Genomic DNA, 115,343 nt, shown 5'->3' on the forward strand with positions numbered 1-115,343 from the left:
CACGCAATCATGATGGTTTTATAAAAGGAAATAAAAAATGAATGATAAAAAAAGAAGGCAGTTTAACCGAACAGTTTTTAAAGCTTTTCCATGGGTCATGGGAGTTCTTTTGATTATTTTGGTGTTCCTTCAAATTAATAGTAATAGCAGTAAAGCCCAATCTAAGTCGGGCACTGATAGTAGTCAGCAGGCCACTGTCAGTTCAAGTTCTTCTGAAGTCACGAATAAACAGAAAAAAATCAAGGCCGAACTTGCGAGCTATTTAAAAACGGTGACCAAAGATGGGACAGTCAGTGTCAGTTTTTATAATTTAGGTGCGACACCAAAAAGTAAGGCAGCTGCTAGCACGGACGCAGCTGTTTATAAGCCGGGGAGTTTGGTAACTGAAGCCGATGCCCACACCGCGCAAACTGCGGCTAGCACTTATAAATTATTTATTGCAGCTTATCTGATGCACCAAAAGCAAAATGGTAAATTTAATTGGACGTCGAGTAATACAGAAGGATTTGATCAGATGATTGTGGATAGTGCCAATACCTTTGCTGATAGTGAGCTTAAAAGCTATGGGATGGCTGCTGTCAATAAATTTATCGGCAGTCAGGGCTGGTATACGCCGGTATTTCAACAAACGGTTATCGCCAAGACGACCAGTCACAGCCTGATGCTCTTGCTCGAACAGCTTGCGGCCGGAACCGGGCCATTTAAAAATGCCAGTGACCGAGAAAAAATTCTAAAATTAATGAGTGAACAGATTTATCGAACGGGAATTCCCGCTGGCGCAAGTGCTGCTAAAACGGGAACCAAAGTGGCTGATAAAGTTGGCTTTCTAAATGATACCAACAATGATGCTGGAATAGTGACCCTACCCAATGGTCAGAAATATATATTGGTTATTATGACCCATGGCCAAGGACAATCGGGCTTTAGCGGTTTTCCTAAAATGGCTGAAATCACCAAAAAGGTTCAAACGATCGTTTATGGGACAAATGCGGGAAAATAAAATTTGAATTTAAATAAGGATCAGGAATTTCTTAACCGAAATTTTTGATCCTTATTTTTGTTGGCGTGATTACTTGAAAAAAGTTTTTTTGAGGCAAACGGCAGCACCACACCTTTAAGCCAACTTAGTTAAAAAAATTCCCAAAAAAGTCATATACAAATATAGTTAAACGGTCTACTATATATAGTATGCACAGCAAATAAAAACACAACTGATTGTGTACTTTTGCTTACTAAAAGGAAATAATCGATTACATATAAAGCAGTAGGAGGTACAATATGATATCAACATTTCAGGACAAATTAGGACTATTACGAACATCACTTATTCAAAAAAGAGATGGTGAACAGACTAAATTTTACCCGTATAAGTTACTTTTTAGTCTTCGCCAGGTAGTGGCAGATAAAAAAATTCAGGATCAGATTTGTGAAGCATTGGTCAATCAATTTCATGATCAGGCAGTGATTAGCACCCAAGCAATTCATAATGCGGTGATTCAGCAATTAAAAAATTGTGGTTTAGAAGATTCAGCAACGGCTTATGCAGATTATTTTGATAAAGAGCAGCAGAATTTTTCTGATGCCACCAATGTGCAAAAACGGATCGAAAAAGTTTTCGAGCGGGATGCCGAAGTTGTTCATGAAAATGCCAATAAGGACAGCACTATTTTTAATACACAACGCGATTTGGAAGCCGGTGCGGCCAGTCGGGCGATGGGCTTGAAGATGTTACCAGAATTAGTTGCGAAGGGCCATTTACGGGGCGATATCCATTGGCATGATTTGGATTATTCACCAGTTACCCCGGAAACTAATTGTTGTTTGATTGATTTTGATGGGATGCTTAAAAACGGCTATAAAATTGGTAATGCCGAAGTCGATTCGCCGCGGTCCATTCAAACGGCGACGGCGCAAATGGCTCAGATCATCGCCAATGTGGCGTCACTTCAGTACGGCGGTTGCTCTGCTAATCGGGTAGATCAATTATTGGCACCATATGCCGAAATTAATTATCAAAAACACTTGGCTGACGCTAAAGATTGGGTTTCTCCAGATAAGCAAGAAGCCTATGCCAAAAGTAAAACTAAAAAAGATATTTATGATGCGATGCAGGCTTTGGAATACGAAATTAATACTTTGTATTCTTCCCAGGGGCAAACGCCTTTTACAACGGTGAATTTCGGGCTCGGAACCAGTTGGATTGAACGTGAAATTCAAAAATCCATTTTAAAAATTCGAATTAAAGGATTAGGTACCGAACACAGAACAGCAATTTTTCCGAAATTAATTTTTACACTTAAACGTGATTTGAATTTGCATCCAACCGATCCTAACTATGACATTAAACAATTAGCGATTGAATGTTCTACTAAACGCATGTACCCCGATTTATTAATGTATGACAAAATCAAAGAACTGACGGGTAGTTTTAAAACACCCATGGGCTGTCGTTCATTCTTACAAGGATGGCGTGACGAAAATGGTAAAGAAGTTAATTCAGGTCGGATGAATCTTGGCGTCGTGACCGTTAATTTGCCTAGATTAGCGTTGGCATCAAACGGTGATAAAAAATTATTCTGGGAAATTTTTGAAGAACGCATGACTCTATGTCATCAAGCGTTGGCTTATCGCGTGGAACGGACCAAAGAGGCAGAACCCAAAAATGCGCCATTACTCTATATGTACGGCGCTTTTGGTAAGCGCTTGCCAGCTGATGGCGATGTGGATGAACTTTTCAAAAATGAACGCGCAACAGTTTCGTTAGGCTACATCGGTTTATATGAAGTTTGTACCGTCTTTTATGGGCCAGACTGGGAGCATAATGCCGAAGCCCACGATTTTGCGGAACAGATTGTCAAAGCGATGTGGAAAAAATGTGCTGATTGGACAAAGGAAAGTGGCTATCATTACAGCCTGTACTCCACACCAGCAGAATCGTTGACCGATACTTTCTGTCGCGATGATATTGCCAAGTTTGGCAAAGTCGCCAATGTGACTGATAAAGAATATTACACGAATAGTTTTCATTATGATGTTCGCAAACATCCAACGCCTTTTGAAAAATTAACCTTTGAACAAGATTTTCCTAAGTATGCTTCCGGTGGCTTTATTCATTATTGTGAATATCCAAATCTAACCCAAAATCCCAAAGCCTTAGAAGCAGTCTGGGATTGGGCTTATGATCATGTCGGTTATTTGGGAACCAATACCTCAATTGATAAATGTTATAAATGTGGATTTAAGGGTGAATTTAAAGCAACGGCGCGGGGCTTCCAATGTCCGCAATGTGGTAATCATGATCCTCAGTTCTGTGATGTGGTTAAACGGACATGTGGGTATCTCGGCAATCCACAACAACGCCCGATGGTTCACGGGCGGCACGTGGAAATTGCTTCAAGACGGAAAAATTTAACAACGGAGATGATCCAAAATGCAGCGAAAAACGCACGGTCCAAACAATCCGATGCCGAAAGAGTGGTTGGCTAAAGATTTAAGTTTACAATATATTGCCGATTACAAGGCTTTTAACTTTGTCGATGGCGAAGGAGTTCGCTGTAGTTTATATGTGAGTGGTTGCCCATTTCATTGCCCAGGTTGTTACAATGTGGCGGCGCAAAACTTTCATTATGGCAAACCTTATACGCAAGAATTAGAAGATCAAATCATGGAAGATTTAAGCCAAGATTATGTCCAAGGATTAACGTTGCTGGGTGGCGAACCATTTTTAAACACACAAGTATGTATTCGAATTTGCAAACGGATTCGCCAAGAATTCGGCCATACCAAAGATATTTGGTCCTGGACTGGTTATAACTGGGATGAACTTTTGAAGGATTCTGATGACAAACTAGAAATGCTATCACTAATTGATATTTTGGTGGATGGTCGTTTCTTAGAAGAAAAGAAGGATTTAACGCTCCAATTTCGGGGAAGCTCTAACCAACGCATTATCGATGTCCCTAAATCTTTAGCAGCGGATAAAGTTATCATCTGGGACAAATTGGTGCGATAAAAAACTCGATGTGCATGAAGATTTGAAAAGTTGAATTTTCATGCATATTTTCTCACAACAAAAGAGGAAAAGTTTTGGAAAACAAAGCAAATTATGGATTGGGAAAACAAAATGTTAGAAATTCGAAAATTTGTCAAGGCTAAAAAATTTCATTTTTGGGATAGTTTAAATATTACACGTGCCGGGATTTTGGGTGCGAACGACGGGATTATTTCGGTTTCAGGAATTGTCCTTGGTGCCGCGGCAGCCAATCTTAGCAGTTATACCTTGTTCATTAGTGGCGTTTCAGGGATGCTAGCTGGCGCCTGTTCGATGGCTGGGGGAGAGTACATTTCAGTGAGTGCTCAAAAAGAAGTGCAACTGAAACGCCTAAACATTCAGGCTGCAGGCCAGCTGAGCACCAAAAATCTCTACCAAACCAAAATTAGCGAACTGGATGTGTTAAATCCGATTCATGCAGCAACGGCCTCTTTCCTCTCATTTTTATGTGGCGCCATTATTCCGTTGCTTGCAATCAGCCTGTCTAACAGTCGTTGGCGAGTAACCAATACCGCGTTAGCAATGATCATTGCACTTTCGATTAATGCAATTATTGGTTACAACAAAGCAGAAACACCAGTTTATAAAGCAGTTATTCGCAACGTTGCGGTGGGCGTTTTTACCACAGTGGCGACTTATTTAATTGGTAGTCTATTAGGGATGACGATTTCTGCGTAGGAGGATTCAAAATGGAAACACTTGAAATAAAAGATTTACATGTAGCGGTTAAAGATGACGACACACAGGTAGAAAAAGAGATTTTAACTGGGGTGAATTTAGTCATGCACACAGGCGAAGTTCATGCCATTATGGGCCCCAACGGAACCGGAAAATCGACCTTATCTGAAACCATTATGGGAAATCCCCATTATCACGTTACACAAGGCAATATTCTTTTGAATAATAAAAGTTTGTTGGCAGAACCTGTGGATGCGCGCGCCAGAGCCGGATTATTCTTAGCGATGCAATATCCAGCTGAAATTAAAGGTATCACCAATATGGAGTTTTTGCGGGCGGCAATTAACGCCCGGCGGCCAAGTGATCAACCCATTCCGATCAAGGCGTTTTTGGCTCAATTGGATGACGCGCTTAATATCTTGAACATGACAAGCGATATGGCGGAGCGCTATTTAAACGAGGGCTTTTCTGGTGGTGAACGGAAACGAAACGAAATTTTGCAATTACTAATGATTAAACCTACTTTTGCGATCCTGGATGAATTGGATTCAGGCCTAGATATTGATGCGCTTCATGTTGTCTCCAAGGGTGTTAACCACGTAATTGGACCGGATTTTGGAACGCTGATGATCACGCATTACAAGCGAATTTTGAAATATATCCAGCCTGATAAAGTACACGTCATGATGGGCGGTCGCATTGTTAAAACGGGGGATGCTAGTTTGGCGGATCGTTTGGAAGACGAAGGGTATTCTGGTTTGAGAGATGAGTTAGGAATTGACGTCGACTTGGTAGATTCGGAGGTTTAGGAATGATTGAAACAGACAGTAAGATAAATCTAACCTCATTTTTATTTCCAAATGAACCGACTTGGTTTACGAATCTGCGTAAAAAGGCCTTTGAAAAATTACAAACAACCAAGGATCCGCGTTTTGCTAAAGTCGACTATCGAGATTGGGGCTTGGGAGAAACCCCAGCTAATGCGGTGGCTACTGATGAAAATGTGAAGCTTGTTGATCAAAGTACACGTGAGTATATCTTGTGTCCCATCGCCCTGGCTCTGGTAAAGCATGAAAAGCTTTTTCAAACATATTATATGAAAAAAGCGTTAACTGAACCGGCCGATCGATTAACCAGCTTTAGTACGGCGTTTGTGAACGCAGGAAATTTTCTATACATTCCAAAGCATGCCCAAGTAATTGAGCCAATTATGCTGGATCAAATGGATCTTCCAGAAAATTCTGCAGAAATTAGTCACAATTTGCTTGTATTGGGTGAAGGCGCTAAGGCCACAATTTGTTTAAAGGGTGACGCAAAACAAACTGCTTCAAAAATACATCGCATTACCGAAATTGTTATGGAAGCAAACAGCCAATTAACACTGATAAACGTGGACAGTTTTTCTACTGAGCAAACGGTTTATGTTAATCGCCAAGCTTATGTGGGTGAAAATGCCAAACTGAATTGGACAATTGGGTCCTTTAGCGATGGAAAAGTGGTTGCCGAAATGAATGCAGAGCTGGTTGGTAGACGGGCAACAGCGACAATTAATAATGCGGCAATCACATCTGGAAATCAAATTCAAGGAATGAATACACGCTTGACCAATTTAGCACCTTATACAGTTGGCAAGATTCGCCAACGGGGCGTTATTTTAGATCAGTCGCGGCTAGTGTTTAACGGAATTGGCAAGATTGTGCATGGGGCTCACGGTACGATTGCGGAACAAGAAAATCGAATTTTGATGTTATCGGATCAGGCAAGTGGGGATGCTAACCCAATTTTGTTGATTGATGAAAATGATGTGGTGGCGGGTCATGCTGCCAGTGTCGGACGCTTAGATAAGAAGCAATTGTACTATTTAATGAGTCGTGGCTTACCTAAAGCCACCGCTAAACGGCTTGTCGTCCGCGGCTTTATTGGCAGTTTTGCGAAAGAAATCCAAAATCAACAGGCACGGGAAACCTTCCGGAAAGTGTTAGAAAGAAAGTTAACTAATGGATAAAAAATTTGAAGAGGCAGTTAAGGATTTTCCAATCCTAACGCGCAAAATTAATGATGAACCACTCCTATATCTGGATAATGCGGCGACTTCGCAAACGCCTAATCCCGTTTTAGACCAGATTGTAAGTTTTTACCAAAACACCAATGCTAACGTTCATCGCGGAGTTTATACATTGGCTAATGACGCCACGACGGCATATGAAAACGTCCGCGAACAAGTAGCGGCGTTCATTCATGCCGATGACGCTAAATCAATCGTGTACACGCGTTCAACAACTGACGGCCTTAATTTGGTGGCAAGCAGTTTTGGAGATCTGGTCGTTCACGAAGATGATGAGATTTTGATTACCATTATGGAACACCACAGCAACTTAATTCCGTGGCAACAGCTCGCACAAAGAAAACATGCGAAGTTGAAATATGTGGAGTTAGCCGCCGATCAAACGCTAGATATGGCGGATTTTAAACGCAAACTGACGGAGCGGACGAAAATTGTGGCAGTCACCCAAACAAGTAACGTTCTGGGAGTGACCAATCCGATTAAAGAAATTACCAAGTTGGCACATCAGCAGCAGGCTTATGTGGTTGTGGATGCTGCTCAATCTGCGGCTCATCAAACGATTGATGTGCAGGACTTAGATGCCGATTTCTTGGCTTTTTCCGGGCACAAGATGCTGGGACCCACGGGAATCGGGGTGCTGTATGGTAAATTAGATTTATTAAACGAAATGGCGCCCATTCAATTTGGTGGGGAAATGATTGAAACGGTGAGTCGTACACAAGCCAAGTGGCAAACGGCACCGTGGAAGTTTGAAGCGGGCACACCGAATATTGGGGGCGTGATCGGTTTGGGGGCAGCAATTACCTATCTTAACAAACTGGGGATGCCGTGGATTGAAGCCACTGAACATCGATTGGTCACTTATTTACTCCCTCAATTGGCCCAAATAACTGGACTGACAATGTATGGACCCAAAACAGTTGCCAAACACGAAAGCATCGTGGCATTTAATTTGCGAGATCTTCATCCACACGATGTGGCGACGGGTTTGGATATGTTGGGAGTTGAAGTTCGTGCCGGGCATCATTGTGCGCAACCGTTAATGACAACTCTGGGAGTGGAGTCGACCGTTCGCGCTAGCATGAGTTTTTATAATTCATTGGCCGATATGGATCGGTTTGTATATGATTTAAAAATGGTAAAGGAGTTCTTCAACCGTGAGTCTTAATAAGTTAAATCAACTTTATTTGGCAGTGGTGATGGACCATGCAGATCATCCGCATCATAAACATGAGTTGGGCGATGCGACTCAAAGTGTGGAACTACATAATGTTTCTTGTGGAGACGATATTCGAGTATTTATCAAAACTAAGGCGAACCGGGTTGCAAAAATTTCGTTTACTGGAAATGGCTGTACCATTTCACAAGCCTCGGCAAGCATGATGACCGATGCCCTGACTAATCTTGAAATTTCAGAGGCAATTAAAAGTTGTGACGCTTTTTTTCAGTTAGCCATGGGAAATTCAATCTCAAATGAAGCCAAGAAAGTTCTAGGAGATGCGGAAATTTTAGGGAGTTTAGCAGAGTTTCCGGCTCGGATTAAATGTGCAACTTTAGCGTGGCATGCAGCTAAAGAAGCGTTAAAAGGAGAGGCAAAATGAGTACGAGTACAGAAATGCCCGATGAATACGAATATGGGTTTCATGACGATGTGAAGCCAGTTTTTTCCACCGGTAAAGGTTTGAATGAACAAATCATTCGCCAAATTTCAGCCGAAAAACACGAGCCTAAGTGGATGCTGGACTATCGATTGGCAGCTTACAAAATTTATCAAAGCATGCCAATTCCTAAATTTGGCCCCAATTTAGATGATTTAGATTTAAAAAATATGTTGTACTATCAAAAGGCCACGGACAAAAAATATCGGAATTGGGATGATGTGCCGCCAACGATTAAAAAGACGTTTGATCGTTTGGGAGTTCCCAAAGCTGAAAGAGAATACTTAGCGGGCTCGTCTGCTCAGTATGAATCGGAAGCGGTCTATCACAATATGCGCGAATCGTTTGCCAAACAAGGAATTATTTTCACGGATACGGATACTGCGCTCCAAAAGTATCCCAAACTTTTTAAAAAGTGGTTTGGCAAGCTAATTCCACCGACAAACAATAAATTTGCGGCTTTGAATGCGGCAGTTTGGTCAGGTGGCACCTTTCTCTATGTTCCGAAAGGGGTACAAACACAAATCCCGGTGCAGGCCTACTTTAGGATTAACGCTGCTAATTCCGGTCAGTTTGAACGCACGTTGATTATTGTGGATGAAGGTGGCCGAATTGATTACGTGGAAGGGTGTACCGCTCCCAAATATGACACGGATAGTTTGCATGCGGCCGTGGTTGAAGTCAACGTTTTGAAGGATGCCTATTGTCGCTATACAACGATTCAAAATTGGTCAACCAACGTGTATAGTTTGGAGACCAAACGGGCACAGGCTCTGGAAAATGCCACGATGGAATGGGTTGATGGTAATCTTGGGTCTAAAACGACAATGAAGTATCCCTCCGTTTATTTGAATGGACGTGGGGCTCGAGGAACGATGCTTTCAATAGCAGTTGCCGGCCATAATGTGGATCAGGATACGGGAGCACAAATGATTCATAATGCACCTGATACATCTTCGTCGATTGTGTCGAAATCGATCGCCAAAGATGGGGGTATTGTGGATTATCGGGGAAATGTGAAGTTCGCCCGGAATTCTGCCGGGTCATTTGCCCATGTGGAGTGCGATACGATTATTATGGATGACCAGTCTTCCAGTGATACTATCCCGTACAACGAAATTTTAAATAGTAACGTTTCAATGGAGCATGAAGCGAAAGTTTCTAAAATTTCAGAAGAACAGCTGTACTATTTAATGAGTCGCGGAATTTCGGAACGTAAGGCAACTGAAATGATTGTGATGGGTTTTGTTGAGCCATTTACCAAGAAATTACCGATGGAATATGCGGTCGAATTAAATCGTCTGATTAGTTTTGAAATGGAAGGGGCAATTGGATGATGATAGCTGATGAAGATTTTGAAAAACAAGCTTATGAAGTGTTGAAAAGTGTGATTGATCCGGAAATTAGAGTTGATTTGGTGAGCTTAGGGCTAATTTATGGAGTTGCCTGTGATGAAACTGGTCTTTGCACAGTCACGATGACACTAACCATGATGGGCTGCCCGTTGACTGATGTCTTGAATCAATCAATAACTGATGCTTTGTTGACATTAGATCAGGTTAAAAAAGTGAAAATCAATTTAGTATGGGAACCAATTTGGACCATCGACAAAATGAGCCGTGAAGCCCGGGTAGAGTTGGGGATGTGGTAGAACATATAAATAGTCAGTCAAAAAGAACTTAACGACAAGTAAGTACTTTTTGACTGGCTATTTTGAGTTGTTCAAAAATTGCTTTAAATTATTATTTTACAAACTTTTTCTTGTTGCATAGGTTTGGAGATGAAAAACACACAGTATGGGCGTGTTTAAAGTAAAACATAGATTATAAGATTTTTTTGAATTTATGCGTAGGTAATCTTCAACTTTTTATCTAGCGGACTGGTCAGCTTAGATAAAGTTTCGATACTAGTATTTTCTCCCTTTTCGACCCGCATGATTGCCGATTGAAGTATTTTCCATAATTCACTTACTCTTTTAGGTTTCTAAAGGATTCCTAATTTGATTGAGGTTTGATATTTTTTTCAGAGGTTGTATAATGAAGTTGTAAATTAAAGCGCTTTCAAAAGAGCTGTGTAAAGGGAGGATGGATTATTATGATGCCAAAATTTAAATACAAATTGAGTTGTGTAATGTTGATAAATATTTTTGTGGAAGTTTTAGTTGTGCTATTCTTCGGTGGGGCTATGCAGCTGCAAATTCCGACTCTGATTAATTTTTGGGGCCGTCCTGTTTATGAGTATACAGTTGAGAGCGGCGATCAAATTAATTCATTACTTATTACGTTAATTGTATTTTTCCTAGCTGAAACCTTGATCGGACTGGTTAGCCTTCATCTAAATGATGGGTGCAGTGATAAATATGTTTTTAAATTACCTGCATTTTTAGAAATGTTAAATATTAAACTGTGGAAGTTTTCTTTGTTGGATGGATTAGTTATTTGGTTAATTGCGCAGTCTTGGGTCTTTATTTTAATTGGATTTGCACTTTTAACGGTGGCTTCTAGTTTAGCGATTATTTTCAATTTAGCATTTGTTTTGTTTATCGTGGGAACGGTGGTAGTAAATATTGGAATGGGTCAAAAACATAAGTTGATTTGAATAAGGAGAGCAGCCATGAAATTTGTATATTTCATGGCTGCTTTTTTGTTGAACATTTATTTAAAAAGTAAATCGTTTTATTTGCTTAAGCAAATAAAATAGTGCATGATACCTGTGGAATCAAAAATAATACGTTTGAAAGGGGACAAGCATGCCTAAAGCAGATGAAATAGATACGTATATTCGGACGATAAATACGGTGTCTCATAAACTGAAAAAATACGTAAATGCACAATTAAAAGATTTGGGATTAACTTCTAGCACTTATTTTTTCGTTTTAAAAGTGGGCGAGAGAGGTCAACTATCACAAGATGAATTGTTTAATTTAATTCATTTAAACCCAAGTAATATCACGCGCGGCGTCGATCGTTTGATTAAACTAGGGTATATGTCAAAAGAACAGTCTGCCACTGATGCGCGAATGAAGATGCTTAAATTAACAAAACTTGGAAAGCAAAAGTACCACCAGTTAGTTAATCGGTTACCAACTATTAACGGATTCCTTGTCGACTCGTTAACCGCAAACCAGGTGAACGATTTTAAACAAATTATGAAAAATATGGAAACAAATTTGGACAGTTTAATTAAATGAGATTAAAAAAAGGAGCGTGTCGCTCATGACTGAATATGTAAAAGTTTATGGTAAAACTAATCAAGATTTAGTGATGCCAGATGAATTTGGACTAGTTTCTTCAGATTTACGAAAACGGAATGGTGAACAAGTTCGGGTTGAACGTTACCAACACGGCAAAAACGTAGTGCCCAACAATGCCCATGTGACTTTAGTGTTTGGTGAAGATGAACGTCTAATTAGTTACAATAATTTTGTTGGCGATTTAAATGCACCATTGCCAGCTAAAGATGCTTTGGTTCAGCAAGCGATGGCTGTATGGCAAAATTTGGATGCCCAGTATGCTGCTGGATTAGACTTTATGAGAATCGATAATTTGAAACGTTTTTATTTTGATGAGCAAGGAAAACTAAACGAATTTGCAGTGCTTTGGGTCAAATTTGCCCATCGCAATGGTTCCTATAATTGGGTTACTTTTGGTCCCGGCGGTCAGATAATGGAAGTTGAACGTGAATCTCATTGGGATTATATGCGGTCCAGACGTGCCACTGAGGAATGGAATTATGATAACTGGGTTCTTGCAAGAGAAGGCAAAGGGCCACAGTTAGCAGCTCCGGAAGCATTGGCCTAGAAAAATGTGAGGTGTTAGATGAACGATGTTGAGTATGACCGAACTATTAAGAAACTAGGTAGTTTGCGAGAACGTTTGCGACGATTAGAGGAAGATGATTACGTGACGGCCTCGTACAAGGGGTATAGCTCTGACGGTTTAACTTTAAATGAGATTTTAGAAGCAATTCAATCTGTGAATAAATCAATTGAATTGGCGGAAAATAAATTGGCAGACGAGCCCAAACAGTATTGATAAAGTGCTAACTTGAAAATTTTGAATAACGAAGGGTGCAGGGTTTGTTCTGGCATCCTTTTTTTATTTTTTGAATAATTATTATTAAAAGATGCATATTTTGGGAATAATTAGTGCTAAAATAGGCAAGTATTTCTATTTTAGAGAGAAGGATTTGTTTTGGACGATTTGGAAAACACCAACCAGCATAAGATTGGTCTGGTTGGCCTAATTTTGATGGTGTTCACTTCCATTTATGGAATTTCAAATACTACGGTTGCCTATGATCAAATGGGTTACGGCGCGATTTTGTGGTATGTGTTGGGGGCAATTTTATTTTTCCTTCCCAGCGTTATGATGTTTGCCGAATATGGATCGAGTTTTAAAGAGGCTCACGGAGGAATCTATTCGTGGCTAGCCGGATCAATTGGCGAAAAACTAGCTTTTATTGGCACGTTCATCTGGTTATCTGGGTGGATTGTCTGGCTAGTGTCGGAAGCTTCGAAAATTTGGATTCCGTTTGCGACAATGTTTTCTGGACATGACACCACCCAATCGTGGCACTTTCTAGGATTGAACAGCATTCAAACGATTGGTCTGATTGCAATTGTATTCATGATTGCAGTGACATTTTTCTCCACACACGGGATTAATCAAATCGCGCGTTTTGCAGCGTTTGGAGGAATTATTACCCTGACCATCACGGCTCTATTTCTGTTGATTAGTTTAGTGTTATTAGCAGTTCACAGTGGTCATTTGGCCCAGCCGTTTACCGCACGCTCAATTATTCATTCGCCAAACGGGCAATTCGGATCACCAATTGCGATTATGTCGTTTATTGTGTACGCCATTTTTGCTTATGGTGGAATGGAAACGATGGGCGGGGTTGTCGATAATGTCAAAGATTCATCTAAGACATTTCCGCGGGCTATGATTATTTCCACCATCATTATGTTAGTGGCTTACTCACTTGGCATCTTTCTTTGGGGAGTGAGCGCGAACTGGCAGGCGGTGCTTGGCAATAAGACGAGTGATTTGGGCAACGTTTTGTACGTTTTAATGAATAATTTAGGGGTTTCCATTGGCAAAACTATGCACTTATCAGGAGCCGCCAGCATTACGATGGGTAACTGGTTTGCGCGGGTAATCGGAATTGAAGAATTTTTATCCGATATGGGTGCCTTTTTCGTGCTTGTTTATTCACCTTTAAAGTCATTTATCATGGGATCACCAGCCAAGTTCTGGCCGAAGAAAATGACGAAACTAAACAAATTTGGCGTACCCGCATTTTCGATGTGGATTCAAGCCATTATTGTGGTGGTCATCATATTTGCAGTTTCATTTGGTGGCAGTAATGCACAGTCGTTTTACACGGTTTTACAGGATATGGAAAATATTTCTTCAGCGGTTCCGTACTTATTCTTGGTTGGGGCATTTCCGTTCTTTAAAAAGCGGACTGACTTAGAGCGGCCGTTTGTTTTCTTTAAAAACAAGACCATGACCTGGTCAATTACCATCATCACTTGGTTTGTGATTTTAATTGGCATTATCTTCACCGTGGTTGAACCTCTTTCAATTCACGATTATTACACGGCGTTTTGGACAGTAATTGGACCGGTATTCTTTGCGCTAGTTGCTTGGATATTTTATGAAGTGTCGGTTAAAAAGAGGAAAATCGATGTGCCAGATATTGATGATATTGATTAGCCTAAGCTAACAAGAAAACTTAGGGTAAGTGGTCAATAATACTAAACGAAAATAGAGATCGAAAATTTTAATTGAAAAATTTTCAATCTCTATTTTTAATGTAATTATTTTAGATTAGTGTACAAATTTTAAACTTTACCGATAGATTGTCTTTGACCACAGCAGTCTGGACTTATTGGAAAGTAGTTCTTTTAAAAATTAAAAATATCCTTTACGGCTTCCAAAGTTAACCGAACGAGTTTTGAATTTGCCTGGCCTACAATTTCTCCGTGCCGACTTTGAAAATCAAATCCGTGTAACTGTTGAAAGAGTAACATGCCTTTGATGCCTAATCTTGGATCAACAATCTGTTGGCGAAAAGGATCATTTTCGCGAACTGTACTGGTAACAGGAATAACCTGTACTAGTGGCGTGGTTTCGTTATATTCGGTGGCACTAACCACTAAACATGGACGCCGGATGTTATTTTTATTAGGGTTGTGACCGCCTGTTTCGTGTCCAGAATGAGGCTCAAAATCTAACCAAATGATGTCGCCTTGTTGTGGTTTTTTCACCATGAGTCATTAATCCTTTCTGAACCAACTGGAGGTTGCGTGTTGGGATCATAACCTAAATCATCGATGTCTTGTTGATAGTTATAATTTTTAGCTGCCTGTGTTGCATAACGATTTGTTTTTTTAGTGGGCTTAATGGGTACATAAATAATTCCAGCACTGGTCTGTGTAACTGCCAGTTCTGTGCCAGCATTAATATTTGCTTCTTTTGGGATAGTTACGGTGACCGAATTTCCTTGACGTCTTGTTTTATAAATACCTAAATATTTTTCGGAATCCATCATACTCACACTCCTTTGTATCTATAGTTTATCATGTATCTATTGTAAATACCAAACTGGAGATTGCAGGATATATGTGGCTACTCGACGGAACTTAAAAAGTAGCCGGACGGAAATTTAATTGCACTACGCAACAAAACTTTGACCGTTTAATTTTAGCAGTGGACATTAAACGTGACGTGGACTATTTTTAAATTAGTTATTAAATAAAGATAGCAAGTCAGAGTTATGTAAAAACGTATTTTTGATTGTGGTGAGAAATGTCCTGATGAAAGCACACTTCAGATTATTTCTGGTAAATGGAAAAAACTACAAAATAATGAAAAAGCTAGATTTGTTTAGACGTTGATCAAAGCTTTACCGGAATGGAGACGATATACCATGAAGGCGAATTGATTAGCATAACAAAGGAGGAAAAATATGAATGAGCGAGTAACATTTGCTAAAAAAGTACTAGAGTTTAATAAAGAGTTATCACACATTTCTATAGACTTACCTGAGGGCTTTAGAATTGTGAATCCATACAATGGAGAGCAGAGAGAAGCTGTCCATCGTATAACTACTACGTTCTATCAGAAATATTTTAACGATACTTTGCCTCGTCGATTAATACTAGGGAGTTCTCCTGCACGGCGCGGGACTGCTAGAACAGGAATCCCCTTTGAGGATGCAGATCATCTTAAAAAAGAAACCGGGATTCTGATTGATAATTTTCACATCAACCAGTCTTCGTCGAATTTTTTATACGATGTCATAAGTAACTATGGTGGAAGCAAGAAATTTTATGCTAATTTTTATTTAAATTTTGTGTGTCCATTAGGTTTAACTAGAATAAACGCAAAAGGAAATGAAGTAAATTGTAATTATTATGAAAGCAAACAGGTGCAGAAGCTTTTACTACCTTTTATTGTACGCTCGATTCGTCGGCAAATTAACTTCGGAATAGATACATCTGTGTGCTACTGTATCGGGAGTGGGGAAAATTACAAAGTATTAACAAAAATCAATAATGACTATCATTTTTTTAAGACGATCATTCCGCTAGAGCATCCGCGTTTTATCATGCAATACAATTCCCAAAATAAAGATAAATATATGGAAAAATATATCACCGCCTTAAGGCGCGATTAATATAGATAATTTATTAGTGACCGCAGTTGCTGGAGAAAAAAGATTACATTTAGGAGATGAAATTGTTGCGATTGACGGGGATTCGATAACGGAATTGGCAGAAAAATATAAAGAGCAACTAGATCTAATTGGAGAGCGGTAACGCTGGGATTTATTGGGCGGCTGAAGAGATGACCATTAAAACTATTAATAAAGCTACAAAAAAATTAAGCTTAATTAATATTTACCTAATTATCAAACAGAGCAGTCGTTTAAAAAATATCGCAGACATTTGGTTACATGAAATTAACAGATTTTTTTGACCCTGATGATGTGAAAAAAATGATTAAGAATAATCAAATGCAACTATCTCCAATTTGATCATGAATGTGTAGCGGGAGTGTTGAAGATCAAGCTTTTGAAAAATATATTGACCAGACCTTAGAACAGTATTATCTAAAGAATGGGTTTATATAGGTTTAACTTTTCTATTTTGGTGTGTTGTATGAAACCAGCAGCTGTTTTATTGATCGAGATGACCTAATTGGTGGTAACGAATATTATCTTGAACAAATAAAATAATGTTGGAAAATTGTACTTGATTTAAAGAAACTGATAAATAAGTCCAAAAAAAACGTTGAGAATTTAAATTCTCAACGTTTTTGTAGACAGTATTATCTGTAAATAATTACAGGTTCCGTTGCCGAAGTATTATCCCAAACCAATTTCATTTTGCTTGGGGGATTATTCAAACAACCGTGTGAGTGATACGTATCACGGTAACTTGGATTTCCATAAACCTTGGCCGGTTGCCATGGGCTATCGTGCATTCCCACGCCATCTTCCGTTAATGGCTCCCAATAAGAAACTTTACTAGAATATTTTGAACCGTTATCGTTGTTCCCTGTCAAAGTTGAAGGGCTCTGTTTGTACAGAATGTGGAACAACCCAGTTGGAGTCTCATGATTTCCTGAAAGGGTCCCACTCATAACCGGAATATCGGCTTTTTGTTTGCCATCAACATAAATATATTCATGTAAGGTAGTCAAATTAATTTCAACCCGGGTTGATCCAATTGCAGTGGAACGATTGTAACTAATATTTTGGCCAGAATAATTTTTCATATCCACAGTCGCGTTTGTTTTAACAGAGGAATCAATAAACTTCTTAGCCAACATTGCGGCTTCTGCATTTACATTGAGTGACCAGCCATAATTTGAAGCTGTCGATGTATTGGTTGAAACTGTCTTGTTGCTGTTTAAAAGCTTTACACTAATGACTTTACCCTGAGTGCTGTCAGAATTATTAATAGTTGTTAACTCAGCCTTTAAAGCAGATAAATCAATCGATGGTGTGCTACCAGGAGTTGAATTGACCAAGTATTTAGAACCACTTAATTTGTAATCCTTGCCACCTACGTGATAAACCAAGGTTTTTGATAATCCTTGCTGCAAAGCTTGTTTTGATTTTTCTGCACTAGATGTTGCGGCCTTGGTAGCTTTCACATAGTTTGTGCTGATTTTAATATCTTGGAGTTTGTTAACTTGGGTCTTATATTTGGCGAGAACTTTCGCGGCATCCACTTGAGTACCAGTTTTGCTAGCTTGTTTTTTAATGGCGCCATTCTTTAAATAGTAAGACGTCGGTTGTGCAACAGTGGCACTTTTATTATAAGCAGCAACAGCCTTGGTAACTTGATCTTTCAATGAAGTGTTTCGATAAGTCAGAGTTGTTTTAGAATTGCTGACGTCAACGGCTGCTTTCGAAGTGAACAATCCGTGGTGTTTTGTTAATTCAGATTTTATCTGAGCTTTGGTTACTTTGTCCAATTGTTGATCTTGTCCATCAACTAGTAATTTATTGTTTAGATAAACGCGATTGCTCACGGTAGAAGAAGAGTTCGCAAGCTTCTTTTCAGCCTGATTCACCGTTAAACGGGAAACGGATTGTCCGTTAATAATAGTGCCTGGCGCAAAATGAGTTTGGCCATACTGCCAAGCAAACACGCCACCCCCGATAATTATGATAATCAACACTGAAACAGTCCATGCTAACCAATGATTTTTTTTGGTCACTTTAGTTCTCCCCAAAATTTTAAATTTCTGAAACGTCTTGAGTAATTATGAAGCGTGGTGTAAAGGAAGTCAATGCAAAAAGCTTACTTTAAGTAAACTTTGATAATTACTCGAAATTGGGACTTGATTTCTTATGGTACAATTATCATTGTGGCATTTTTTCGATTTACATAATTATAAAATAAACTTTTTAAGGTGGTTATTTAATGAATACTTTTGATAAACCTGATCAACCGGTCGACCAAAATGGCCGTCCATACAATCGCCTTGCATTAGTTTTTACGCTGTTAGTTGGGACATTTAGTACTTTTCTAACAACAACGATGCTCACGACTGCTTTTCCGACGTTAATGAAATCATTTAATATTTCAACAACGACTGTCCAGTGGCTAACGACTGGATTCATGCTAATGATGGGAATTGTTATTCCGATTACCGGCTTCTTTCTGCAACGATTTTTCCACCCTCAAAACGAGGGGCAGCAATGGGCACAGCTGGACTGGTTATTGGCTTAGCACCAGCGATTGGGCCAACATTTTCTGGGTGGGTCCTTATGAACTATTCCTGGAGAATGCTATTTCTCGCCATTATGCCTATTTCATTGCTAGTTTTAATCATGGGATTTTTCACTCTACGAAAAGTATTGCCTACCAAAAAGGCGCCCGTTGATTGGTCTTCCGTTGCACTTTCCATGGTTGGATTTGGGGCGATGCTATTCGGATTTTCATCAGTAGGAACTTATTCATGGACCAGCCCAGTGGTTTACGGAACTTTGATCCTCGGGGTTGTCGTAGTGGCAATTTTCATTATGAGATCTTTAAAGATCAAGAATCCGCTATTACAATTTAAAGTTTTTGAACATTCAGATTTTACTTTATCCGCAATTTTAGTATCTATTTCAAACATGTCCATGAACGGTTTTACCCTTGTTTTACCTTTGTATCTCCAAACAATCCGTGGGGAGTCGCCATTAGTTTCTGGACTGACTCTATTACCAGGTGCGATTACAATCGGGGTTATGAATCCAATTACAGGGCGGATTTTTGATCGTTTAGGAGCTAGAAATATGGCCATCGCTGGGATGTTTTTACTAACATTAACAACTGCGGCCTTTATTCCGATTACTGCTGAGACACCGGTTTTCTATCTGGTCTGCTTGTATGCAGTGCGGATGTTCGGAATTTCAATGGTCTTGATGCCGATTACGACAACCGGGATGAATGCATTGCCCCTTAATTTAATCGGGGATGGAACGGTGGTCAATAATACGGCGCGCCAGGTCTTTGCTTCAATGGGAACAGCCATCTTAGTTTCTGTGATGGCTAGTGTGACGCTAAATCATATGCCTTCTCACGCGATTGCGAAAGCTACTCCAATCTTGTTTCAAAAACTGTCATCAAATGCAAATGTCATTGGGTTTAGATATGCCTTTTTCATTGCAACTTGTTTTGCGTTAATTGGGTTGGCCTTAACCTTCTTCTTGAAAAAAGACACACGGGAGGCATATTAATATGATTGTTATTTTCTTAATTGCTGGTGCCTTAATTTTTGCGATCAGCATGATTTTTATCCATCCGGGTGTCAAAAAAATCATATGGGTGTCGATTGGATTGATTCTCAGTATCGGTGCCGTAGTGGTCATGACCCTAAATTACAATACTTTTTTGGGAATGAAAAAGGTTAGTCAAACGCAAACCTATCCGCTGACATCAAGCGTGAAAGGACAACATGCGCTTGCTTATCAACAGCTGGGGACCAAGAATGAACGTGTTTATTTTTATGCGACAAATCCAATGCAACAAAAGTTAGCCAAAACCAATCCAAGTACTGGAACTGCAAAAGTGACGCATAATTCTAAAATGAGCCAAGTTAAGATTACGCGCACTTATCGAGTCTATCGAAATGATGGGTTACGAATTTTATTTAGTAATGGGATTCCTAATCATCAGTTTGTCAGCCAAAATTATGAATTTAGATTAATGAGTGGTTGGAAACTGAAGAAAATTGCGGTACAAGATAAGAAAAGCTAGAAATTTTACTTAAAAGCAAACAAAAACGATGTGTAAGTGTAAACTCACGCATCGTTTTTAATTTAAATAAAAAATCTCTCCAGAATTCAGAGAGATCGAGTGCATTTATGATTTAACAGCAATATCACTAACTTTTGGCAATTGGGTGACAAATTTTTGATACGCGGATTCTTCATGAGTTTCTGTAATTGCAACGTTGTCTAAGTCTGCTGCATGTAAATCAGCTTCAGAAATCTCAATGTGATGCGTTACGGTAGCATTTCCAGTTAAATCGATCGTGTACGTATTGCCAATTTGATGAACAATCGTTTTGACCATGCCACCCGGATTATAAACGGTAATTTCTTGTTCAAAATGGCCTTGATCAGGGTGGGTGATTGCAAAGGCTAAACTAGTGGCCGACATGCCAGTTCCACAGGCATTTGTAAACCCAACACCGCGTTCATACGTGCGCACAAAAAGTTTATTGTCCTCAAGAATTTGAGCAAAGCTGACGTTTACACCATCTGGAAAATAGGGATTTTCCGCATTTAATCGTTTGCCTAAAATTCCTAAATCATCGGATGCTAATTCTTCGGCAGAAACGAAGCTGATTAGGTGGGGATTAGGAACCGCGATAGCTGTAAATTTAAGATTGGGAAGAAATTCGGGGACTGGTTGATCAATTAATTTCTCAGTATTTAAGTTTTTAAATGGTAATTTTTCGGCTGCAAACGAAACCGGCGAAATTTCAACGCTAAAGGCGGGCACACTGGTTGCAAAATTGCCGGATTTACTAACTTGTAGATCAGCGTTTAATGTTTGAACCTTAAATTGGTCTATATTGGATTCTTGAGCTAAATAGCGTGAAACGGTCCGTAAACCATTTCCACACATGGATGCTTCACTACCATCCGCATTGATGACACGCATTTGGGCTGCTACGCCTTCATGATTTGATTGATCAACTACCAAAACGCCGTCAGATCCATTCAAAATACCGGTTTGCGGATCGGCAATCTTTTTAGTGAATTTTATTAGTTCTTGATCGGAGAGCCGAGTTTTTAGTTTGGTTTGATCTAACAAGAAAAAGTGGTTTTCTGAGCCATGGACTTTATCAATTTGCATGGGTGTTGCTCCCTTCGTTACTTTTTAGCGTGAAAAATTGTTGATAAATTTGTTTAACAGCTTTTTTGGCGTCCGCCCGCTCTGTGCCTAACATGATGGAAATCCGAGAAGCACCTTGATTGATCATGTGGACGCCAATATTATTTTGAGCAAGAGGACGAATGATATTTTCAATTGTCCCAATTTTAGAACGCATGCCTTCACCAACGACCATAATAATGGCGTAGTCGTCAATCCAATCGAGTTGGTCGGGGTGCAGTGTATTTTTGATATCATAACACATTTCATGAATTGTGTGGTCATCTAGCTGTTGCTTATCAAAAATGATCGTTAAATCATCGATCCCAGAAGGCATGTGTTCATATGAAACATCATATTTGTACAAAATTTGAAGGAGTTTTAATGTAAATCCCACTTCTTTATTGAGCAAATAACGATGCAGATATAGGGCAGCAAAGCGATCAGAACTGGCAACTCCGGTAATCGTATGTTTTGGCTGGAAATTTTCTTCAGGCACAATCAGAGTACCAGGTAGCTCTGGGTGATTGGTATTCTTGACGTTAATTGGGACTTGGCCTTCAATGGCTGGAATGATGGCCTCATCGTGAAATACCGAGAAACCAGCATAAGAAAGTTCACGCATTTCGCGGTAGGTCATCTTTTTGATTGCCTGGGGATGCGCTACAATTCGAGGGTCGACTGCATAGATGGCATTTACATCTGTAAAGTTTTCGTATAAATCTGCATGAAGACCGCGAGCTACAATGGCGCCTGTAATGTCGGAGCCACCTCTTGAGAAGGTGGCAATTTGGCCATTGGGCGTAAAACCAAAGAAGCCCGGGAAAATAAGTTTTTCACCACCAAATTTTAAATGGGCAAGATTGTCATAGGTTTCCGGGCGAACAGTTGCATCGCTTGGATCGTCGGTTACGATAATGCCAGCTTCAAACGGATCAACAAAGCGGGCTTTAATATCGAGTTGATTTAAAACACTAGTTAAAAGCATCGCGTTTAAACGTTCACCATGAGCTTTAAAGGCGGCCATCAGATAAGCATTGCTGGGATAATCTTCATCAGGTAAAGATTTTAATTTGGTAATGATTTTTTGAATTGGTCTAGCTGGTAAACTAAAAAATTGACCAATGGCCTCGTAGCGATCCGCAATCATTTTTATAACCGGCTTTGCATCCGTATGGTCAATAACTGCTTGTGCATAGCTAATTAGAAGATCGGTTACTTTGGTATCGGTGGAAAAACGTTTACCGGGGGCTGAAACAACGACTATTTGTCGCTTAGGGTCAGCCGTGATGATATTGATAACTTTTTGAAAATGGGGACCGTCTGCCAGCGAGCTTCCGCCAAATTTTACAACATTCATGATTAGTTATGCCACTCCTTAAAATAAATTAAAAAAGATTTTATTAGAATTTGATTAGTTATTGTGAATTTTAGCATTAAATCTATGAATAGCAATAAAAAAATTTGATTTAGGACTTAATTTCCACCGGAAGGGTTGACTATCTGTGAAAAGTATTATAAACTTTTTAATAATTTAAGAGGTTGCAACCAACATGAGTCACAAGCTGAGTTTCTATCAAACTTAGAAGCTTGTAAAAGGGGCGGTTGCCGAAGCGCTGAATCTGGATAGAGATTTAGTTAGCTGGGACGCAGTTTAAGAGACTACGGACTGTCGCAGCAAAACATGTCGGCTGCGGGGCGCTATCGACAATTGATACAGAATAACGAGAACTTAATTCTGGGATATTTTTGTTTGCGCAAAACAAAAAGATTCCTTTTTTTATTTTAAAATGGCAAAATAACAGGAGAAATACAATGGATAAGCAGTTAGGAATTCAAAAAATTAATGCAGCGGGACATTTAACAATTGGTGGGATTGATGCTGCCGACTTGGCACATCAATTCGGCACACCATTGATTGCCTATGATGTTGCGAAGATTCGCCAACAGATTCAAAATTTTAGTCGGGTGTTTGAAGAAGATCAAGTTGCCTATGAAGTGAGCTACGCCAGCAAAGCGTTTGCGACAGTTGGCATGTTTCAAGTTGTTGCCCAAGAAAAAGGGCATATTGACGTCGTTTCAGGTGGAGAATTGTATACGGCTATTAAAGCGGGATTCCCGATGGACAAAATTAGTTTCCATGGGAACAACAAGTCGCGGGCCGAACTGGAAATGGCAGTTGACCAGCAAATTGGGGTCGTAATTTTAGATAATTTTTATGAAATTCAATTACTTAGTGAAATTTTGGCAGAAAAGGATCAGACCATAAACGTCATGTTACGTTTAACTCCCGGAATTTCTGCCCACACGCACAAGTACGATCAAACTGGTCAAGAAGACAGCAAATTTGGTTTTGATATCCAATCGGGGCAAGCTGAAGAAGCTTTGCAACAGGTTTTAGCTAATCATCGTATGACGATGCTCGGAATTCATGCCCATATTGGCTCACAGATTTTTGAAGTTGAAGGATTTGTGATGGCGGCCAATAAATTAGTTGATTTGGCAGCAGATTGGCAAGCCAAGTTTGATTTGGATATTCAGGTTCTAAATGTAGGTGGTGGGTTTGGTATTCGTTACACCAAAGATGATGATCCAATTGCACCAGAAAGGTTTGTTGATGCGATTGTTAAAGCGGTTCAAAAACGAGTTGCACTTCGTCAATTGAATATGCCTGCAATTTGGATTGAACCTGGCCGCTCCATTGTGGGTCCTGCCGGTTACAGTTTATACACAGTAGGTTCTCGAAAAGCAGTTCCGGGACACTTACCATATGTAACGGTCGATGGGGGCATGGGCGACAATATTCGTCCGGCTTTGTATCAAGCAGATTATGAAGCTGTTTTAGCCAACCGGGCCGCTGATGAAAATGAAGAAACGGTACGAGTAGCCGGAAAATATTGCGAATCCGGGGATGTTTTGATTCAAAAACAGGCGTTGCCAAAATCTCAACCTGGGGATACCTTGGCAATCTTATCAACCGGTGCTTACGGGTATTCAATGGCCTCCAATTATAATCGGAATCCGCGCCCGGCCGTAGTGTTTGTCGAAAACGGGCAAGCCAAAGTGGTTGTTAAACGAGAAAGTTACGAAGACCTGGTGAGTTTGGATCAGGATTACATTTAGATGTCGTATAATAGAAGAAGAGTAAAAATAATTTTTTAAGGTTGGCTTAATCCGGCAATCTTAAAATATACATACACACAAAATTCGAAGGGTAGGTTCAAGATATGGCACAGTTAGACGCACGTGAAATTATTGATTTTATTAGTAATGCTAAAAAGAAAACGGCGGTGAAAGTTTACTTAAAAGGTAACTTGGATAAACTTGATTTTCCGAACGTTATTCAAAGTTTTGTAGAATCCAAGGCTGGAACAATTTTCGGTGACTGGGCCGACGTAAAACCTTTTCTTGAAGCAAACAAAGCAGTAATTGATGATTACGTTGTTGAAAATGATGGTCGCAATACGGCTGTACCTTTGTTGGACACCAAAAATATCAATGCTCGTATTGAACCAGGTGCCATCATTCGTGATCAAGTTGTTATTGGTGACAATGCCGTGATTATGATGGGAGCCTTAATCAACATTGGTGCAGAAATCGGTGAAGACACGATGATTGATATGGGCGTTGTCATGGGTGGTCGAGCAACGGTTGGTAAACACGCACACATTGGAGCCGGAACAGTTTTAGCAGGGGTTGTTGAACCGGCATCAGCTGAACCAGTTCGGATTGATGATGATGTGATGATTGGCGCAAACGCCGTTGTTTTAGAAGGAGTGCATGTCGGTAAAGGCGCAGTTGTGGCAGCTGGTGCGGTTGTGACCAAAGACGTTGACCCTAACACGATGGTAGCCGGAGTTCCTGCTCGCAAGATGAAGGATATTGACGACCAAACACGATCAAAAACAGAACTAGAGGACACGTTAAGAAAGCTGTAAGCCAATGGAAAATAAAAGCCAAGAACCGCTAACAGAGTCGCAACTAATTCAAATCTATCAGGATTTACATCAAATCCCAGAGTTAGCAATGCAAGAAGTTCAAACGCATGCTTATTTAGAAAAAATTATTCGTCAATTTGACCAAACAAACTTAGAGATTACAACGCCAGCGCAAATGCCAACGGCCCTATTAGTTTTAGTTCATGGGAGTGCGCCAAAACGAACCGTTGGTTATAGGACAGATATTGATGGTTTGCCAGTAAAGGAAGAAACGGATTTGCCGTTCGCTTCAACACATCCAAATGTGATGCACGCTTGCGGACATGATATTCATATGTCAGTTGCTTTGGGCACACTGAGTTATTTTGCCAGTCATCAGCCTAAAGACAATCTTTTGTTTTTCTTTCAACCAGCTGAAGAGAGCTTGAATGGCGGAAAAACAGCTTATGAAAAAAATGTGTTTACTGGTAAATGGCGTCCTGATGAATTTTATGGACTCCATGATAATCCTGATTTACCAGTAGGAGCAATTGGCTGTCGGATGGGCACATTGTTTGCTGGCACTACCGAAGTTGATGTTGATTTTTATGGCAAAGGTGGCCATGCAGCATTTCCCCAAGATGCTAACGATATGGTTGTGGCTGCTAGCCAGTTTATTAATCAGGTGCAAACGATCGTGTCACGAAGCGTGGATCCCATCGAAGGCGGCGTAATTACGTTTGGCAAGTTTGAAGCTGGAACGATTCGCAATGTGATTGCGGGCCGGGCCCATTTGGAAGGAACCATTCGCGGTTTGACGCAAACGATGATTGAACACATTGATCAGCGGATCAAAGAAGTTGCGAATGGGATTGCCCAGAGCTATCAAGCAACAGTGGAAGTGAAACTTAACCAAGGTGGTTACTGGCCAGTTGAAAATAATTCGGCTTTAACGAAAAACTTTATTTCCTATATGAAACAAGCAGAGAATGTGCAATTTGTTGAAACGCAGCCGGCAATGACTGGAGAAGATTTTGGGTACCTATTAGCGAAGTTTCCAGGGACCATGTTTTGGCTGGGAGTTGAAGATGCCTCACAGTTGCATTCAGCCACATTAAAACCGAATCTAAAAGCGATTCAGCTTGGAGTTAGTGCCATTACGGGATTCTTACTAGATCGAATGAATAAATAATCAATATGAAAGGAAATAAAATTATGTTTAAAAATGCAGATATTTTAACTGCGATTGTGACGCCGTTTGATGATCAGGGGCAAATCGATTTTCCGGCTTTAAAAACATTAACCAATCATCTTTTTGATACTGGTAGTCGGGGCTTTATTATTGGTGGAACTACAGGGGAAACTCCTAATTTAACGCATGATGAAAAAATTGAATTGTATACCCGGTTTGCTGAAATCGTTGATGGACGAGGACCAATCATTGCTGGGACTGGTAGTAACAACACCTTAGAAACGGCCCGTTTCACTAAAGAAGTTGGCCAAATTAAGGGCATTCATATGGCTCTTGTGGTTGTCCCTTATTACAATAAACCTAATCAACGCGGGATGGTTGCTCATTTTACAACTGTTGCCGATCAGTCACCAATTCCAGTTGCAATTTATAACATTCCTGGTCGAACGGGTGTCACCATGCAAAATGAGACGGTTGTTCAGTTAGCACAACATCCAAATATTCAGGCGGTTAAACAGTGTACTTCCTTAGAGGATTTGGAATACTTAGTTCAAAATACCCCAGATGATTTCATGGTCTACACAGGTGAAGATGCACAAACATTACCCGGGATTGCGATTGGCGCAAACGGGGTGGTTTCTGTAGCGGCGCATATATATGGAAAAGATATGCGCGCAATGTTGGATGCCCTTTATGAGGGTAACAGAGAGTTAGCGGCAAGTTTACAACGGCGTTTGACCCCTAAAATGGAAGCTTTATTCCTTTATCCATCACCATCACCTGTTAAGGCTGTTTTGAAGGCCCAAGGATTTCAAGTGGGCGGTAGTCGTTTACCGATCTTGCCATTGAATCACGAAGAGCGCCAAACATTGGCAAAAGCTTTGGGATTAAATGAGGAAGCCTTGGAAATAACTGATTTAGGCGAGTTAGGAGTTGCAGATGATTAAAATAATTATTGCGGGATTTAATGGTTCGATGGGCCAAAAAGCCGTCAAACTTGTGAATGACACAAAAGACTTTCAATTAGTTGCTGTATACAGCCCGGTAGTCACTGATTTACAGCCAGCCAGCTATGATTTAGCAGATGAGGTTCAGGTATTTAATGATCTTACGAACATCAAGACGGATGCCGATGTGTGGATTGATTTCAGCACACCAAAAGCAGTTTTTGAAAATACTAAATTTGCCTTGGGTCATCAAATTCGCCCGGTAGTGGGAACGAGTGGTTTATCGGATCAACAAGTTGAAGATCTCAAAGCCTACGCAAAAGATCAGCATATGGCTGGACTGATTGTGCCTAACTTTGGAATTTCGGCCGTTTTGTTGATGAAATTTGCAAAAGAAGCTGCTCAATATTTCCCTGAAGCAGAAATTATTGAAATGCACCATGCTGATAAAATCGATGCTCCTTCAGGGACTGCTTTAAGTACTGCAAAACAAATTAGTGAAGCCCGTGAGCCCCAAGCGGCTGATAATGCCAAGTTTGAAGAAACCTTACCAGGTGCTCGTGGTGGTAATTATAAAGGGATCAGAATTCATTCAGTACGGTTACCAGGATACGTGGCTCATGAACAGGTTTTATTCGGTAGTGAAGGAGAAGCCTTAACGATTCGTCAAGATTCCTTTATCCGCGATTCCTTCATGAAGGGTGTGGAAGTAGCCGTTAAAAATGTCGGGAAACTATCTGAATTGGTCGTCGGTTTAGAGAACGTTTTATCGTAAAAATTAAGGAGTGGTAGAATGCCAAAATTAAATGCAGCTTTAGAAAATCAAGTTAATCAACGTTTAGATTCGATCGGGCCATCTGGGATTCGTGCTTTTGACCAAAAGGTGACAGGTATTCCTGGACTAGTTAAATTGACTTTGGGCGAACCCGGTTTTAACACCCCAGAACACGTCAAAGAGGCCGCAGTAGAGAGCATTCGTAATAATGATTCTCATTATTCGGCTCAAAAGGGAACTCCCGCATTGCGAAATGCCATTAGTGGATTTCTAAAAACTCGTTACGATTTGGATTACGATGCAGATACGGAAATTGTCACTACAATTGGGGCCACAGAGGCCTTAGCCGCCAGCTTAATGGCAATTTTGAACCCTGGTGATAAAGTCATTGTGCCAACCCCAGCGTTTGCTTTGTATGTGCCCTTGATTACTATTGCAGGTGGAATTCCGGTTGAAGTAGATACCTCAAACGATAACTTTGTGCTAACGCCACAACGTTTAGAAGAAACCCTTGCCAATGAAGGCGATGCTGTTAAAGCAATCATCTTGACCTATCCGAATAATCCAACGGGTGTGGAATACACAGAGGCTGAATTACAAGGGTTAGCAGACGTGATTGCTACAAAACAAATGTTTGTTATCGCAGATGAAATTTATAGCGAACTTACATATGATATTACCCATCATTCAATTGCAGCAATGATTCCAGAACAAACAATTTTAATTAATGGTTTGTCAAAATCACATGCCATGACTGGATATCGAATTGGTTATATCGCGGCCCCGGCTGATTTTGTTAAAAACGCAGCTAAAATGCATGCCTTTTTAGTCACAGCGCCTTCAAATCCAGCCCAAGCAGCAGCTGCAGAAGCCTTAGCAAATGGCTTGGAAGATCCTCAAAAAATGTGTGTGCAGTATAAAAAGAGTCGGGACTATGTGATTGATTGCTTAGATAAATTAGGTTTCGAAACGGTTCCACCAAAAGGTGCCTTCTATATTTTTGCCAAGATTCCAGCGGCCTTTACGCAAAATTCAGTTGATTTTGCGACCGAGCTTGCTCAAGATGGCAAAGTTGGTGTGATTCCAGGAAGCGCGTTTGGACCTGGTGGTGAAGGCTACATCCGTTTATCGTATGCGGCAAGTGTGGAAGATTTGCATGCTGCAATGACAAATATGAAGGGTTTCATGGCTGCTAAAACAAGTGTGGCTTAGGTACTAAAAATTCATCAAGTAAAGAGGAAAATTAAATGGGCGAATATAATGTGGCTATTTTAGGTGCAACAGGTGCTGTCGGAACGCGTTTAATTCAACAGTTAGAGCAATCTACTATTCCAGTGAAATCAATAAAATTTTTAGCTTCAGCAAGATCAGCTGGGAAACAATTGAAGTTCCGGGATGCACCAGTAGTGGTTGAAGAAGCTAAACCAGAATCTTTTGAAGGTGTTGATTTAGTATTGGCATCTGCAGGTGGGGATGTTTCCAAGCGTCTATTGCCAGAAGCGGTTAAACGGGGTGCTGTTTGTGTGGATAACACGAGCGCATTTCGAATGGACCCTGCTGTGCCGTTGGTTGTGCCTGAGGTCAATGCGGAGGCTCTTAACCGACACCATGGGATTATTGCTAATCCAAACTGTTCAACGATCCAGATGGTGGTTGCGTTGGAACCCATTCGTAAGGCATTTGGATTAAAACAAGTGATAGTATCTACGTATCAGGCTGCATCTGGTGCGGGTCAACAGGCTTGGAACGAGATGAATACCCAAGCTCAGGAACATTTAGATGGCAAAGAAATGCAAAGTACTATTTTTCCTGTAAAGGGTGGGGCAAAGCATTATCCATTGGCTTTTAATCTCTTACCTCAAATTGATGTTTTTGAAGATGATGGCTATACACATGAAGAGTGGAAAATGATCCATGAAACAAAGAAAATCATGTTGGATGATATGGATGCCCCAGATATCAAGGTGACGGCAACTTGCGTCCGCGTTCCGGTTGGAATTGGACATGGCGAGACGGTGTACTTTGAGGTGGCTGATCCAAAGCAGGCGAGTCGCGAGAAGATTCAAGAAGCATTGGCAAAGGCTCCTGGGGTTGTGTTGCAGGATGATCCAGACCAACAGTTGTATCCACAACCGATTAATGCAGAAGGCAAACGAGAGACGTTTGTGGGCCGAGTGCGTGGTGATCAAGAGAATCCAGGAAGTTATCATATGTGGGTGGTTTCGGATAACTTGTTGAAGGGTGCTGCGTGGAATACGGTGCAGATTGCGGAGAAGTTGGTGGAAAAGAAACTAGTGAGAATAAAGTGAGCGTAACAAATCGTTAGACCAAAAAATATAAGCAAGGTGGAAGCGGGATCGCATCCCGCTGGGAACCTTGCTTATATTTTTTGGTTTGATTTGTGGAGCTGTCCTCAAGTTTAGCGGAAAAAATTAAGGCAAGGCGGAGGTCGGGATCGCATCCCGGCTGTGAACCTTGCTTATATTTTTTGGTCTGATTTGTGGAGCTGTCCTCAAAACGACGCGAAATATTAAAAAACTATCGCCTTGGTATAGAAGTAAAAGACTTCTATACCAAGGCAATAGTTTTTTCTGATTTTATTTCCGACGTCTCTAAAAAATTGACAACTAGGAGAATAAACACAATTTATCAGCATTTGCCAGGCTTATTCAAACTGAATTATGGCTTGATATAGCGATATCCTTGGTCTTGAAGCTGTGCCAAATCAATGATGCCGGCCGGCACAACTTTGACGGCTCGGGGTAACTGACTTGCCTGAATTTGATGGCTATTCATTGCATTTTGACAAGCATGGAAGCTCACCAAGTCTTTTGCGTTTTCAATGAATCGACCAATTTCCGGCGTTAAGTAATCACTAATGGCTGGGCCGTTTACAACAACGATCAAATCAATGCGTATCTGTTGTTCTTTGGAAAAATTAATTGCATTTTTTATGTTTGAAAGGGCTGATTGCCATTTCTCACGTTCATCAATATGAAAAACAATTTTCATAGCTTAGCCTCATTTCTTTACGCTAGTTCCAGTTTGATAATTAATTGTATAACCAGATTCAATATTAAAAATATAAACATTGAAATGAACAGCATTACTACCAATCGATTGACCTTCCATGTGAATCCCACGAGCAACTAATTCTGTTCCGCGGAAGACAGGGGTCACACGATAGCGAACGTAATGATTTTTATTTTCCTTAACGTAGGCGGCTACTTCGTTTTCGTAAGTGGTCATTTCGGGATCATTTAAAGAACGCGTACCAGTCATTAAATTTTTAGCGTTATTATTTTGACCAGTCAATTGATAGCCGATTAAATGACATCGATTGTATAACCAACCGTTACTTGTCCGTTTATTATGCCAACCAGTGGGATCAACATCCAATGATTCACGTTCTGTTTTTGGCATGAGGCGCTTGTTCAAAAGGGCATTAGCGGCGGAAACGCGATTATAACTATCCAAATTGCCATATGTTTGCCAGGCGCCACGGCTAGTTGAGAGGTCAGTATTTGAAAAATCAGGCTCATTTTGATTAATGGTAATTGTTTGCTGTCCGGCATATTGCTTAGTGGCTAATTCAGCCTGACTAGTCGAAGGGGTACTACTTGTTTTACTGGTGTCTGATTGTGATTTGGCAATTGATAAATGAAGACTGCCTGCTTTCTTTTTTAAAGAAGATGAGCGTGACGAAAGGGTGCTTTCCAATTTGCTGTTTTTAGATTCTAATGAAGTTGCCAGTTTAGACGCATTTGAGTCAACCCGGGTTACCACTTTGGTCGACATAACATCTTTTAAATGATTAGACTTGTGGCGCGCATATGTACCTGCCTGATTCCAACTCAATAACAAGGTAATGATTGCTAGAAGAGCGAACCAAAGGCAGTCCTTACGTTGACGGAAGGCCACAATGATGGCGAAGAGACCAATAATTAAAAATATAATTCCAATAAACATACTCAAATTCTCTCCTGACTATCTTTTGGCTTTTCGATATCCTGCGGCTTGAGCTTCAGCCTCGGTATTAAAATAGATCGCGTTTTTGTAACTCATATGGTAGCCGGCTTGATCGGGTGTATGGTAAATTTTAGAATTTACATTGCCGACAATTTTTTGAGTATTCCCAGTGTCTAAATCGCCTTGAGTAGAAGTGCGGTTGGCTTTGGTGGAACTCGAAGCCTGAGCTTGCTGAGATGCTTTTTTTGCCTGCTGACTTTCTGACACACTGTCTGCTTTTTGTGAAGCAATGGACTCAGAAGAAGCCGCTTTTTCTGAAGAGATAGCTTCAGAGGAGACTACTTTTTGTGAACTAACTTTGTCGACCAGCTTTTCAACGGACTTAGATTGCTTGTCTACTTTTGAAGAATCTTTTTCGAGCTGGTAGGCTTGAATTCTGGCAGAAGCCAAATCTTTTTTACCCACAGTTTTAGTTTTGTAGATTTTTTTTACAGGTGGTTTGGCAGTTGATGGAGCCGGATTAGTGCTCTGAAATCCAAAAATTGATACACAAAAAATTAGTAATGCGCACAAAAGAAATGTTTTATTTCTTTTATTTGGCACATGAAAAAGCAAATGATGCGTAACTTTATTGTATAGGAAGATAATCTCCAAAATTATCATTCCTAGAAAACTAAGTGCGAGTAACCCCGCAAAAAAATTATTCATAATAAACTTCACTCCCTATTAACTATCATACCTGGCTGTAGGACGCAAAACAATAGGGAACACTGGAGATAGACGAATTTGTACGAGTCGTTTTGTTTGTAAGAAAAGGGGATTCCTGTTAAGCTTTATGTAATGTGTTTTATCAGTTTGGTTATTAAGGGTACGGAGTTCTAAGAGCGTCACTCCTTTCGTAATTGGCTTGTGGGATACAAAAATTTTTAAAACGCGCATTGCGCAAGGAGGATTCATTCACATGGAAAAAGGAAAAGTTAAATGGTTTAACCCTGATAAGGGATTTGGTTTTATCAATCGCGAAAATGGTGACGATGTATTCGTTCACTTCTCAGCTATTCAAGGCGACGGCTTTAAGACATTGGAAGAAAACCAAGAAGTTACTTTCGACGTTGAAGACAGTGACCGTGGACCACAAGCTGTTAACGTTCAAAAACAGTAAAGCTTTCGCGCCTGATAAGTTACTTCTTAGGCAAATTAAAAAGCGAGGTTTTATTTATTAAATATTCTGACAAAGAATGCAAAACAGAACAACATACGTTATTAGAAGATTTAGAGGCTGAATTCGGCTCTAATGTCGATGTCTACTAAAGCTGGGCGTACAAAATAACCCCTGTAATTGTAAAATTACAGGGGTTATTTTGATATAGAAATGAACTACTTTTTCTTTAAAGCACGATCAAACTGATTTAACCACTTAGAAGCGCTCACCGTTTTGTAGGGCTTTGTGCTTAAAACCAGTTCATCCAAGCTAATTTGATAGATTGAATGAAGTTTGACTAAATCATCTAAATTTGGTTCCGCTTCGCCGTGTTCCCATTCAGTAATCAAATCAGGACTAACTTCTAATTATTTGGCCAAGGCGCTTCTTGTGTAGCCGGCCCGTTTGCGTTGCCTAATAAGTTGATCTGCAAAGGTCATTGCGGGTCCTCCTTTTGTTGCAAATTCCGCGAAAGTTTTTAGATATGTTTTGAGATGTTGTATTGAGTACCGTGATGGTTCTTAGTTGCTGGGTCAACAGCATCTTTGACATAAAAGACCAAATAGTCTTCGTCACTTTTGGGATCTGTAGCAATGACAATTTCATGGGGCGTTTTATCTTTATTTTTGTACAGCTGTCCGCTTCGAATAGCCTCATTATAATCGTGAAAATTTCCTAAAGAGTCTCCAGGATTGAAAAGTACAACTTCGTTTGCCATGAAAACAACTCCCTTTTAGATATATTTCAGATAGATTAAACAGTGCAAGTAAAATTTTTAGTAGCTACCATATCGCTCATTGTCCAACTTAAATAAAATATATACTAGAATGTTATAGAAAGCAAAAGATTCGACTGATTAATTGCCGAATCTTTTGCTTTCTATAATAGATTTAAGATTTCACGTTTGTAGGCTAAGAAATCAGCACTGAGATCAAATTCCGGCTGTTTCTTTAAATCTGGCTCAATCGTAATTTCTTTAGTAATGGAGGCCGGACGACCGCTTAAAATGTAAATACGATCTGATAACAGAATGGCTTCATCAACATCATGGGTGATTAGCAGGGTGGATAAATCAATTTTTTTCATTAATTCAAGATACCAACTGTGAACTTGACGTTTGGTGATTTCGTCTAAGGCACTAAAAGGTTCATCCAATAATGAGACTTCTTTTGAGAACATGTAGGTTCGCAATAGAGCAGCTCGCTGCCGCATCCCGCCAGATAAAGCACTTGGATATAAGTTTTCAGTTTTCTCTAAACCGAAAATTCCTAAAAAAGGAGCTGCCTTAGCTTCCGCTTCTTTTTTAGGAATGTTTTGCATAAGCGCTGGTAAAATGATGTTTCCCATGATTGTTCGATAGGGAAGTAAGAGATCCTTTTGCAACATATAACTAATATGTCCAGTGGTATTAGTGATTGTCTGATTTTCAAGCAGTACCTGACCGGATTGAGGAGCTTCCAGACCGGCAACGATATTAAACAGGGTAGTTTTACCGATCCCGCTAATTCCGAGAATGCTGACTAGTTCGCCTTGATTGAGGTGGATATTCACATCCGAGAGAATTTTTCGTTCTTCATAGTTTTTAGTGATGTGCTGTGTTTGCAATAATACCATAGTGAAAACCTCATTTTGGAAGATATTTATTCGTGAATCCTTGATCTTTTTTGAGTTTTACGGAAACTAAATTATGTTGATTTAGCCAAGTATAAAACCCGTTCCAGCGATTTGCACTGATTTTTCCCCATTGGGTTGAACCAAGAGAATACTGCTTAGACAGATAAGCTTGACTGGCATATATGAGTTTACGATTACTTTTGAGTTCTGGAACCTGGTCCATTAAAATATCAGCTGATTGATGAGGGTGTTTAGAAGCGTAATTATAGCCCTTCGTTGTGGCTTTCATGAAGTCTTTGGCAACTTGGGGATTCTTCTTTAAAAAGCTATTGTTACTGATTAGGGTTGGTGTGTAATAATCGAAAACTTTATTCAAAGATCGAAACGAGAAGTAATTAATTGGAAAGTTTTTAACTTTAGCATTTTGACCGGCCCATCCATAAAATACCCAAATATCGTCTGTCTGTTTTGCCTTTAACGCGGCAACTTCATCGGTGATGTTATTCGGAATTAACTTTAATTTTTTGTAGTTACCGTTATCGTCATTAACCACCTGTTTGATCGTTGCCTGTTCAATGGGCAAATCCCAGGTAGAATAGCGTTTTCCCATCATTTTTTGGGGAGAGGTAATGTCATCGGCTTTTCGCGACATAATTCCAGAGGTATTGTGTTGAATAATCCCGGCAATGGTAGTGATTGGTAATGGATTCTTTCGAGCAATCGCGCCTGCAAAAGTATCTTGAGCAGAAATACCAAAGTCAGCCTTGCCACTAGCAACAAGCTGTTCCGCACCATCTTTAGGTGGTTGGATAAATTTTACATTCAAATGATATTTTTTATAGTAATCTTTTTGTTTTGCCACATACATCCCAGTGTGGTTGGTGTTTGGCGTCCAGTCTAAAACGACCGTAATTGTCCGGTTTTTGGACTTGGTTTGTTTAGACTGACATCCACTGAAAATCACAATCAAAGAAAAACTGAACAGTACGATTAGCCATTTGCGTCCATCTTGTTTCATTTTTTGGTTACCTCCCAGGGCATAACTTTTCGCTGAACATAAGATACGAGCCAAATGAGCAGAAGACTTAATGCCGAAATCAGAAAAATTACGGCAAACATTTTATCATAGGCGTAAGCCTTCATGACGCGGGTCATGTAAACCCCAAGGCCGTTAAATCCGCCTACCCATTCAGAAACGACTGCGCTGACGATCGCATAAGATACAGAAATTTTCAAACTAGCAAAGAAATGATTTAAGGAACTAGGAAATTTTACATAATAATATAGTTTCCATTTGCTAGCTCCCATGGTTTGCATGAGTTTAATTAAGTCTGGGTCCGTGGAACGAAAACCAGTCAGCATCTCAACTGCGACTGGAAAAAACGTCGTAAGAATAACCAAGACAATTTTTGGCAACATTCCATAGCCGAGCCATAAAATGAGTAAAGGCGCGATTGCCACGGTTGGCACAGTTTGGCTGATTACTAATAACGGATAAACAGCTTTGTAAAGGGGGTTAAAGAGATCCATCAAGATAGCAATTAGCAAACCGCCACAAATACCCAATAATAGGCCCCAGAAGGCTTCTAAGAAAGTTACCCAAGCATTACTCATGAGCAATGAAAAGTCACTCACAAACGCTGTAACAACGCTTAGTGGGGATGGCAGAAGGAAAGTTGGAACAAGTTGAAAGCTACTGATGAGCTGCCAGACAATTAATAACAATAGAATAACGATGGCTGGTAAAAAATTAATGTTGATACTTGTCTGTTTTTTCATGAATTCCTAAAACCTTACCTGCTGATTTATAGTCAATCTTAACGTAAGTCATCACTTGGGGTGCACCTGCATCCGCGGCAATTTTTGTGATGTTTTTAACGATTTCCATTAACTGATCGTAATCGCCTTCGATGGTGGTTTCAAAGGCACCGACCACGTAAGTAACTCCGGTTGATTGAATGTATTCAATTGCTTTATCGACAACGGCGACGACCTTTTTGTCGTCCTCTAACATTGGTAATACTTGAATTGCGACACTTGTATTCATAATTGCGATCCTTTCTTGATGCAAAATAAAAAGCCGACGAGTTTTCGCCAGCTGATTCAGGACATAATTAAATTAATTATCATGAGATTTATCCAAATCAAATAACAATTAAGGTTAAAGACTTCCTGCGCTGGCATTATCCATATCAGGTTCGAGGGTCAAAAACCACTAGTTTTTATCTCAGCCGGATTGGATCCAGCACCCCTGTATTAAATATGAGTTTAGTATAGCTATAAACGTCATTTTGAGCAACTAATTTGTTATGTGGGTATGTGTCAAGATTTAATAAGTGTGCCGCTAACTAGATTTTATTTAAGTTTTTACCTGTTTTTAGTTTCGTTCCGGCGCTGATGTGGGGCCGTGTGGGTCGCTTGCAAGCTAACTTCTCGCCCTTCAGGCCAGAAGTGGATCTTTCCAGTCTTCCCATGTCACTAAGCGATAAATCGCCAAGTGACATCGACACACGCTCTCATCAACGCCTCCACTACACCTCTTATTCAAGTTTCACGAAATTACCCATGGCGTTGCTGTACCTAATTAGAAGATTAACGGGCGCCTCGTGTTTTGAAAAGGGTTTTTTTCCACTTTCCTACTAAAACTTTACACTAATGTTGTGTGGAATTGTCGGAAGCTTTTATAAAAAATGATAAGAAAAATAAAATGAATGTTTTTGGTCTATACCCTTGCATTTCAAACGGAGAGATTATATAATTGGGCTATACCAATACGAATGATATTTTGCGGAAGCAAAATAGACATTAAAAACGAAAAGGAGCCAGTTCGACTAGTCGTTTTACGGCGTAGTGAGAATGGACATTCGTTTTGAGGATAAGATTTTGCGGAAGCAAAATAGACATTAAAAACGAAAAGGAGAGTAATTATGCAAATTATTATTGTTAAAGATGAAGTTGAAGGCGGCCAAGAAGGCTACAAGATTTTTGCGGATGCAAAGAAGAATGGTGCTCATGTTTTTGGTTTAGCTACAGGTAGTACACCAATTACTACGTACAAAGATATTATTGCTAGCGACCTTGATTTTAGCGATTCAATCTCAATTAACTTAGATGAATATATCGGTTTATCCGCTGATAATGATCAAAGTTACAATTACTTCATGCACAAAAACTTGTTCAACCAAAAGCCTTTCAAGACATCATATTTACCAAATGGATTAGCAAAAGATATTGATGCTGAAGCAAAGCGTTATGACAAAGTGATTGAAGACAACCCAATTGATCTTCAAATTTTAGGCCTTGGCCGTAACGGTCACATTGGTTTTAATGAACCAGGCACTTCACGCGAAATCGGTACACACCGTGTTTCTTTAACACAGTCCACAATCGATGCTAACGCGCGTTTCTTCGAACGTGAAGAAGATGTTCCTAAGGAAGCTTTATCAATGGGCTTAGCTTCAATTATGAAATCTAAACATATTTTGTTGGAAGCATACGGCGCAGAAAAAGCTGATGCAGTTAAGGGCATGATTGAAGGCCCAGATTCAGCTGACTTACCTGCAAGTATTCTTCAAAACCATGACAACGTGACAGTTATTCTTGATGAAGCTGCTGCAAGTAAATTAACAAATAAATAATTAGCTATTTTGATTTGAAAAGATTCATCCTATCCGGTGTTTAGGCCAAATAGAATGGATCTTTTTTAGTTTTAAAGTTTATGTTGCTTAGCTATTTCGTTTTCATATTCATAACAATAAGGTATAATTTATGTGAGTAGTTATTGAGAATTTATGCTAAGCGCGTTAGAGTTGTTCTAGACACAATTATTAACCTAAATTAGTAAAAACCTAGAGAGTGTGAGTGGAGTAAAACTATGGAAAAAACAATTTCGATTAATGCTGGAAGTTCATCATTTAAATTCAAGCTGTTTGAGATGCCAAGCGAAAAGGTTTTGGCAAGCGGGCAGGTGGATCGAATCGGTATTGACGGTTCTACGTTTACAATCATTTATGGTGATCAGCAAAATATTCGTATTGAAAAACCAGTTAAAAATCACGAGGTGGCAATTAACATTGTCTTGAATTCCCTCATTGATTTAAAAATTATTAAAAGCTTTGACGAAATTACCGGCGTCGGCCATCGCGTTGTAGCTGGTGGTGAAATCTTTAAAGGTTCTGTGCTCATTACAGAAAAAGTGATTAAACAAATTGAGAGCTTGTCGGAATATGCGCCGTTGCATAATCCAGCCAATGTAATGGGTATTCGGGCAATGCAAAAGGTCCTTCCCAATGTGACTAGTGTTGCCGTGTTTGATACTTCGTTCCACGAAACGTTGCCACCTAAGAATTATTTATATAGTATTCCGTATGAGTATTATAAAGATTACGGGGCTCGGAAGTATGGGGCTCACGGAACGAGTCATCAATCCGTGGCTTTAGATGCCGCTAAGTTGCTTGGGAAACCGTTAAGTTCTCTAAAGATGATCACCTTACATCTGGGGGCGGGTTCTTCGATTGATGCAATTTTGAATGGTCAATCATACGATACTTCAATGGGATTTACGCCAGTTTCAGGAATCACGATGGCAACGCGTTCAGGTGATATCGATGTTTCATTAGTAAATTATTTAATGGAAAAACTCCAGATTACCGATTTTTCTGAAATGATTAAGATCTTGAATACCAAATCGGGATTGTTAGGTATTTCGGGCATTTCGTCTGATATGCGTGATGTTTTGGAAGCAAGACATAAAAGTCGCCGGGCCGAATTAGCCGTGGAAATTTTTGTGAATAATATTGTGAAGTATATTGGCGCCTACATTGCCGAAATGCACGGAATTGACGTATTGGTATTTACAGCAGGAATTGGCGAAAATGGGATGCTGATTCGTAAAATGATTGTAGATGAATTGGATTACTTTGGTCTTAAAGTTGATGACGAAAAAAACCAAGTCCAAGGTGAACTACGCGACATTAGTACAGCTGATTCTAAGGCAAAAGTATTGGTTGTTCCTACAAATGAAGAATTAGCGATTGCCCGCGAAGTTGAGCGTTTTAAAAAGGGTACTAAAGCATAAACTGTTTGTTAAACATACTAAAGTTTTGAAGGAGGATTTAACGATGGATTTATTTGACGGTTTGAAAGCAAAGATTAAGGGCCAGAATAAAACAGTAGTTTTCCCAGAAGGCGAAGAGTCTCGGATTTTTATGGCTGCAGCCCGGTTAGCGCAAGAAGGGTTAGTTGAACCTATTTTATTAGGTGCGAAAGCTGAAATTGAAAAGCGAGCGGAAAAAGAAGATGTCAGTTTAAAGAATGTCAAAATTATTGATCCAAATACTTATCCAGAAGCTGATAAGCAAGCAATGGTAGATGCTTTGGTCGATCGTCGCAAAGGTAAGAATACGGTCGACGAAGTTCAAAAGATGTTGGAAGACGTCAATTACTTTGGGACGATGCTCGTTTACTTGAAAAAAGCTGACGCAATGGTGTCTGGTGCTGTTCATCCAACGGGAGATACAGTTCGTCCAGCTTTACAGATTATTAAAACTAAACCGGGTGTGAAACGCATTAGCGGAGCATTTGTGATGCAACGAAATAACGAACGGTATATTTTTGCAGATACGGCCATTAATATTGATCCGGATGCTGAAACGTTGGCCGAAATTGCGGTCGAAAGTGCAGAAACGGCTAAAATATTTGATATTGAGCCTAAGGTGGCTATGTTGAGTTTCTCAACGAAAGGATCTGCCAAAGGTGAAATGGTTACTAAGGTTCAAGAAGCAACCAAGTTAGCACAAGAAAAGGCACCTGAAGTTGAAATTGACGGTGAGTTACAATTTGATGCCGCATTTGTGCCAGATGTTGGGGCAAGTAAGGCACCGGATTCAAAGCTAGCGGGACACGCAACGGTGTTTGTGTTCCCAGAATTGCAGTCAGGAAATATTGGCTATAAGATTGCGCAACGTTTGGGTCATTTCGAAGCAATTGGACCAATTCTTCAAGGATTGAATGCACCGGTGTCAGATTTGTCACGGGGTGCTAGTGAAGAAGATGTCTATAAGGTAGCGATAATGACGGCGGCCCAGGCAATTAAGTAGTGGGTGGAATAAACCGGTAAAAAGCAAACCATAACTGTCCTGAAAGCGGGGAGAATTCCCCGCGGTAAGGATAGTTATGGTTTGCTTTTTGGTTTATGGAACCGTCCTGAAGCTCAGCGGAAATTAAATGTTAAAAGGCTGTGACGGATGCGGGATCGCAATCCCGCGGGAGTCATACTTATTTCTCCCTTTTTGACTTTCTGAACCGTCCTGAAACAGCATGGCATATCTCCGCGGTAAGGATAGTTATGGTTTGCTTTTTGGTTTATGGAACCGTCCTGAAAAATTATGCCTTCGATCCAGTTAGTGTAAAGTTTTAAAGGATAGTAATAGTTTATTTAATGCAAAACAGGATTTAAGGATGCGGCAACCAGCAGTGCCATGGGTAATTTGGTGAAGATTATTTCGTGAAACTTGAATCATAGGTGTAGTGGAGGCGTTGATGAGAGCGTGTGTCGATGTCACTTGGCGATTTATCGCTTAGAGACATGGGAGACTGGAGAGATCCACTTCTGGCCTGAAGGGCGAGAAGTTAGCTCGCAAGCAACCCACACGTCCCCACATCAGCGCCGGAACGGAACTAAAATCAGATAAAAAAATTTAAATAAAATCTAATTAGTGGCACTACCTACTAAAACTTGCCATATATTACACCTTGACAGAAACCAAAAAGATCCCTAAACTGAGTATTAATTCATAGGCACGAAAGCCTCTGAATAATGAATAATTTAAGAGAACACCGTTTAATTGTTTCAGAGAAGACAAAATGGTTGTGTTATCTATCAATAAATGAAGAGCCTGTTTAAGGGGCTATCTGAATAAAACCATTTTGGAATCTGAAGCAAACGTCATGTTTGTTTTGGGTTCCTTTTTCTTTGGATCGATTCTACGCAAAATAGATATAAGAAAGAGGTTTACGTATATGAATCGATTAGCAGTAAAATTACCAGGATTAGATTTGAAGAATCCGATTATTCCAGCTAGTGGCACGTTTGGTTACGGGGACAGTTTTGCCAAACAATATGATCTAAATCAATTAGGATCACTAGTTATCAAAACGACGACTCCCAAACCACGAGTTGGCAACGCGGCACCTCAGTTTACGACGACCACGGATAGTCATTTAAATGCAGTTGGATTAAAAAATCCAGGAATTGAGGTTGTGATGGCTGAAAAATTGCCTTGGTTGGCTGGCCATTTTCCAGAACTACCCATTCTCGGCAGTGTGGCGGGAGACTCGATTGAAGAATATCGCGATTTAGTTGGGCGCATGAGTCAGGTGCCAAATGTGCATGCAATTGAGTTGAACGTCTCTTGTCCGAATGTAGCAAATGGGGGAATGGCGTTTGGCGTGGATCCCAAAACGGTTCAAACCATCACTGAACAGTGTGTGGCCGTTTCAAAAGTTCCCTTGTATGTAAAATTGTCCCCAAATGTAACTGATATTAGTGAAATTGCTGAGGCAGCTGAAGCAGGTGGAGCCGCGGGAATTACAATGATTAACGCAATCTTAGGCATGCGGATTGATATAAAAACTGGCCAGCCAATTTTAGCCAATCGGACTGGTGGGCTTTCAGGGCATGCTGTTAAAACAGTGGCGATTCGCATGGTAGCAGAGGTAAGGAAACACGTGAGTTTGCCGATTATTGGCGTTGGCGGTGTGTACACGGCAGAAGATGCAGTGGAATTGTTGATGGCGGGTGCGAATGCGATTGAAGTGGGAGCTGCCAATTATGATGACCCACTGGCTTGTCCAAAAATCATTTCGGCTTTGCCAGTTGTTTTGGATAATTTAGGAATTGCAAATATTACTGATATAACTGAAAAATAAAAAATATGTCATTAAAAAAAGACCATCCGCGTTTCATCGAAAATGAGAACTTCGATGTACTTGGATGAGCCTTTTTTGGTTAGTTTGTTTTTAACTTTAATTGGCACTCAGGACACAGTCCGTAGATCTCAAAATGATTACCAGAAACTTGATAACCAGTTTGGTTGGCAGCCTCTGTTTCCATGTGGTGGGCGTCTTTTGCGAAGCCGTCATAGAAAACATCGGCAATTTTGCCACAGTTGGTACAGATTATGTGGTAATGAGGTTTATTGTAATAATCATAGTGAACACCATTTTCGCCACTTGCCAATTCAATGACGAGATCTAAGTCGACAAACAACTTTAAGGTATTATAAATGGTAGCCAAACTCATATTAGGCTTTTTGGTGCTCAAGTCCGCTTGAATAGTTTCAACCGTTGGATGGTTATGGTGAGTTACCAAATAAGTCAAAATTGTTTGTCGTTGTGGCGTGATTCTAACGTGTTTTTTTTGTAATTCTTCAAGTGCCTCAGCGACTTCATCATTTTCCATAGGTTGGCCTTCTTTCATGAGTTGGGTAGTGTCAAACTAATTTAATCACTTTTTAAGATTACAGCAACTTCTAAAATGGGGATAAAAGCTTATTTTCAAAAATCAGTTTACACCAAACCAAATATGGAATACAATTAAATCGATTTAAAATGATTCTAATTTGGCAGGGAGAGAATTCAGTATGGAAGAAGAAACAGATTTATTTAAAGGGAATCGGAGCCTGCATAACTGGTTTGTGGGGATTTTATTAGCGGGCACCTTTACGATGTCCATTAGCCAGTCTTCTTTATCCACGGCTTATCCAACGTTGATGCGCTATTTTGGTGTGTCTGCAACCACCATTCAGTGGCTAACTACTGGGTTTATGTTGGTAATGTGTATTATGATGCCAATTAGTCCTTGGTTGCTCAGTAACGTCTCGTTCAAGCATCTATTTCAAGCGGTATTGCTCTTATTTGATTTGGGGACGTTAATTATTTTATTTGCACCAAGTTTTCCGGTGATGATGCTGGGAAGAATTCTAGAGGCAATGGGGGTCGGAATCTTATTTCCGTCCTACCAAAGTGTCATGTTGACGATCACGCCTGAAGAATCGCGTGGGGTCACCATGGGCGTGGTTGGATTAGTCATGGGATCAGCTTTGGCAGTAGGGCCAATTATTTCTGGAATTGTTTTAAAATTTACGACGTGGCAAGGATTATTTATCGTTTTTGCCGTCATTATTACGGTGGTTTGGCTGTTATCATTTAAATTCATTTCTGATGTAATGACATTGAAGCGGACTAAATTAGATTATATTTCTGTAATCAGTTCGTTAGGTTTCATTGGAATTTTATATGTGATTAATCAGATTGGTAAAACGCAGGTCAATTGGTCGCAACAACTGATTTTATTAGTTGTTAGTATTCTTGCAGTAGGTTATTTTGTATTTCGACAGTTTCATCAAAAAACACCAATGTTGGAATTACGAGTTCTTAAAACTTTTAATTATGATTTAGCGGTATTGTTAACTGGCGTTTCATACATTGCCTTGATTGTGACAACAATTATTTTTCCCCTTTATTATCAAGAAATCCTCCATCTTTCGCCATTTGTATCAGGGATGGCATTGGTTCCAGGAGCCGTCTTCTTGAGTATTTTAAATCCTGTCTCAGGAAAACTGGCGGACCGAATTGGGTTTAAACGGGTGTTATTGATTGGGATGAGTATGATCACATTAGGTTGGGGCATTTTATTTGTCTTTTTCAGTGGCGTTCACTTAATTGGCATGATCGTTTTGGCGATGCTAATTGAAGGCGGAAATGCCTTTGTGATGATGCCAGCTGTAACCTTGGGTGCAAATTCTTTGCCAGATAAATTAATCGCTCATGGAACAGCGGTTATCACCACCGTTCGACAGATTTTAGGCTCTTTAGGTGTGGCATGTGCGACAATTATTTTGACGGTCGTCACTAACAATCACTTAGCTAAAGGTGAACACGTAGCAATCGCTTCTCAAATGGGATACCGCGCTGTGTTTTTCACATTCTTTTTAGTTGCGATTGTTGGATTATTACTTGCAATTTCACTTAAAAACTCAGAAAAACAAGGGGTAAACCGATAGACTGTTGTATACTATTAAAGTTAAATAAAAATGAGGTATATAACATGACTTGGAAGATGTTTGGCCATAAATGCAAAACATATTGGCAAGGATTTATGGTTCGGTTTAACCGGGCTGACGCGGCAAATAATGCCGTTGTTCTCGCGTTTTACACGTTGTTGGCGATGTTTCCCGCGATTATCTTTGTAGGAAATTTATTGCCGTTATTTCATATCAATGTGGGAACGGTGCTGGAATATATTGAGACGGTTGTCCCAAGTACGATTTATCAAATTAGTCAACCGATTGTAAAAGATTTTTTGGAGAAGGGCAATGGGGAAGTGCTGTCTGTGGGGGCCATTTTGATGTTATGGTCATCGAGTCAAGCTGTGTCCGCTTTTCAACGTTCAATTAATCGGGCTTACGGAGTTGCAAAATTCCAAAATCCCATCATTAATCGGATTGGTGGTTTTTTCTTCACAATTTTCTTAGTTGGATTGATTGCCTTGATGATGTTTTTCTTTAGTTTCGGACAAACAATTGTGTCGTATCTCACACCAATTTTTAAATTACCGCATAGCCTTTTTCACATTGTCGGAAACGTTAAATTACCATCGGCTTTGATTATCATTTTTTTGAGTTTAACCATTTTGTATTATGTCGTGCCTAATACGCGCATTCGATTTGGTAGTGTGATCTGGGGATCTGCGGCGGCCACAATTGGATTGATGGGTGTTTCTCAATTCTTCACTTTGTACCTTCGCTATTTTGCGCGTTCTGTGAATAGTTATAAAACACTTGGAACCTTTATTGCCTTGATGTTCTGGCTGGAATTTTCTGCTCTGGTTATTATGATTGGCGGGGTGATTAATGCCACCAATCAGGAGTTGAGGTATGGTGATTTAGAGGATACAACTAAAGAATGGAATCAAAGACTTAAAAGATTTTGGAAATAATTGCAATCTAGGGGATCGTTATTGTTCGAAATTTGTTTAAATGAGTGAGTATTTGGAGGAGTTGTTTTTTTATGGAAAAAGATAATGAAAAACTGTTTGAAGGTTCCATTGAGATTTATATGTCGACACTAAAATTTTTGGAATATGTGCTTTCAGAACCAACAAAGCAGTACCATATTTCTTTTGAACAATTTTTAATTTTACGAAATGTGCGCTATCGTGACGATGTGACGCAAATGGGGATTGCGGCTGAACGGGGAGTCACAAGAAGTGCCATTGCCCGACAAATCAAATCGTTATTGCAGCTTGGTTATATTTCCCAAACACCGGAACCTAAAGACCAGCGAAAGTTATATTTGCGTTTGACAGACCAAGGCATTCAGGTGGAAAAATTAATTGATCAAAACGTCCATAAAGTCTTTAAGAGTTGGATTGATAAGATGGGCGAAGAAAAAGTGACTGAATTATTAGATCTTTTAGAAGAGTTTGGTCAAAAGATTATGAACCAAAAATAATTTACGCATAGAAAAAAGGCAGAAACTTTACTAGCACCATAGGATTTGGACAACTTGTTGACTCCAAGGTTAGGAAAACAAGTTATTAAATTTTGCGGGAATGCTAAATAAGGTTTCTGCCTTTTTTGCGTTTAATTTAGAAATCATTTACACCATTTAAGATGACATAATCAACTTTGCGGATGGACGAAAGGGAACGACCACCGGCGTAAGAAATTGCTGATTGAAGATCTTGATGAATTTCTTCTAAGGTATCTTGGATATGGCCTCGATAAGGCACCAACATTTGACGACCTTCCACATTTTTATGCTGACCTTTTTGAGTTTCTGAAGCCGAACCATAATATTGTTTGTAGTTTTTTCCATCAATTGTAATCATGTTACCAGGTGATTCTTGATGACCGGCCATCATAGAGCCAATCATGACCATTGAAGCCCCAAAACGAACTGATTTGGCGATATCACCGTTTGTTCGAATTCCGCCATCGGCAATGATGGGCTTGCTAGCAGCTTTGGCACACCAGCGAATGGCAGCTAATTGCCAACCACCAGTTCCAAATCCAGTCTTTAGCTTGGTAATACAAGCTTTTCCTGGTCCAATTCCTACTTTGGTTGCGTCAGCACCGGCATTCTCTAATTCGCGGACTGCTTCTGGCGTACCGACGTTTCCAGCGATTAAAAAGGTTTCTGGAAGGAGGGACTTAATGTGTTTAATCATGCGAATAACACTATTGGCATGACCATGAGCAATATCGATTGTAATAAATTCTGGATTAGCTTTTTGTTCTGCTAATTGGGAGATGAATTCAAATTCTTCTTCTTTCACACCGACACTGATTGAAGCGATTAATTTCTGGGCGTGCATATCTTTGATGAAAGCGAGCCTAGTTTCAGGTTCGAAACGGTGCATCACATAGAAATAACCGTTTTTTGCCAACCACACAGAGAGATCTTCATTAATAACCGTGGCCATGTTAGCTGGCACAACCGGAATTTTAAAGGTGTATTTTCCGAGCTTTGTGGTGGTATCTGCTTCTGAACGACTGTCAATAATACACTTATTAGGGATTAATTGAACATCTGAATAATCAAAAACTTTCATAATATAAGGTCCCTTCTTTTAATAATTAGGCATTCCAAGTGTCGGTTAAAACATTTGTTTGTTCACGATCTGGGCCTACTGAAAATGTTGATAGGGGAATTCCGACTAACTCGGAAACTCGTTTGAGATAGTTACGTGCATTTTCTGGTAATTCTTCTAAAGTTTTGCATGATGTAATATCTTCGTTCCAACCGGGTAATTCTTCGTAAATCGGTTCACAATTTTCGATCGCTTTTTCAGCGGCTGGATAATGATAAATTGTTTCACCGTTTAACTTGTAGGCTGTACATATCTTGATGGTTGATAAACCGGTCAAAACGTCTAAACAGTTTAAGCAAAGACTTGATAAACCACTAACCCTTTTAGCATGGCGCAACACAACGGTGTCCAACCAACCAATGCGACGAGGGCGACCAGTAACAGTACCATATTCATGGCCAGCTTCACGAATGAAGTCCCCAATCTCGTTGAGCTGTTCGGTAGGAAATGGACCATCACCAACTCTAGATGTGTAAGCTTTACATGCACCAACTACGTGATTGATCCGTTGTGGTCCAACACCAGCGCCAACAGCAGCACCACCGGCAATGGGGTTAGAAGAGGTTACATAAGGATAAGTACCGTGATCAAAATCTAACATGACACCTTGTGAACCCTCAAATAACACTTTTTGATTGTTATCAAGCGCATCGTTGATAAGGACTGATGTGTCAGTGACTTGGTCTTTGATTTCTTGACCATATTGATAGTAGCTTTCAAAAATATCTTCAAATTTTAGTGGTTCTGTTTCATATAACTTGGTGAATAATAAGTTCTTCGCTTTTAGGTTGGTTCTTAATTTTTCTTCAAAGGTTTCGCGATCTAACAAGTCACAGATCCGAATTCCGATGCGTTCAGCTTTATCCATGTACGCTGGGCCGATACCTTTGTGCGTTGTACCAATCTTACTGGCAGCCTTGGATTGTTCTTGTAATTCATCTAAACGAATATGATAAGGCAGAATAACCTGTGCCCGATCTGAAATTCGCAGATTACTTGTGGGAATACCATTACTTTCTAAGTAGTGCAATTCGTTGTGTAAGGATTTTGGATTAACCACAACGCCGTTTCCGATGACACTCAAACCATCTTGATTAAAAATTCCGGATGGAATAAGTTGTAATGCGAATTTTTTGCCTTGAAAAACAATTGAATGTCCGGCATTGTCCCCACCAGAGAAACGAACGGTTAAAGCAGCTTTGCGACCTAAGAAATCGGTGATTTTTCCTTTTCCTTCATCGCCCCACTGACTACCTACAACTACAATTGATGACATTTAATGACCCCCAAATAATTTGATTTAAGCAACCAGATAAGTGTAGCAAGTTTTTTAAGAAAACACAAGTAAAACACGAATAATAATATAAAATAACTAAATTAAAGTATGCTTTTAATCGTTCTGTTCTTTATAAGAAGCTGATTATTTATTAAATCAAATGGAATATCCGATACTTATATGATATAGTATTATACGGATATTAGATAGCTTACTTTTGCTTGAAGAATGTGAGGAATACGAATGTTAGAAAGATATACACGTGAAGAAATGGGGAACGTATGGAGTTTACATAATCAATACGCTTCATGGTTAAAAGTTGAAGTTGCCGCTGTGAAGGCATGGGGGAAACTTGGAAAAATTCCTGCCGCTGACGTGGCTAAGATTCAAGAGAATGCGAAGTTTGATGAAAATCGAATTGCTGAAATTGAAGCTGTGACGCATCATGATGTCATTGCCTTCACACGCGATGTTTCGGAATCTTTGGGTGCCGAAAAAAAATGGGTGCACTATGGCTTAACGAGTACCGATTTGGTGGATACGGCGCAAGGTTATCGGTTGAAACAGGCTAATGAAATTATTCGTCGCGACTTAGAAACTTTTAAACAAACTCTGGCTATTCAAGCAAAGAAATATAAATATACGGTCATGACGGGACGCACACACGGCGTTCATGCTGAGCCCATGACGTTTGGCTTGAAACTAGCTCGCTGGTATTCAGAAATCAAACGCGATATCGAACGTTTTGAACATGCCGCAAAAGGCGTTGAAGCTGGAAAAATTAGTGGCGCAGTTGGGACTTTTGCAAACGTGCCACCCCAAGTTGAAGAATTTGTGTGTGAAGATTTAGGATTAAACGCTCAAGAAATTTCGACACAGATTTTACCACGTGATTTACATGCGGAATATATTGCAGCTTTGGCTTTGATCGCAACCAGTCTTGAAGAGTTTGCGACAGAGATTCGGGGCTTGCAAAAATCCGAAGTTCGCGAGGTTGAAGAACATTTTGCGCCCGGTCAAAAAGGATCATCAGCAATGCCCCATAAGCGCAATCCAATTGGTTCAGAAAACATTTCCGGACTGGCACGGGTGATTCGTGGACATGTGCAAACAGCTTATGAAGACGTAAATTTATGGCACGAACGTGATATTTCTCATTCATCAGCAGAGCGAATTATTTTACCAGATACTACAATTTTGGTGGATTATATTTTGACGCGAATGAATAAGATTATTGGGGAGTTGACTGTATTCCCAGAACATATGAAGGCCAATATGGGTCGTAGTTTTGGGCTGATTTACAGTCAGCGTGTTTTATTGAAGTTAATTGATGCGGGAATGTCACGAGAGGATGCGTATGACCGGATCCAGCCGTTGACGGCAAAGGCATGGGATGAAGAAATTCAGTTTAAACCACTGGTTGAAAATGATCCAGTAATTAAAAAGCACCTCACAGAAAAAGAAATAGATGATGCCTTTGATTATAGGTATCATCTAAAGAATGTGGATTATATTTTTGAGCGGGTGGGAATAAAGTAGAGTGATTAAAAAAACGGTCAGCTTCTGAGCATAGCCTAGTTAACCAAATGATTTGGTCTTGGAATCGTTTGGTTAACGTAGCTAAGCGGAGGAAGCTGTTTTTTTAATCACGTTTCAGATCATAAGGAAAAGTTGGTGGCTTAGTTAGCCAAATGATTTGACTTTAGAATCGTTTGGTTAACATAGCAAATAGAGAAAGTTTTTTAAGCCTAGTTCAGGTCCTTCAGGTAACCGGCGAGTGACGTTAATCGTTTCTGAAATGCAAAGCCAACCAGGATCAATAAAACGCCAGTGACAATCAAAATATACCGAATTGAAACTTGATCAGCCAAGGGACCGTAAACTAGCATTGCAATTGGATAAATACCGGTAGACACAATTTGGAGAATGGAGAAGACACGACCCATTTTTTCTTTAGCCACATTTTCTTGAATTAAGATATTGGTGGTTGCTTGAATGATTGGCATGCAAATTCCAGAGAAGAACATAAAGAGTAAGTATGTCCAAAAAGGTTCTGGGAGCCCCATCACCGCAAAACTAACACCTGATCCAATAAATCCGAGCGTAATTAATTTAATTTTGTGTGGTAAACGTTTTTGCATCGTAATGTAAAAACTGCCTAATAAAGCTCCCATCGTCCACAGAAGTTCATTTAGTGTTAGGCGCCAAACGGCAGATCCGAATGCCCGTTTGACGAATAGCGTGGATAATTGTGAAGATGGTGCAACAAGCACAAAAGCAATCAACGTAAATACCATAAAGTTTCGGAGATAGCGATGTGAAAAAGTATATTTTAAGCCATCCTTAATTCCAGATAAACCGGCGACGTGTTCCTGTTGCTGTTGTTCTTGCTGGGGAGCATGAACACAGGCCATCAAAATAATTCCGGATGTGGCTGTAACCAAATCAACGACAAAGACAAACATAATTCCGAGTTTTCCTAAAATAAATCCGCTTAAAATTGGTGAAATTAGCAAGAGAACGGAGCTAATAAACTGATTTAAGCCATTTATGCGGGAAAGCTCTTTTTTTGGTGTTATTTCGGGTAATAGCGCGTTGCCAGCTGGGGTTTGAACACCTGACCCTAAGGATCGAATTGCGGCAATTAAAAGAAGAAGCCATAGATCACGCGAAAAGAAAAAATAGATAATTGCAGTTCCAAATGTTAATAAGGTGACCAATGAGCTGGACGCGATAATTAGTTTTTTGCGACTATATTGATCAGACCAGATTCCGGCCCACAAAGAAATTAAAATTTGTGGAAGGGTAGTAGCCATTGTTGCCAGCATAATCCAGGTTCCAGAAGATGCTTTTAAAGCAATGTACCAAAGAATGGCAAAATAAACTGAAGAAGATCCGAATAAGAAAAAATTTTGAGCGGCTAAAAAATAGCCGACATTTTGTTTCCAACTGTGTGATGCAATTGGGTGCATGTCCAACAACTCCTTTTGCCATTATTCTACCACGAAGGAAAAAAAGCTCCCAAGAATAATCTCTTGAAGTGCAGAGGATTCTTGGAAGCTTAGTTTATTCAGTTGTTTTAAACTGTTGATCTAGCGTTTCAGTCAGAATCTGTGAAACGTTGATGCCGGTCTGCTTGGCCCAATCATTTAAGTACTGAGGGATGGTAACATTCCGCCGAATGCGTTTTGTGTTTTTTGTTTCGTGCTCTGCAATCGGGACCATAATGACATGTTCACCTTCGACTAAATGAGTACTTTTCATATCAGAAGGGGCAGGCATTTTGTCTTGAGCCAGAATTAGTTTTTCTGCTTTTTCAGTAGCTTGAACCAAAGTCTCACCCTCAATTAGCATTCCCGGAAAATCTGGAATTAAGAGCTCAACAGAACCGTTTTGAACAGAATAAATAGCTGGATAAATTTTCATACACATTCTCCTTTTTGTCGGAATAAATTTTCTATAATGTGTATTATACATGCATGAATATTATAAGTAAAGCCATATGATAACTAAAAGTTAAACACGATAAACAACTTTGATAACTTCACAAACAACCGGATCATTTGTAGAAAATTCACGATCAAATTTACGCATTTGACTGGAGAATTTTTCTTTACTGCGTTCTTGCCAATCGGAAAGAGTTCGGTCTCCTTCGGCATCATTATAAGCATGTTCTGCTGAAACATGGAAAAATGGAACCAATTCTGACACGACTGTTTCAATAATTCCGACAGGATGCATGTCGGCGTTCAAAAGGACGAAGTAATCGCCAACTTGAGGGATTGGTTCATCTTTAGAAGAATAGTAGGCCAATGGTTTTGATGTAGCAGTCTTGTCACCAGCAAGAATTTTTTCAGTAAGCTCACTAACTTCTTCGGAATTAGATTGTTCACCAAACCAGCGTGTTTGAAAAGTCTTGTCAGTAAGTTGATGAGATTCCGCAAAATCGGTCCAAATTTTTTCTGCACTTAAAGCCATAATAATCAGTCCTCGTTTTCGTATTTAATGTCTGTAGTGTAGCACTTTGAGAGCAGAAATAAAACGAAACAAGGCTGGAATTTAAGAAAAATGTAAGCCTTTTATATATGAGAAAGATTAGGTGATAAAATGTGATGTTCATTTCTAAACGAACTAACTTTTCTTTGGTATAATGGACGCAAAGTGGCTTGGAGGGATAACAATGAAGAAAGAACGGATTTTAAATATAACTGGTGGTGTCAATTTCCGTGAACTTGGCGGTTATCCAACCAAAGATGGTAAAACAATTAAATGGCAAAAACTATTGCGATCTGGTGATCTTAGTAGATTAACAGAAAAAGATGTTAAAAATCTGGCAGATTATGGGCTTCACTATGATATCGATTTACGTTCACCTTCAGAAGCTAGCTGGCTACAGGATCGTTTACCTGAAGATACGATTTATCGGTCATATCCTGTTTACCCAATCGCCAAAAATGATGAATCTGATTTGCCACCATTACCCGATAAACCAGAATCAACCGATTATTCCCATCCATACGCTTTGATGATTTTAAATCCCCAAAGTCAGTTGGCATTTCGAACAATGTTTCAAGATTTGTTGGCTAATTCAGCACCGCAGAAGTCGTTACTGTTCCATTGTGCGGCTGGTAAAGATCGAACGGGCGTTGCTGGATTCTTAATCCTATCCGCTTTGGGTGTCGATTATGCGACGATTAAACAGGATTTTGTTTTGACTAACCTTGTATATAGCACAATGGATCAAGATGGTCTACGAAAACAGCTGCAAAACGACAAGGCAGCAAGTTTTGTCAATAAAATGAATACTGTTTTTCAAGTGCAAGGGGATACTTTGGATATTGCTAAACAGGCAATTATGGATAATTATGGTGATTATGAAACTTATTTTGATCAAGCGATGGGCCTTTCAAAAAGTGATTTAGATGCACTCAAGAAAATATGTCTGGAGTAAAGAGGCTAATTATGGAAAAGCAGCGAATCTTGCCCATTCAGTCGGGATTGAATTTTCGCGAATTAGGTGGTTATCCGACACAGGATGGTAAAACAATTAAATGGCGCAAACTCTTACGTTCCGGCTATCTATCTGTGCTTAAGAAAACGGACAAACAGTTTCTGACAGATTATGGGCTTCGTTACGATGTTGATTTACGGTCAGATTACGAAATTTTGCGAAATCCGGATCCGACAATTCCTGAAATGGTCCACATTTCAGCGTCAGTTTATCCGTTTACGGCTCATAAAAAGATGAGTCTAAAGCAGTGGTGGAAAAATATTTTTCATAAAGATGCGCATCAGCCGAGCATCCTTTCTGATCCGTATCAGCTAATGGTGCTTGATCAACATGCCCAAGCGGCGTTTAAAGAATTATTTCAAGTTTTGCTTAAAAATGATCAACCAAACCAGGCAGTTGTTTTCCACTGTTCAGCAGGCAAAGATCGCACTGGAATTGCAGCTTTCTTGGTTTTAAGTGCTTTAGGTGTCGATCAAGAAACGATTGACACAGATTACTTATTATCAAATCAAGTTTTGTTTGGGAAAATGCCGTCATTAAAATCGGCTTCTGGAACAAAAAGTGCGGCCATTGAGCGGATGAACCAAGCCAGAAACGTAAATCTACAAAGTTTACATTTAGCTAAACAGGCAATTGATGTTTCCTATCAAGGGATGACAAATTATCTTCACGAGGCGATGAACCTGTCTGACAAAAAGTTGGAGCAGTTAAGAGATCTCTATACCGAATAAAAAAGTTTGAAACAGATAATCTGTCTCAAACTTTTTATTTTATAGAAATACTAATAAAACAACGGCCAGCAGAAAGGCGATTCCGAGGAATGCGGCCGAAACGGCTTCAAAACGATTGGCACCTTTCATATCCATCCGTAAGCCAAACAAAACACTAAAAGCTAAAATGAGAATCAGCATTTTTTCGATTTCTGAATAACTATTACCATTGTTAAAGTAACCAGTAAACCAGCCCACGATACAGGCAATGATGACGATAATTCCAATGACAAAATCTGACCAATATTTTACACGCACATTAACACATCCTATGTTTATTATTGTTTCTATACTACCTTATTTGGCGAATAAATAACAATGAAAAAAAAGAAACCCAGCCATGCATGGCTGGGTTCTTTATATAGGGGAGTAGGTTGTTATCATGAAAAACAATGAAATATAGTAACTTTGGAGGAGTATGCTAATTTCATATAGGTAAAGTTATTGGCTTTATCTATATTTATATAATACCTTGCATGTATGAATTTTTTGTGACGAAAAGTTAAAAGGTTTATTAACACTAGTTTAACACGGCAACTCCTAAGGTAAGGTAGGTCGCAAACAGAATCCAGACAAAATAAGGTAACAAGAGCAGGGATGCAATTCGGCTGACTCTATAAAAGTGCCAGATACACCCCAGAACGACTAGGTCTAAAATAACTACGATTAACAGTCCAAACCAATAAAAATCTCCGCCAAAGAAAACAATACTCCATACGAAATTTAAAACAAGTTAGGTCGTAAATAGAATGAAACTAGCTACTTTGTCACGCTTAAAGGCAATTGACTGAAAGATAAAATAACCAGAGAGTGCAATCAATAAGTAGAGTAGTGGCCAAACAATCCCGAAAATATAATCAGGCGGTGACAATGGTGGTAGAGACAAAGCATTATAGATGGCCTTAATGTTTCCCGCAAACAAAGATGAAAGGCTTCCTAGAATCTCAACTCCAAGGATGAAGCATATAAGTACTATCCAATTAATCGATTTTTTGGTTTTCATTATTCTGATCCTCCCAGATAAAAGTTTTAGTAATTACCTAGAGTTTACCAACCCCACCGGGACTGCTAAAGAGAAATGCTCAAAAAGTAAGCGCTTAGCTATTTCCGACAAGCCGAGTTACTAATTGAAAAAATAATTTATTTTAATTATGAAAAACAGTAGACAAAACTAATTGTTTAGTTTATAGTTAGTCTTATGGAAATGATAAGTAAAACAAAAAGGAGTGTTTCAAGTATGGAAAAGATAACAGTATTATGGGGACCTAGTTGTGGGTCCGCACGGCGCGCGTGTCACTGGTTAGATACACATGATTTAGCTTATGACAGAGTTAATGTTGTTTCAACAGCCATTACACTAGACACTTTAAAAAAAGTTTTATCACTTACTGAGTATGGTGCGGAAGAGATTATTTCCGAAAGATCAAAGGCATTCAAAAAATTTGGGCGGAAGTATATTGATTCACTAACTATCAGTCAATTACATCGACTATTAGTGAACTATCCAAGTTTAATTAAAAAACCAATTATTTTTACACACAATAAATTACAAATTGGGTTCAATGAAGATGAAATTCGTAGCTTTATCCCAAGAGAAACGAGACGCGTGTCATTTGCGCAAATGTTGAGCATTTTACATGATGCCTAATAATTAGATAATAAAAAAAGACTAAGCTAAAAATCAGAGTCGACCACGCCAATAAACGTGGGCAGCTGGTGATTTCTTACTTAGTCTTTTTATTTTGATAGCTAATTTAAATATTCATCAATGAATTGTTGAACTTTTTCTTGGTAAGCCTGAGGATTTATCCAAAAGCTCTCCGCATGAGAGGCCTCGGGCACAATCCAAATTTCTTTAGGATCACCACAAGCTTCGAAACTTTCATCAACCATGGAGGTCGGGACATAAATGTCTTTTTCCCCATGAATAAATAAAAATGGTCGGGTGTTTTTGCGTAGCTGTCGGATGGAAGAAACAGCATCGATCGAAAACCCCATGCGGTGGCGATTAATTGCATTAATCAGGGGCACAAATATTTTGGCAGGTAGATTGAATTGTTCTTTTAATAAATAAGAAAGTTCGTCACGTAGGTTTGAATAGCCACAATCAGAAATCATAAGTTTGACTTGAGAGGGCAAATCCTCACCACTGGTCATCTGTATCGTCGCGCCACCCATACTAACCCCAAACATAATAATTTGGGAATCCGAACCGATCCGACTGACTACAGAATTAGCCCAATCCACAAAATCTAACCGATCGATCCAGCCGAAATTAATGTAATCACCGGAACTGTGTCCGTGAGCACGATCGTCTGGTAATAAGACGTTGTAACCCATATCGTAAAACATTTTGGCATAGTTGGACATGGTTTCGCCGTTTCCTTTATAGCCATGAGCAATAATAACCGTCTTTTTTGAGTCGGCCTGGGCAGCTGGAATAAAAGTAGCCTCGACGCGGTTTTCTAAATCGTCGTGATGTAATGTCCAGTGATGGGAAGTTACTCCGTGAAACCAATTGACATAGGTATAATAATCATCTGCATATTTTTGTTTATCAGCTGAAGTTTCGGGAACGTAATCTACGCGGCGAAAGGCATAATCATATAATTTAGCACTCGCGGCAGTTAGCCCGGTAATTCCTAAAGCTAAAGGAGCTACAACACCGAGGCCAATTAAATTTTTTCTCTTCATAAATCACCATCCTTGTTAGTTTGTACTAGTTTTCGAGATAAATGTGACGTAAATCTTGGATATCATTTTTTGAAAGGTTCAAATAGTCATGGAGGTACGTGGGCATATCCCCTGAGGTTTTCTGAATTTGATCCATGGCCGTGTTATAAAATGAAATTTGGACACTTTGTAAGTCGCGCATGCTTTGAATAAATGCTGAAGAAGCTCCTTGGAGTTTTAAGGATTTAATCATCGCAGCTTGTTGCGGTTGAATGACTTTGTTGGTCAAGAGATAATCGGCCTTGATGGTGTCTTCATTCACACCTAACGCACTTAAAAAGAAGACGGCTCCCATACCTGTGCGATCCTTGCCAGCGGTACAGTGGAACAATAAGGTGCTTTTCTCGTCATCATTTTCAAGTAGCACATCAAAGAAACTTCGGTAGGCTTTTTGAGAATGAGGATTTGTGATGATATCTTGGTAAGCACGTTGCATTTGTTGACGGCCGGTTGTGGGATCGGTATCCATTTTTCGTTGCAAGCGGTCAGTTTGTTTGGAATTTTGAGTTTCATCCGTTGAAAAAACGGGGATGAATAAATACTTTGCGTGATTTGGAACACGATCTGGAGAGGTTGCCTTTTCTTCTGGAGAGCGAAAGTCAATGTCATATTTTAATCCATAATCGCTTAGAAAAGTAAGGTCAGCATCTGTCAAATCCGCCAGTTTTGCTGATCGAATGATTTTGTGCCATTTGATAGTTTCACCGGATATTGTTTGATAGCCACCAAGCTCTCTAAAATTACCGCCTTTTTGCAATTGTAGTATTCGCGATCTCACCATGATAAATCCTCCCGTATCTTTATTTAACGTACAACCTATATAAAAAATGATAGCACAGTCCTGATTTTCTTCCTATTAAATTTACTTAAACATTTAGATGATGTTTAAGTGTGGTGAAGACATGGCGATCTGCCCAACCAGTGACGGCACCTTGTAAAACAAAGGCCAACACGGTTCCAAGCCCGACCGCATAAACATGATGAGTCATTATAAATGTCAGCAAGATGATTGAAATTGCCGGAATATAGCTGATCCACTGTGCTTTGGCCGCATGACCGTGCATAAATTTAAACCGCACGATGTAGGTCAGATCGTCGTTAGGATGCAACACGATATTAGCACGTTGATAAATAGAGACTGCAACACCAATTCCGACGATCCCAAGAATGTCAGCTACGACTCTGACCCACAGTGGCAAGTTTAAAAAGCCATGGGCATCTAAACCAGTACTAATACTGCCCACCAGAAAAGAAAATGGAATCATAAATACTAAATTTCCAAGCGCCCGGTGCCAGTCAAACCTTTTGAGTAACACAGCGTTAGCAATAACCACCGCGATTCCCTCGACAAATAAAACACTCCCTAAAGAGAAATGCAGCCAGTTGCTTAAGTTGACCGATGAGGAAGTCCAAAGGGCGCTTCCGCAGTGACTAGCAACCGTCAGTGCGTTTGAAAATGAGTTTAAGACGATTGAAACGGCCAAGAAAAAGAGCCTTTTTTTAAAATCTGCATGTTTGTCCACAACGGAACTTCCTTTTTAGCTGAATTCATACAGCACAGTATGTATGTGATCATCATAGAATATTTTGCAGAAAGATGCCAAATATTTTTAACGCTTACAAATTTGCTCTATAATGGAACCATTACTTGACAGGAGGGTATATTTTGGCAAAATTAACGAAATTAACAGATACTTATGAATTAAATAATGGGGTAAAAATTCCCATTGTCGGTTTTGGTACTTGGCAAACACCAGATGGTGACGTTGCTGAGAAATCAGTTGAAGAGGCTTTAGCGGCTGGTTATCGCCATATCGATACCGCCTTCGCTTATGGGAATGAACAAAGTGTTGGCAAAGGAATTAAAGATAGTGGGATTGCTCGCGATCAACTTTGGGTTACTTCTAAGTTAGATGGTAAAGATCATGGCTATGAAAATACCAAGCAGGCGATTGATAAATCCTTAACCAATTTAGGGTTAGACTACTTGGATCTGTTCTTAATTCATTGGCCAAATCCAATTGCTTATCGGGATACTTGGGAACAAGCCAATGCGGATACATGGCGTGCAATGGAAGAGGCTCAAAAAGCTGGCAAGCTGCGCACGATTGGTGTTTCTAATTTCCGTCCTAAGCATTTGGATGCACTTTTAAAAACGGCAACGGTTGTCCCTCAGGTTAACCAAATTTTCCTTAACCCAAGCGATTTACAGCCAGAAGTTGTGAAATACAATGATGAACATAATATTTTATCTGAAGCATATAGCCCACTAGGGACAGGAAAAATCTTTGGTGTTTCAGAGCTGAAATCTATGGGTGAAAAATACCATAAGTCAGTCGCGCAGGTTGTCTTGCGTTGGTCTTTGCAACACGGATTTTTACCACTACCAAAGTCTGTGCATAATGAACGAATTATTGAAAATACAAAATTGTTTGATTTTGTAATTGATGATGCAGATATGAAAACAATTGATGGTTTACGGGGGCTTGCAGGTTTAGCTACGGATCCAGATACCATTACTTGGTAGTCAGCAAAGTAAAATGCTCGATTCATTTTTATGAATCGGGCATTTTTTTAGATCGGTTATTAATTAAACTTCTTCGGTAGAGGTTTTTAATACATTATTTTTCTTCATAGTTTCGTATATGCGTTTGCAATCAGTAGAATTTCCACGCAACTCATAGTTGTCTAAATAGTCGAAGCCATAATCGCGGGCATATCGTTTAGCGGTTAAGCAATACTGCAAACCAAAATTGCGATTACCACTGCCGATTACGCCAAGGCAAAGTTTACGATTATTTTTATAAGCGATGTATTCGCCTAAAACGTTAGTCATAAGCTCCTTAACACCATTATCCACACCATTCCCACCATCAAGATAAGTAGGCACAAAAGCAAAATAAGGTTCTTGTTCGCTATCAAAATCGGATTCTTCAGAGATTTCTTTTAAAGAAACGAGAGGATTGGCTGCATCTTTTGAATGCTGTTCTTCAGCATAATCTTGAAGATCCTGTGTAAAAGACCGTGTATTTCCCGCAACAGAAATGTATAAAATATTAATAATTGACATGGTGGGACCTCCTTAAGGATTACCGTTTATAATTGTAAGTCATTAAGGATATTGTACCACTTAAAATTTTTGGAAAATAGTTTTCTTGAAATCCTGAAACCGTTTTAACAAAGTAGTAAACTAGACCTATAACAAATTAAATGAAAAAGAATTGGGGTCGTTAATTTGGAACCTTATATTGTATTTATGGATATTGATGGGACGCTGATTTCACATAACCAAAACGTTTCTACAATGACTAAAAAAGTAATCGAACAATTGCAACAGCAAGGATTTATTTTCTATATTGCGACGGGGAGAATGTTATCGTTGGTAGCGTCAAGAATCTTGTGTAAATGAAATGCCTTCGTACATATAATATGTATCTAACTTAAATAAATGATGCTTCCAAGGTGTCCTGGAGTCCTTTGAACCCTCGGTGGATCCGCTTCAGAGACTTCTCGTTATAAACATTAAACTGAGAAACCAGGAAGCGATCCAGTGAATCTTCCGTTGGAAATTGTTCTTTGTGGTGGGTGGTGCGCTTGAGATGCTTATTAAAGTTCTCAATCAGGTTAGTGGAGTATAGTGATTGCCGGATAGCTGGTGGAAAGTCCATGAAAGTGAGTAAATTCGGCATTTTAAGCAGATCTTTGATTAATTTGGGATAGGTCTGATGCCAGTTGTTGGCGAACTCATTCAGTTTCAGTTCGGCTGCTTCACGGTTGGCGGCCCGATGAACTTGTTTAAAGTCACTGATCACGGCCTTGCGGTCTTTTACGCGAACTTTGTTCATCAGATTCCGCCCAACATGAACCAGGCAACGTTGTCGTTTGGCTTTAGGGAAATGCTGATTCAAGCCTTCATCCAAACCAACTAACCCATCGGCCACAAACAATAGCACATCTTTAACGCCCTGCTTGATCAAGGTTCCCAGCAGTTCAGTCCAGATTCCAGTCGATTCCGTTGGCGCCACTTGGTAGTTCAGCACTTCTTTCGTACCATCTGGACGAATGCCAATCGCAATATGAACGGCTTCTTTTTGAACGGTATCCCGCTTTAACGGCAAGTAAGTGGCATCTAAGAAGATGGCCGCATATTGTGAAGCCAGTCGACGTTGCTGGAAAGCTTGAACCTGTTCATTGACGGCTTTAGTCATGTTGGAAACCGTGGCTTTGGAGTAGTGAGCACCGTACATTTTCTCAATGAGTTCGGCAATTTCAGCAGTGGTAATTCCCTTGGTATACAACTGAATGACCGTTGTTTCTAAATTATCACTGTGCCGACCGTAGGCTGGCAAGGTATGATTTTCAAACCGGCCATTGCGATCTCGAGGAATGGTTAAGTTAAGTTGGCCGTACTTCGTATCAAACGAGCGCTCATAACTGCCGTTGCGGTTATTACCAGTGTTAATCCCAGCGTATGAGTAGCGTTCGTAACCCAAAAACTCTGCCAATTCGGTTTGAAGCAGCTGGTTAATCGCAATTTCGAGGTGGTGACGAAAAACTTCGTCCAAATCTTGCTTTTGGGCTAGTGCAGCGATAATTTCTGTGGTAAGTTCATTCATGGGGAATGCCTCCTGTGATGTTTTCTGTGGTTACTAAATATCATAAGGGAAGGCATTCCCTATTTCTATACAATTCAGAAATCTTTTATGCATTTACACAAGATATTTTACGCTCTCTTATCGTTAGCGCAAGTTATTCAAAAAAGAATTAATTCAAAGGTAGAAATAATTGCTTCGAATGGTTCCGTTTATCAAAAAGGACATCATTTGCACCAAGATCATTTGGGGTGGAAGGCAATTAGTACCGTTTATGACATCACAACGGAATTAGAATTATCGACCAATTTTTTTAGTACAGATCGAACGTTTTATACAAGGAATAAGCCCTGGGATCTGAGTCGACTCGCGAGAATGCGGGTTATGCAGGATGGTGCTGGTAAGTTTGAAGATGTGCATGATCGCGATCATTTGAATGAGGTTAGTGAACAAATTATAAATGGAATCGTGATTGCTCAAGGACAATTGGACAAACTGTCAATTGCGCGCCAAAAATTAGTAGAGGCAGATGTGTTGAGTGTGTCGTCTTCGAGTCCGGATAATATTGAGTTGATTCCAAAACGAATTGATAAGGCAAGTGCGGTTCGCGCGATTACAAATCAATATGGAATTCCGGTAGACCATACGATTGCGTTTGGAAATGATAAAAACGATTTGGGAATGTTAAAGGCGGCCGGAACGGGTGTTGCAATGGGAAATAGTGCGGATGAAATAAAGGCCCAGGCGGACGCGGTGACAGAAGCAAGTGAAGATGACGGATTGCCCAAGTATTTGAAGAGAAGGTTCTTAGATTAGTGGGCTCGGCAATGCGTTAAGAGGCAGAAAATAACTGTCCTGGATGCGGGATCGCAATCCCGCGGGAAGGATAGTTATTTTCTGCCTCTTGCATTGCCGAGCCGTCCTCAGAAAAAAAGCGAAGAGGATGCGGGATCGCAATCCCGCGGGAAGGATGGTTATTCTTGACCTTTTGCATAGCCGAGCCGTCCTCAGAAAAAAGGGTGAAGAGGATGCGGGATCGCAATCCCGCGGGAAGGATGGTTATTCTTGGCCTTTTGCATAGCCGAGCCGTCCTCAAAAAAAGTAATAACAAAAAAGACCAGTTTGATGAAACTCAAACTGGTCTTTCGTATTTAGTTATCCATGTTTAATCGATCTGTTTCAGCTTTGTCTTTTAGCTTTTTGAATTCTTCATCAGAGATTTTTGTGACGTGGAACCAATCAATATGAGCATTTTCATTATCTAAAACTTCGAAGTTATACCGATCGATGCGAACTTTATCGTGCACTTGAATATTTGGGTGATGATCAATGACATAACCACCAAGTGTGACAACATCTTCTCCTTCAAATCCAGGGACATCGATTCCAAAGTACCGTTCAAAATCGTACATCGTAGTTTTACCACTGACTTGATAGGAGCCATCTGTTTCTTTGTGAATATAGTCGCCAGAAACATCATCAACTTCATCACTAATTGTTCCGAAAACTTCTTCATAAATATCTTTATCCGTGATAATCCCACTAGTCCCACCATATTCATCAACAACAACGGAAATGGGGGTTTGCTTTTGCAGCATTCTTTGGAGAACCTCTTGAATAAGGACTGTTTCAGGAACGGTAATGATGTTTCGAAGTAACTTGCTAACCTTAACTTTACCGTCTACACGACTTTGACGAACTAAATCGTAGTTGTAAACATAACCTAGGATCTTATCCTTATCGTTATTAGCAACGACTGGGAAACGGCTAAAACGTTTCTGTAAATATAGTAGCAATGCTTCATCAACCGTTGCGTCAACATCTAAAACAACTAATTGAGTACGATCAATCATGATGTCTTTAGCAACTTTATCATTAAAGTCAAACGCCCGCTGCATGTAAACATAATCGTTTTGATCAAGTTCACCACCAGTGACGGCATTTTTTGATAAGCTTAAAATTTCAGCCTGTGAGAAGACTTCATTACTTTCGTCAGCAGGTTCCATCCCCATTAATTTGACAATACCATTTGCTGAAGCATTTAGTAACCAAACAAAGGGATAGAACGCGGTATGAAACCAGTGTAATGGGGTTACAAGCCTCATTAAAACTTTTAAGGGAATATCAATACTAATATTCTTTGGCACAATTTCTGTGATAACAACTTCTAAATAAGTTAAAAGAAGAACCCCAATCACCGCTCCAATGGCATGCAGAGAAGTCTGGTTAATTAGATGTGTAGAACCGAAAAACAAAATAATAAAGTATTCAACGTACGATTCACCAATCCAACCTAGGATAATCCCACAGACGGATGTTCCAACCTGGGTTGTAGAAAGGTACTCATTTAGATTTGAAACCATGTGGATTGCTCGATCGAGCTTTTTGAGCCGCCCACCAACTGCTGTTGCTCTTGCTTCTTCTAAGGCACTTAACCGACTTTCGACAAGCGCAAATTCAGCAGCGACGAAAAAGTATGCCATGATAAAGGTAATCAAAATGATAATAGTATCGCTGATTATCTGACCACTGTCCAAGGACCATTCCCCATTTCTTTTGTAATTACATTATCTTTATATTATAGCGCGTCTCTAGAGAAAAATCTTTCAAATTAGTCAAGGATACCAGTTAATTTGTCACATATTTATAAAAAAGTTTGAAAAAATGATGAATGATATTAGAATTCTTATAAGTCCGATAAGTATCTTTTGACATTTAAGTGATAATTGGATATGATACTACTTACAAAAGATAATTCAATATATAGGAGGAAATTTAAATTATGACAAAAGGTTCTGCTTCTGGTAGTACTGACAATGGTGGGGAAATAGAAAAGAGTAAACCTCCTCATGCGTTTATAACTCAGACAACGGATCAACTCTTGGCTAAAGATCAGATTGCGCTTGATCAAGGCCTGACAAGTGAGAAAGCCCAGGAACGATTGAAACAGGATGGGCCCAACGCATTGGTCCAAAGGAAGCAAAGCAAGTGGGTACGCTTTTTCAAACAGTTCAATAACAGTATTACCTATATTCTTATTGTCGCCGCGATCGCGACTTTTCTATTGCGAGAATATTCAGATTCGATTGTAATTGGGCTGGTTGTAATTGTTAACGCACTGATCGGTTATTTTCAAGAGAGTAAAGCTTCGGAAGCTATCGATAATATTAAACAGATGTTGCAAGTTTCTGCAACGGTTATTCGCGATGGTAAACGAGATGATATCGAGGCCGAGGAGTTAGTTGTAGGGGACTTAGTTTTCCTTGAAGCTGGTGATAACGTCCCGGCGGATCTCCGAATTTTAGCTGCTGATAATTTAAAAATTCAGGAATCTTCATTAACTGGAGAAACTGACTCCGTTTTAAAAAATGATGAACCGTTAACAGATCCTAAAACGCCATTGGGAGACCGTTTGAATATGGCTTATGCATCAACTGCGGTGACAAATGGTAGTGGGCTAGGAATTGTGACGGCCACTGGTGCAAATAGTGAAATTGGTAAAATTAACGCCAGCATGGAAAGTGTAAAATCAAAAACAACCCCACTAATGCGAGAAATTAATGGTTTAGGTAAATATATTTCTTACGCGATTGTGGCGGTAGCCGTTTTATTAGCTGTTTATGGTTTAGTGACACGAGTTTACTCGGTTTCTGCCTTGATGGTGGCGGTGATTACCATGGTGGTGGGTTCCCTTCCAGAAGGCTTGCCAGCTAGTACCTCAGTGGTTTTGGCCATGGGTGTGCAAAAAATGACGAAACAAAATGCGATCGTCAAAACTTTGCCGGCTGTAGAAACCCTTGGGTCAGTTGATGTGATTAATACTGATAAAACGGGAACCTTAACAAAAAATGAAATGACAATTGATACGCTGATTACCAAAAATGGTAAGTATGCGGTAACCGGAACGGGTTATACACCAACTGGGCATATTACTAAAAATGGCCAACCGGTCGCTGTCGGTCAAGATGAAGATTTAGACCGGTTGATGGTTGCTGGACACGAAGCTAATGACACACGCCTGATTAAAAATGATGATAAGTGGGAAATCAACGGAGAACCTACTGATGGCGCATTTTTAGCACTGTATCATAAGGTGTTTAAAGAAACTGAGCCTGACTTAGTTGAATTGGACAAAATTCCATTTGATTCAGAATATCGTTATATTGCTAAACTGGATGAGGATTCAGACGGACAACGCGTTATTTTGGTGAAAGGGTCTCCAGATAAGATCTTTACAATGGCCAAACAAGCAGATAGTAGCTTTGATATTCCAGACTGGACAAACCGGGTATCTCAGTTGGCAAGAGACGGTGAACGAGTGGTGGCCTTGGGTTATCGTGAAGTTTCGCGTGATGTCCATAACCTTACCCCAGAAGTTATGGCAGAAGGAGTTCATTTTCTAGGAATTACTGGGATTATTGATCCCCCTAGAGAAGAAACCATCGTGGCATTGAAGCAAATGCGTGAAGCCGGAATTAAAGTTAAAATGATTACTGGTGATCACCCTGAAACGGCGTCTGCGATTGCTGCAAAGCTTGGTTTAGATGAAAATGTTTCGGCCATCACAGGTGCGCAAATTGATGAGCTTTCAGATGAAAAACTAAAAGAAGTTATCCAGGATTACAATGTGTTTGCGCGGACAACGCCGATGAACAAGTTGCGAATTGTGGAAGCATACCAAGCTAATGGGCTTGTCACTGCCATGACGGGTGACGGTGTTAATGATGCGCCAGCCTTGAAAAAAGCTGATATTGGAATTGCGATGGGGATCAAAGGAACCGATGTTGCGAAAGAAGCTGCCGATATGGTTTTAGCAGATGATAACTTTGCAACGTTGACGACCGCAATTAAAGAGGGACGTCACGTTTACGATAATATCAAAAAAACGATTCGGTTCTTATTACCCACTAGTTTTGCTGAAGGTTTGATTGTGTTGATATCGATTATGTTCCAACAAGAATTACCTTTGGTGCCAACCCAGTTATTATGGATTAACATGGTTTCCGCAGTCACAATTCAGTTCGCGTTCTTATTTGAACCAGCTGAGGAAGGTATCATGAAGCGGATGCCACGAAAGAGTAATCAGTCTTTCTTAAATAGAAAAGATGTTTGGCAAATTATCTATGTGGCAATTTTGATTGCTGCTCTGGGAATTGGAGCTTTCAACTGGTTAACGATGCAAGGGGTTAGTTCGACCGTTGCAAGTACCGTTACCTTAAACGTAATTGTATTCGGAAAAATCTTTTATCTCTTTAACATTCGGACGCCCAAGCCAGCAATTTCAAAAGATGTTTTACGTAATAAGATGGCCTTTGTCATCATCGGGATTCTCCTGGTATTGCAAGCCGGAATTACCTATTTACCATTTATGCAGAGTATCTTTAGCACTGCTGGGTTAAGCGCCCCCCTTTGGTTATTGCCAATTGTGGCCGGAATTGTTGTTTTAATTGTTACTGAGCTTGATAAACTGTTTGATCTCCGCCATCGACTGCATTTAGCGACGTCTCGTAATCAAAAATAAAGGGGTTTCATTTTACCATTTTAAAAAGTGGTGCTAGGATGAAGTCGTAAAAATATGATTAGGGAGATTTCGAAAATGGCAAAAGAAGCAGTTAAAGTTGAAACAGATAAAGAACGGATTGCAAAAATCGACTTCGATAAAGAAGATGTTAAGCAAGCAGCTGACATGATCGCAGAAAAAGGTTTCGTTACTAGAAATGATTTTCCCGATTTAAAAGATCGGCTGTGGAGCGAAGGATTTTACGAACAAATTGAAGATGAATTTCATCATCGTGATAACGAAGATCCATACATTTTCTTTGAACGTTTTGACTTTATCGGTGGTGCCATTGAATCAATTATCTTCGACATGGACCAAGTTGAAACAAGAGAAAAAGCATTGCATATTTTAGGGGATGCTTCAGATTTAAAGGTTCAAGATAAGCCTAATGAAACACATAAAGTAGTTACTTATTAAACAATAGCGGACTAAATTAAAAGTTTCTAAACTGCGTTAAGCTAGTTTAGAAACTTTTTTATTGTTAAAATTAATGAATTGTAAATCCTATGATACCGGCTTTTTAAGACACACATTTAGCACTCTTACATAAAGAGTGCTAAATTCTTGCATTCGTTTCTAAAAGGTCATACTATATAAATGTACCAAGAAATGAGGTACAAAAAATAATATTAAAAGGGAGTCTTGAATTATGGCTAACGAGTTAAGAAACAGAGATTTTGATGATTTTGCACCACTTGATTTTTTCGATAATTTTGGGAAGAATTTCTTCAAATCGATGACTCAAGGTAGCTCAATGAAGACGGACATCCGTGAAAACGATAAAAATTATGAAGTTTCCGCAGAACTACCTGGTTTCAAGAAGGAAAATATCTCTTTGAATTATGACAACGATACGTTGACTATTGAAGGCAAGCATAACGTTGAAAAGGAAAAGAAAGACGAAAAAGGTAATTTGATTCGTCAAGAACGGAGTTTCAGTAACACTTCACGTCAATTTTATTTACCAGACATCGATCGTGAAAAGATCAGTGCTTCATATGACGGTGGCGTTTTAAAAGTAATATTGCCAAAGAGTGAAGAAAAGTTAGAAGCTGGCAAACAAATTCAAATTAACTAAAATTGAATGGTACTCTTTAAAAAGCTGTGACTACACTGTCGCAGCTTTTTTGCGTAATCATGGGGCCAAAAACTGCTTATAAATTGAATTCTTTATGTAACCGATATCAAATTAATTTTGTTTCGCCTAAAAAGGTGTTAAGCTGGAACTTGGATAGTTTCTTAAATCTATAATTTTAGGAGTGATAATTTTGAAACAAATTACAATTGGTGGCAAAAAGGTTTCTAACGTAGCCTTAGGAATTATGCGAATGGACGCGTTGGATACAGACGCTGCAAAAAAAGTAATTGAGACAGCCGTTGATAACGGTGTAAACTTTATTGATACTGCGGACATTTATGGAGGCGGTAAATCAGATCTCGTTTTCCGTGATGCTTTAGCTAAATCATCCGTAGATCGTGATGACTTATGGATTCAATCCAAGGTTGGGATTCGTAATGGCAATGATGACGGTTCAGGCAAGCCTTATGGAAACCGTTACGATTTCTCTAAACAACATATTATTGATGCCGTGAATCATGAGTTGCAGAGCTTAAATCTGGATTATTTGGATTCCGTTTTACTTCATCGTCCAGACCCATTGATGGAACCAAATGAGATTGCAGAAGCTTTTGATGAATTGCAAACAGCTGGTAAAGTGCGTCATTTTGGTGTTTCTAATTTCAATCCAATGCAATTTGAAATGTTGCAAGGCGCAGTTTCACAAAAGCTGATGTTTAATCAATTACAGTTTGGAATTATGCACAGCAACATGATTGATTTTGGGATGCATACAAACATGCAAGATGACCATAGTGTTGATCATGACGGGCAATTCCTCGAATATTCTCGAATTCATGATATCGTGATCCAAGCTTGGTCACCATATCAATGGGGAAATTTCAATGGGCCATTTATTGACAATCCTAAATTCCCTGAATTAAATAAAAAAATGCAAGAATTGGCTGATCAGTATGGGGTCACAAAAAATGCTATTGCTACAGCATGGATTTTGCGTCATCCGGCTAAATTCCAAGTATTAGTGGGCTCAATGAATCCACAACATATTAAGGAATCATTGGCAGGTAGTGATGTAGAAATGACAGGCCAAGAGTGGTACGACATTTACTACGCAGCTGGAAATGATATGCCTTAAATCCAGTGGGTAAAAATAACGCGAAAAAGGTTCATAATAAGTGCGACGTATGCGAGAAAACTCCCGCAGTAGTCGTGGTTATTATGAACCTTTTGTTGTTTTTAACCGGCCTAAGAAATCTTAGTAGATAATGGACCAAAAAAGAATCCTAGCTCAAATTTCAATTGTTTGAGTCAGAATTCTTCTAAAAATCTAATTAATCAGTACTGTATTGGCGTGTGCCGATCAATTGATGATGCGTATCATAAAAACTAACCTTCACGGGGGCGCCGTTTTTCACAAGCTGCCATGAACCTTCAGCCTTGATATGGTGGTTAGGTTTAATTTCACTAACCGAGGCATTTTCCAAATTATCATCATTGGTTGCTGACGTTGAGAAGGGAAGGGATCCCTGTTCAAGCGTTTTAGGCTTACCATTGACGGTTTGAGTCGCCTTAACATATTTATACCAGCAGTCCGATGGAACGAGCTGAGATTTTCCGGTATTGGTGAAGGTATATTTTAAAATTAAGACTTGTTTATTTTTGGTAGCGGATGCCGTGACATGATTCTCGGTAATTAAAAATGTTCCTTGCTTGGTTGTAAAAGTTTGCCCAGCCAAAGTAGCTGTTTTCTGCACAACTTTTTTGACCGAACTAGTCTTTTTGGCGCTTGAAGTGCTAGTTTTCCCGGAATTTGAAGCCTTTCCAGCGCTACAGGCAGTTACGCCACTCGCTACAAAACCAATCAGTAAAATTAAAAATATTTTTTTGAAGCTTTTCAAAATTGTGTGTTACTCCTTTGTTTGGTCGTTCAAGGCGCTAATGCTCATGCTGACAGTTTTGGGTTTATCTTTCACGATGATAATTGTCCCTTTACCTAAAAAGTCTTTGTTTCCATTGTAGGCAAGATCATATTCTTTAGCAACATCACCAGAGTTTTGCAAGCCCATTACATAAATGGTGTCTTCTGTATAATCATCACTGAAAACAAAAGCAATCACTGATGAAACAACTAAGTCATCAGCCTGCATTTGTTTAAGTGTTCTCCAAATTCCGTCAATTACGGGTTGGGGAATAGTTTCTTTAACCTCATCGGTTACGCGTCGTTTCTTCGTGATTTCAAACAAAATAAAGTGCCTCAATTCATTAGTATTTTTCTAAGAATAGCACACTATCCTTAGTTTCGTCATGCAAATAGGCTAAAAATGGGCAATCTAGTTATAAAAACTAGCTGATCGTGTTATACTGACGGTAACATCTATGGATGAGGTGAAAAGAAATGAATGAATTAGAAACATATAATCGGTGGTTAAAAACAGTTAGAGACGTAAGGCTGCCTCACTGGGACGAATTACCCAACTTCGATTTGTATATGGATCAAGTAGTTGCCCTTTTGACCGGTTTTACCGGGCCATTAGGAATGGATCCTGTAACTTCGACAATGATTAATAACTATGTGAAACAAAAAGCCGTGGTTGCCCCTACGAAAAAGAAGTACCAGGTTATGCAAGTGGCAGACATTTTATTGATTACTTTATTAAAACAGTCATATCCAATTAATGTGATTCGTTCCGGAATTGATCGCATTACGGCAACAGATTATCCAAAACAGGCGTATGATCGTTTTATTGATATTGTGAACCAAAAGATTGCCAGAATCGGTGTGGAGCATACAACCATGGTGGCCAAAAATTTAGCTGAACAGTTGATGCAGGTCACATCAAATATGATTGTGGATCAAGTGCAAACCAGTGAATTGATCAGATTATTACAAAAATCGGCAGAACATAAGCCGACGACGTTAAATAAAAAAAGTAAGTAAGACAAATCAGTAATTAGTTCCACATAAATGCACTATAAACGGAGAAATTCCGTAGTAGATGTATTTTTGTGGAATTTTTTGTTTATTGAATGATTCTTTAAAAAGTGGAACGGTCCACTTAATAATTAGATAGGTTTCTCAAAACACTTAAATCAACCAATCCGTAAATAGTTTGTGAAGAAAGCGATTACTTTTTGTGTTCTGTTTCACAAACTCTTTATCTGAAAGCATTCGGTAGTTTCATAATTTTCACAAGGCGAAACCTTAAGTATATCGTGATGAACAATGGTTTCTATCAATTTCATATTATGTAAACAATACGTATTTACAAACGAATAGTTGAAAGCTACAATGAAACTTGTGAAGCGAATAACATACTCATTCTGAGAGGAAGAATAATAATATGATTAAAGATTTGGATAATAAGAAGGAAATTGATGAACCACAAGTAATGGTCAATGATCTTGTTAAAAAAGCTCATATTGCTTTAGATCGTCTCAGTGTCATGGATCAGGAACAGATTGACAAGATTGTGCATGCAATGGCAGAAGCAGGATATCATGCTCGTCAGAAGTTGGCCAAGATGGCAGTCGATGAAACTGGCCGTGGTGTTTATGAACATAAGGTGATTAAAAACCAATTCGCTACAAAAGATATTTACAACTCAATTAAAAATGATCGCACAGTTGGAATTATTAGCGATGATAAAGAAACAGGAATCATGAAGGTTGCTGAGCCAGTTGGTGTGATTGCGAGTGCAACTCCCGTAACAAATCCTAGTTCAACAGCTTTTCACAATGCCTTGTTAGCAATTAAAACTCGGAATCCAATTATTTTTGCCTTCCATCCATTTGCACAAAAAACGTGTGTGGAAACTGGTCGGGTTATGGCTGAGGCAGCTGTAAAAGCTGGTGCCCCAGAGAACTGTGTCCAGTGGATTACAAAACCTAGCATGGCAGCAACAACAGATTTAATGAACCATGATGGTGTCGCAACCGTTGTCGCAACTGGTGGTGCTGGGATGGTTAAATCCGCATATTCTACCGGTAAACCAGCTCTTGGAGTTGGCCCTGGTAACGTTCCAGTGTACGTTGAGAAATCAGCTGATCTCAAACAAACAATTGATGATATCGTCTTATCAAAAACTTTTGACAATGGGATGATTTGTGCATCTGAATCTAATATGGTCGTTGATGCCGAAGTTTATGATGAAGTTAAAAAAGGTTTGAAGGATCAAGGTGCTTACTTCGTTAAAGACGCTGATATGGAAAACTTTGAGTCAACAGTCATGAATCGGGAAAAAGAATCAGTTAATCCTAAAGTGGCCGGTCAATCTGCATACAGTATTGCAACGTGGGCTGGGATTGAGGATTGTCCTGAAGATGCTAAGTTCTTGGTTGCTGAAATGGATGGACTCGGTGGAGAATATATTCTTTCTCACGAAAAGTTGTCTCCAGTTTTGACAATGGTTAAGGCTAAAGACCAAGATGATGCTGTTCATTTAATGAAACGGGGATTGAATCTTGGTGGCCTTGGTCATACAGTTGGCTTGCACACAAAAGATGATGACTTGATTAACCGTTTTGCCTTAGAAATGGACGCTTGCCGAATCTTAATTAATACCCCAACTTCACAAGGTGCAATTGGCTACAAATATAATAATGTGACGCCTTCTCTAACTTTGGGCTGTGGATCATGGGGTAAAAACTCCCTTTCACATAACTTAGAGGATTGGGATCTCTTGAATATCAAGACAGTCGCAAAACGTTTACCAAAACTTCGCCATGAAAGTTTGGATTTCTAAATAAATGTGTTGAGTAAAATAACGCGATCATTAATTTCAATTAGCTCTTTGAAATTAGTGATCGCGTTATTTTTCTAAACGTAGATAACGCTTTCTGTTATAATTGTATCAGTAACTTAAATTTGAGAAAAAGGTGGGATTTTATGTATTATTTTTTGAATACGACCATTCCTTTAAATAAATCTGGCATTGAACATGCCCAAATAAAACGGGTAAATTTATTTAACAATTATAAGGTTGCAAATAAAATTGTGACCCGTAATTTTGAAGTGGATTTACATCATAATCTGAAAGTCGCAGGAATCGACGAAAAAAACCATGTAAATTTATTTGAATTCCTACAAGGATCGGGAAATTTTAAGCCAAAACAGGTTAAACCACGTGATATTAAATTGCCCCACGGTTGTAAGCTAAAGGCTGAAAAAGATTACTTTGTGGCCAAAGATATTAAGAATCGGTTGGCCGTTCGGATCGAAGTTTGGGGCGAACATGATTCACAAGTGCAGGCAGTCAATTATTATGACTACGCGGGTAACTTATTGCGTCGCGAGCGCTATGATCATCGTGGCTTTTTATCGATTGCAGAAATTCATAATCCTCAAGGAGGGGTTAGTAATGAACAAATCTTCTCTCCTGAAGGCAAATTGGTTTATGAATCCTTCTATTTTAAAGATGGCCAAGGTAAAATTGTGAATTCATTGTTGCGCGTGGTAGATTTTCACGGACAAGATTACGAATTTACAGGGTTACGAGGGTTACAACGATTTTTCTTCGATCAATTAAACAAAGTCGACAACGGCAAAAATGTCTTTACTTCTGACCGAGCAGTTGAAACTGAGTGGGCTTTATTACATATGAAAACTCCAGCCTACAAGGCGTTGTTTTTGCATAATGCCCATACCGCTGACGCAAATGACCCCATGGATCGTGTCTTAAATAATAATTTTGAATTCTCCTTAAACAATTTTGCAGAATGGAATGCGGTAATTGATTCTACAGATCGGCAAACCAAAGATGTTAAATTACGTTTTGATTCCAAACAAACGGCAATTTACACCGTTCCAGTTGGAATTGTGACAAATGAGTTGATGCAAAAACCACAGGTAGCCTTCAGTGATCGGACACCAGGGAAAATTATTGTGGTTGCGCGTCTGTTTCCGGAAAAACGTTTGGATCATCTCATCAAAGCTTTTGCGATTGTGCATAAACAATTACCCCAAACTACACTGGATCTCTGGGGATATGGGGATGGAAAAACAGATAAAGGATTAAAACAACTAGTTCAAGATTTAAGCCTTGAAAAAGTCGTGCAGTTTAAAGGCTATACGCCAAATATTGGCGACGTGATGGATCACGCGCAGGTATCAACGTTGACCAGTAATGTTGAAGGATTTGCGTTGGCAGTCTTGGAAGCCCAATCTCATGGGTTACCAGTTGTTTCCTACGATATTCCTTATGGACCATCTGACATTATCGAAGATGGTTTTAGCGGAACATTAGTTAAACAAGGTGATTATAAGAGCTTTGCCCAGGCGCTAATTGCGCTTATGGGTGATCAAAAGAAACTTCAGGAATATAGTAATCACGCCTATGTAAGCCGTGAACGTTACAGTGAAGCAGCCATTTGGAAAGCATGGCAGCAGGTGGTTGATAATGCCGATCAATTTTTTGATCAAATTCAAACGAAAGGGACGGTGGAGTAGATGATTTATTTTTTAAATGAGTATTTGATGGCTTTAAACTCTGGTCTAGAATATGCTGAAATTAATCGGATTAAACTGCTCAAAAATAATCATGTCCCAGCCAAAATTGTAACCCGAGATTACAATCAGGAATTGCATCGTAATATGCAGACTCTGGGTTTAGAAGCGGATGACATGGTCAACATGTTTGACTATTTCCAGCATGCAGAACATGTTGAAACACCAAAAGTCCTCAAAACGATTGATTTAAATTTGCCAAAAAGTTACGAAATTGATCAAGGGGCCGATTTTAGTCGCGTAACTGATGGTGATCGCGTGGTGGCCGATGTTCATTTTGCCAGTGGCACCTTTGGCCGCGTTTCGTATGTGAATTATTTTGATGCCTATATGAATGTTGCCAAAACAGAGTATTATGATTGGCGTGGGTTTAAGTCGATGGATAAGTACTTCACGCCGACGGGAGCTCCGGCAGCCGAATTTTTATTTACACCCGAAGGAAAACGCGTTTACGAGTCATATTACATGAATGATGTGAACGGAAATCCTGTAAATTCTTTATTGAAACTAGTTGATTATAAAGGTGAAGACCATAATTTTGATAATTTAGAGGAACTATTCACGTTCTTTTTAGATGAGTTAAATCGTCGTGATGGGAGTCACCAGACCTTTATTGCGGATCGACCAGCCCAGACAAACATGCCAATGATGAATATGGTGACGTTGGCACATAAATATGTTTCTCTACCAATTGTGCATGGTGTGGATCCAAATGATCAGGTCCATAGCAATTTTGATCCTGCATACACAACCGTGTTTGGTCCCCGAATTGATGAATTAGATGGCATTATTGTCATGACTCAAGCGCAAAAACGTGACTTAGGTAAACGTTTGAATCATCCCAAAACGCCAATCTATGTTATTCCTGGAGCGGTTGTTCTTAATGAAACCCGAAATGAACCACATGTTTTGTACCGAAATCGAGTACAAGATCGTTTATTGTATGTAGGGCGTTTGACGCCTGATAAGCAGATTGAGCGGTTAATTCGCGCGGTTCAAATTATTAGTCAAAAGATTCCTGATGTCACTTTGGACTTGTATGGTTATGGTAGCGAAGAGGATGTCAACGCCTTTAAGAAGCTTGCGCAGGATTTAAAGGTTGATCAGCTAGTCCACTTCAAAGGCTTTGTCTACGATTTGACAACGGTATATAACCAGGCGGGGTTGTTTGTTAGTGCAAGTCATTCTGATGCAATGCCACTAGCGATGGTGGAAGCCATGGCTCATGGGGTTCCAGCAGTTGCATACGCAAGTCACTATGGTCCAAGCGAAATCATCGATGATAAGCAAAATGGGCGCCTAATTGAAGAGGGCGATGAAGACGTCTTCCTCTTTAGCCGGGCCGTGATTGATTTGTTGAGTGATCCGGACTTACTGGCTGAATATAGTGAGAAAGCTTATGAAATTGGCGATCGGTATTCAGAAGAACATGTCCTGGCTGACTGGCAATTATTGTTGACACATGATAATTAAAAATTAAAAACGAGAGTAGCATCAGATTTAAATCTGATCTTACTCTCGTTTTTAGTTTCTTAAGTTTGATTATTTAACAGCCCCAAACAGATCGTTAAACGCTTCGGTCATAGTTGGATGAGAATAAATTTGATCACGAAGCACTTCATAAGGGATGTGTTGATGCATGGCTAATGAAATCGTGTTGATCAATTCTTGAGCGTCCACACAATAAAGAGTTGCGCCTAAGATCTCATGGCTATCTGGTGAAACTAGCACTTTAAGATAACCGGTTGTGTTCCCAATAACGTGAGCCTTGGGAACTGAAGCTGTCATAATTTTACCGCTGAGATAGGCGACATTTTCTTCTTTGGCCTGTTCCTCGTTCATTCCGATTGTTGCGACAGGTGTATCCAAGAACACCACGTGAGGCACAAGGCTTTGTTCTTTAAGTGATCGTTTACCATCACCGACCAATTGATCTAGGACAATGCGATAGTCATCTAAGGAGATGTAAGTGAATTGGGCACCACCCCGAACATCACCCATTGCCCAGATGTCTTTGACATTAGTCTGAAGATGATCATTGACGACGACACCGTGGTTGTTAGTTTCTATACCGGCTTTATCCAAACCCAAATTGGCAATATTAGCTTTTCGGCCCGTCGCCACTAAGATTGTATCGGCATCAATGGTCCTAGCCTGGTCGCCCTGTGTAAATGAAATTTGGGCAAAGCCATCATTATCCTCGATTTTTGCAATTTGGGCATTGAATTCAAAACGCACGTTCTTTTCAGCAAGGTTCTTTTTGACTTCTTGCGCAAGTTCTCGTTCATCGCGAGGCATAAACTTTTTACCTGCATCAATGATGGTCACTTGTGATCCAAAGTTTGCGTAAATGGATGCAAACTCCAAGCCGATGTAACCACCCCCGATAATTACAAGATGTTTAGGAAGGTGGCGCTGGTCCATTAAGGATTCGCTAGTTTTAACAAAGGTACTTTGTTGTAAACCAGGAACATCAGGTAAGATTGGCGTGCTTCCCGTGTTGATAAAGATGTGGTCTCCTGAAATTTCATCAGTTTTTCCATTTTGATAAGTAACTTTAAGTTGTTTGGGAGCTTCAAATTCAGCGCGGCCATTCAAAACAGTTACGGTTGATTTGTCGGCAATTTTGTGCAAATTACTTTCACGAAGCGTGCCAGTTACATCATTTTTATTAACAATAGCATGGGTATAATTTTCTTGAGCATTGCCAAGTTGATTATTTTGGGAACTAGTTAGTAGTGTTTTAGTTGGAATACAGGCGACGTTAATACAGGTTCCGCCGTACATTTTGTCGGACGCTTCAATCATAATGACCGATTCACCTCGAGAGGCAAGGGCACCAGCGAGCGTTTTCGCAGCTTTACCAAATCCGATAAAAACATTTTTTGCTGTAATCATGAATAATTCCTCCTTTAATATGTACATACATATTACTGTACATACATAGTAAAATGCTGGTATACTTTTGTCAACAGATTAGATTGGTAGAGAGAAGGTTATTGCATGGCATCAGTTTTAGAGTCGTGTACGTATTTTGTGTCGAACCGTTTGGCACGAGAAACGGAGAAAATTGCAAAAAAAGTTTATCAACCAACGGGGATGAATCCCACGTATAGCTATGTGTTAATGGCAATTGATGAAAAAAAGACCGTTTTACTTCATGATTTAGCGGATTTAATGGATTATTCACCGTCTACCATGTCCCGATTTGTGGACAGCCTGGTAAAGAAAGGGTACGTCGCTAGGGATTATCAGTGGCGCAAAGTAGCGTTGAGCCTGACTGATTCTGGCAAGCAAATGGTTAAAATTGCGTATCAGTGTTTAGCAAAAATGGATCAAGAAACTTGTCGCGTGTTTGGAAGTGCTGAACAACGCGATAGGGTGGTCGCAAATTTGAATGAGTGGACGACAACAATTGAGGCCACGGTAAAATAAAATCCACTAACTTTCACAGTTAGTGGATTTTTGTTATTCAGTTAAATCTGCGAAGGTACCATGGACTAATTTTTTTAGATCTTGCGCATCAATTTTAACAGAGCGGCCAATCTTTCCAGAGGAGACAATAATCTCACCTTGTTTTTGCGCAATGTCAGAAATATAGATTGGGAAATGTTTAGATTCATAGATTCCGATTGGTGTGTTGGCCCCGTGTTCATAGCCTGTGGTTTTAACCAGTTCTTTCAGCGGAATCATTCCAATTTTTTTATTGCCAGAAACCTTAGCCAACTTTTTATAACTAAGGTGTTCATCAATTGGCAGCACGCCAACAAGCGGACCAGTTTTGTTGCCAGTTAGGGCTAACGTCTTATAGATATGATGTTCATCTTCAGCGAGATGGTCGACTTGCAGTTGTTCGACGTCACCTTCCTGTTTTGTGGGGAAGATATATTGTTCATACTTCATATTAGCTTTATCAAGAATCTTTTCGACTAGAGTTTTATCAATTTTATTTTTTTTGCTTTTTTTAGAAATATTGTTCACCTTCCTGCAAATTCATTTTAGCATAGTGGCTTAAAAAAGAGGAACCGAGAAATTTTGGGGTATGCTATAATTTAAAGGTATAAATTAACGGGTAACTGAAAGGTGGGAATGATTTGGCTGATTTGTTGTATAAAACAATTTTAAAAGATTTGGAAAAACGAATCTTCAATAATGAATTTCCTGCTAAAAAGTTACCAGATGAACGAACGTTGACGAGCCAGTATGGTGTGAGTCGTAGTTCGATCAAACGCGCGTTAAGTGTATTAGCAGATGAAGGGATTGTGTTTAAAAAGCGTGGTTCCGGAACTTTTGTGAATCCACTTTATTTAAAGAATCGCTCGTTGTTTACATATGAGGGCTCCAATCTTGGGGTAACCGACAGTATGCGTGCGGATGGGCGAAAACCTAGCATCAAAGTCCTGGACTTTTCTGTTATTCCGGCAACAAAAGAAATGCAGACAGATTTATTCTTGGAAGCAGAAGATTTTGTTTATCAAATTCGGCGGTTACGGTTGTTGGACGATCAACCAGTCATGATTGAGACGGGGTATATTCCCATTAAAATTGTCCCTGAGTTATCACGAACAATTGTCTCAAAATCAATTTTTAATTATTTAGAAGATAAAAAGAATCAAACGGTCACTAAATCTTTCTTGTCAATTGAAGCCCAACCTTCAACCTCTGATGATCAAGAACTTTTGCATTTGACACCCCAAGAGCCAGTGGGGGTCATGTCTGGAATCTTTTTCTTGGATGATGGGACGCCATTTGAGTTATCAAACATGCGATTGCATTATAAATATATGAAGTATAATGCAGTGGTTGAGCTGAAATAGGAAAATTACTATAAATTTATCTAGCCAGATGAACGAATCATAACCAACGAGTGGGGTTATGAGGTGAGAATTTCGCGGCACTGTAAGCATAAAAGTTGAACTGTTGATTACATCATGTAACGTGTAATCAACAGTTTTTTTATTTTTAAAAAATTGGACCGTATCAATTTTCAAATTAGTTGACCACAAGGAAATATCGGGTTATTATTATGTTGTATTCGGTAACAACTTCAAAAAAACTAAACATTTTGAATGTGAGGTTTTGCGAGAGGCAGAATAGACATTAGCATATGAAAAGGAGCCAATCCGACTAACTGCTTTAGCAGAGTAGGGAGGATGGACATCCGTTTTGAATATAGGATTTTACGAGAGCAAAATAGACATTTATACATGAAAAGGAGCCAGTCCGACTAACTGCTTTAGCAGAGTAGAGAGGATGGACATCCGTTTTGAATATAGGATTTTGCGAGAGCAAAATAGACATTTATACATGAAAAGGAGCAATACAATGGCAACTGATTATTCATCAAAATCATATTTTGAAAATCTTGATAAATTTTGGCAGGCTGCAAATTACTTGTCAGTTGGGCAACTTTATTTAAAAGATAATCCGTTATTAAAACGTCCATTGAAAAATGAGGATGTAAAGGTTCATCCAATTGGACACTGGGGAACAATTCCTGGTCAAAATTACATTTATGCTCATTTAAATCGTGTCATTAATAAGTACAACTTAAACATGTTTTATATCGAAGGCCCTGGTCATGGTGGTCAAGTAATGGTTTCAAACTCTTATTTGGACGGTAGTTACACTGAAACTTATCCAGAAATTACACAGGATGAATCCGGGATGCAGAAGCTGTTTAAACAGTTTTCTTGGCCTGGTGGTGTGGCATCACATGCCGCTCCTGTAACACCAGGTTCCATTCATGAAGGTGGCGAACTTGGCTATTCTCTATCTCATGGAGTAGGTGCAATTTTAGATAGTCCTGATCAAATTGCGGCTGTTGTAGTGGGCGATGGTGAAGCTGAAACTGGTCCACTGGCAACATCATGGCAATCAAATAAGTTTATTAATCCAATTAATGATGGGGCAGTTTTGCCAATCCTTGATATTAATGGGTATAAGCTAAGCAATCCAACGTTGTTTAGTCGGATGTCAGATGAAAAAATTAAGCAGTATTTTGAAGGCTTGAATTGGAGTCCAATCTTTGTTGAAGGCGATAACGCTGAAAAGATGAATCCGGAAATGGCCAAAGCAATGGACACGGCTGTTGAGCAGATCCAAGCGATTCAAAAGAATGCGCGTGAAAATAACGATCCATCTCTTCCAAGTTGGCCTTTAATCATTTTCCGTTCACCAAAGGGTTGGACAGGTCCAAAGACATGGGACGGTAAGGTCGTTGAAGGAACTTTCCGTGCGCATCAAATTCCAATTCCAGTTGACCAAGCAGACATGCAACATGCTGATGCGCTTCTGGATTGGATGGAATCTTATAAACCAGAAGAATTATTTGATGACGCTGGTAAACTTAAACCAGAAATTGCAGCGATTGCCCCAAAAGGTGACAAACGGATGGCTGCCAACCCAATTACCAATGGGGGCGTTGATCCAAAAGATTTACGTTTGCCTGACTTTCGAGATTACGCAGTGGATACCAGCAAACGGGGCCAATCTGTCAAACAAGATATGATTGTTTGGTCTGATTACTTACGCGATGTCGTTAAATTGAATCCTGAGAACTTCCGGATGTTTGGTCCAGATGAAACCATGTCTAACCGACTTTATGGATTGTTTGAAACAACTGACCGACAGTGGATCGACCCTATCAAAAAAGATTGGGATGAAGATCTCGCACCTGCTGGGCGGATTTTGGATGCTCAATTATCTGAGCATCAAGCTGAAGGCTGGTTAGAAGGTTATACATTGACTGGTCGTCATGGGATTTTCACAAGTTACGAAGCCTTTTTACGGGTTGTGGATTCTATGTTGACCCAACACTTCAAGTGGTTACGTAAAGCTAGTGAGTTGAAATGGCGGAAAGATTATCCATCTTTGAACGTGGTTTCAACATCGACTAGTTTCCAACAAGATCATAATGGCTACACTCATCAAGATCCAGGTATTTTGACCCATATGGCGGAAAAGAAACCAGAATTTGTGCGTGAATATTTGCCTGCAGATGCTAATTCATTGTTGGCAGTTAGCCCGTTAATTATGAATGACCGTGAAAAAGTCAATGTTTTGGTTACTTCAAAGCAGTTGCGTCCTCAATTTTATTCAATTGAAGAAGCAGAAGTATTAGCGAAAAATGGCCTTGGAATTATTGATTGGGCAAGTACGGATCAAGGTGCCAAACCAGATGTCATTTTTGCGGCTGCCGGAACAGAACCTAATATGGAAAGTTTAGCAGCTATCAACATTTTGCATGATCAATTTCCAGATTTGAAAATCCGGTTTATCAATGTGATTGATTTACTCAAGTTACAGAGTCCAAAGGTTAATCCACGCGGACTTTCTGATGAAGAATTTGATCATTACTTTACCAAAGACACACCCGTGATCTTTGCATTCCACGGCTATGAAGATCTTGTGAAGTCCATATTCTTTGATCGTCATAATCACAATGTGCATGTGCACGGCTATCGTGAAAACGGAGATATTACCACTCCATTTGATATGCGGGTAGTTAACCAGCTTGATCGTTTCAATTTATCAAAAGAAGCGATTATGGCAATTCCTGAGTTTGCTGAAAGTGGCGCTGACTTTATTCAGAAGATGGATAACAAATTGGCTGAACATTATCAGTATATCCGGGATCACGGAGACGATCTTCCTGAAGTGAAAGATTGGACTTGGAAAGATTTAAAATAAAAAATCATAAAAATGCACAACGTTAATCATACGACGTTGTGCATTTTGTTTGGCTCTATACTTTTTCCTGTTGATGAACTACCAATGTGGTAATCTATTAACAGGATTTTTTTGAAAAAAAAGAGGCCCACAGGTCCCCACACACAAAAAAATCCACCCACTACAGCATCATCAAAGGATGTGAGAAACCATGAACCCTATAGATAATAATATAAAATTTTCACTCAGTATTAAAGACCCAAATGTTATTTTTTTCAGTTATAAGCATCAATTCATAAAATCAAAACCTGCTAAAGTCTATGTTGCCAATGTAAAAGCCACTTATACAAGGTGTCCTCAATGTGGTTTTGAAAACTTTAGTCATAACGGACACTATGTGTCACGCGTTTCATATCCGTCGGCCAACGCTAGTGAGCCCGTCTATCTTGAACTTCATAAAGAACGATTAATCTGTAAAAATTGTGGAAACTCGGTAATGGCAACAACAGACCTCGTCAATAAGTATTGTAATATTTCCAAAGCTACCAGACAAAAAATATTCATGCATCTTCAGGATGATCGTACTCAGACTAGTATTGCTTTAGACAATAGTGTTTCTCCCAGTACCGTTTGTCGCTATTTAGACAACTATGATGATCTATTTCGGAGAAATTATCATTCTTTACCTGAGCACTTATCTATGGATGAATTTCGTGGTGTTGGCGGCGATTTCCACTTTCTTTGTATTAACGGTGATGGTGATCATGAAATTCAACAGATCCTACCGGATCGCTTTAAACAAACTATTATTGATTACTTTAATAAGTTTGACAGCACCGCTAGAAAGCAAGTAAAGACAGTTTCTCTGGACCTTAATAGTTACTATCAAGATATCGCCAGATTGGTATTTCCAAATGCCAAAATAATTGTCGATCGTTTTCATATTGTTGCGATGATGACTAGATCTTTTAACCAAAGTCGCGTTCAAATTATGAAAGAATACAAGAAACAATCCAAGGAATATCGGATGCTTAAATTCTCCTGGAAACTTTATTTAAAACACTTCGATGAGCTTGAGATTAAAAAAACATTTTTCGATCGACACCTTAGGAAACAAGTAACTCAACTCGAAAGAGTTCAGTTAGGTCTAGATGTTGATGAAAGACTGTTAAATACTTATAACGCCATGCAAGGCATTATGATATGTCTTAAAAATCACGACAAAGATGGTCTTGTTCAATATTTATATAACAACGATAAGCTTAGCTCGCAAATGAAAGATGTTTTAACCACATTTAAAAAGAATCTTGAAATAGTCCTCAATGCCAGTGAATCAAAGTATTCTAATGGTCCAATTGAAGGGATCAATAGAATGATTAAGCAAATTCAAAGAACTGCCTTCGGTTTCCGAAATTATCACCACTTAGTTTCAAGAGTTAAATTACAACAAATGAGAACCAAACCAAACAAAAAGACACTGTTAGAAGTTGCATAACTTCTAACAGTGTCCCAAATTCATCTATCAACAGGATTTGACAAAGAGCCTTTTGTTTTGGAAAAGAATATAATCAAACCAAAAAAATCGTTCAAATCATTGAACTTTTTACGTGGTTAGTGTCATAATATGCGTATATTAATATTGAACGAATAATTAAAGGCGATGATGATAATGGTTCCAATGCTTGGAAAAAGGTTTGCTCGGCTGCTGGTATTAAAAAGGGCAGGTTCTAATCCGAATAATGGTAACGCGCTGTGGTTATGTCAATGTGATTGCGGAAATCAAGTTGTGGTTGATGGCTATTCCCTTCGTTGTGGGCAAACAAGAAGTTGCGGTTGTTTAAAACGGGAAACTTCTCGTGAAAGCATCAAACATAACCCTGCGTTCCAAAAAAATGTGGGAAATGCAAATAACCTTACCGACAAGGACGGTATTAACTATACTTCACGAGATCTGACAAAACGTAATAAAACCGGAGTGGTTGGTGTGTCATATGATAAGGCATCGGATACTTGGTTTGCGCATTTGATGATTAATTATAAATATGTGCTTGCCAAGAGTTTTAAAGACTTTGATGATGCAGTTGCGGCCCGAAAAAAAGCAGAACTTAAATATTATGGAAAGAATCGGTAATCATAGATAGTTAAAGGGTGAAAATCAATTTTGATTTTCACCCTTTTTTGAAGACAATTAATTTTCAAAAAATCCTTGTTGTTTTAAGACTATTAATATCTGTGACCGTTTTTTGGGGCTGACCTGCATGTCATGCAAAATATGATGACGATAGGTTTCAACACGATTATTAGTCCCGCGTTGCGCATAGTATTTTTCGATGGTCTGATCGTAAGCATCAAGCGTTTTTTTGTCTGGATCTTGATAGTAATTATCAAAGTGGACAGCTTCTAACGGCAATCTGGGTTTTAAATTAGGCTTTTCATCTGGATAACCAATCGCAATTCCGAATACTGGAAAAGTTAATTTTGGGAGATGAAGGAGGTCAATTACTTGTTGGGCATCATTTAAAATGCTACCTAGAATGACTGCGCCAAGTCCCATACTTTCTGCAGCAGTCACAATACTTTGACCAGCCAGAGCGGCATCATCAAATGCAGCAAGGCTTCGGTCACCATCATGAAGTAAGTGCGTATCGGTATCGGCTTCTTGACCGATAAATTCGTTTCGACGCTGATCGGCAACCATGACAAAGAGGTGGCCACTACTTTTTGTGAAAGGATAAGTTGTAATGTCGGCAAGTTGTTTCTTTAAATTAGCATCAGTTACACTTATGACGCTAAATTGTTGCATAAACATACTTGAAGAAGTTCGTTGTGCCGCCTCTAATAAAGTGTGAATAACGTCTGCAGATAAGGCTTGGTTTTTAAAATGGCGAATGGATCGGTGGTGCGTCAGTAAATGTAAGGTTTTGTTATTTTCCAAAGTCAGAATCTTCTTTCTATAAAACTATTTTTCAAACTGGAAATAATCAGGAATCGGAGCGGTTACGCATTTAGTTTCGTTTGAAAAAGGAAGTGGAAATTCGATTTTCCAAGAGTGTAAAGCCAATCGTTCACCAGAGTGATACTTAGGATTATACAACGGATCGCCAATAATTGGGTGTCCTAAGCTCGCAAAGTGCACACGAATTTGGTGGGTGCGCCCGGTTTGTAATTGAACTTCTACTAACGACTGATGGTCAGTTTCTTTGAGAACCTTAAATTCTGTCACAGCCATGGCGGCCTGTGTGCCGTTCACCACACGTTTGCGCTTGTCAGCCAAGGTTTCACCAATAGGCAGTGAAATAATGCCGTGTGCGTGCTGAAATTTACCTTGTACAACGGCAAGATAGGTTCGATGCACAACCTTTGTTTTAATAAAACGATTATAGATAGGAATTAAAACCGGGTTCTTAACTACCAGAATAGCACCGCTTGTTTGTTGATCTAGCCGATGCACATTGTAAGGATAGCTATCGGTATTTTGTAGATAGGCGGCCAGATGGTTCATCAAACTACCGGTTTCACCTGGTTGGTTGGAATGCGTTTTTACGCCGGTTGCCTTATTTGCGATAAGAAGATCGTTGTTTTCAAACAAAACTTGAAGATTAGCGGTGCTATCGGGTAAAAAGCTTGGAATTGGAGTGGAAAAATTTTGTGAATCAAAGGTCATTTCAATTTGATCATGGGGCGCTAATACCGTGTTCATCGATTGGTAGCGATGATTTACTAAGACACTTCTGTCGATACGTAAAAAGTGGACTTCTTTTTTGGAAAGAGCCCAATTTTTTTGAAGAAGTTGTCTTAGAGCGGTTGGTTGAAAATCATCTGATAAAATGCGTTTGTAGGTCCACTTCATTTTAAATCACTCCAATACAAAAGGGCCATCGCAAACCAGTGTTTGTGAGGCCCTTAGGTTTTAAAATCTAAAATTACTTAGCTTCTGCTTCAGGTTTTACAACTAAAACATCGCAAATAGCGTTTCGGCCCACATATGTAGCTACTGAACCAACCATTAAGCGTTCCAAAGCATTAAGTCCAGTTGAACCAATCATAATAAGTTCATTATGATGATCTTTGGGGAATTCGTTAGCAATAACTGGTTTAGGGTTACCAAAACGAACGTGGACACTAACATCTTTTACGCCAGCGTCTTCAGCTTGTTTTTTAAGCTCTGCTAAGCGTTTTTGAACGTCTTCGGATAGCTTGTAAATGACGTCGCCGCTAACAGCACCCCCATATGTGTCACTGAATTGGTTCACTTCAAGAACATTTAGAATATCAAGATGGGTGTCATTCCGTTTGGCAACTTCAATTGCCTTTTTCAAAACGGTGTCTGTAACCTTTGAGCCATCGATTGGAGCTAAAATGTTTTTATATTGTTGTAACATGTTGCTCACCTTCCATTTCATATGGGTTCCTATGAATACTATATCATTTTTTGAAGGAAATGTAAGTGTTTTAGTTCAAAGTGAGTGAGGCAAATCGCTAGAGAGATAAAAATAGACATGATGGAGGTGGGATCGCATCCCGCTGTGAGTCGTGTCTATTTTTATCTCTCTGATTTGCCGAGCTGTCCTAAGTTTTAGCAGAAAATTGCCGAGCAGGCGACGGATGCAGGATCGCATCCCGCTGCGATTTTTTGCGGCTGGTTTGTGCCACAAAAATCGACAACGACCGAAGAACAGGAGGTTTTCTGTATGAAAACCACCAGCAAGGCGAAGCAGTGTGAGTCGTGTCTATTTTTATCTCTCTGATTTGCCGAGCTGTCCTAAAGCTTAGCAGAAAATTCTGGCAATTTATTTAAAATTCGTAGTTTAACCAGAACTAATTACTATACTTTTCAAAAGAATACGGTTACAATATGTGTATATAGATGATGGCGATACAAATACCGCCATTAATATTTAAGCACCGGGCTAGTTTCGATTAGCGCGGTGTTTTTTTGTTCAATTGAAATATAAATGTAAGTTGTAACTTTTTATTGAGATGTTAGACTATGTAAGTAGGCTTTAACCAATATTAGGACGGTGCAAAAATGAAAATTAAACCAAGTGATTTACTAGAAAGTATTCGAGACGAAAAAATTGAACGAGAGACATTTAAGATTACAAGCACGAAACTTAAAAAGGATCCAAAAATGGCCTTAACACCAGTTTTTGGATATTTACAAGAAAACCTAAAGAATCCAACTGCTGTGGAAGCAACTGTCACAATTAAAAAGGACGTTGTGTGCAAGTTTCAAACAAATATTATTAATCTACCGTACAATTATCCAAACAAGATTGAGCAACTAACAGACGCCGACACAGAATATGAGCTTCAACTCTATGCAATTTTTGAAGCAGAAGATATTAATGCTTCACACCTCAGAATTGATTTGATGGGCACGGTAGATAATTTTCTAGCTGGGGATGCGGATGTGTATAAAAATATTACGGATTGGCTAGCATTGCAATTCGAAAAACTAGATTCAGATAAAACAAAACAGGAGTAAAGGTGCCTATGAATCGTTTACTTAAAATGTTAACAGTAGCCGGGATTTTGTTTCTGGCTGTGTTCTTGATTAGCTTACGGTTTCATCCGGCAGCTACAAAAACAAAGCAACAAAATTTGAATCAGGTTTCGGTCTCTAATTTACCAAAAGAAAAGAAATCAAGTTCAAAGTCTAAAGCTAAGAAAAAGGCAGCCCGCCCCGCGTACATGCGGGCAGTTAATTGGAAAAAATCTTCAGAAACTAAAGCTTATCCGGATTTAAAAAAATATAGTGATGTGTGGATAAAAGTGTCAATTGCTAAACAACGTGTTTACATTTTTAACAATAAAACTCGTTTATACACCATGTATGCCTCTACAGGGTCAAAGAGTTCGCCAACACCAACCGGAACTTATCATATTCAGGCTGAACGGGGAACGTTCTTTTATAACGCGCAATCTAAAGAAGGCGCGAAATACTACGTTTCTTGGAAAGATCATGGCGTGTATTTATTCCATTCCGTCCCAACTAATGAACAAGGGCAGTTTCTGGTGAAAGAGGCTGAAAAGCTTGGAAAAGAAGCTAATTCGCATGGGTGTATAAGATTGGCAGTACCAGATGCAAAGTGGTTGTACACTAATATTCAAGAAGGAACGAAAGTTGTCATTCACTAGGGGTTAAGTTATGAAAAATAAAATTCGCGAATTTTTAAATAAAAAAAGAAAATGGTTGAAGTGAACCCCCAAGATTGGACAGATAAAATCGGAAGTTTGTCAAATGGTGTTGAAGGATAGTTTCTATCCTTTGGAGATCTCCTCGTGTGGGAGATCTTTTTTGTTGTTTTATTAGTTGCAGCGTTTAATCTGGTGTGTTGTCTGAATATCGTACTTGAAGGCATAACAAATAAGCCTACCATCGTGACGTTATTGTGGTAGATAATCTAGGCAATCAGCTGGTAGACGCGTGTGAACATATTGGCCTGATTGGAGAAGCCATAACAAGCACGTTTGAGCTCCTTGATCTTACGGTTGATGCCCTCTATCGGTCCGTTAGAGTAGGACGATTTGGCGGCGTTAATTACTCCATTAAGATTCTTTCGTAGGGTATGCATGGCCGTATCTAGGGGCGTGCCGTTAGGCTGATAGTTAGTGATGATATTCTTGAGTTCATCAGCGTGACGCCCCATCAAAGCATCGTGGAGATCGATGTAGGTTTCATAAGCTGTTTTGAAGGCCGGAAACGTATCGGTTCCAATATCAATAGCGTTCTGTTCGGTCGAGTACTCATTCAGGCCGAAGAGGTAGCGGCTCTTTTGTGCGTCAGGGGTGGCCTTGTGGAATAGGCGCCATAGTGATTTCAGTACTTTATATTCCCGCGAATGCTTGTCGAGTTGCTTTAAACATTGAGTGCGAATGGTATCCATCGTCCGGCCCATTAATTGAATAATGTGGAACCGATCAATAATGAGTTCGGCGTTAGGGAATAGTTCGTGCACGAATGCCTGATAGGAGGCGTTCATGTCCATGATGACGCGTTGAACCGCGGCCCGTTCTGCGGTGCTGTACTGACTAAGAAAGAACTGTTTGATGGTTCTATTAAGGCGGTCGCTAAGTACTTTAACTGATTTGTGAGTGTCGGCGTCAATGCAAATAAACGACATGGAGCCGTGCGTGGAACGGAATTCATCAAAGCATAGATTAATCGGTAACCGGCGGCTCGCGTGTGGATGAATATTAGCCGTCAAAATACGCTGAACTGAGTTTGTCGAAATACCGGTGAGACTGGCGATAGTCTTAGCCGGGAGTGATTTACTGGCTAGCTTCAGCACATGAGTCGCTAGTCCGTGACCGATGGCGTGGTTGGTTGATACCACTGGAGTGGTGGCCGTACAAGTGCTATGGCAGTTACTACAACGCCAGCGTTGCTTGTTTAGCTCTAGAATTACGGGCCGGTCCATGGGTCCTGCAATGTGGACATGAGTGAGCTTGTGTCCGTTAGGGTGCAACGTATTGTATCCACAGCTGGGACAGCGCCTGAGTGTGTAGGTAAGCTCTGCCTGGATGACCAAATACTTTTTGCGACCCGAGCCCCGACCATGAAATTCATCACGAGTACCGAACACCTGAATGTTTGTGTCTGTAATTCCCAGTAATTTAAGTGTATTATCTAGTTGAGACATCTATTCCTACCCCGCTTATCTTGAGTTTCGTCGCTTAAAGCATAGCACTAGGGAGGCTTAGATGCCTTTTTTTGTTATCAAAAAGGGCCTAGTACTTTTGGAATGGAAATACTTTCCAACACCAAAAATTTTAGACCCATAAAATCTAATCTTGGGGGTTCTTTTATGGTTAAATTTAATTTTGATTTCAAAGTGAAAGTAGTAACTGAATATTTAGGTGGTCTGCCCGTTAATTCATTAGCACACAAATACAGGATTGGTAGTAGTGCCACAGTTTTAAATTGGATTCAAAGATATGAGAAATTTGGCCTTAACGGTCTTAAACGCAAAGCAATGGATTTAGAATATGCTAGCCAGTTCAAAGTCGATGTATTAAACTGGAGAAAACAAAATCAGGCCTCGCTTCCAGTAACTGCCTTACATTTTAATTTATCCTCGCCGAGTACCATTTGGCAATGGGAAAGTCGGTTTAAGGCATTAGGAATTGTGGGTCTAGAGCGAAAGCGAGGCAACGCCAAGAACATGGTAAAACACAAGAATAAAAGTCGCAAACCCATTGTCCAAAAGGACAATTCCACAGCCAAAGAGGATTTAAAACAGCTTCAAAAAGAAAATGAAATGTTAAAGATTGAGAACACCTACCTAAAAAAATTAGAGGCCTTAACTCGGAAAAAATCAGTACAAAAGAAATCTCAGAAATAGCCATCGAGTTAAGGCAACTATTCCAAACTTCTATCAAACTGATTCTTAAAGTAATCCAAATTCCACGCAGTACCTATTACTACACTCAGAGTCATGAGAGACGTAAATTTGATGATGACCAGATTATTCAAGCAATAGACGAGATTCGCCAAAAAGATCCAAAATACACCAAAAAATACGGCTATCGAAGACTTACAAATGCATTACATGATTTAGGATTTAAAGTTAATCATAAACGCGTTTTGCGAATTATGCAGGAACACGGGTGGTTGTGTCATGCCTTTAATCGACAAACTAAAAAATATAATTCATATAAAGGTTTAGTGGGTAAAATCGCCGCTAATCGCTTAAAGCGACGCTTCAAAACCGATAGACCTTATCAAAAGCTCGTCGCAGACGTTAGTGAATTCAGATATGGAAGCATGGGAATGAACGAACGAGTTTATCTCGAACCAGTTCTTGATTTGTTTTCTGGAGAAATTCTAGCATTCAATATTAGTGAACATCCAACAGTTAAATTCGCAATTAAACCACTTAAGGAGGCTTTAGAAAAACTACCAAAACTAAATTACCGGACAACAGTCCATACTGACCAAGGCTTTCAGTATCAACATCGACACTGGCAGCAGGTTTTAAAGAAACATCACGTTTATCAAAGCATGTCACGTAAAGCAACTTGTCTTGATAATGCGGTGATGGAGTCTTTCTTTCACATTATGAAGGCTGAAATGATGGATGAACATTTTGAAGATAAAGCTAGCTTAGTCCAAGCAATGACCGAATGGATAGGTTTTTATAATAATCGTCGAATTAAAACAAAATTGAACGGCAAGTCCCCGGTAAAATACCGAGAACTCGCCGTTCAAAAAGCAGCATAAATATTTGTCCAATTTTATGGGTTCACTTCAGGTATCAAGATGCTGGAATCAGCATTTTGAGCCTTTTTCTCCTTTTGGTTTTATATCGTCTCATTGGTTATGTCTTCACAAGAATTGTTTTCTTGAGTTGGCCAAAGATTATTGGAGTCACCATATTTTACATGGTGCTTTTAGTAGCCTGGCATAGTTGGGAAATCTATCAAGCAAAACGGTAAGATCAGCTTATTTTTGGAAAAGGTGCTTGAATACTGGTTTAAAAATGGCTGGTATTATAGCCAATAGGAAGAAAATCAAGCTGAAATACTTTTGGACAAACGGGGTGGCACCTAAATAATAACCTGCCAAACAACAAACACCAACCCAGATTAAAGCGCCCAGAAAGTTTAATTTATTGAATCGTTGTAAACTCATGTCGGAATTACCTGCAATAATAGGGACAAACAGGCCGACAAAGGGAACAAAGCGGGACAATAACAGGGAGCTTTTTTCGTTACGATCAAAGTAGGCTTGGGTTTTTTCCATTTGATCTGAGGCTTGGATTTCTTGTGAGAGCTTAGAACGTTGATTTAAAGTGGCTCCGGCGTGATATTTCACATTGGCACCAGCAGTAGCTGCGGTTAAAAAGATAATAAATAAACAAATAACATTCAGGCTGGAATGTGGGCTGGCGGCGATGGTACTAGTTAGAAATAGGACTGACTGCCCAGGTAAAAACGAAAAAATAACGTACGCCGTTTCTAAAAAAATCCAAATAAATAAGAATAAGTAAATCCAGCCGTTTAATTGGTCTGCGATTGGCACAATATAAGCGAGTGGATGTATAAAGAAATTAATGATTAAATTTAACATGATGGAACTCCATTCCCGTAAAAATCTACCCTAATCATATAATGAAACGTCTTAAAAGACTAGGGGTGTGTTTGCAAAAGGATAAAACTGTGTTATTATAAATTTATGCGATGAGTCGAGTAAAAACCAGATAACTTCGGTTGTTTCACTTTCGAGTGACTAGTGGTTTGCTTGGAACGGGATACTTTTCTTCCACCGGATTGTGTGGCGTATCTGATTAAACATGTGTGAACCGTGCGAGATCTATTTGAGAAATCAAGTACCGTTCAAAAAAAGGTTGGGACATTAGTCTCAGCCTTTTTTTACGTCCTTTTATTGAATTAAATAAACTTGATCGTGAACTAAATCAAACCGAGCAAAATGCTGGTTTAACTGTTCGGTAGCCTTGGGATTAACGTAGTGCGCACCTTGCCAAAAGGGCTTACTACCAGAACTACCAAATTTTTCACCAATACATATAAGCGTTACATCGGGATTTGTTTCACGCATTTTCTGTAACAAGTTCCAGTCAATTGAGACACCATCTGGTGACCATGACATAATCACAAACTTAACTTGATCTTGGTATTTCTTCCAGGCTTCCAGAGCATCTAATTTTTCAATTTCAGTAACAGAATGTTTTCCTGTTTCATTTTCAGCAATCCAGCCTTTATTATCAGTCGCAATCACTGGCTGGTCTAATTCACGAAGGCCTGCAGAAATCGTCCCGTTACCAGCCATTACTTCTAGGGTTGGAGCACCATTGAGGAACTTAGCCAGATCTTTGATGAATGGTGCAGAAATATAAGCCCACATTCCGTAATGATTTTCTAAATAGTCTCGGAATGAGCGCAACAATTTGTCTAATTTAGGAAGAGCCTGTGAGTACTGATTCCACAACTCATCGCCCTTAGGATCGCCCATTGGATATTTTTGGAGCAGACTTTGGAAAAGTGTGTCTTGAAAATCATCTGGGACTTGCAGGACAGGTAATGACTGGGGAAGGAGATTCTGGGCAATTAATCGATCACTTTCTAACACATTGTGGGTTAAAAAAGTAATTTGCGGAAACTCCTGAAATAAGTTATCATACTTTTTTATTTGGCCGATATAATCGGGTTCTTGCTCCTGCTTCTTGCTAATTTTAGCTTGATGGCGAAGCTTTTTTAATTTTTTTGAGTTCAAACTATCAATCCATTCTGTTGGTCGATTGGTGAGCAAATTTTATTTCTTACTGTCGTCCAAACCAAGGTCCAGTTCTTCTTGTTGATCATTTTCATCATGAACTGTTCGGCGCTTTTTACCGTGCAGGTATCCTTCAATTAACTGAAATAAACCATAGCGGTCTTCACTAGTAAGAAGTTTATGGTTGAAGGAGAGCTGTTTACCAGACAAGAACAATTTACCAAGATCATATTCGTCGTGATCCGCTTTACCACTTAAGTAATCCATGGTGACATCAAAATACTCAGCTAATTTGCGGATCTCAATATAAGAGGGAGTTCGAACGCCACGCTCCCAATTTCCAATTTGTGAAGAAGTGTTGGCCCGTTCGTCAGGTCCAGGATATTGTTTATTTAAGTCCGCCGCTAGTTGTTCCAAAGTAATACTTTGACCATGGCGGAGTGCACGAAGTCTTTCAGGAAACATATGATTACTCCCTTTCTGTTATCTCAATTTTAGCATAACCACAGGCTGTTAGGTGGCTTGAAAGGCGAATTTTCTTTTTTAGGTGCGACAGTTTTATGTATGTGTCACACTTTGTTAAAAAAGTTTTAGTGGCATCAGAAAAGGGATTGATGGCGAATACAATCCAGCAAACGGTTCTGGGTACTTTGCATAAAAATTAAAATCGCGGAATAATAATCAAGCAACGTTTTTTTGAATCTAAGTATGAGGGATGAAACTAGTGAAAAAATTTTGGAAATGGTTTTTAATTGTAATTGCAATTCTACTTGTGGCAGATATTGGTGCGACTGCCTATTTTTACCACGTGGCGGTTGTCCCGGGGCACAAAGATTTTTTGAGTAGTCAAACGGCTCTGAAAAAAAGTGATCCGCTATATAAACAAAAAAGTTGGTTTCAAAGCGCTCATAAGCAGGTATGGCATGAGACTTCAGCTACAGATAACTTAAAGTTGGATGCCTATTATATTCCGGCGGCACATAAAAGTACAAAAACGGCCGTCATTGCTCATGGATTCATGGATGATAAGACCAAAATGGGGGCATCTGCAGCAATGTTTCATAAGATGGGATACAACGTTTTGATTCCCGATGATCGTGGTCAAGGAGACAGCCAAGGTAATTATATTGGATTTGGTTGGCCGGATCGCCTTGATTATATTAAATGGATGAACCTTTTGCTTAAAAGAAATGGGCAGAATCAACAACTTGTCATGTATGGTGTGAGCATGGGCGGTGCCACAACGATGATGGTTAGTGGTGAAAAGAACGTCCCTAAGCAGTTAAAAGCATACGTTGAAGATTGTGGATATACGTCAGTTAATGATGAAATCACGTATGAAGCTAAATCGATGTATCACTTACCATACTGGCCACTTGTACCATCATTGAGTGCAATGACACAAGTGAGAGCTGGGTATAACTTTAAAGAGGCAAGTGCTTTAAAACAAGTTGCAAAAAATCATCGACCAATGTTATTTATTCACGGTAGTAAGGATAAGTTTGTGCCAACGAGAATGGTATATCCACTGTACCGAGCGGATAACGGACCAAAACAGCTTCTGATTATAAAGGGTGCAGCACATGCCAAATCAATGGCAACTCAGCCGAAACTATATATTAGAACAGTTAAAAAATTCTTGAGCCAGTACGTTAAATAAGACTTATTAAAAACAGGATTGAAATTGAAGGTGGTTCCTTCTAATTTCAATCCTGTTTTTATGGTTAGTCGTAAATTTCGTCGTTTTGCATATAAACAAGTTCATCATTTGAAATTTGTTCGTACAAAGCACTGGCGAGTTCTCTTGTAATCTTGTTTTCATTTAACTGGTTTTGAACAAAGTTATATTCAAACTGAAAAGCATTGATAAATAATTCCTCTTGAATTTCATTACTATCGGGATTATTTTGGTAGCGGCGCTGACGTTCGCGATAATAGCGCTGCACAATTGAGATATCAGTTTTACTTTCTTTATTAACTTTCGGACTCCGGAGGTATTTAAATATTTCCTGAGAAGTTTGGTTCTCAATTTGGGCAAGAAGTTCATGCTTACTCTTAAATTTTTTGGCTAAAGCTGGGTTATGACTAAGTTGTTGCTGCTTGTTTTTAAGCTTTTTGCCATGGGTAATTCGTTTGACGGTGTAGATAAACCGATAAGAGATTTGCAACCAGATACTGCGTAACAAGCTATTATCTAAGTGAAAGTCACGGGTAAACATGGTCCGCTGGTAAAGCCGCCGGTCTTTTTCGGTAATGTCGCCATTAGAAACCAAATCGGTCAGAACTTCGTTTTCAACATCTCGGGTTTGTGCAAATAGTTGCTTTAAAATTCGTCTGTTTTTTATAATTTCCGGTCGGTTTTGACTATGAATAGTGGCAATGACGGCTTGTGTTTCCAGTGGATTTTGATTTAAGTCTTTAATTTTTTTAATTGTATAGTTAATCATTTGCTTACGAGCTCTTTTAGCGTCCGCCGCGGAATATGGCTGCTTTTGTTTGGGGAGTAGAATTGGCAAAATGACGGATGGCACTAACATACTTAAAACAATTACAACGGTTGCGATGTATAAGAGATCATTTCGATAAGGAAATGTGACGCCATGAAAGGTCAAAGGCAGCGAGAAGGCCATTGCTAAAGTAATGGTTCCGTGAATCCCATTGAGGGCAATAATCCAAGAATTAGTGTTTTTATATTCTGGACGGACACGGACCGTTGCTAATCCAAACCGAACCCATAAGTAACGTAGGACAGTCATGATTGCATATAGTAAAGCAGCCAAGCCGGTTAAAAATAGTAAAAAAGAGTTGTTTCGATAGGAAATATCAGAAATAACGGTTGGTAAAGAAACTCCCAAGAGCACGAACACAAAACCATTTAAATTATCTGAAAGGACTTCCCACGTGGTGTTTCCGACCACCTGCAGTTTTGTGGAAGTCAAACGGAGACGTCCTTGTTGAACCCCGTGAACAAGTCCGGCAGCCACCACTGCCAAGATACCAGAAACGTGAATAGATTCTGCGACAAAGTAAACAAAAAACGGTGTTAAGATGCCTAGGGTCACAATGACGGAAGAATTATCCATGCGATGGTTGATTAGTAGTGTCCGTAAAGAAACCAACAAACTTCCCAATACAAGACCTAATAGTAAGCCACCTATAAACACATACAAGAAATCGAAGAACCCATATGTAAAGGAAAATTTCCCGGTGGCAAAAGCTTGTAAGGCTAAATCAAAGATTACAATTCCAGATGCATCATTAAACAGAGATTCATTTTTCAAAGTTTCCATGGCCTGTTCGGGCATCGCAATGTTGGCGGTGACAGAGGAAACGGCTACCGCATCGGTTGGCGTGATGATCGCGGCAAGGGCAAATGCCAGAGGTAAGGCTAATTCACTGAGTGCTAAATGAGTTACGACACCGACGATGCTGACGGTAACCAGCGCTAAACCAACAGCTAATGAAAAGGTTGTCGACATCGAGCGACGGAGGACCCGCATATTGGTATTTAGGCCTTCGTAAAACATTAAAGGTGCCAAAACGGCTAACATAAAAAGTTCAGGATTCATGGTGTAGTGACGATAATAAGGGACAAAAAAGGCCATCAACAGGCCCACTGCAATTTCAATGAAAGCTAATGGGATCTGCGTAATTTTGCTGGCAATGACATTGGAAATGAGCACAGCAATCACGAGGACTAGAACTAGAATAACAACTTCCATAATGTTCACTCCTAAAAATTAATCTAATTCTAGTTTACCATAGCGATTATAAAATGATGGTGGACAACGGTCTGCAGTGTCTAAAAAAGCCCCCATAAACAAAGTTTCTTACACCTTTGCCTAGGGGGGCTTTAAATTAGAAATAATTAGTTTTTAGAGAAGAGTTTGGTAAGATAATCCATAAAGCGGGCCAGATATTTATCTTGGTCAACGGTTAAAGCGACAGTTACGTTTGGATTTTTATCTGTTAGTCTAGCGGGATCACCGATGGTACGGCCCCACATTTCTTTTGTGGTATCGACAAACATATTTAAATCTAGCGTTGAAACCAAGGAAGGATCTAAGGCAACGCCAACAGCCAGTGGATCATGAAGGGCACACCCATGTAAATGGGGACTTGTAATTTTGTAAACATCAATGTAATAATCAACGATGTCAGCAAACTTTTCCCCGGCTGCAGTTTTTAGTGCTCGCCATTTGGCAGTCTCTGATTTAGTTAGCAAGGTGCGCAAGGTTACATCTAAACCGACCATAGTAAGATTGAGCCGACTCTCAAAGACTTCATCGGCAGCTTGAGGGTCTTGGTTGATATTAGCCTCTGCCACTGGTGAAACGTTACCCGGAACGGTTAATGCACCGCCCATAAGTGTGACGTTACCGATTTCGTCTTGAATTTGTGGGGAGATTTTTAAAGCTTTTGCTAAATTAGTCATGGGACCGGTTGGCACCAAAATCAAATCTTTACCATAGGCATGCGCAGACTGAATTAAAAAGTCGACTCCAGATTCAGTTTCTGGTTGGCGTTTTGCAGTTGGTAGAGGCACTTCTCCGATCCCGTTTTTGCCATGAATTTGGGCGCTAATTGGCATCACATCGAAATGAGTAGTTGTTGAAGAATATAATTCACCAAGGTAAACTGGAATGTCAGAGTGACCCAATAACTCAAGAATTTTTAAACTATTTTGAGCTGCCAACGGGGTTAACACATTTCCATATGAAGAGACGATTCCAATTAAGTCAACATCTGGGGCTGCCACTGCATATGCGATGGCCATTGCATCATCAATACCAGTATCTAAATCTAAGATCATTTTGCGTGTTGCCATGAGGAGCCTCCCAAATTTTATTTTTAACATCTTAATCATACGAAATAAGTATCCTAAATACAATCAAAAAATAGTTGTCTATTAGGTATGTGTCAAGATTTAGTAAGTAGTACCTCTAATTAGATTTTATCTGCTTTTGGTTCCGTTCCGGCGCTGATGTGGGTCGTGTGGGTCGCTTACGAGCTAACTTCTCGCCCTTCAGGCCAGAAGTGGATCTCTCCAGTCTTCCCATGTCACTAAGCGATAAAATCGCCAAGTGACATCGACACACTCTCTCATCAACGCCTCCACTACACCTAATTAGAAGATTAACGGTCTTCTCGTGTTTTAAAAAGGCTTTTTTCACTTGGCCGTGTGGCTAGCTTATCAGCCTCGCATGTTTTTTAGTGATAAGTTGCTAAACTACGTATGCACATTCTTTATACATAAGCCGCCATGTCACTAGTTTTAAAATTTTGCTTACTTGGAGTAATATTTATTAGATTAGTCATTTTTTATCCTTGGGCTTTCCGCCTTGGTCATGTAAAATTAAGAAGCAAAAACAAAAGCTTCGGGAAAAATCTTTCAAAAAAAATGGTGAGAGGTTTTTCCAAATTCAGGATCACCGATGGGAAACGCATATGAAGTGAAAGCTGGTTTTTGAGGCTATTAGAATTACGCCATTCCCCAAAAACTAAATTATGATCGAAATAAACTGTTAGCTAAAAAAGAAAGAGGGATAAACGTGTCCGAAATTTATGACATTACAATCATTGGTGGGGGCCCCGCTGGGATGTTCGCCGGTTTTTATAGCGGATTGCGAGGAGCTAAAGTTCAAATTATCGAAAGCCTTTCTCAATTGGGTGGGCAGGTTAGTGCACTTTATCCCGAAAAGTATATTCATGATGTGGCTGGTTTTATGGGGATCAAGGCTAATGATTTAGTCGCGCATCTCCAAGAACAAGTCGAACAACTACCAATTGATATTCGGTTAAACGAAACGGTCACTAATTTAATTCAACAAGAAAATAATTTTGAAATTGTGACCAATCATGATACTTATCACTCAAAATCTGTCATTGTGGCAACTGGTGTGGGGGCTTTCAGTCCGCGGCGCTTGGCCGTAGACGGCGCCGATAAATTAGAAAACACCCATGTTTTTTACACAATCCCTGATCCACAACGGTTTCGAGATAAAACTGTGTTGATTGCTGGCGGTGGCGATTCAGCGATTGATACGGCACTGATGCTTGAAAAGGTTGCAAAACACGTTTACTTAATGCATAGACGGACTCAATTTAGAGGGATGGAACATAGCGTTAAAATTCTGGAACAATCAAATGTTGAACTGTTAACCCCCTATTTGTTAAAACAAATTGATCCAACTGACGGTCATCTTTTATTAACGATGAAAGAAGTTAGAGGAGAACGTCTGCTTCAAAAACAAGTGGACGATGTCGTGGTGAATTATGGATTTATTTCGAACAACAAAACAATTCGGCAATGGGAGGTTCAACCCGAACAACAACACCGGATGTTTACCGTAGATCGCCAAATGAAAACAAACATCCCCTTAATTTATGCAATCGGTGACGGAGTAGATTATGACGGGAAACTAGATTTGATTGCGACCGCTTTTGCTGAGGGTCCAATGGCAGTAAGTGCAATTATGAAGGAACTCTATCCGGACCGGCGAGGACCATTGCACAGCACTTCTATGGAGTTATAAAAAAGTTCTAGATTTCAAGAATTTACTTGAAGTCTAGAACTTTTTTTGATCACCCTACTGTTAGTTTCCTGAAGTGGAATCTGGATTTGTGATTTCAATTCGATTATTCTTTGACTTTGAATGCGTTGCTTCCGGAGCATCAGTTTTATATAGATCCTCAAGGGAACGATCTCGGTTTTTAGAGTACATCGACGTGGACTTTAAGCCTAATTTCTTTTGGATAGCGAGTTCTTTTTCTAAACCGTTTGAATAATTATAGGCTGTCGAATTAACCTTTTTAAAGCCTTTAGGTGTATAGAAACGGAGTAAATTTTTCTCGTTCAAAGCATCAGACATATTAAGCTGTTTATTGACTGCCGTTTGAGCCTTGGCAACTTGTTTTTTTAAAGCACCAGTTGGCGTGACGACTTGGCCAGTTGAGTTGTTGTAAATGGTACCACCAATCGATGTATAGTTTGGGGTAATGAAATCTTGATTACGGAACGCGACAACTTGATCATGTTCTGAAGAGAAGAGATCAGTCCCAAACTGCATGTAAGGTTTTGAGTTAATTCCCAACAAATGCAATAAGGTAGGTAAGACATCAATTTCGCCACCATATTGTTTCTGAATGCCACCGTTTTTAACTCCTGGAATATGAATCATAAACGGCACTCTTTGTAACTGGGTATTATCCCAATCAGTCCAGTTATCAACAGGGTCTTTGCCATACGAAGTGAAATGACTTGGGTCCTGACTAAATGTTTTCGCTAGATCTTTATTTGCAGAATCAGAAATCCCATAATGATCCCCGTATAAAATGATGACGGAATTATCGTATAGGCCTGATTTTTTTAAGAAAGTGAAGAATTCTTTGACTGACTGGTCAAGGTAATTAGCTGTTTTAAAGTAGTTGTTCACAGAAGTATTTCCAGTGTCAGGAACTTTAAAACTTGAATCTTCTGAATCTAGATCATAAGGAAAATGGTTAGAAACTGTAATATATTTGGCATAGAAAGGCTGCTGTAAAGCTTGCAGATACTTGATGGAATCCTTAAACAGTAACTTATCCTTTAGGCCGTAACCAGTGGCCTTGTCACCAGAAGTATCATAGTAACTAGCTGAGAAGAAGTACTGATAACCCATATTTTTGTAAACATTATTTCGGTTCCAGAAACTAGCTACGTTGCCATGGAAAACGGCAGACGAGTAACCTTGTTGCTGTTTTAAAATGGCCGGCGCCGCTTGGAAAGTCTGATCATTTCCAAGCTGGGCAAATAAGGAACCTTGGGGTAAACCGAATGTACCAGTTTCAAGCATATTTTCAGCATCACTGGTTTTCCCTTGGCCAACTTGGTTAAAGAAATTAGAAAACGAATAGGTACTCTTGCTGTGATAAAGACTGTTTAAAAATGGGGTTACCGTCTGGCCTTCAACCTTATCATCAATCAAGAATTGTTGGAAACTTTCCAGATGAATCACGATGACATTTTTACCTTTAGCAATTCCGTAATACTTCTTGTTGGAATTTGCGTAGTGTCCTTTAACGTACTTTTCAACGTTTTTTAATTCACTTTTGGTGGCACTAGAACGCATCTTACTCGTTTGTTCAGTTTTAGCACCATCGTAAATTGTGAATGGATCAATCCCTAAATATTTAACGATGTAAGAACGATCAAAGGTTCTGGTGATCAACTGAGGCCGATCAATTTCGGCAAACATCAGGTTAAAGCCAAAAAGCAAAACAGATAATGAAGTTACTTGAAAGCCTAACCGCTTAGGTAAACTATTTTTGTCCCACTTGATTTTGCGCATGAGCATTAAAACTAAAATGATGACAATATCGAGCCAAAACAATAAATCGTGTGGTTCAGTTAAGGCTAGGGAACTACCACTTAGTCCTTGGTTAACTTTGGAGTAACCTAACATGGTGTTAACCGTCATAAAATCTGTAAATTCACGATAGTAGATGACGTTCAAATAGAGTAACAGTGTATTACCGATATCGATCAATAAGATTAATGGGTAGAAAATTTTTGCTTTTTTTACGTAAAGCGCTAACCCGAATAGGAAAAAGGTGGTTGCCAACGGATTAATTAAAAGAATAAACCACTGAAAAACACCAGTTACCCCAAGAGAAAAATCAGCGAAATAAGCGAGGAGTGTTTTTAGCCAGAAAAGAAAGACTAATAGAAAGAAAAACCCCATTCTGGTGTTAATTTTTGCAATAAACCGTTTCATAATTAGATTGTTAACCTTCCCGTGTAAATCGACTTTTTAGTGTAAATTTGATTCACAAATATAGAGTCATTTTAACATAATTTTATTAAGCAAATTCTTAAATTTGGGTTCAGTTTGTTTTCCCAGGCAAAAAAAGCTTATAATTCAAAATAAATACAAATTATGAATGGGTGATCAAATGGATATAAAGTCAGCGTTTGGAAATAACGGAACCGTTTATGAAGATGGGATGAAAATAAGAAAGGCCGTTTTTATTGAAGAACAAAATATTGATGCTGCGTTAGAACAAGACGAAAATGAAAGTCGGTGTCGATACTACGTCGGCTATGTAAATCAGGAGCCAGTCACGACGGCTAGAGTCATGCAAACAGATGAAGGAACCCTAGTTCAGCGGGTGTGTACCTTGAAAGCTTATCGCCACCAAGGATTGTCTTCGCAAATTTTTCAAGCTATTGAACAAGATGCAAAAGCAAAGGAAATTAAGCAGGTCTGGCTATTTGCGCAAGATCACGCCCAAAAGTTTTATTTAAATAACGGATTTACAGTGGTTGGGGATCAAGTTATGGAAGCTGGAATTCCGCACCACAAAATGGTCAAAGAAATTTAATGGATTTTGTGGTTTAGTTAAAATTGAATTGAGATGAAGATATCGTGAATAAAATTCGACCCAAATATTCAGTGAATTGGGTGACGATTTTGTTAGTATTGGTACTTGGAGGAATTTTATGTTTCTTAACGCAGCATGATGCGCAATTGTATAAAGCACCGGTTGCCCAAATAACGCACGTGACAAACCAGAAACGTGTTTCTCAAGTAGATAACTTTCATAATCATGATTATGAGCAAAAACAGATTTTAACCGTGAAGGTGCTTAATGGCAAAGATCGGGGCAAGGTGTTACGCGCACAAAACACTTTTTCTGAGTCTAAAGCAATGGATCAGGCTTTTCGTGGCAATCAGCAGGTGTTTTTACACATTCAAAAAGGATCAAACGGAAAATTACAAGCAACGGTTACGGATTTAAAACGGGATACAGTGATTGTATTTTTAAGTTGGCTAGCAATTAGTTTGTTATTGTTAACGATGAAATTTAGTGGCTTGATGGCATTGCTGAGCGTTTTATTGAATGGTGTGCTGTTCTTTTTGGCCATTAAATTGGATGTCATGTTGCAGGCAACTAATGTCCTAGCAATTTTTAGTGTTTTAGCTTTTATCTTTGCCGGACTCACTTTATTTTTAGTACTTGGCAAAACAAAGCAAATGCTTGTGACATTTGGTGCTACGGTGTTAGGCACGGTAGGATCAGTCCTGGTCACTTTGTTAGTGTTAGCCGTGACGCATGAAAAGTGTCTTCATTTTGAGACGATGGAGTATGTTACCCAGAATCCGGAAACGGTTTTCTTAGCAGAAACTATTTTAGGATCTCTAGGGGCTGTGATGGATGAATCCACGGATATTATTTCCAGTTTATTTGCCCTTCACCGAGAGACACCAAGCCTGACCAGATGGCAATTGTTTCTATCGGGCAGAGAAATTGGCAAATCGATTATGGGACCATTAATCAATGTGTTGTTTCTTATTTTTATGGCCGACACATTTGGGATGATGGTCTTGTACTTGCGTAACGGTAATAGCTGGGCATATGCATTTACAATGAATATGTCGTTAGGAATGGTTCAAAGCTTGGTGAGTGGAATTGGGATCGTATTGGCAATTCCTGCCGCCAGTTGGTTTGCCAGCAGTATCTTAAAAAGAGGTGACCAACTGTGAGTACCATTTCAGCTTTAATTTTGATCTTATTTGTTCTCATGCTCATTGTTGGTGGTGGCCAAGGCTTAAAATCATTTTTGAGTTTAACAATTAATTTTGCAGTTATTTTTATGACTGTCGTCTTGATCGGGCTGAATTTTCCGATCATGTGGGTTACGCTTTTAAACGCCACAATTATTTTAGCCGTGACAATTTATTTGGGGGATGATGATCCATTGACAACCGAAACAGCGTTTTACGGGTCTGTCTTGGTGATGGTTATCATTGTGATTCTTATTATTCCGGTTGAACACTGGGCCACGGTTCAAGGGTTTGGTAATGAAAATACCGAAGACCTGGAAGGCTTATCACTATTGGTGGGCATTAAATTCTTAGATGTCAGTATTGCAACCACCATTCTAAGTAGTTTAGGGGCAATCGCAGAAGCAGCAATTGCTATTTCTGCGGGGTTAGGAGAAATTTTGGCACAGAAGCCAGAATTAGAAGCTAAGCAGCTCTTTAAAGATGGCATGGCCATTGGCAAACAAATTATTGGAACAACCTTCAATACGCTATTTTTTGGATTCTTTGGAGGCTTTTTAGGATTGTTCATTTGGTTTGAACGGTTGAATTATACGTTTGGTGAGCTTTTAAATAATAAAATATTTGTCTCAGAGCTTTTAATGATTTTAATTTCGTTTATTGGGGTTATCTTGACAATCCCGATTACTACGTGGGTGATTCGCTTAAAAGTGGGTCATCAAAAACGCGCCCATCAATAATATTAAAAAAGACATCTCAGCAGAAAAAATTGGGTCTACACTTTCTGGTATTGGTGAATAACTGATACCAGTTTTTATTTTGAAAATTAAAAGGACATCTGTCCTCTTTGTGCTACGATTTAATCACCAAACAAAATCGAAAAGAGGAAAAACAGATGTCCCTAACTAATTCTATCTTAAGCTTGTTTGAAATGACAGACCCAAATATAACCGTAACTGGTGTTACCAAGAAACGTTGCCCGAATGGACAACGAATTCATGTCGTTCACGCCAACCTTTCTTATCAGCTTGTGAAATGTCCCCATTGTGGCCATAAAAGTCTAATTAAAAACGGTACCCACGTTAGTCATCTAAGGTTGGGAACCTTATCAGGCGGACGTTATGAAATGCAGCTAAGAAGACAAAGATATCAATGCCAACATTGTTTAAAAACCTGTGGAGCTAAAACTAACCTCGTTAGACGTAATGAAACTTTTACCCACAATGTTAAACATCAGGTCATTGTGCTAGCTCGTGACATGCTGACCAGTAAAGAAATCGCTAAAATTTGTGGCATTTCACCAAGTAGTGTGCAACGTATTTTAAATGCAAATATTCACTTGGCTTACCGTGTTAAGCAACTTCCACCAAATCTTTGTTTCGATGAATTTCGTTCCTGTAATCATCTAATGTCCTTTAACTGTTGCGATGCCGTTAGTCATCGCCGCATTGTGACCCTCGAAGATCGTCTCAGTAAGGATATCATTGATTACTTTGAAGCTCGTTATTCAGTTCAAGAACGTGCGAAAGTTCAAACAATTACTATTGATATGAACGCCGAATATGCCAGCTTTATTCATCGTTTATTCCCGAACGCTGTCACGATTATTGACCGTTTCCACATTATTCAGCTTGCTGGTCGTGCACTAGACAATGTACGTACACGCATTATCCGTACTTTTCAAGATAAGCATTCACGCATTTACCGCATCCTTAAATCTCAATGGCGTTTATTTCATTTGGCAGAAGAGAAAATCAATGACACTAAGCTTATCTATTTACGAGGCATTAACGAGTATATGACCCAACAGAACGCCATCGACCTTGCCTTAGATGAATTTCCAGAATTCAAAACTGTGTATCAAACTTATCAAGGCATTCTAACTGCTATCCACCAAAAGAATGCCACGGGATTTAAAAATTTGATTACCAACTACCAAGTAGCTGGTAATCAAATGGACGTCACCATTTCAACCTTCGTTAAGAACGGCTCAGCAGTGCTCAACAGTTGTCGTTATCCGTATTCTAACGGTCCTATTGAAGGACTTAATCGCAAAATCAAGGTATTAAAGCGTAGCTGTTTTGGTTTTCGAAATATTCATAACTTCTTCATTCGTATCAGTTTAATTCATGAGTAAACAAAAAGCACATTCACCGAAGTGAACATGCCTTCAAAAATCTCTACCAATACAGTTTGACAGAGACCCAAAAAATTCTGTCTGAGATGTCTTTTTAGATCACACTTTATCGTAAGTTACATGCAGGGCAGCCGAAATACCAAGTGGAAATAAGAACAGCCAAATAACCTCTGCAACGAAAAGTACCAGTGCAATTTGAATGAACGAAAGTAGTTGCGTAAAACCAAGTGCAAGCAATGGAATTAAGCTTAATAGGCCAATAAAACCAAGAATTTTATCAAAACTATTCATGGCATTTAAATATTGCGTGGTTGAGGAACGAGCCGTTCGTAAAATAATTGGAATGATCAAAGCTAAATTGACATAGGTAAAAAGAATTCCAGCAAGCATGGGAACATCCGCTAATAAAGATTCTTTTAAAAGACTAGTCGATAATAGATTGATTAATCTAAAGCTTCCTCCAAAGGCGACTAATAAAGTACCACTCGCATAAATAGCAAACAAAGACTGTGAAATAGCCAATAAATAAATGATCAGAAAACCAATTAGCCAAGGTAACAGATGAGTAACATCATGTTTAAGAGCTTGTTTTTGATTGGTAACTGAAACAGTCTCACCAGAATAGGCTAAGTTGCTTTTTGATAACGACGTTCCTTGCAAGGTCGAATTCGTGGTTGTTTTTAATTGTTTAAGTGTTTTTACGCCAGAATTGGAAGAAGGTTCTTTATTTAAAACAATTGAGATGGTTGTTGTTTTGTTCTTATTTAGATTAAATTGATTTAATGCATTTTTCATTGGGGCCGTTTTTAAGTCTGCTGCCGTCATGTACAGGGTGCTAACAATACCAGATTTGCTTAAGCCAGTTAGGTAACTATTATCAGCAGCCAAGTTTTGTTGGGCAATTTCTACGTTCTTACTATCCTTTGATAGGGCAGTCTTAGTATTTTCAATGGCCGTTTCAGCATCTTGAAAATCATCATTAACGGTTTGTTGGTCATCTTCAACTTGACTGATATTATCAGCAATGACCGAGTTGTTGGAACTGATCACTTTGATGTTGCGATGCAATGTTTTAAGATCACTTAATGGATTTCTATTATGTGTTTTTAAAGAAGTCAAAACTTGTCGCGTGTTTTTTGATCCCTGTGATAGGCTTCGTGAGTTAAGCAAATTAGTCAATGTGGTTTGTTGGTCTTCAATCGTGGTAATATCACTAGCCAAGTCACTTGCTTGTTCGGATACCTGTGAGCTTTGAGATCCGATGGCATCTAAATTGGTGAGACTTTCTGATAAGGTCTTTAAAGTGGAACTAAGTTTTAAGGATTTTAATTGTTTTTGAGAATTTTTAAGTGACGTTTGTGTTTTAGTTAAGTTCAAGTTGGCCGCCGAAAGCTGGCTGGTAATGAGTTTAAGTTGTTGATTCACGTATAAACTGGATAACGGTGTTCCGGCAGGTTGCACTACAGAGAAAACAGCTGCCACGTTTGGTACGGGTTTTAACTTTTGGGTCAACTGATTAATCACCGCTAGATCCTGAGTTGTGGTTATTGCAGATTGATTGGTTAGCGAAATGGTGATTGGTGAAAGCTTTCCGGTCGGATAATGACTGGAAACAACATTTGCGCCTGTCTTAGCTTGGCTTGAAAACGGCGTGTCTGTCGAAGAAGACCAGTTAAGCGGCCGAGTTTTTATGAAAAGACCCGCACAAATAACAATAAAAATACCAACTAAGGTTAAAATAGCATGTTTATTTCCTAGAGTGGTATTGAAGTGCCAAAAATTCACTGTAGTGGATAGCTTTCTTGCGGAACCGGGCCAGAAAAATAAATCTTCCAAAAACTCGGTTAAAGCAGGCATTAAAGTGTAAAAAATTAGCCAGCCTAAGCCCAAAGAAACGCCAATAATCCACAACGAACTAAGGGTTTCGTTCTTTGCTAAAAGTAAAGCGGATCCAGTGATGATTAAAGGAACAATTGTGATCAGCGAAGGTAGCCACGACCGTTTGTAAAGTGGATCAGCAGATTGAAGAGTCTCAAAATGATTACTGTAAGAGTGATAGAAAACAGCAATAACAATTGGCAAGATGCCAAAGCTGATAAATGCCATAATCAAATCGGTTTGAGCAGTGTAGGGTGCATTAAAAAAATGAGCTGCACTTGCTGCAACGGAAAGACTGGTTAGGTAGGTAATTCCAGAGAGTAACAGCGTGATTAATGGGGCGATCACTGATCGAAAAATGAGTCCTATTGAAATTAGCATCAGTACACAACAAATACCAATCATAATTTTTGTGGCCGTCTGAATGGCCTGAGCTCTTGCAACCTGGAGGACATCATTTCCAGTTACGTAGGTCGTAACACCGGGTGTATGAACCAAACTATAGACTTGGGGAATGAGAATATGAAACTGAGATTGTTTATTTTTGAAATGAAGAATGGTTAGTTCGGTTGACTTATCTGCCGAATTTAAACGATGGGATGCATTCGAATCGTTAGCAGACTCAATGGTTTGGATGCCCAGAAATTTTTTGTTTGCTTGTAATTTTTCTTGAGTATCTTGGATAGCCTTTTTTTGTTTACTTGTCAGTGAACCATTAGGATTTGTATAAACAATGGTCGCCGAGGTTCGTTGCTGCTTCTTATTTGTGCTTGTGTCGGTAGGCAATTGCTGACTGTAACGATTGTTCCAAGTCAGTGAATTGGGAAGTAAGACGATCAAGCCAACCAGAAGAACGGCCCACGTGATCAGACTGGCAATTTTAAGTTTTTTTGTCTTTGACATTTCGTTATTCATTCCTTATGTATTACGTATTTGCTATTCTGAGTTTACCATAGACGATGCTTTGTGTTTAAGCTGAAAATAAAAGATTGGTTACGCTATAAAGAGAAAATACGTAATTTAGATGCATATTTTTTATAATGCCATTATTTTTTGAAAAAGTTATTCAAATTCAAAATGAGCAGGACAATCAAAATGAGGATCACAGTGATTAAAATGGTGAGTTCCCAGCCAATGATGGAGTGACTAAAAGGAACAAGGACGTTTTGACCAAAAAAGCCAAAAACGATTGAAGGAACTGCCAACACAATTGAAAAGACAGTTAAAAATTTCATGGTATTATTTAAATCGCTATCGAGAACATTTGAATTGGCGTTTGCGACCCGTTCAATAATGTCGGTCGCTAACTGCGCCATTTCCTCGCCTTGTTGTGATTCAACAATGACATCTTCTAGTTGTTCATGTTGGCCAGTGGTCATCTGAATTTCTTGCATCCGGTTCATACTGGTTAAAAGGGCATTATTAGATCTTAGAGAGGTTAAATAATAAACTAAACTAGTTTCTAAACCCAACATGTCAGAAATAGATTTTCGTGAAATGCGATGAGTCATCGATTTTTGAATTTGTTGCCGTTGCCGATTAATGTTATTTACAGCGTCAAAATACTGAACCGAAAGCTCATAGAGGGTCCGGAAAATGATGGTTAATGGCGCAACTTCTTCTTTACTATGAAGTAAGGCGTTGTTGAGATGACGGGCAAAAACCGTATTAACAAATTCTGTAGAAGATCGAGTAAAAGTTAAAACATAATCATTAACTAACATGATCCCGATAGGCTCTGTACTCCCACTGGCAGTAATATCTTTAGAAAGAACATCGAAAATAAGCAAAAAAATATTTGCGTCACGATCGGTTTCGATGCGGGCTCTTTCATTTGGATCAATTGCGTAACCAATCATTTCATCAGTTACCTGGTAGTGGTGAATTAATTTTTCTTTTTCTACCTGAGTTGGTTCATTAATTGCAACCCAAGTGTGTTGTTTATTGATCTTTTTTTCAGTAATCATAATTTTTATCCTCATTTGAAGTGGAAATTGTAAAATCTTGCACCACCCCAATTTTAATCCATTAAAACGCCGCCGTCTATGCGATGTAAAAACAAAACTTAATTTTGAAAGAATATTCGTGAATGTGGTATGATTCTACTCAATGAAAGTTTCGAAATATAGTGAACAAGGAGTGCAGAAATGTGCAAATAATTTCAAAATTATATGGTCCCTTTTTTGATCTACATAATTGGGAAACCGTCTTAACATCCAGTAGTGATTGGATGATTATTTTATCGTTAATTATGATTGAATGTCTATTGTCCGTTGATAATGCCGTTGTGCTTGCAACACAAACGCAGGCCTTAACAAACTTAAAAGAACGAGAAAAATCTTTGTTTTATGGACTTTGGGGAGCGTATATTTTTCGTTTTCTAGTAATTGGAATTGGGACGTATCTAATTCATATCTGGGAGATTAAAATTGCTGGGGCCCTGTACTTACTGTACATGGTTTATCGTTATTTTGCGCCTAAAACGAAAAAAACGAGCAAAACACCACAAAAATCAATCAAAAAGAAACGTCACATATCGTTATTTTGGTCCGTTGTTATTCAGATTGAAATGATGGATATCATTTTCTCAGTGGATTCTGTTTTAGCGTCCCTGGCGATTTCGTCCAATCCAGTTGTAGTACTAATTGGTGGAATGATCGGAATTTTATGTATGCGGGGAATTGCCGAAGTGATCATGAATGTGATGCGTAAAATCCCAGAATTGGAAACAATGGCCTATGTGTTAATTGCAATTATTGGTGTGAAACTGTTTGTGTCCATTCCAATGATTGGTTGGGAAATTCCATCTGGCATATTTGCGCTGATTGTGGTTTTTGCGGTATTGATTACATTGGTTATTCATTACTTTAGAGTTCGTAAAGCACGGTAAATTTGAAAGGGGGTTTGCAGTTTTGTGAGACTTCTTGCAATTCCGTAACTCCCAACTTACTTCGCTCACTATTCAAGGACAGTTCAGTAAGTCAGTTACGAATTTGTAAGCATGCTAACCGCGAGATGCAATCTCGCTAACGACATTCTTAAACCTCAAAACAAAACGTCTGAATTCACTCACTATGCTATAATTTACCCATAAGATTTGAAAACGGAGGAAAGCAATTTGGCTGTAACACTTACAAGCTATAATATTGATAAAGAGACAGACCAAGGCCTGACCATTGTTGATTTTTGGGCTCCTTGGTGTGGCCCTTGTAAAATGATGGAACCTGTTTTGGATCAGCTCGAAACTGAGTATACTGGAAAAATTAAATTTGCAAAATTAAACGTCGATCATCAACAAGAAATTGCTGAGCAGTATAAGATCATGAGTATTCCGGCCCTGGTCTTATTTCGAGACGGGAAAGCTGTTGAAAAAGTGACAGGCTATTATCCAAAAGACAAATTAACGAAATATCTGGATTCCAAAGTAGAGACAAGGTGACAAAATGAAAACCGCAATTGTGATTGATAGTTCTGCGTATGTTCCGGAAGCACTGGTCAAACAATATCATTTAGTTGTAATTAACCAACCGATTTTATTTGGTAATCATCTTTATCGTGAAGGAGTTGATCTAACTTCAACTGAATTTTACGAACGACTCACAAAGGATAAAACTGTTCCTACTGCTTCACAAGTGGCGATGACGGAAATGCAAAATGTTTTCACAAAATTGGCTAGTGAAGGGTACCAAGCAGCAATTTGTTTTGGAATCTCTAGTGGTTTAAGTGGATTTATTTCTAATTTGGCAGCCTTTGCGCCATCTGTAAAAGACTTAGAGGTCTACACAGTTGATTCTAAATTTGCCGGAACGGCTGAAGGCAATTTGGCCCTGTTGGCCGCAGAGCTGGTTGCTAGGGGTTATGCCGTTCATGACGTTTTGAGTAAGGTAGAGGACTTACAGAAAGCCACGCATTTTTTGTTAATTGTTTATAATATGCGGGCATTATCTAAAACCGGTCGCATTGTGAGTCGCTCGCCATTAATGGGGGCAATTCTTGGAACGAGAACAATTTTAACCTTTAATGAGGCCGGCCGTTTGGAGTTAGTTACCAATGCGCATCGGATGAATCGTGCCTTTAAGAAAGCTAAACTGAGACTAGATACTGACCTTCAAAAACAAAAAACACATGTCCGGATCAGTGTTTTGGATGCTGATAACGAAGAATTAAGTCAGCAGTGGAGTGATGAACTTGCGAAGACTTATTCCCAATCGGTTGTTGAAACAGGAAAAATTGGTCCTTTTTTAGGTGTTCACGCAGGATACAAATCAATGGCGATTGTTTGGGCGCCTGACTGGCGAGACATGATTGAGGATGGTCAGGGTCAGGCTAAACCAAAAGTGTGACTTGTGCTAAGATAGTATTGTTGAATTAAAAAATTGGGAGATATAGAAATGATTACATTAAAATCAGAACGAGAAGTAAAAGGGATGCAAAAATCTGGCGCAGTGCTTGCCGGCATGCATCTTGGCTTACGTGATATTATCAAGCCTGGAATTTCGAGCTGGGATATTGAAAAGTTTGCTGTTCGTTACCTTGCAGAAAACAATGCTAAAGCTGAAGAAAAAGGTTTTGAAGGCTATGAATATGCAACTTGTGTGAGTGTTAATAACGAAGTTTGTCATGGCTTTCCCCGCAAAGATTTGCTGATCAAAGACGGCGATTTGGTTAAGGTTGATACAGTGGTTAGTGTTGATGGCTACATGTCAGACTCATGCTGGGCATACGCAGTGGGCGATGTGAGCGATGAAGTTAAAAAGTTAATGGACGTGACAAAAAAGGCTTTGTACCTTGGAATTGATGCCGCTGTTCCGGGTAACCGAATTGGCGATATTGGTCATGTAATGCAACACTATATTGAAGATGAAAATGGCTATGGTGATGTACGTGAATTTGTCGGACATGGTATTCAACCAACCATGCATGAAGATCCAATGGTCCCGGGTTATGGTGATGCTGGTCGTGGCTTGCGTTTGAAGGCGGGTATGACAATTACCATCGAACCAATGGTGAACACTGGTGATTGGCGTTGTGACACCTCTGCTCCTGATGGCTGGACAGTGACCACCATGGATGGCAGCTTAAGTTGTCAGTATGAACATACTTTGGTAGTTACAAACGATGGTCCAAAGATCTTAACGTCACAGGATCCTGAGTTTGATGCTAAGTATTTATTAAAGCCAGAATTTGATGCTAAAATTCTAAAATAAATATTCACTTAAAATAATAAAAGTTGGTTTACTTTTAAGTAGCCAACTTTTTTGTATCCGCAAAAGACGAATACTTGGACAAACACAGAAATTTCGGTATGATAGTACGCGTGTAGAACATTACGATTTAAACTTTATAAATGAAAAACGGTGGCAGTATGAATAAAAGAGATTTAGAAGCAAAACGCATTGTAATTAAAATTGGGACCAGCTCATTACTTTATCAAAATACCAGCCAACTAAATTTGCGAGCCATTGAGCGCTTAGCATTTGTGCTCAGCGATTTGAAAAATCAAGGCAAAGAAGTTGTCTTGGTTTCTTCGGGAGCTATTGGGGTCGGAATGGGTAAATTGGGATTAACTAAACGACCGGAAACAATTCCTGCTCAACAAGCAGTGGCGTCTGTTGGTCAAGGTGAGTTACTTGGGATCTATGAGCGTGAATTTCAGAATTATGGAAAATCAGTTGCCCAAATGCTGTTAACTCGCGACGTTTTGGTTTATCCGCAAAGCAAAAAGAACGTCTTTAATGCTTTTCAGGAGTTATTGAAGCTAAATGTGATTCCGATTGTAAATGAAAATGATACAGTTTCGGTTGATGAATTGGACCATAAAACTAAATTCGGTGATAATGACCAATTATCAGCAGTTGTTGCAGACTTGATAAACGCAGATTTGTTAATTATGTTGTCAGATATTGACGGATTTTATTCTAGCAATCCGTTAACAGATCCTAACGCAGAGTTGTATCATACCGTGACTAGTATTGATAGCTCAATCATTCAATCAGCTGGTGGCCGGGGAACTAAGTTTGGCACAGGCGGAATGGTGACTAAATTAAAAGCCGCAAAACGGATTTTAAGTAATAATCAGAAAATGGTTTTGGCAAATGGAGAGAATCCGCGGATAATTTATAATATTTTGGCCGGTGAACCGGTGGGGACGCTTTTCGAACCCAAACAGGTAGCTACGAAAGAAGGATTAGCATGATTACTTTAATAGAAATGGGTAAACAGGCGCAAGCTGCAGAACAACAGCTTTCTCAGTTAGCGACTGTCAAGAAAAATCAAGTTTTAAAAACCATGGCTAAACAAGTTCGTCAAGCCTCCCCTGAAATTTTGAAAGCTAATGCAATTGATATGCAAAATGCTGAAAAAAATGGTGTTCGAAAAGTGATGTTGGACCGTTTGCAACTAGATAAAGAGCGGATCAATAGCATGGCCGAGGGCCTAGAACAAGTTGCTGGGTTAGCTGATCCAATTGGCGAAGAACTGAAAGGCTGGACGACTGAAGCTGGACTAGATATTTCTCAGGTACGGGTTCCTTTGGGTGTGATCGGGATGATTTACGAAGCTCGGCCAAATGTGACCGTCGATGCTGCAGCACTGACTTTTAAAGCTGGTAACGCGGTTATTTTAAGGGGTGGAAAAGAAGCCATCAATTCTAATCAGGCGTTGGTTACCGCCCTACGTCGGGGATTGCAAACTGAAGAGGTTTCTGTGGACAGTATTCAACTAATTACTGAT

At 39.4% G+C, this 115,343-nt stretch carries 113 protein-coding genes, 2 pseudogenes and 2 riboswitches (1 of these 117 running past the window's edge); of the genes and pseudogenes, 70 read left to right on the forward strand and 45 right to left on the reverse strand.

Annotation, left to right across the window (positions count from 1 at the left end):
* The first annotated feature begins 37 nt into the window (after positions 1-37).
* From PI20285_RS00845 to yjeM, 15 genes are all read left to right on the forward strand, one after another.
* Entirely contained in the window at positions 38-1,000 is a 963-nt protein-coding gene (locus PI20285_RS00845) for a serine hydrolase (RefSeq protein ID WP_057773358.1), read from the forward strand.
* 278 nt (positions 1,001-1,278) lie between these two features.
* Complete coding sequence (gene nrdD / locus PI20285_RS00850; protein WP_057773361.1) at positions 1,279-3,486, forward strand: anaerobic ribonucleoside-triphosphate reductase; 2,208 nt, start codon at positions 1,279-1,281, stop codon at positions 3,484-3,486.
* Positions 3,431-4,012 (forward strand): anaerobic ribonucleoside-triphosphate reductase activating protein, encoded by a 582-nt coding sequence (nrdG, locus tag PI20285_RS00855; protein ID WP_057773363.1) that lies wholly within the window; start codon positions 3,431-3,433, stop codon positions 4,010-4,012. The genes nrdD and nrdG overlap by 56 nt, the downstream gene beginning before the upstream one ends.
* Positions 4,013-4,123: 111 nt before the next feature.
* On the forward strand, positions 4,124-4,729 hold the full coding sequence (locus PI20285_RS00860) for a VIT1/CCC1 transporter family protein (RefSeq protein ID WP_057773435.1): 606 nt from the start codon (positions 4,124-4,126) through the stop codon (positions 4,727-4,729).
* Between the two features lie 11 nt (positions 4,730-4,740).
* The gene (gene sufC, locus PI20285_RS00865) at positions 4,741-5,538 is read left to right on the forward strand and encodes a Fe-S cluster assembly ATPase SufC (RefSeq protein ID WP_057773365.1); all 798 of its coding nucleotides are present in this window, start codon (positions 4,741-4,743) and stop codon (positions 5,536-5,538) included.
* 2 nt (positions 5,539-5,540) lie between these two features.
* Positions 5,541-6,734 carry a Fe-S cluster assembly protein SufD gene (gene sufD / locus PI20285_RS00870; RefSeq protein WP_057773367.1) on the forward strand — a complete coding sequence of 398 codons (1,194 nt, stop codon included), beginning with the start codon at positions 5,541-5,543 and terminating at the stop codon, positions 6,732-6,734.
* Positions 6,727-7,962 (forward strand): aminotransferase class V-fold PLP-dependent enzyme, encoded by a 1,236-nt coding sequence (locus PI20285_RS00875; RefSeq protein WP_057773369.1) that lies wholly within the window; start codon positions 6,727-6,729, stop codon positions 7,960-7,962. The genes sufD and PI20285_RS00875 overlap by 8 nt, the downstream gene beginning before the upstream one ends.
* A complete protein-coding gene (gene sufU / locus PI20285_RS00880; RefSeq protein ID WP_057773371.1) occupies positions 7,952-8,395 on the forward strand; it encodes a Fe-S cluster assembly sulfur transfer protein SufU in 444 nt (147 codons plus the stop codon). Before PI20285_RS00875 ends, sufU begins: the two co-directional genes overlap by 11 nt.
* A complete protein-coding gene (sufB, locus tag PI20285_RS00885; protein ID WP_057773373.1) occupies positions 8,392-9,789 on the forward strand; it encodes a Fe-S cluster assembly protein SufB in 1,398 nt (465 codons plus the stop codon). Before sufU ends, sufB begins: the two co-directional genes overlap by 4 nt.
* The gene (locus tag PI20285_RS00890) at positions 9,786-10,103 is read left to right on the forward strand and encodes a metal-sulfur cluster assembly factor (RefSeq protein ID WP_057773375.1); all 318 of its coding nucleotides are present in this window, start codon (positions 9,786-9,788) and stop codon (positions 10,101-10,103) included. Before sufB ends, PI20285_RS00890 begins: the two co-directional genes overlap by 4 nt.
* Positions 10,104-10,546: 443 nt before the next feature.
* Complete coding sequence (locus PI20285_RS00895) at positions 10,547-11,050, forward strand: hypothetical protein (RefSeq protein WP_057773377.1); 504 nt, start codon at positions 10,547-10,549, stop codon at positions 11,048-11,050.
* Positions 11,051-11,201: 151 nt separating this feature from the next.
* Positions 11,202-11,642, forward strand: coding sequence for a MarR family winged helix-turn-helix transcriptional regulator (locus PI20285_RS00900; protein ID WP_057773379.1), 441 nt, complete (start codon positions 11,202-11,204; stop codon positions 11,640-11,642).
* Positions 11,643-11,667: 25 nt separating this feature from the next.
* Positions 11,668-12,252, forward strand: a complete 585-nt coding sequence (locus PI20285_RS00905) for a hypothetical protein (RefSeq protein ID WP_057773380.1) — start codon at positions 11,668-11,670, stop codon at positions 12,250-12,252.
* Positions 12,253-12,270: 18 nt separating this feature from the next.
* On the forward strand, positions 12,271-12,486 hold the full coding sequence (locus tag PI20285_RS00910) for a hypothetical protein (protein ID WP_057773383.1): 216 nt from the start codon (positions 12,271-12,273) through the stop codon (positions 12,484-12,486).
* 159 nt (positions 12,487-12,645) lie between these two features.
* Positions 12,646-14,172, forward strand: coding sequence for a glutamate/gamma-aminobutyrate family transporter YjeM (gene yjeM, locus PI20285_RS00915; protein WP_320531958.1), 1,527 nt, complete (start codon positions 12,646-12,648; stop codon positions 14,170-14,172).
* A 191-nt stretch (positions 14,173-14,363) separates the two neighbouring features.
* Here yjeM and PI20285_RS00920 read toward each other — a convergent pair whose 3' ends face one another.
* A complete protein-coding gene (locus PI20285_RS00920) occupies positions 14,364-14,729 on the reverse strand; it encodes a type II toxin-antitoxin system PemK/MazF family toxin (RefSeq protein ID WP_057773385.1) in 366 nt (121 codons plus the stop codon).
* The gene (locus tag PI20285_RS00925) at positions 14,723-15,010 is read right to left on the reverse strand and encodes an AbrB/MazE/SpoVT family DNA-binding domain-containing protein (protein WP_057773387.1); all 288 of its coding nucleotides are present in this window, start codon (positions 15,008-15,010) and stop codon (positions 14,723-14,725) included. The genes PI20285_RS00920 and PI20285_RS00925 overlap by 7 nt, the downstream gene beginning before the upstream one ends.
* A 417-nt stretch (positions 15,011-15,427) precedes the next feature.
* On the opposite strand from PI20285_RS00925, the gene PI20285_RS00930 reads away from it, so the two are divergent.
* Together PI20285_RS00930 and PI20285_RS11990 are read left to right on the forward strand one after the other, a co-directional pair.
* The gene (locus PI20285_RS00930; RefSeq protein WP_057773389.1) at positions 15,428-16,138 is read left to right on the forward strand and encodes a uracil-DNA glycosylase family protein; all 711 of its coding nucleotides are present in this window, start codon (positions 15,428-15,430) and stop codon (positions 16,136-16,138) included.
* 16 nt (positions 16,139-16,154) lie between these two features.
* Positions 16,155-16,280 (forward strand): hypothetical protein, encoded by a 126-nt coding sequence (locus tag PI20285_RS11990; protein ID WP_269451348.1) that lies wholly within the window; start codon positions 16,155-16,157, stop codon positions 16,278-16,280.
* Between the two features lie 511 nt (positions 16,281-16,791).
* Here PI20285_RS11990 and PI20285_RS00935 read toward each other — a convergent pair.
* A complete protein-coding gene (locus PI20285_RS00935; protein WP_057773390.1) occupies positions 16,792-18,192 on the reverse strand; it encodes a L,D-transpeptidase in 1,401 nt (466 codons plus the stop codon).
* 206 nt (positions 18,193-18,398) lie between these two features.
* Between PI20285_RS00935 and PI20285_RS00940 the strand changes: the two are divergent.
* Both PI20285_RS00940 and PI20285_RS00945 read left to right on the forward strand, forming a co-directional pair.
* Positions 18,399-19,702: pseudogene (locus PI20285_RS00940) on the forward strand (MFS transporter).
* Between the two features lies 1 nt (position 19,703).
* Positions 19,704-20,222, forward strand: a complete 519-nt coding sequence (locus PI20285_RS00945; protein WP_057773391.1) for a DUF4811 domain-containing protein — start codon at positions 19,704-19,706, stop codon at positions 20,220-20,222.
* Positions 20,223-20,327: 105 nt separating this feature from the next.
* Here the strand turns inward: PI20285_RS00945 and dapF are convergent, their stop codons facing one another.
* Together dapF and PI20285_RS00955 are read right to left on the reverse strand one after the other, a co-directional pair.
* Positions 20,328-21,329 carry a diaminopimelate epimerase gene (gene dapF, locus PI20285_RS00950; RefSeq protein ID WP_057773392.1) on the reverse strand — a complete coding sequence of 334 codons (1,002 nt, stop codon included), beginning with the start codon at positions 21,327-21,329 and terminating at the stop codon, positions 20,328-20,330.
* Complete coding sequence (locus PI20285_RS00955) at positions 21,319-22,707, reverse strand: aspartate kinase (protein ID WP_057773394.1); 1,389 nt, start codon at positions 22,705-22,707, stop codon at positions 21,319-21,321. Before PI20285_RS00955 ends, dapF begins: the two co-directional genes overlap by 11 nt.
* Before the next feature lie 168 nt (positions 22,708-22,875).
* A riboswitch (Lysine riboswitch) is annotated at positions 22,876-23,059 on the forward strand.
* Between the two features lie 103 nt (positions 23,060-23,162).
* On the opposite strand from PI20285_RS00955, the gene lysA reads away from it, so the two are divergent.
* The 7 genes from lysA to PI20285_RS00990 all read left to right on the forward strand — a co-directional run bounded on the left by lysA (position 23,163) and on the right by PI20285_RS00990 (position 30,487).
* Complete coding sequence (lysA, locus tag PI20285_RS00960) at positions 23,163-24,470, forward strand: diaminopimelate decarboxylase (RefSeq protein WP_057773395.1); 1,308 nt, start codon at positions 23,163-23,165, stop codon at positions 24,468-24,470.
* Positions 24,471-24,574: 104 nt separating this feature from the next.
* The gene (dapD, locus tag PI20285_RS00965; RefSeq protein WP_057773397.1) at positions 24,575-25,285 is read left to right on the forward strand and encodes a 2,3,4,5-tetrahydropyridine-2,6-dicarboxylate N-acetyltransferase; all 711 of its coding nucleotides are present in this window, start codon (positions 24,575-24,577) and stop codon (positions 25,283-25,285) included.
* A gap of 4 nt (positions 25,286-25,289) precedes the next feature.
* Positions 25,290-26,456: an N-acetyldiaminopimelate deacetylase gene (locus PI20285_RS00970; protein ID WP_057773399.1), complete on the forward strand. Its 1,167-nt coding sequence runs from the start codon at positions 25,290-25,292 to the stop codon at positions 26,454-26,456.
* A 23-nt stretch (positions 26,457-26,479) separates the two neighbouring features.
* Entirely contained in the window at positions 26,480-27,403 is a 924-nt protein-coding gene (gene dapA / locus PI20285_RS00975) for a 4-hydroxy-tetrahydrodipicolinate synthase (protein ID WP_057773401.1), read from the forward strand.
* Positions 27,396-28,178: a 4-hydroxy-tetrahydrodipicolinate reductase gene (dapB, locus tag PI20285_RS00980; RefSeq protein WP_057773403.1), complete on the forward strand. Its 783-nt coding sequence runs from the start codon at positions 27,396-27,398 to the stop codon at positions 28,176-28,178. The genes dapA and dapB overlap by 8 nt, the downstream gene beginning before the upstream one ends.
* An 18-nt stretch (positions 28,179-28,196) precedes the next feature.
* Positions 28,197-29,390, forward strand: a complete 1,194-nt coding sequence (locus tag PI20285_RS00985; RefSeq protein ID WP_057773405.1) for an aminotransferase class I/II-fold pyridoxal phosphate-dependent enzyme — start codon at positions 28,197-28,199, stop codon at positions 29,388-29,390.
* 35 nt (positions 29,391-29,425) lie between these two features.
* A complete protein-coding gene (locus tag PI20285_RS00990) occupies positions 29,426-30,487 on the forward strand; it encodes an aspartate-semialdehyde dehydrogenase (protein ID WP_057773407.1) in 1,062 nt (353 codons plus the stop codon).
* 370 nt (positions 30,488-30,857) lie between these two features.
* Here the strand turns inward: PI20285_RS00990 and PI20285_RS00995 are convergent, their stop codons facing one another.
* From PI20285_RS00995 to PI20285_RS01005, 3 genes are read right to left on the reverse strand one after another with little or no spacing between them, the layout of a single operon-like run.
* Complete coding sequence (locus PI20285_RS00995; protein WP_057773409.1) at positions 30,858-31,190, reverse strand: DsrE family protein; 333 nt, start codon at positions 31,188-31,190, stop codon at positions 30,858-30,860.
* 9 nt (positions 31,191-31,199) lie between these two features.
* Positions 31,200-32,147 (reverse strand): DNA/RNA non-specific endonuclease, encoded by a 948-nt coding sequence (locus tag PI20285_RS01000; RefSeq protein WP_057773411.1) that lies wholly within the window; start codon positions 32,145-32,147, stop codon positions 31,200-31,202.
* A gap of 18 nt (positions 32,148-32,165) precedes the next feature.
* Positions 32,166-32,855 carry a sunset domain-containing protein gene (locus PI20285_RS01005; protein WP_057773413.1) on the reverse strand — a complete coding sequence of 230 codons (690 nt, stop codon included), beginning with the start codon at positions 32,853-32,855 and terminating at the stop codon, positions 32,166-32,168.
* Positions 32,856-33,108: 253 nt separating this feature from the next.
* Between PI20285_RS01005 and PI20285_RS01010 the strand changes: the two genes are divergently transcribed.
* The gene (locus PI20285_RS01010) at positions 33,109-33,309 is read left to right on the forward strand and encodes a cold-shock protein (protein ID WP_057749326.1); all 201 of its coding nucleotides are present in this window, start codon (positions 33,109-33,111) and stop codon (positions 33,307-33,309) included.
* 215 nt (positions 33,310-33,524) lie between these two features.
* On the opposite strand, the gene PI20285_RS11575 is transcribed toward PI20285_RS01010, so the two are convergent.
* The 6 genes from PI20285_RS11575 to PI20285_RS01035 form a co-directional block, all read right to left on the reverse strand.
* Entirely contained in the window at positions 33,525-33,698 is a 174-nt protein-coding gene (locus PI20285_RS11575) for a helix-turn-helix domain-containing protein (protein ID WP_156406509.1), read from the reverse strand.
* Positions 33,699-33,826: 128 nt separating this feature from the next.
* Positions 33,827-34,066 (reverse strand): hypothetical protein, encoded by a 240-nt coding sequence (locus PI20285_RS01015; RefSeq protein WP_057773416.1) that lies wholly within the window; start codon positions 34,064-34,066, stop codon positions 33,827-33,829.
* A 161-nt stretch (positions 34,067-34,227) separates the two neighbouring features.
* Complete coding sequence (locus PI20285_RS01020) at positions 34,228-34,962, reverse strand: ABC transporter ATP-binding protein (RefSeq protein ID WP_057773418.1); 735 nt, start codon at positions 34,960-34,962, stop codon at positions 34,228-34,230.
* A gap of 10 nt (positions 34,963-34,972) precedes the next feature.
* Complete coding sequence (locus PI20285_RS01025) at positions 34,973-35,980, reverse strand: ABC transporter substrate-binding protein (protein WP_057773420.1); 1,008 nt, start codon at positions 35,978-35,980, stop codon at positions 34,973-34,975.
* Complete coding sequence (locus PI20285_RS01030) at positions 35,977-36,741, reverse strand: ABC transporter permease (protein WP_057773422.1); 765 nt, start codon at positions 36,739-36,741, stop codon at positions 35,977-35,979. The genes PI20285_RS01025 and PI20285_RS01030 overlap by 4 nt, the downstream gene beginning before the upstream one ends.
* Positions 36,713-37,009, reverse strand: a complete 297-nt coding sequence (locus PI20285_RS01035) for a thiamine-binding protein (RefSeq protein ID WP_057773424.1) — start codon at positions 37,007-37,009, stop codon at positions 36,713-36,715. The genes PI20285_RS01030 and PI20285_RS01035 overlap by 29 nt, the downstream gene beginning before the upstream one ends.
* A 105-nt stretch (positions 37,010-37,114) precedes the next feature.
* A riboswitch (TPP riboswitch) is annotated at positions 37,115-37,225 on the reverse strand.
* Between the two features lie 664 nt (positions 37,226-37,889).
* Between PI20285_RS01035 and PI20285_RS01040 the strand changes: the two genes are divergently transcribed.
* The 4 genes from PI20285_RS01040 (at position 37,890) to PI20285_RS01055 (ending at position 42,891) form a co-directional block, all read left to right on the forward strand.
* Positions 37,890-38,600 (forward strand): glucosamine-6-phosphate deaminase, encoded by a 711-nt coding sequence (locus PI20285_RS01040; protein ID WP_057773426.1) that lies wholly within the window; start codon positions 37,890-37,892, stop codon positions 38,598-38,600.
* A 236-nt stretch (positions 38,601-38,836) separates the two neighbouring features.
* A complete protein-coding gene (locus PI20285_RS01045; RefSeq protein ID WP_057773428.1) occupies positions 38,837-40,039 on the forward strand; it encodes an acetate/propionate family kinase in 1,203 nt (400 codons plus the stop codon).
* A 43-nt stretch (positions 40,040-40,082) separates the two neighbouring features.
* Entirely contained in the window at positions 40,083-41,060 is a 978-nt protein-coding gene (gene pta, locus PI20285_RS01050; protein ID WP_057773431.1) for a phosphate acetyltransferase, read from the forward strand.
* Between the two features lie 922 nt (positions 41,061-41,982).
* Entirely contained in the window at positions 41,983-42,891 is a 909-nt protein-coding gene (locus tag PI20285_RS01055; RefSeq protein WP_057774596.1) for a dihydroorotate dehydrogenase, read from the forward strand.
* Between the two features lie 79 nt (positions 42,892-42,970).
* On the opposite strand, the gene PI20285_RS01060 is transcribed toward PI20285_RS01055, so the two are convergent.
* Positions 42,971-43,423, reverse strand: coding sequence for a Fur family transcriptional regulator (locus PI20285_RS01060; RefSeq protein WP_057774600.1), 453 nt, complete (start codon positions 43,421-43,423; stop codon positions 42,971-42,973).
* A 181-nt stretch (positions 43,424-43,604) separates the two neighbouring features.
* On the opposite strand from PI20285_RS01060, the gene PI20285_RS01065 reads away from it, so the two are divergent.
* From PI20285_RS01065 to PI20285_RS01075, 3 genes are all read left to right on the forward strand, one after another.
* Positions 43,605-45,026 (forward strand): MFS transporter, encoded by a 1,422-nt coding sequence (locus PI20285_RS01065; RefSeq protein WP_057774603.1) that lies wholly within the window; start codon positions 43,605-43,607, stop codon positions 45,024-45,026.
* Between the two features lie 44 nt (positions 45,027-45,070).
* Positions 45,071-45,961, forward strand: a complete 891-nt coding sequence (locus tag PI20285_RS01070; protein ID WP_057774606.1) for a YihY/virulence factor BrkB family protein — start codon at positions 45,071-45,073, stop codon at positions 45,959-45,961.
* Between the two features lie 71 nt (positions 45,962-46,032).
* Entirely contained in the window at positions 46,033-46,476 is a 444-nt protein-coding gene (locus tag PI20285_RS01075) for a MarR family winged helix-turn-helix transcriptional regulator (protein ID WP_057774609.1), read from the forward strand.
* 136 nt (positions 46,477-46,612) lie between these two features.
* Here PI20285_RS01075 and PI20285_RS01080 read toward each other — a convergent pair whose 3' ends face one another.
* Together PI20285_RS01080 and PI20285_RS01085 are read right to left on the reverse strand one after the other, a co-directional pair.
* Positions 46,613-47,578, reverse strand: coding sequence for a GMP reductase (locus PI20285_RS01080; RefSeq protein ID WP_057774612.1), 966 nt, complete (start codon positions 47,576-47,578; stop codon positions 46,613-46,615).
* Between the two features lie 25 nt (positions 47,579-47,603).
* Complete coding sequence (locus tag PI20285_RS01085; protein ID WP_057774615.1) at positions 47,604-48,893, reverse strand: adenylosuccinate synthase; 1,290 nt, start codon at positions 48,891-48,893, stop codon at positions 47,604-47,606.
* Positions 48,894-49,136: 243 nt separating this feature from the next.
* Between PI20285_RS01085 and purB the strand changes: the two genes are divergently transcribed.
* Entirely contained in the window at positions 49,137-50,432 is a 1,296-nt protein-coding gene (purB, locus tag PI20285_RS01090) for an adenylosuccinate lyase (RefSeq protein ID WP_057774617.1), read from the forward strand.
* A 209-nt stretch (positions 50,433-50,641) separates the two neighbouring features.
* Here purB and PI20285_RS01095 read toward each other — a convergent pair whose 3' ends face one another.
* From PI20285_RS01095 to PI20285_RS01105, 3 genes are all read right to left on the reverse strand, one after another.
* Positions 50,642-51,865 carry an MFS transporter gene (locus PI20285_RS01095; protein ID WP_057774620.1) on the reverse strand — a complete coding sequence of 408 codons (1,224 nt, stop codon included), beginning with the start codon at positions 51,863-51,865 and terminating at the stop codon, positions 50,642-50,644.
* Positions 51,866-51,959: 94 nt separating this feature from the next.
* The gene (locus PI20285_RS01100; RefSeq protein WP_057774622.1) at positions 51,960-52,319 is read right to left on the reverse strand and encodes a type II toxin-antitoxin system HicB family antitoxin; all 360 of its coding nucleotides are present in this window, start codon (positions 52,317-52,319) and stop codon (positions 51,960-51,962) included.
* 90 nt (positions 52,320-52,409) lie between these two features.
* Positions 52,410-52,871, reverse strand: coding sequence for an ASCH domain-containing protein (locus tag PI20285_RS01105; RefSeq protein ID WP_057774625.1), 462 nt, complete (start codon positions 52,869-52,871; stop codon positions 52,410-52,412).
* 202 nt (positions 52,872-53,073) lie between these two features.
* Between PI20285_RS01105 and PI20285_RS01110 the strand changes: the two genes are divergently transcribed.
* Both PI20285_RS01110 and PI20285_RS01115 read left to right on the forward strand, forming a co-directional pair.
* Positions 53,074-53,844: a tyrosine-protein phosphatase gene (locus PI20285_RS01110; RefSeq protein WP_057774628.1), complete on the forward strand. Its 771-nt coding sequence runs from the start codon at positions 53,074-53,076 to the stop codon at positions 53,842-53,844.
* 11 nt (positions 53,845-53,855) lie between these two features.
* Positions 53,856-54,635, forward strand: coding sequence for a tyrosine-protein phosphatase (locus PI20285_RS01115; RefSeq protein ID WP_057774630.1), 780 nt, complete (start codon positions 53,856-53,858; stop codon positions 54,633-54,635).
* A gap of 39 nt (positions 54,636-54,674) precedes the next feature.
* On the opposite strand, the gene PI20285_RS01120 is transcribed toward PI20285_RS01115, so the two are convergent.
* On the reverse strand, positions 54,675-54,932 hold the full coding sequence (locus PI20285_RS01120; protein WP_057774634.1) for a hypothetical protein: 258 nt from the start codon (positions 54,930-54,932) through the stop codon (positions 54,675-54,677).
* Positions 54,933-55,194: 262 nt separating this feature from the next.
* Positions 55,195-55,677: pseudogene (locus tag PI20285_RS01125) on the reverse strand (TspO/MBR family protein).
* Positions 55,678-55,911: 234 nt separating this feature from the next.
* Between PI20285_RS01125 and PI20285_RS01130 the strand changes: the two are divergent.
* Positions 55,912-56,322 (forward strand): Spx/MgsR family RNA polymerase-binding regulatory protein, encoded by a 411-nt coding sequence (locus tag PI20285_RS01130; RefSeq protein WP_057774636.1) that lies wholly within the window; start codon positions 55,912-55,914, stop codon positions 56,320-56,322.
* 101 nt (positions 56,323-56,423) lie between these two features.
* Here PI20285_RS01130 and PI20285_RS01135 read toward each other — a convergent pair whose 3' ends face one another.
* The 3 genes from PI20285_RS01135 to PI20285_RS01145 all read right to left on the reverse strand — a co-directional run bounded on the left by PI20285_RS01135 (position 56,424) and on the right by PI20285_RS01145 (position 58,930).
* Complete coding sequence (locus PI20285_RS01135) at positions 56,424-57,368, reverse strand: alpha/beta hydrolase (protein WP_057774639.1); 945 nt, start codon at positions 57,366-57,368, stop codon at positions 56,424-56,426.
* A gap of 25 nt (positions 57,369-57,393) precedes the next feature.
* Entirely contained in the window at positions 57,394-58,185 is a 792-nt protein-coding gene (locus tag PI20285_RS01140; protein ID WP_179947335.1) for a tyrosine-protein phosphatase, read from the reverse strand.
* Positions 58,186-58,273: 88 nt separating this feature from the next.
* Positions 58,274-58,930, reverse strand: coding sequence for a YczE/YyaS/YitT family protein (locus PI20285_RS01145; protein WP_057774648.1), 657 nt, complete (start codon positions 58,928-58,930; stop codon positions 58,274-58,276).
* Between the two features lie 143 nt (positions 58,931-59,073).
* Here PI20285_RS01145 and PI20285_RS01150 point away from each other — a divergent pair, with 143 nt between their 5' ends.
* Complete coding sequence (locus PI20285_RS01150; protein ID WP_057774651.1) at positions 59,074-59,934, forward strand: aldo/keto reductase; 861 nt, start codon at positions 59,074-59,076, stop codon at positions 59,932-59,934.
* A 63-nt stretch (positions 59,935-59,997) separates the two neighbouring features.
* Here the strand turns inward: PI20285_RS01150 and nrdI are convergent, their stop codons facing one another.
* Complete coding sequence (nrdI, locus tag PI20285_RS01155; RefSeq protein ID WP_057774653.1) at positions 59,998-60,477, reverse strand: class Ib ribonucleoside-diphosphate reductase assembly flavoprotein NrdI; 480 nt, start codon at positions 60,475-60,477, stop codon at positions 59,998-60,000.
* A gap of 165 nt (positions 60,478-60,642) precedes the next feature.
* On the opposite strand from nrdI, the gene PI20285_RS01160 reads away from it, so the two are divergent.
* A complete protein-coding gene (locus PI20285_RS01160; protein WP_082623310.1) occupies positions 60,643-60,816 on the forward strand; it encodes an HAD family hydrolase in 174 nt (57 codons plus the stop codon).
* Positions 60,817-60,847: 31 nt separating this feature from the next.
* On the opposite strand, the gene PI20285_RS01165 is transcribed toward PI20285_RS01160, so the two are convergent.
* Positions 60,848-62,023: an IS256 family transposase gene (locus tag PI20285_RS01165; RefSeq protein ID WP_105782163.1), complete on the reverse strand. Its 1,176-nt coding sequence runs from the start codon at positions 62,021-62,023 to the stop codon at positions 60,848-60,850.
* 87 nt (positions 62,024-62,110) lie between these two features.
* Here PI20285_RS01165 and PI20285_RS01170 point away from each other — a divergent pair, with 87 nt between their 5' ends.
* Positions 62,111-62,815, forward strand: a complete 705-nt coding sequence (locus PI20285_RS01170; protein WP_105782164.1) for an HAD-IIB family hydrolase — start codon at positions 62,111-62,113, stop codon at positions 62,813-62,815.
* 16 nt (positions 62,816-62,831) lie between these two features.
* Here PI20285_RS01170 and PI20285_RS11580 read toward each other — a convergent pair whose 3' ends face one another.
* Both PI20285_RS11580 and PI20285_RS01175 read right to left on the reverse strand, forming a co-directional pair.
* Positions 62,832-62,993: a hypothetical protein gene (locus tag PI20285_RS11580; protein WP_156406531.1), complete on the reverse strand. Its 162-nt coding sequence runs from the start codon at positions 62,991-62,993 to the stop codon at positions 62,832-62,834.
* 157 nt (positions 62,994-63,150) lie between these two features.
* Positions 63,151-64,536 carry a hemolysin family protein gene (locus tag PI20285_RS01175; RefSeq protein WP_057774480.1) on the reverse strand — a complete coding sequence of 462 codons (1,386 nt, stop codon included), beginning with the start codon at positions 64,534-64,536 and terminating at the stop codon, positions 63,151-63,153.
* A gap of 245 nt (positions 64,537-64,781) precedes the next feature.
* On the opposite strand from PI20285_RS01175, the gene PI20285_RS01180 reads away from it, so the two are divergent.
* From PI20285_RS01180 to PI20285_RS01195, 4 genes are all read left to right on the forward strand, one after another.
* Positions 64,782-67,520, forward strand: coding sequence for an HAD-IC family P-type ATPase (locus PI20285_RS01180; protein ID WP_057774486.1), 2,739 nt, complete (start codon positions 64,782-64,784; stop codon positions 67,518-67,520).
* A gap of 75 nt (positions 67,521-67,595) precedes the next feature.
* Positions 67,596-67,976, forward strand: coding sequence for a hypothetical protein (locus PI20285_RS01185; RefSeq protein ID WP_057774488.1), 381 nt, complete (start codon positions 67,596-67,598; stop codon positions 67,974-67,976).
* A gap of 232 nt (positions 67,977-68,208) precedes the next feature.
* Complete coding sequence (locus PI20285_RS01190; RefSeq protein ID WP_057774491.1) at positions 68,209-68,637, forward strand: Hsp20/alpha crystallin family protein; 429 nt, start codon at positions 68,209-68,211, stop codon at positions 68,635-68,637.
* 190 nt (positions 68,638-68,827) lie between these two features.
* A complete protein-coding gene (locus tag PI20285_RS01195; protein ID WP_057774494.1) occupies positions 68,828-69,772 on the forward strand; it encodes an aldo/keto reductase in 945 nt (314 codons plus the stop codon).
* A gap of 196 nt (positions 69,773-69,968) precedes the next feature.
* Here the strand turns inward: PI20285_RS01195 and PI20285_RS01200 are convergent, their stop codons facing one another.
* Complete coding sequence (locus PI20285_RS01200) at positions 69,969-70,535, reverse strand: DUF5067 domain-containing protein (protein WP_057774498.1); 567 nt, start codon at positions 70,533-70,535, stop codon at positions 69,969-69,971.
* Between the two features lie 9 nt (positions 70,536-70,544).
* A complete protein-coding gene (locus PI20285_RS01205) occupies positions 70,545-70,880 on the reverse strand; it encodes a hypothetical protein (RefSeq protein WP_057774501.1) in 336 nt (111 codons plus the stop codon).
* A 152-nt stretch (positions 70,881-71,032) separates the two neighbouring features.
* On the opposite strand from PI20285_RS01205, the gene PI20285_RS01210 reads away from it, so the two are divergent.
* The 4 genes from PI20285_RS01210 (at position 71,033) to asp1 (ending at position 76,612) form a co-directional block, all read left to right on the forward strand.
* Positions 71,033-71,575, forward strand: a complete 543-nt coding sequence (locus PI20285_RS01210) for a DUF1836 domain-containing protein (protein WP_057774504.1) — start codon at positions 71,033-71,035, stop codon at positions 71,573-71,575.
* 403 nt (positions 71,576-71,978) lie between these two features.
* Positions 71,979-73,379, forward strand: a complete 1,401-nt coding sequence (locus PI20285_RS01215; protein WP_057774507.1) for an aldehyde dehydrogenase family protein — start codon at positions 71,979-71,981, stop codon at positions 73,377-73,379.
* A gap of 143 nt (positions 73,380-73,522) precedes the next feature.
* On the forward strand, positions 73,523-75,082 hold the full coding sequence (locus tag PI20285_RS01220; RefSeq protein ID WP_057774510.1) for a glycosyltransferase: 1,560 nt from the start codon (positions 73,523-73,525) through the stop codon (positions 75,080-75,082).
* Positions 75,083-76,612, forward strand: coding sequence for an accessory Sec system glycosyltransferase Asp1 (gene asp1, locus PI20285_RS01225; RefSeq protein WP_057774513.1), 1,530 nt, complete (start codon positions 75,083-75,085; stop codon positions 76,610-76,612).
* A gap of 69 nt (positions 76,613-76,681) precedes the next feature.
* Here the strand turns inward: asp1 and PI20285_RS01230 are convergent, their stop codons facing one another.
* Positions 76,682-78,037: an FAD-dependent oxidoreductase gene (locus tag PI20285_RS01230; protein ID WP_057774516.1), complete on the reverse strand. Its 1,356-nt coding sequence runs from the start codon at positions 78,035-78,037 to the stop codon at positions 76,682-76,684.
* Positions 78,038-78,142: 105 nt separating this feature from the next.
* Here PI20285_RS01230 and PI20285_RS01235 point away from each other — a divergent pair, with 105 nt between their 5' ends.
* On the forward strand, positions 78,143-78,574 hold the full coding sequence (locus PI20285_RS01235; protein WP_057774519.1) for a MarR family winged helix-turn-helix transcriptional regulator: 432 nt from the start codon (positions 78,143-78,145) through the stop codon (positions 78,572-78,574).
* 33 nt (positions 78,575-78,607) lie between these two features.
* On the opposite strand, the gene ybaK is transcribed toward PI20285_RS01235, so the two are convergent.
* Complete coding sequence (ybaK, locus tag PI20285_RS01240) at positions 78,608-79,111, reverse strand: Cys-tRNA(Pro) deacylase (RefSeq protein WP_057774525.1); 504 nt, start codon at positions 79,109-79,111, stop codon at positions 78,608-78,610.
* A 122-nt stretch (positions 79,112-79,233) separates the two neighbouring features.
* On the opposite strand from ybaK, the gene PI20285_RS01245 reads away from it, so the two are divergent.
* The 4 genes from PI20285_RS01245 to PI20285_RS11810 all read left to right on the forward strand — a co-directional run bounded on the left by PI20285_RS01245 (position 79,234) and on the right by PI20285_RS11810 (position 84,941).
* The gene (locus tag PI20285_RS01245) at positions 79,234-79,956 is read left to right on the forward strand and encodes a GntR family transcriptional regulator (protein ID WP_057774522.1); all 723 of its coding nucleotides are present in this window, start codon (positions 79,234-79,236) and stop codon (positions 79,954-79,956) included.
* Positions 79,957-80,464: 508 nt separating this feature from the next.
* The gene (locus PI20285_RS01250) at positions 80,465-82,831 is read left to right on the forward strand and encodes a phosphoketolase family protein (RefSeq protein WP_105782165.1); all 2,367 of its coding nucleotides are present in this window, start codon (positions 80,465-80,467) and stop codon (positions 82,829-82,831) included.
* Positions 82,832-83,021: 190 nt separating this feature from the next.
* Positions 83,022-84,305 (forward strand): ISL3 family transposase, encoded by a 1,284-nt coding sequence (locus PI20285_RS01255; RefSeq protein ID WP_010620868.1) that lies wholly within the window; start codon positions 83,022-83,024, stop codon positions 84,303-84,305.
* A 399-nt stretch (positions 84,306-84,704) separates the two neighbouring features.
* A complete protein-coding gene (locus PI20285_RS11810; protein ID WP_245080606.1) occupies positions 84,705-84,941 on the forward strand; it encodes a hypothetical protein in 237 nt (78 codons plus the stop codon).
* A 57-nt stretch (positions 84,942-84,998) separates the two neighbouring features.
* Here the strand turns inward: PI20285_RS11810 and PI20285_RS01265 are convergent, their stop codons facing one another.
* The 3 genes from PI20285_RS01265 to PI20285_RS01275 all read right to left on the reverse strand — a co-directional run bounded on the left by PI20285_RS01265 (position 84,999) and on the right by PI20285_RS01275 (position 87,192).
* The gene (locus PI20285_RS01265) at positions 84,999-85,745 is read right to left on the reverse strand and encodes a nitroreductase family protein (RefSeq protein ID WP_057775507.1); all 747 of its coding nucleotides are present in this window, start codon (positions 85,743-85,745) and stop codon (positions 84,999-85,001) included.
* Between the two features lie 24 nt (positions 85,746-85,769).
* Entirely contained in the window at positions 85,770-86,660 is an 891-nt protein-coding gene (locus PI20285_RS01270) for an RluA family pseudouridine synthase (protein ID WP_057775505.1), read from the reverse strand.
* Between the two features lie 73 nt (positions 86,661-86,733).
* Positions 86,734-87,192 carry a universal stress protein gene (locus tag PI20285_RS01275; RefSeq protein ID WP_057775503.1) on the reverse strand — a complete coding sequence of 153 codons (459 nt, stop codon included), beginning with the start codon at positions 87,190-87,192 and terminating at the stop codon, positions 86,734-86,736.
* A gap of 647 nt (positions 87,193-87,839) precedes the next feature.
* Between PI20285_RS01275 and PI20285_RS01280 the strand changes: the two genes are divergently transcribed.
* Entirely contained in the window at positions 87,840-88,298 is a 459-nt protein-coding gene (locus tag PI20285_RS01280) for a hypothetical protein (protein WP_057775501.1), read from the forward strand.
* A gap of 8 nt (positions 88,299-88,306) precedes the next feature.
* Positions 88,307-88,951, forward strand: a complete 645-nt coding sequence (locus tag PI20285_RS01285; RefSeq protein ID WP_082623340.1) for a L,D-transpeptidase — start codon at positions 88,307-88,309, stop codon at positions 88,949-88,951.
* Between the two features lie 266 nt (positions 88,952-89,217).
* Here the strand turns inward: PI20285_RS01285 and PI20285_RS01295 are convergent, their stop codons facing one another.
* Positions 89,218-90,456 carry an ISL3-like element IS1165 family transposase gene (locus tag PI20285_RS01295; protein ID WP_105782166.1) on the reverse strand — a complete coding sequence of 413 codons (1,239 nt, stop codon included), beginning with the start codon at positions 90,454-90,456 and terminating at the stop codon, positions 89,218-89,220.
* 165 nt (positions 90,457-90,621) lie between these two features.
* Between PI20285_RS01295 and PI20285_RS01300 the strand changes: the two genes are divergently transcribed.
* Positions 90,622-91,158 (forward strand): helix-turn-helix domain-containing protein, encoded by a 537-nt coding sequence (locus PI20285_RS01300; protein WP_063698703.1) that lies wholly within the window; start codon positions 90,622-90,624, stop codon positions 91,156-91,158.
* A gap of 59 nt (positions 91,159-91,217) precedes the next feature.
* On the forward strand, positions 91,218-92,036 hold the full coding sequence (locus tag PI20285_RS01305; RefSeq protein ID WP_245080653.1) for an IS3 family transposase: 819 nt from the start codon (positions 91,218-91,220) through the stop codon (positions 92,034-92,036).
* A 222-nt stretch (positions 92,037-92,258) separates the two neighbouring features.
* On the opposite strand, the gene PI20285_RS01310 is transcribed toward PI20285_RS01305, so the two are convergent.
* From PI20285_RS01310 to PI20285_RS01320, 3 genes are all read right to left on the reverse strand, one after another.
* Positions 92,259-92,885, reverse strand: coding sequence for a VTT domain-containing protein (locus PI20285_RS01310; protein WP_057775430.1), 627 nt, complete (start codon positions 92,883-92,885; stop codon positions 92,259-92,261).
* A gap of 312 nt (positions 92,886-93,197) precedes the next feature.
* Positions 93,198-94,049, reverse strand: a complete 852-nt coding sequence (locus PI20285_RS01315; protein WP_057775432.1) for a hypothetical protein — start codon at positions 94,047-94,049, stop codon at positions 93,198-93,200.
* A 39-nt stretch (positions 94,050-94,088) separates the two neighbouring features.
* Positions 94,089-94,514 carry a helix-turn-helix domain-containing protein gene (locus PI20285_RS01320; protein WP_057775428.1) on the reverse strand — a complete coding sequence of 142 codons (426 nt, stop codon included), beginning with the start codon at positions 94,512-94,514 and terminating at the stop codon, positions 94,089-94,091.
* Positions 94,515-94,773: 259 nt separating this feature from the next.
* Here PI20285_RS01320 and PI20285_RS01325 point away from each other — a divergent pair, with 259 nt between their 5' ends.
* On the forward strand, positions 94,774-95,709 hold the full coding sequence (locus PI20285_RS01325; protein ID WP_057775426.1) for an alpha/beta hydrolase: 936 nt from the start codon (positions 94,774-94,776) through the stop codon (positions 95,707-95,709).
* A gap of 64 nt (positions 95,710-95,773) precedes the next feature.
* On the opposite strand, the gene PI20285_RS01330 is transcribed toward PI20285_RS01325, so the two are convergent.
* Entirely contained in the window at positions 95,774-97,771 is a 1,998-nt protein-coding gene (locus PI20285_RS01330; protein ID WP_057775424.1) for a cation:proton antiporter, read from the reverse strand.
* A gap of 146 nt (positions 97,772-97,917) precedes the next feature.
* Complete coding sequence (locus PI20285_RS01335) at positions 97,918-98,877, reverse strand: nucleoside hydrolase (protein WP_057775422.1); 960 nt, start codon at positions 98,875-98,877, stop codon at positions 97,918-97,920.
* 724 nt (positions 98,878-99,601) lie between these two features.
* Here PI20285_RS01335 and PI20285_RS01340 point away from each other — a divergent pair.
* A complete protein-coding gene (locus PI20285_RS01340) occupies positions 99,602-100,585 on the forward strand; it encodes an NAD(P)/FAD-dependent oxidoreductase (RefSeq protein ID WP_057775456.1) in 984 nt (327 codons plus the stop codon).
* A 60-nt stretch (positions 100,586-100,645) separates the two neighbouring features.
* Here the strand turns inward: PI20285_RS01340 and PI20285_RS01345 are convergent, their stop codons facing one another.
* Positions 100,646-102,805 (reverse strand): LTA synthase family protein, encoded by a 2,160-nt coding sequence (locus PI20285_RS01345; protein ID WP_057775454.1) that lies wholly within the window; start codon positions 102,803-102,805, stop codon positions 100,646-100,648.
* A 166-nt stretch (positions 102,806-102,971) separates the two neighbouring features.
* Between PI20285_RS01345 and PI20285_RS01350 the strand changes: the two genes are divergently transcribed.
* The 4 genes from PI20285_RS01350 (at position 102,972) to PI20285_RS01365 (ending at position 106,733) form a co-directional block, all read left to right on the forward strand.
* Positions 102,972-103,412 (forward strand): GNAT family N-acetyltransferase, encoded by a 441-nt coding sequence (locus PI20285_RS01350; protein WP_082623338.1) that lies wholly within the window; start codon positions 102,972-102,974, stop codon positions 103,410-103,412.
* A gap of 44 nt (positions 103,413-103,456) precedes the next feature.
* The gene (locus tag PI20285_RS01355) at positions 103,457-104,575 is read left to right on the forward strand and encodes a YibE/F family protein (protein WP_236698847.1); all 1,119 of its coding nucleotides are present in this window, start codon (positions 103,457-103,459) and stop codon (positions 104,573-104,575) included.
* Positions 104,572-105,336: a YibE/F family protein gene (locus PI20285_RS01360; RefSeq protein WP_057775449.1), complete on the forward strand. Its 765-nt coding sequence runs from the start codon at positions 104,572-104,574 to the stop codon at positions 105,334-105,336. Before PI20285_RS01355 ends, PI20285_RS01360 begins: the two co-directional genes overlap by 4 nt.
* Positions 105,337-105,443: 107 nt before the next feature.
* Positions 105,444-106,733, forward strand: a complete 1,290-nt coding sequence (locus tag PI20285_RS01365; protein WP_245080531.1) for an ISL3 family transposase — start codon at positions 105,444-105,446, stop codon at positions 106,731-106,733.
* A 99-nt stretch (positions 106,734-106,832) separates the two neighbouring features.
* On the opposite strand, the gene PI20285_RS01370 is transcribed toward PI20285_RS01365, so the two are convergent.
* Together PI20285_RS01370 and PI20285_RS01375 are read right to left on the reverse strand one after the other, a co-directional pair.
* Positions 106,833-109,514: an MMPL family transporter gene (locus PI20285_RS01370; protein ID WP_057775279.1), complete on the reverse strand. Its 2,682-nt coding sequence runs from the start codon at positions 109,512-109,514 to the stop codon at positions 106,833-106,835.
* A 143-nt stretch (positions 109,515-109,657) separates the two neighbouring features.
* Positions 109,658-110,578, reverse strand: a complete 921-nt coding sequence (locus tag PI20285_RS01375; protein ID WP_057775278.1) for a magnesium transporter CorA family protein — start codon at positions 110,576-110,578, stop codon at positions 109,658-109,660.
* A 182-nt stretch (positions 110,579-110,760) separates the two neighbouring features.
* Between PI20285_RS01375 and PI20285_RS01380 the strand changes: the two genes are divergently transcribed.
* The 6 genes from PI20285_RS01380 to PI20285_RS01405 all read left to right on the forward strand — a co-directional run.
* Complete coding sequence (locus PI20285_RS01380; protein WP_057775276.1) at positions 110,761-111,501, forward strand: TerC family protein; 741 nt, start codon at positions 110,761-110,763, stop codon at positions 111,499-111,501.
* Between the two features lie 228 nt (positions 111,502-111,729).
* Complete coding sequence (gene trxA, locus PI20285_RS01385) at positions 111,730-112,050, forward strand: thioredoxin (RefSeq protein WP_057775274.1); 321 nt, start codon at positions 111,730-111,732, stop codon at positions 112,048-112,050.
* A gap of 4 nt (positions 112,051-112,054) precedes the next feature.
* The gene (locus PI20285_RS01390; protein WP_057775272.1) at positions 112,055-112,954 is read left to right on the forward strand and encodes a DegV family protein; all 900 of its coding nucleotides are present in this window, start codon (positions 112,055-112,057) and stop codon (positions 112,952-112,954) included.
* A gap of 48 nt (positions 112,955-113,002) precedes the next feature.
* Positions 113,003-113,818 carry a type I methionyl aminopeptidase gene (gene map, locus PI20285_RS01395; protein ID WP_057775270.1) on the forward strand — a complete coding sequence of 272 codons (816 nt, stop codon included), beginning with the start codon at positions 113,003-113,005 and terminating at the stop codon, positions 113,816-113,818.
* Between the two features lie 158 nt (positions 113,819-113,976).
* Positions 113,977-114,807, forward strand: coding sequence for a glutamate 5-kinase (proB, locus tag PI20285_RS01400; protein ID WP_057775267.1), 831 nt, complete (start codon positions 113,977-113,979; stop codon positions 114,805-114,807).
* Positions 114,804-115,343: the 5' portion of a glutamate-5-semialdehyde dehydrogenase gene (locus PI20285_RS01405; RefSeq protein ID WP_057775265.1), read on the forward strand. The gene runs 708 nt beyond the window's last position; the window shows 540 of its 1,248 coding nt (coding positions 1-540); its start codon is at positions 114,804-114,806; its stop codon lies off the right edge, out of view. The genes proB and PI20285_RS01405 overlap by 4 nt, the downstream gene beginning before the upstream one ends.

The organism is Pediococcus inopinatus, assembly GCF_002982135.1.
Classification (GTDB): Bacteria; Bacillota; Bacilli; order Lactobacillales; family Lactobacillaceae; genus Pediococcus; species Pediococcus inopinatus.

Bases quoted from the DNA above. Each gene is read 5' to 3' on its own strand.
- PI20285_RS00845 (WP_057773358.1), top strand. From the start codon at position 38: ATGAATGATAAAAAAAGAAGGCAGTTTAACCGAACAGTTTTTAAAGCT.
- nrdD (WP_057773361.1), top strand. From the start codon at position 1,279: ATGATATCAACATTTCAGGACAAATTAGGACTATTACGAACATCACTT.
- nrdG (WP_057773363.1), top strand. From the start codon at position 3,431: ATGCAGCGAAAAACGCACGGTCCAAACAATCCGATGCCGAAAGAGTGG.
- PI20285_RS00860 (WP_057773435.1), top strand. From the start codon at position 4,124: ATGTTAGAAATTCGAAAATTTGTCAAGGCTAAAAAATTTCATTTTTGG.
- sufC (WP_057773365.1), top strand. From the start codon at position 4,741: ATGGAAACACTTGAAATAAAAGATTTACATGTAGCGGTTAAAGATGAC.
- sufD (WP_057773367.1), top strand. From the start codon at position 5,541: ATGATTGAAACAGACAGTAAGATAAATCTAACCTCATTTTTATTTCCA.
- PI20285_RS00875 (WP_057773369.1), top strand. From the start codon at position 6,727: ATGGATAAAAAATTTGAAGAGGCAGTTAAGGATTTTCCAATCCTAACG.
- sufB (WP_057773373.1), top strand. From the start codon at position 8,392: ATGAGTACGAGTACAGAAATGCCCGATGAATACGAATATGGGTTTCAT.
- PI20285_RS00890 (WP_057773375.1), top strand. From the start codon at position 9,786: ATGATGATAGCTGATGAAGATTTTGAAAAACAAGCTTATGAAGTGTTG.
- PI20285_RS00895 (WP_057773377.1), top strand. From the start codon at position 10,547: ATGATGCCAAAATTTAAATACAAATTGAGTTGTGTAATGTTGATAAAT.
- PI20285_RS00900 (WP_057773379.1), top strand. From the start codon at position 11,202: ATGCCTAAAGCAGATGAAATAGATACGTATATTCGGACGATAAATACG.
- PI20285_RS00905 (WP_057773380.1), top strand. From the start codon at position 11,668: ATGACTGAATATGTAAAAGTTTATGGTAAAACTAATCAAGATTTAGTG.
- PI20285_RS00910 (WP_057773383.1), top strand. From the start codon at position 12,271: ATGAACGATGTTGAGTATGACCGAACTATTAAGAAACTAGGTAGTTTG.
- PI20285_RS00920 (WP_057773385.1), bottom strand. From the start codon at position 14,729: ATGGTGAAAAAACCACAACAAGGCGACATCATTTGGTTAGATTTTGAG.
- PI20285_RS00925 (WP_057773387.1), bottom strand. From the start codon at position 15,010: ATGATGGATTCCGAAAAATATTTAGGTATTTATAAAACAAGACGTCAA.
- PI20285_RS00930 (WP_057773389.1), top strand. From the start codon at position 15,428: ATGAATGAGCGAGTAACATTTGCTAAAAAAGTACTAGAGTTTAATAAA.
- PI20285_RS00945 (WP_057773391.1), top strand. From the start codon at position 19,704: ATGATTGTTATTTTCTTAATTGCTGGTGCCTTAATTTTTGCGATCAGC.
- dapF (WP_057773392.1), bottom strand. From the start codon at position 21,329: ATGCAAATTGATAAAGTCCATGGCTCAGAAAACCACTTTTTCTTGTTA.
- PI20285_RS00955 (WP_057773394.1), bottom strand. From the start codon at position 22,707: ATGAATGTTGTAAAATTTGGCGGAAGCTCGCTGGCAGACGGTCCCCAT.
- lysA (WP_057773395.1), top strand. From the start codon at position 23,163: ATGGATAAGCAGTTAGGAATTCAAAAAATTAATGCAGCGGGACATTTA.
- dapD (WP_057773397.1), top strand. From the start codon at position 24,575: ATGGCACAGTTAGACGCACGTGAAATTATTGATTTTATTAGTAATGCT.
- PI20285_RS00970 (WP_057773399.1), top strand. From the start codon at position 25,290: ATGGAAAATAAAAGCCAAGAACCGCTAACAGAGTCGCAACTAATTCAA.
- dapA (WP_057773401.1), top strand. From the start codon at position 26,480: ATGTTTAAAAATGCAGATATTTTAACTGCGATTGTGACGCCGTTTGAT.
- dapB (WP_057773403.1), top strand. From the start codon at position 27,396: ATGATTAAAATAATTATTGCGGGATTTAATGGTTCGATGGGCCAAAAA.
- PI20285_RS00985 (WP_057773405.1), top strand. From the start codon at position 28,197: ATGCCAAAATTAAATGCAGCTTTAGAAAATCAAGTTAATCAACGTTTA.
- PI20285_RS00990 (WP_057773407.1), top strand. From the start codon at position 29,426: ATGGGCGAATATAATGTGGCTATTTTAGGTGCAACAGGTGCTGTCGGA.
- PI20285_RS00995 (WP_057773409.1), bottom strand. From the start codon at position 31,190: ATGAAAATTGTTTTTCATATTGATGAACGTGAGAAATGGCAATCAGCC.
- PI20285_RS01000 (WP_057773411.1), bottom strand. From the start codon at position 32,147: ATGTTTATTGGAATTATATTTTTAATTATTGGTCTCTTCGCCATCATT.
- PI20285_RS01005 (WP_057773413.1), bottom strand. From the start codon at position 32,855: ATGAATAATTTTTTTGCGGGGTTACTCGCACTTAGTTTTCTAGGAATG.
- PI20285_RS01010 (WP_057749326.1), top strand. From the start codon at position 33,109: ATGGAAAAAGGAAAAGTTAAATGGTTTAACCCTGATAAGGGATTTGGT.
- PI20285_RS01015 (WP_057773416.1), bottom strand. From the start codon at position 34,066: ATGGCAAACGAAGTTGTACTTTTCAATCCTGGAGACTCTTTAGGAAAT.
- PI20285_RS01020 (WP_057773418.1), bottom strand. From the start codon at position 34,962: ATGGTATTATTGCAAACACAGCACATCACTAAAAACTATGAAGAACGA.
- PI20285_RS01025 (WP_057773420.1), bottom strand. From the start codon at position 35,980: ATGAAACAAGATGGACGCAAATGGCTAATCGTACTGTTCAGTTTTTCT.
- PI20285_RS01030 (WP_057773422.1), bottom strand. From the start codon at position 36,741: ATGAAAAAACAGACAAGTATCAACATTAATTTTTTACCAGCCATCGTT.
- PI20285_RS01035 (WP_057773424.1), bottom strand. From the start codon at position 37,009: ATGAATACAAGTGTCGCAATTCAAGTATTACCAATGTTAGAGGACGAC.
- PI20285_RS01040 (WP_057773426.1), top strand. From the start codon at position 37,890: ATGCAAATTATTATTGTTAAAGATGAAGTTGAAGGCGGCCAAGAAGGC.
- PI20285_RS01045 (WP_057773428.1), top strand. From the start codon at position 38,837: ATGGAAAAAACAATTTCGATTAATGCTGGAAGTTCATCATTTAAATTC.
- pta (WP_057773431.1), top strand. From the start codon at position 40,083: ATGGATTTATTTGACGGTTTGAAAGCAAAGATTAAGGGCCAGAATAAA.
- PI20285_RS01055 (WP_057774596.1), top strand. From the start codon at position 41,983: ATGAATCGATTAGCAGTAAAATTACCAGGATTAGATTTGAAGAATCCG.
- PI20285_RS01060 (WP_057774600.1), bottom strand. From the start codon at position 43,423: ATGGAAAATGATGAAGTCGCTGAGGCACTTGAAGAATTACAAAAAAAA.
- PI20285_RS01065 (WP_057774603.1), top strand. From the start codon at position 43,605: ATGGAAGAAGAAACAGATTTATTTAAAGGGAATCGGAGCCTGCATAAC.
- PI20285_RS01070 (WP_057774606.1), top strand. From the start codon at position 45,071: ATGACTTGGAAGATGTTTGGCCATAAATGCAAAACATATTGGCAAGGA.
- PI20285_RS01075 (WP_057774609.1), top strand. From the start codon at position 46,033: ATGGAAAAAGATAATGAAAAACTGTTTGAAGGTTCCATTGAGATTTAT.
- PI20285_RS01080 (WP_057774612.1), bottom strand. From the start codon at position 47,578: ATGAAAGTTTTTGATTATTCAGATGTTCAATTAATCCCTAATAAGTGT.
- PI20285_RS01085 (WP_057774615.1), bottom strand. From the start codon at position 48,893: ATGTCATCAATTGTAGTTGTAGGTAGTCAGTGGGGCGATGAAGGAAAA.
- purB (WP_057774617.1), top strand. From the start codon at position 49,137: ATGTTAGAAAGATATACACGTGAAGAAATGGGGAACGTATGGAGTTTA.
- PI20285_RS01095 (WP_057774620.1), bottom strand. From the start codon at position 51,865: ATGCACCCAATTGCATCACACAGTTGGAAACAAAATGTCGGCTATTTT.
- PI20285_RS01100 (WP_057774622.1), bottom strand. From the start codon at position 52,319: ATGAAAATTTATCCAGCTATTTATTCTGTTCAAAACGGTTCTGTTGAG.
- PI20285_RS01105 (WP_057774625.1), bottom strand. From the start codon at position 52,871: ATGGCTTTAAGTGCAGAAAAAATTTGGACCGATTTTGCGGAATCTCAT.
- PI20285_RS01110 (WP_057774628.1), top strand. From the start codon at position 53,074: ATGAAGAAAGAACGGATTTTAAATATAACTGGTGGTGTCAATTTCCGT.
- PI20285_RS01115 (WP_057774630.1), top strand. From the start codon at position 53,856: ATGGAAAAGCAGCGAATCTTGCCCATTCAGTCGGGATTGAATTTTCGC.
- PI20285_RS01130 (WP_057774636.1), top strand. From the start codon at position 55,912: ATGGAAAAGATAACAGTATTATGGGGACCTAGTTGTGGGTCCGCACGG.
- PI20285_RS01135 (WP_057774639.1), bottom strand. From the start codon at position 57,368: ATGAAGAGAAAAAATTTAATTGGCCTCGGTGTTGTAGCTCCTTTAGCT.
- nrdI (WP_057774653.1), bottom strand. From the start codon at position 60,477: ATGTCAATTATTAATATTTTATACATTTCTGTTGCGGGAAATACACGG.
- PI20285_RS01165 (WP_105782163.1), bottom strand. From the start codon at position 62,023: ATGAATGAACTTACCACAGAAATTATCGCTGCACTAGCCCAAAAGCAA.
- PI20285_RS01170 (WP_105782164.1), top strand. From the start codon at position 62,111: ATGCATTTACACAAGATATTTTACGCTCTCTTATCGTTAGCGCAAGTT.
- PI20285_RS11580 (WP_156406531.1), bottom strand. From the start codon at position 62,993: ATGCAAAAGGTCAAGAATAACCATCCTTCCCGCGGGATTGCGATCCCG.
- PI20285_RS01180 (WP_057774486.1), top strand. From the start codon at position 64,782: ATGACAAAAGGTTCTGCTTCTGGTAGTACTGACAATGGTGGGGAAATA.
- PI20285_RS01185 (WP_057774488.1), top strand. From the start codon at position 67,596: ATGGCAAAAGAAGCAGTTAAAGTTGAAACAGATAAAGAACGGATTGCA.
- PI20285_RS01190 (WP_057774491.1), top strand. From the start codon at position 68,209: ATGGCTAACGAGTTAAGAAACAGAGATTTTGATGATTTTGCACCACTT.
- PI20285_RS01210 (WP_057774504.1), top strand. From the start codon at position 71,033: ATGAATGAATTAGAAACATATAATCGGTGGTTAAAAACAGTTAGAGAC.
- PI20285_RS01215 (WP_057774507.1), top strand. From the start codon at position 71,979: ATGATTAAAGATTTGGATAATAAGAAGGAAATTGATGAACCACAAGTA.
- PI20285_RS01220 (WP_057774510.1), top strand. From the start codon at position 73,523: ATGTATTATTTTTTGAATACGACCATTCCTTTAAATAAATCTGGCATT.
- asp1 (WP_057774513.1), top strand. From the start codon at position 75,083: ATGATTTATTTTTTAAATGAGTATTTGATGGCTTTAAACTCTGGTCTA.
- PI20285_RS01230 (WP_057774516.1), bottom strand. From the start codon at position 78,037: ATGATTACAGCAAAAAATGTTTTTATCGGATTTGGTAAAGCTGCGAAA.
- PI20285_RS01235 (WP_057774519.1), top strand. From the start codon at position 78,143: ATGGCATCAGTTTTAGAGTCGTGTACGTATTTTGTGTCGAACCGTTTG.
- PI20285_RS01250 (WP_105782165.1), top strand. From the start codon at position 80,465: ATGGCAACTGATTATTCATCAAAATCATATTTTGAAAATCTTGATAAA.
- PI20285_RS01255 (WP_010620868.1), top strand. From the start codon at position 83,022: ATGAACCCTATAGATAATAATATAAAATTTTCACTCAGTATTAAAGAC.
- PI20285_RS01270 (WP_057775505.1), bottom strand. From the start codon at position 86,660: ATGAAGTGGACCTACAAACGCATTTTATCAGATGATTTTCAACCAACC.
- PI20285_RS01275 (WP_057775503.1), bottom strand. From the start codon at position 87,192: ATGTTACAACAATATAAAAACATTTTAGCTCCAATCGATGGCTCAAAG.
- PI20285_RS01280 (WP_057775501.1), top strand. From the start codon at position 87,840: ATGAAAATTAAACCAAGTGATTTACTAGAAAGTATTCGAGACGAAAAA.
- PI20285_RS01285 (WP_082623340.1), top strand. From the start codon at position 88,307: ATGAATCGTTTACTTAAAATGTTAACAGTAGCCGGGATTTTGTTTCTG.
- PI20285_RS01295 (WP_105782166.1), bottom strand. From the start codon at position 90,456: ATGTCTCAACTAGATAATACACTTAAATTACTGGGAATTACAGACACA.
- PI20285_RS01300 (WP_063698703.1), top strand. From the start codon at position 90,622: ATGGTTAAATTTAATTTTGATTTCAAAGTGAAAGTAGTAACTGAATAT.
- PI20285_RS01310 (WP_057775430.1), bottom strand. From the start codon at position 92,885: ATGTTAAATTTAATCATTAATTTCTTTATACATCCACTCGCTTATATT.
- PI20285_RS01320 (WP_057775428.1), bottom strand. From the start codon at position 94,514: ATGTTTCCTGAAAGACTTCGTGCACTCCGCCATGGTCAAAGTATTACT.
- PI20285_RS01330 (WP_057775424.1), bottom strand. From the start codon at position 97,771: ATGGAAGTTGTTATTCTAGTTCTAGTCCTCGTGATTGCTGTGCTCATT.
- PI20285_RS01335 (WP_057775422.1), bottom strand. From the start codon at position 98,877: ATGGCAACACGCAAAATGATCTTAGATTTAGATACTGGTATTGATGAT.
- PI20285_RS01345 (WP_057775454.1), bottom strand. From the start codon at position 102,805: ATGAAACGGTTTATTGCAAAAATTAACACCAGAATGGGGTTTTTCTTT.
- PI20285_RS01350 (WP_082623338.1), top strand. From the start codon at position 102,972: ATGGGTGATCAAATGGATATAAAGTCAGCGTTTGGAAATAACGGAACC.
- PI20285_RS01370 (WP_057775279.1), bottom strand. From the start codon at position 109,514: ATGTCAAAGACAAAAAAACTTAAAATTGCCAGTCTGATCACGTGGGCC.
- PI20285_RS01375 (WP_057775278.1), bottom strand. From the start codon at position 110,578: ATGATTACTGAAAAAAAGATCAATAAACAACACACTTGGGTTGCAATT.
- PI20285_RS01390 (WP_057775272.1), top strand. From the start codon at position 112,055: ATGAAAACCGCAATTGTGATTGATAGTTCTGCGTATGTTCCGGAAGCA.
- map (WP_057775270.1), top strand. From the start codon at position 113,003: ATGATTACATTAAAATCAGAACGAGAAGTAAAAGGGATGCAAAAATCT.
- proB (WP_057775267.1), top strand. From the start codon at position 113,977: ATGAATAAAAGAGATTTAGAAGCAAAACGCATTGTAATTAAAATTGGG.